This is a genomic window from Streptomyces roseifaciens, from assembly GCF_001445655.1.
Lineage (GTDB): Bacteria > Actinomycetota > Actinomycetes > Streptomycetales > Streptomycetaceae > Streptomyces > Streptomyces aureoversilis.
In genome coordinates, this window is the sequence record NZ_LNBE01000004.1 from 1372677 (window position 1) to 1487280 (window position 114604).

The window sequence follows — 114604 nt, forward strand, 5'->3', positions numbered from 1 at the left end:
TTCTCCGCCAAGCAGGTGGTCGCGGACCCGATAGGGGCGATGGCGCGGGTGGTCAAGGACCACTACCCGGCCCGGGTGCGCCCGCCGCACTGACCACGGGCTCCGCCGTGCGGTGTGTGCGGCACCGCCGGACCCCGCCGCGGGGGCTGGCCTCGCAGCGGGGTCGAAGGCGTCTGCTAACCCTGGCCGGAGGCCCTGCGGTGGTCGACCACCGCGTCGGGGCCCGGCGACATGATCGTCTCGTGGCCGTTCTCGGCGCGGACCCGGTACGGCGGCGTGCCGTTGGGGCCCAGCACCTCGACGATCTCCACGACGTGATCCTGCTGGCCGACCGTCCGCCCGTGGACCACCAGGTGGTCACCCTTGCTCGCATGCATCGACGGTGCCCCTTCTGTTCGAGTTCCGTTCGAGATTCGAGGTGTGCTGGGATGCTCCCAAGTCTACGGTGACCGGCGGTATATGGCCCGCCCCTCGGCCAGGTGGAGCAACGCGCGCCCGGTCAGCCGCGCGCCCGCTGCGTCACCCCGATGCACACCAGCACGGCCACGGCGGCCACCGGCGCGGCGGGGGTCAGGTGCTCGCCGAGCAGCAGCACCGACCAGACCAGGGTGAGCAGCGGCTGCGCCAGCTGCAGCTGGCTGGCCCGGGCGACTCCGATCGCGCTCATGCCGCGGTACCACACCCACATGCCCAGGAACTGCGATCCCGCGGCGAGCCACAGCAGCCCCGCGACCGTGTGGCCCGTGAGCCGTCCGGGCTCGGCCCACAGCGCCACCGCGGTACCCACGGCCGCCACCGGCAGGCACAGCACCAGCGCCCAGCCGATGACCTGCCACCCCGGCATCTCGCGCGCCAGCCGCCCGCCCTCCGCGTAGCCCGCCGCGCAGACGAGCAGCGCGGCGAACAGGTACAGATCACCGGTCGTGGGGCTGCCGCCGCTCTGCTGCACGGCGAAGACGATCACCACGGCCGCGCCCGTGACGGCCGCGCCCCAGAACGTGCGCGAGTGCCGGGTCCCGTTGCGTACGGCCGAGTAAGCGGCGGTCGTCAGCGGCAGCAGGCCCACGACGACCGCGGCGTGCGAGGTCGAGGAGGTCTGCAGGGCGAGCGTGGTCAGCAGGGGGAAGCCGACGACCGTGCCGCCGGCCACCGCGCACAGCGCGGGCCAGTGCCGCCGCGCCGGGACCCGGACGCGCAGCGCCAGCAGGCAGCCGGCGGCGATCAGGCCCGCCAGCAGCATCCGGCAGGCGGTCACGGACCACGGGCCGAGCCCCTCCAGGGCCCAGGCCGTCGCGGGGAACGTCAGCGAGAAGGCCGCCACGCCCAGGGCGGCGAGGAGGACGCCGCTTCCCGCACGAGGGGCCGCAGCTCCCGCGGTGTCCGCCGCAGCGGCCCGCCCGGAGCTCTGCACTGCTACCGTCGTCGGTCCGATAGCGCTATCTTTCACTCTCATGCATGAGCGTAACAGCGTCGCTGAACTGGTAGAAGCCCTGAAAAGGGAGCTCAACCGCTACTCTCCGGGTGAGAAGCTGCCGTCCAGCAGGGCCCTTGTCGAACGCTTCCGGGTCAGCCCCGTCACCGTCTCGCGGGCGATCGCCGCCCTCGCCGCGGAAGGCCTCGTGACCACCCGGCCCGGCGCCGGCGCGTTCCGTACGGCCCCGCACAGCGCGCCCGTGCGCCTCGGCGACACCTCGTGGCAGCAGGTCGCCCTCAGCATGGAGAGCGCCGCGGAGGCCGTCCCCCGCTCCGTCGACGCCTCCGGCGTGCTCAGCACGCTCGCCGAACCCCCGCCCGGCGTCATCGAGCTCAGCGGCGGCTACCTCCACCCCGCCCTGCAGCCCGAGCGCGCTCTCGCCGCGGCCCTCGGCCGGGCCGGGCGCCGCCCCGGTGCCTGGGGACGCCCGCCGATCGAGGGCGTGACCGAGCTGCGCGCCTGGTTCGCCCGCGAGATCGGCGGTCCGGCCGGCACCGTCGCCGCCTCCGACGTGCTGATCACCGCCGGCGGGCAGAGCGCCCTGACCGCGGCCCTGCGGGCCCTCGCCCCGCCCGGCGCGCCCGTCCTCGTCGAATCCCCGACCTACCCCGGCATGCTCGCCGCCGCGCGCGCCTCCGGACTGCGGCCCGTACCCGTGCCCACCGACGCCCGCGGCGTGCGCACCGACCTGCTCGCGGAGGCGTTCCGCACGAGCGGCGCCCGCGTCTTCGTCTGCCAGCCGCTGTTCCAGAACCCGACCGGCGCCGTCCTGGCCGACGACCGGCGGCCCGAGGTGATCCGGGTGGCCCGCGAGGCCGGGGCCTTCGTCATCGAGGACGACTTCGCGCGCCGCCTCGCCCACGAGGACGCACCGCCGCTGCCGCCCACCCTCGCCGCGGACGACCCCGACGGCATCGTCGTCCACGTCTGCTCCCTCACCAAGGCCACCTCGCCCAGCCTGCGCGTGGGGGCCCTCGCCGCCCGCGGGCCCGTCCTCGAACGCCTGCGGGCCATCCAGGTCGTGGACAGCTTCTTCGTGCCGCGCCCCCTGCAGGAGGCCGCCCTCGAACTCGTCGGCTCGCCCGCCTGGACCCGGCACCGGCGCACGACCGCCGCCGAACTGCGCGTCCGGCGCGAGGCGCTGCTCACCGCCCTGCACCGCGAACTGCCCGCCGTATCCGTCGACTTCGTCCCGCCCGGGGGCTTCCACGTGTGGGCCCGGCTGCCGGACGGCACGGACGACGCCGCGCTGTCCGCGGCCGCGCTGCGCGCCGGCGTCGCCGTGGCCTCGGGCGGCCCGTACCACCCCGCGGAATCCGTCGCCCCGCACCTGCGGCTGAGCTTCGCGGCGGTCGCCGGGACGGCCGAGCTGGCGGAGGGTGTGAGCAGGCTGCGGACGGCGTTCGAGACCGCATGCCCCGGGGGATGACGCCCCCGTGCCCCGCGAGTCGTCGTGATCCGCCGGACAGGCCCTACAGTCGGAGCATGGCTTCAGTAGTTGCTTCAGGCGAGGGCGCCGCGCCGGTCCGGGTCGACAGCTGGATCTGGTCCGTACGGCTCACGAAGACGCGCTCCGCGGCGGGCGCGGCCTGCCGCGCGGGCCACGTCCGCGTCAACGGCGAGCGCGCCAAGCCCGCCCAGACGGTGCGCCCCGGCGACGAGGTGCGGGTGCGCCTCGACGGGCGGGAGCGCGTCGTCGTCGTGTCGCGGCTCATCAGCAAGCGGGTCGGCGCGCCCGTCGCCGCCGAGTGCTACGTCGACAACACCCCGCCCGAGCCGCCGCGCGAACACGTGGCCGTGGTAGCCGTCCGCGACCGCGGCACGGGCCGCCCCACGAAGCGGGACCGCCGCGAACTGGAACGCCTCCAGGGCGCCCAGCGGGACCGCTGACGTCCGGGCCCTGCCCGTCCACCGGCCACTCCGGTGCCGCCGTGGTGGTCACGGCCCGGGCGGGCACCCGCCCTCCGCCGCAGCGGCGATCAGCCACGACGTGCCGTACCGGCGGTGCCGGACTGCCGTCGTGTCGACCTGGTACGACGCGTGGCGGCGAACCCTCAGTACCCGACCGTGAACCGCGTCCGGTGGTGCACCGGCTTCTCGGCCTCGTCGAGGAGGGCTACGGAGAGGTCTTCCATGGAGATCGCCGAGTTGCCCTCGGCGTCCACGAGGAGCTCGTCCTTGCCCAGGCGGTAGCGGCCGGTGCGCTCGCCCGGTTCCAGGATGGCGGGCGGGCTCAGGTAGGCCCAGTCCACGCCGTGCTCGGCGGCGCGGCAGGCGGCCAGCTGGTCGTTGCAGGCCAGGGCTATGGGCCGCCAGTCGGCGGGGAAGCCGGGCCCGTCGACGACGGTCGTGCCGTCGGTGCCGGGGAGGGTCAGGCTGCCGGCGCCGCCGACGAGCAGCAGCCGGACGCCGGTCCCGGAGAGCCCTGCCAGCAGCCCCTCGGTGACGGCGAGGAGCTGGTGCTCGCTGCCGGGCGCGGGGCGGGTCGCGGTGATCACGACGTCCTGCCCGGCGCCGAGCCGTGCGACGTCCGCGGGGTCCGAGGCGTCGCCTGTGCGGGCGGTGGCGCCCGCCGGCAGCTCGCCGAAGCGGGCGGAGTCCCGTACGACGGCGGTGACTTCGTGGCCACGGGTCAGGGCCTCGGTCACGACGCGGCGGCCCACGTTGCCGGCTGCTCCGAAGACGGTGATGCGCATAGCTGTCAGCTCCTTGGTCGGAAGGGAATCAGTGGGTTTTGAAACTGGGCGAGCGGTGACGTCACCGGTTGGCGGGCTCGGGGTCCGGCACCGCCGGGGCCGGGCGTTCCGTGCGGGCCGGGCCCGGCGCGCCGCGCCGGAGCTGGGCCACCACGAGTGACACCAGGACGACGAGCGCGCCGAAGCCCTGGACGACGCTGAGTTCCTGATCGAGTATCAGCCATCCCAGCGCCGTGGCGACGAGCGGGCTGAGCAGCCCGAGGAAGGTCGCGTCGGTGGGGGACAGCAGCCGGATCCCGCGGAACCACAGGCTGTAGGCGAGGGCGGATCCGATGACGGCGAGGTACGCGTAACCGGCCAGGTTCGCGGCGGTGGGCGCCGCGGGCGGCAGGCCTTCGGCGAAGAGTGCGACGGGGAGCAGCAGCAGGCCGCCCGCGACGAGCTGCCAGCCGGTGGTGGCGAGGAGCGGCGCGGGCGAGACCCAGCGCTTGCTGAGGACGATTCCGGCAGCCATGACGACGGCTCCGCCGACCGCGGCGGCGACCCCGAGGACGTCCAGCCGCGCCTCGGCCCGGAGCACGAGCAGGCTGACCCCGGCGACGCCGGCGACGGCGGCGATCAGCGTACGGGGGGAGAGCCGTTCGCCCAGCAGGCCGGCGGAGAGCAGGGCGACCAGCAGTGGCTGTATCGCGCCGACGGTGGCGGCGACCCCGCCGGGCAGGCGGTACGCGGCGACGAACAGCAGAGCGAAGAACCCGCCGATGTTGAGGGCGCCGAGCACGAGCGCCCGCCACCACCACACACCCTGCGGCAGCCGCCGCGTCACGGCGACGAGCGCGAGCCCGGCGGGCAGGGCCCGGACGACCGCCGCGAGGAGCGGGCGGCCCGGGGGCAGGAGCTCGGTGGTCACGAGGTAGGTGGTGCCCCAGACGGCAGGCGCGAGGGCGGTGAGCAGCAGGGTTCCGACTCGATTGCTTAGCACTAAAGCAATGTATCTCAGCGCTAAGCTATTCGAGCAAGAGGCGGCGCGTGAGGTACCTCACTGCTAAGACAGTTGCATCCGGTCCATTACCCTGGCCCGATGGCAGATCACGTCGACCGCGTACTCGAACAGTGGGCTGTGCAACGCCCTGACCTGGATGTGTCGCCGATGGCGGTACTCGGACGGCTCAAGCGGCTGTCCCGGCTCGTCGACGCCGAAACGGGCCGTACGTTCAACGCCCACGGGCTCGACGCCGCGTCCTTCGACGTCCTCGCCACGCTGCGGCGCAGCGATGCGCCGCACCGGCTGACCCCCGCCGAGCTGATGCGGGCGTCGATGGTCACCTCGGGGGCCATCACCCAGCGCCTCGACCGTCTGGAGGCCCGCGGCCTGGTGAGCCGCAGCCCCAGTGCCTCGGACGGCCGCAGCGTCGTGGTCGCGCTCACCGACGCGGGCCGCGCCCTCATCGACGAGGCCCTGCCCGACCACGTCGCCACCTCGGCCGGCCTGCTCGCCGCCCTCACGAAGGAAGAGCGCGACATGATCGCGACGACCCTCAGGAGCCTGCTGGAGTCCCTGGGCGACGGCAAGGACTGAAAGGCCCGCCCGGCCTCGTCCGGAAGGCGGCCGGGGCGTGCGTCCGGCCCCGTGCCGCGGATGTGGCCAGGGTCCTGTCGAGAGGGGGTCCGCCACGAGATATCTTGATGTCGAGCAATGTTACAGACGTGGAGCGGAGCACCCGGTGACTGACTCGACCATCTTTTACACGCACACCGACGAGGCGCCGGCCCTGGCCACGCACTCGTTCCTGCCCGTGGTCCAGGCCTACGCCTCGACGGCCGGGGTCACTGTGGAGACCCGCGACATCTCCCTGGCCGGCCGGATCATCTCGCAGTTCCCCGAGTTCCTCGAAGAGGGCCAGCGCATCGACGACGCCCTCGCGGAGCTCGGCCGGCTGGCCAGGACGCCGGGTGCCAACATCATCAAGCTGCCCAACATCTCGGCCTCGATCCCGCAGCTGAAGGCCGCGGTCGCCGAGCTGCAGCAGCAGGGCTACGCGCTGCCGGACTACCCGGACGACCCGAAGACCGACGAGGAGCGCGACATCCGCGCCCGCTACGACAAGGTCAAGGGCAGCGCGGTCAACCCCGTCCTGCGCGAGGGCAACTCCGACCGCCGCGCCCCCGCGTCGGTCAAGAACTACGCCAAGACGCACCCGCACCGCATGGGCGCCTGGACGGCCGACTCGAAGACGAACGTCGCCACCATGGGCGTCGACGACTTCCGCTCCACCGAGAAGTCCGCGGTCATCGCCGAGGACGGCACGCTCCGCATCGAGCTCTCGGGCGACGACGGCTCCACCACGGTCCTGCGCGAGTCGGTCCCCGTGCTCGCCGGTGAGGTCGTCGACGCCTCCGTCATGCGCGTCGCCGCGCTGCGCGAGTTCCTCACGGCGCAGGTCGCCCGCGCCAAGGCCGAGGACGTGCTGTTCTCCGTGCACCTGAAGGCCACGATGATGAAGGTCTCCGACCCGATCATCTTCGGCCACGTGGTCCGCGCCTTCTTCCCGAAGACCTTCGCGCAGTACGGCGAGCAGCTCGCCGCCGCGGGCCTGACCCCGAACGACGGCCTCGGCGGCATCTTCAAGGGCCTGGAGGCCCTGCCCGAGGGCGCCGCGATCAAGGCCTCCTTCGACGCCGAGCTCGCCGAGGGCCCGGCCCTGGCGATGGTCGACTCCGACAAGGGCATCACCAACCTGCACGTCCCCAGCGACGTCATCGTCGACGCCTCCATGCCGGCCATGATCCGCACCTCCGGCCACATGTGGGGCCCGGACGGCCAGGAGGCCGACACCCTCGCCGTCCTCCCGGACAGCAGCTACGCGGGCGTCTACCAGGTCGTCCTCGACGACTGCCGCGCCAACGGCGCCTTCGACCCGTCCACGATGGGCTCCGTGCCCAACGTCGGCCTCATGGCGCAGAAGGCCGAGGAGTACGGCAGCCACGACAAGACCTTCGAGGTCCCCGTCACCGGCACGGTGCGCGTCCTCGACGGCGCCGGCAACGTCGTGCTGGAGCAGACGGTCGGCGCGGGCGACATCTTCCGCATGTGCCAGTCCAAGGACGCGCCGATCCGCGACTGGGTCAAGCTCGCCGTCACCCGCGCCCGCGCGACCGGCGTCCCGGCCGTGTTCTGGCTCGACGAGGACCGCGCGCACGACGCGCAGCTCATCGAGAAGGTCAAGGCGTACCTGCCGGAGCACGACACCGAGGGCCTGCAGATCGAGATCATGTCGCCCGTCGAGGCGACGAAGTTCTCGCTGGAGCGCATCCGCCGCGGCGAGGACACGATCTCCGTCACCGGCAACGTCCTGCGTGACTACCTCACCGACCTGTTCCCGATCCTCGAGCTCGGCACGAGCGCGAAGATGCTCTCGGTCGTCCCGCTCATGAACGGCGGCGGCCTGTTCGAGACCGGCGCCGGCGGCTCCGCTCCCAAGCACGTGCAGCAGCTCGTCAAGGAGAACTACCTCCGCTGGGACAGCCTGGGCGAGTTCTTCGCGCTGGCGGCCAGCTTCGAGCACCTCGCGGCCACCACGGGCAACGCCCGCGCCAAGGTCCTGGCCGACACGCTCGACCGCGCGACCGGCACCTTCCTCAACGAGGACAAGTCGCCGAGCCGTCGCCTGGGCGGCATCGACAACCGCGGCAGCCACTTCTACCTGGCGCTCTACTGGGCCCAGGAGCTCGCGAAGCAGACCGACGACGCCCAGCTCGCGGAGGCGTTCGGCCCCCTGGCCAAGACGCTCACCGAGCAGGAGCGGACCATCGTCGACGAGCTGATCGCGGTGCAGGGCTCCCCGGCCGAGATCGGCGGCTACTACCAGCCCGACGTGACGAAGGCCTCGGCCGTCATGCGCCCGTCGGCGACGCTCAACCAGGCTCTGGCGATCCTGGGCTGACGCGCCCGCGCGACGGAAAACCGTTCCGCCCCGGCCGGCACTGCGCCCGGCCGGGGCGGTTCCCGTTCGTACCGGCCCGCTCTACGGAACGCGGGCGTCGATGGCCTCGCTACGGCACGGCGCCGAGGCTGCCTTCGAGGACGGTCTGGACGATCCGGGGCCGGTCCCACAGGGCCAGGAGTTCGTTGGCGACGGCCACGACGGGCAGGGGATCCGGGTTGCCGTGCACCTTGATGGCGGCTGCCGACAGGCTGCGCGGGACGGCTCCGGCGTCGAGGAGGACGCGCCATTCCTGCGGGCCGAGCTCCAGGTACTCCAGGCCGGTGAGCCCGGCGATCTCCAGAGGATCGGCGAGCGTGCCGGGATAGGCGACGAGGGTCCGCAGGCGGGGCAGTCCCATGACCGGGGCGAGAGTGAGCGGCGCCTCGTCCCACACGCCGATGGACAACACCTCCAGGCCGGGGTGGGCGGCGGCCTCGACGCCCGGCAGGCTCCGGATGTTGACGTGGGCCACCGCCGGCGGCCGGTCCTCGCCCGAGCCGCCACGTCGCTCGCCGGGCCGGTTCAGCACCAGGTCGGTGAGCGAGTCGGCGACCAGCGAGGCGCCGACGTTCTCCTCGTGGCCGACCATGATGATCTGCCCTGTGTGACCGCGCGGGCCGGGGGTCAGATCGACGGCCAGCCGGTCGCCGCCGCCGTTGTCCCCGAAGGCGATCCAGCCGGGTGAGCCGACCAGGCCCTGCACCGCGGCGCCGGGCGGCGTGACGACCGCCTCCATCGCCGCGAACTCCCAACGGCAGTGACGGGACGACGCGTCGGCGATGTACAGGTCGTCCAGCGCGAAGAGCTCGCAGCCGACCGCCGTGCATTCGCGCTGCGCCGCCTCGTAGTCGTCGCCCCAGTCCTCCCACCGCGACCGTGTCACCCGGTAGAGCGCCTTGAGCTCGTCGGGCAGGGTGACGCCGAGGCGTGCTTCCGCAGCGGTGATCTCCGCCTCCGTCGCGCCGACGGCGCCGGGCAGCCGCTCACGGAGCGTCCGCTCCAGCAGTTCCGGATCCGCCGAAGGGGCCGGCACTGCTCCGGGCGCCGGTTCGGGAAGCCGGCGCCAGGGCTCGGGAAGGGCGCCTTCGACCAGGGTGAGCGCCCCCGGGTGCGGGGTGCCGATGCCGGGCTCCACGGCGGGGCTGGGCCCGAGCAGGCGGAGTGCGACCTGCCCGGCCGGAGAGATCTCCGCCGTGAACGAGATGTCGTCGACGCCGGCGTCCGCCAGCGCGTGCTGCACCCGCTTCACCGCGTCGAACTCGTCCTGCATGTCCCCGACCTGGGCGGCCCGGCCGGGCGGCGGCATCCGCCGCCGCAGGGGCAGACTCCAGCTGCCCCGGCCGATGCTTCCCGCCACGCGGACCGGCGCGGCGGCCTGCCCCTCCGCGGTGCCCGCCCGCAGGAGCCGTAGCACCGGCTCCCAGGTCGCGAAGTCGTGTATCGGGGACGAGGAGGGTCTCTGATCAACCATGCGCAGACCGTATGCGGAGCCACTGACACCACACCCGTGAGCGCGCGTTTCGGCCGGAACGGTCAGGCGGCGCGGCAGAGCGCCGCGGGGCCGGCCGGGGCCGAGGCGCGCGCCACGGTCGCGGGCAGGGGGCGGGCGGTGCGGACGGTGGCCGCGGCCTGCGAGCGGTTCCGCGCGAAGACGACGAGGCGCAGCACCGCGAACCGCGCGACACCGGCGAGCGCGGAGGCCGACAGGTAGACGACCTGCTGGAGCACCGCACCGGGTGCCGCCACCAGCTGCTGCAGGGCGAGCATCGCCATGCAGGTCACCACGTACGCGGCCGCCGCGGACCCGGCCGACTGCGCATGCTGGCGCCGGGTCGCGCGCCCGCCCGCGCCGAAGGTGAAGCGGGCGTGCAGCTCGGTGGCGAGGAGCGTGGAGACCACGGTGATCAGGGCGTTGGCCAGGACCCAGGGAATCCAGGAGGAGAGGGCCGCCACGGCGAAGCTGGAGGCGAGCCCCACCCCGCCGCCGCAGAGCACGAAGCGGGCGAAGGCGACGAAGGCGCCGGGCGCCACCTGCTGCCGGCTCTGCGCTGTCTCCATGATCCGACCCCTTTGATGGCTCACCCCGCGCGCACTCCTCGGCCGGCGAGACCGAGGGGTGCGCTACCCAGGGTGCCATCATGACGCATCTATGGCGCCATTGCGAATCATTAATGGCGCCATGCATGCCCATTGCATAAATCTTCGCTTATTCGTATAGTCATGCCATCGACCAGGAGGGGCCCGATGGCAGTACGTGTGGCAGTGGCAGGAGCGAGCGGATACGCAGGCGGCGAAGTGCTGCGCCTGCTGCTCGCGCACCCCGGCGTACGGATCGGCGCCCTCACCGCGAACTCCAACGCGGGCCAGCGCCTCGGCACCGTGCAGCCGCACCTGCTGCCCCTGGCCGGGCGCGTGCTGGAGCCCACCTCGGCCGAGGTCCTCGCCGGGCACGACGTCGTCTTCCTCGCCCTGCCGCACGGTCAGTCCGCGGCACTGGCCCGCGAATTGGCCCCGGACGTCCTCGTCGTCGACTGCGGTGCGGACTTCCGGTTGAAGGACGCGGGGGAGTGGGAGCGGTTCTACGGTTCGGCGCATGCGGGCACGTGGCCGTACGGGCTGCCGGAGCTGCCCGGAGGCCGGGAGGCGCTGAAGGGCGTACGGCGCGTGGCCGTGCCCGGGTGCTATCCGACCGCCGTCTCGCTGGCGCTGTTCCCGGCCTACGGGGCGGGGATCGCAGAGCCGGAGGCGGTCATCGTGGCGGCGTCGGGGACGTCGGGTGCGGGCAAGGCGGCCAAGCCGCACCTGCTCGGCTCCGAGGTCATGGGCTCCATGAGCCCGTACGGCGTGGGCGGCTCCCACCGGCACACGCCCGAGATCGTCCAGAACCTCTCCGCCGCGGCGGGGGAGCCCGTCACGGTCTCCTTCACGCCCACCCTGGCACCGATGTCCCGGGGCATCCTCGCCACCTGCAGCGCCAAGGCCCGCCCCGGCGTGACGGCCGGCAGCCTGCGCGCCGCGTACGAGAAGGCGTTCGCGGACGAGCCGTTCGTCCACCTGCTGCCCGAGGGGCAGTGGCCCGCCACCGCCGCCGTCCACGGCTCCAACACCGTGCTGGTGCAGGTGGCGCTGGACGAGGCGGCCGGGCGGATCGTCGTGGTGAGCGCGATCGACAACCTGACCAAGGGCACCGCCGGTGGCGCGGTGCAGAGCATGAACATCGCCCTCGGCCTCCCCGAGGAGCTGGGCCTGCCGGCCACGGGAGTGGCGCCATGAGCGTCCGCAGGGTCATAGCGACCCTTCTGGCGCGGCTGGTGCCGTGCGACACGGCCAAGAACACGACGAGCAACCGGGCGAACGAGGAGATGCAGTGAGCGTCACGGCAGCGAAGGGATTCACGGCGGCGGGCATCGCCGCCGGGATCAAGGAGAGCGGCAGTCCCGACCTGGCCCTCGTGGTCAACCAGGGCCCCCGCCTGGCCGCCGCGGGCGTCTTCACCTCGAACCGGGTGAAGGCGGCGCCGGTGCTGTGGTCGCAGCAGGTCCTCAAGGGCGGACAGGTCTCGGCCGTGGTCCTCAACTCCGGCGGCGCCAACGCCTGCACCGGGCCGGGGGGCTTCCAGGACACCCACGCCACCGCCGAGAAGGCCGCCGAGGTGCTGGGGCAGAGCGCCGGCGAGGTCGCCGTGGCGTCCACCGGCCTCATCGGCGTACGGCTGCCGATGGACAAACTGCTGCCCGGCATCGAGAAGGCCGCCGCGGGGCTCTCCGCCCACGGTGGTGAGAAGGCCGCCATCGCCATCAAGACCACGGACACCGTGCACAAGACGGCCGTGGTCCAGGGCGAGGGCTGGACCGTGGGCGGCATGGCCAAGGGTGCGGGCATGCTCGCCCCGGGCCTGGCGACCATGCTGGTGGTCCTGACCACCGATGCTGACGTCGACGCCGCCGGTCTCGACGCCGCTCTGCGCGCCGCGACCCGGAAGACCTTCGACCGGGTCGACTCCGACGGGTGCATGTCCACCAACGACACGGTGCTGCTGCTCGCCTCGGGCGCCGCCGAAGTGACCCCCGCCCAGGACGTGTTCGCCGAGGCCGTCCGGGCCGTCTGCGACGACCTGGCCCGTCAGCTGATCGGTGACGCCGAGGGCGCCAGCAAGGACATCCGCATCGAGGTGATCAATGCTGCCACCGAGGACGACGCGGTCGAGGTCGGGCGCTCCATCGCCCGGAACAACCTCCTCAAGTGCGCCCTCCACGGCGAGGACCCCAACTGGGGCCGGGTGCTCTCGGCGATCGGTACGACGTCCGCCGCCTTCGACCCGGACAAGCTCAACGTGGCCATCAACGACGTCTGGGTCTGCCGGAACGGCTCCGTCGGCGACGACCGCGACCTCGTCGACATGCGCTACCGGGAGGTGCGCATCACCGCGGACCTGGCCGAGGGCGGCGAGTCCGCCGTCATCTGGGCCAACGACCTCACCGCCGACTACGTCCACGAGAACAGCGCGTACTCCTCATGACGACCACCGACAGCGCGGGCACGGCCCGCAAGCACACCGCCCTCCCCAAGGCGCGCATCCTCGTCGAGGCGCTGCCCTGGCTGACGCGGCATCACGGCAAGACCGTCGTCATCAAGTTCGGCGGCAACGCCATGGTCGACGAGGAGCTGAAGGCCGCCTTCGCCCAGGACGTCGTCTTCCTCCACCACGCCGGGCTGCGCCCGGTCGTCGTGCACGGCGGCGGCCCGCAGATCAGTGCGCAGCTCGACCGGCTGGGCCTGGAGTCGGAGTTCAAGGCCGGACTGCGGGTGACCACCCCGGAGGCCATGGACGTCGTCCGCATGGTGCTCGCCGGGCAGGTGCAGCGCGAACTCGTCGGCCTGCTCAACGAGCACGGCCCGCTCGCCGTGGGCCTCACGGGCGAGGACGCCCACACGATGACGGCCACCAAGCACTACGCCGACATCGACGGCGAACGCGTCGACATCGGCCGCGTCGGCGAGATCACCGCCATCGACACCGGCGCCGTGCAGGCCCTGCTCGACAACGGGCGCATCCCCGTCGTCTCCTCCATCGCCCGCAGCGCCGACGACGGCCACGTCTACAACGTCAACGCCGACACCGCGGCGGCCGCGCTCGCCGCGGCCCTCGGCGCGGAGACGCTGATGGTCCTCACCGACGTCGAGGGCCTCTACGAGGACTGGCCGCACAGCGACGAGGTCATCAGCCGGCTCACGGCGAGCGAGCTGGAGGCCCTGCTGCCCGACCTGGCCAGCGGGATGGTCCCCAAGATGGAGGGGTGCCTGCACGCCGTGCGCAACGGCGTCACCACGGCCCGCGTCATAGACGGCCGGGTCCAGCACTCGATCCTGCTGGAGATCTTCACGGACGAGGGCATCGGCACGATGGTCGTGCCCGACGAGGCGACGAGCGAGCCGGAGGGGAAGCAGCAGTGAGCAACGCCGGACTCACCCAGCGCTGGCAGGGCGCGCTGATGGACAACTACGGCACCCCGCGAATCCCCCTCGTGCGCGGGGAGGGGAGCACGGTCTGGGACGCCGACGGCAAGCCGTACCTCGACCTCGTCGGCGGGATCGCCGTCAACGCCCTCGGCCACGCCCACCCGGCGGTCGTCCGGGCGGTGTCGGACCAGATCGCCACGCTCGGCCACGTCTCCAACCTCTTCACCGCCGAGCCGACGGTCGCCCTGGCCGAGCGGCTGCTCGCCCTCGCGGGCCGGCCGGGCCGCGTGTACTTCGCCAACTCGGGCGCGGAGGCGGTCGAGGCCGCGTTCAAGATCGGGCGCCGGACGGGCCGGACGCACATGGTCGCCGCCACCGGCGGCTTCCACGGCCGCACGATGGGAGCCCTGGCGCTCACCGGCCAGCCCGCCAAGCAGGACCCGTTCCTTCCGCTGCCCGCGGGCGTCACCCACGTCCCGTACGGCGACGCCGAAGCGCTGCGGGCCGCCGTGACCACCGACACCGCGCTCGTGGTGCTGGAGCCGGTCCAGGGCGAGGCCGGCGTCGTCGTGCCGCCCCCCGGCTACCTGGCCGCCGCCCGGGAGATCACCCGCGCCACCGGCACCCTCCTCGTCCTGGACGAGATTCAGACAGGTATCGGCCGCACCGGCCACTGGTTCGAGCACCGGGCGCAGGGCGTCGAGCCCGACATTGTCACGCTCGCCAAGGGCCTCGGCGGCGGCCTGCCGATCGGGGCGGTGCTCGCCTTCGGCGCGGCCGCCGATCTGCTGACGCCCGGTCAGCACGGCTCCACGTTCGGCGGGAACCCCGTCGCGTGCGCCGCCGCACTGGCGGTCCTCGACACGCTGGAGGGCGAAGGAATCCTCGCCCGCGTGGCGCTGACGGGGGAGCGGCTGCGTGACGGGATCGCTGCGCTCGGCCACCCGCTGGTCGACCGCGTCCGTGGCGCGGGCCTGCTGCTGGGTATTGTCCTTTCCGAGCCCCTTGCACCGAAGGTGCAGCAGGCAGCACAGGACGCCGGCCTCCTGGTGAACGCGGTCGCACCCGACGTGGTGCGGCTGGCCCCGCCGCTGATCATCACCGAAGATGAGGTGGAAACGTTCCTCCAGGCGCTGCCGGGTGTCCTGGACGCCGCTGCTGCCGCCGTCGGCCCGGGGGCGTGAGCGGCCGGAGCGGCCGACGAGGCGGACGGGGCCGGCGGGGCGACACGGCCCCTCCGGACCCTCGGGGAACGACGAAGCGGAGACTGACGAGACGATGACCCAGGCGCAGGAGCCGGAGCCGTTCCACGGCGGACAGGCCGTACCGCAGACCCGTACCGCCCGCCACCGCCGGATCGTGGACATCCTCGGCCGGCAGGCGGTCCGGTCGCAGAGCCAGCTCGCCAAGCTGCTCGCCGACGACGGCCTGTCCGTCACCCAGGCGACGCTCTCCCGCGACCTCGACGAACTGGGCGCGGTCAAGATCCGCAACACCGGTGGCGAGCTGATCTACGCGGTCCCGTCGGAGGGCGGCGACCGCACCCCCCGGGCCCCGCTCGGCGAATCCGCGACCGAGGCCCGCATGGGCCGCCTCGCGGGCGAACTGCTGATCTCGGCGGAGGCCTCCGCCAACCTGGTCGTCCTGCGCACGCCGCCGGGCGCCGCGCAGTTCTTCGCCTCCGCGATCGACCAGGCGGGGGTGCACGAGATCATCGGCACCATCGCCGGGGACGACACGGTGATGCTCATCAGCCGCGACCCCAAGGGCGGCCAGGCCCTCGCGGACCACCTGCTCAGACTGGCCCAGAAGGAGCGCTGAGGGCGGCGGCGCGGCCCGGGGGGTCCCGGCCGCGTCCCGCACCCGGACCGAACGTGCCGATGGCGTCCCGCACTTGCGGGGCGCCATCGGTCGTGCGGGCCGCACTCCCCCGCTCCGCCCCGTGCCCCTCCCGCCCGGGAAATCATGCCGGGAGCGGGCTCCCGCGGCGCCGGAGTGGGCAGGATGACGAAGGGCTCAGGACGTCGGCGCCGTAAACACCGGCCCAACAGCAGTCATTGGGCAAGGGAGGACACATGCTCGCGATCCGCGCGGCGAAGCTCTTCGACGGGATAGGACCGGGGCTCGTCGAACGGCCCGTGGTGCTGGCCGAGGGCGGGCGGGTCGTCGCCGTGCACCCCGGCGGGAGCGTGCCCGCGGGCGCCGAACTGCTGGACCTGGGGGACGTGACGCTGCTCCCCGGCTTCGTGGACACCCACGTCCACCTCGCCTTCGACGCGAGCGACGACGCCGTGGGACGCCTGCGGCGCGCGGACGACGAGGAACTGCTCGACCGGATGCGGGAGGCGGGCCGGGCGGCGCTCGCCGCGGGCGTGACGACCGTACGGGACCTGGGGGACCGCGGGTATCTCGCGCTGCGGGTGCGGGAGGAGACCGCCAAGGACCCCACGGCCGGCCCCACCGTGCTCGCCTCCGGGCCGCCGATCACCACCGCGCGCGGCCACTGCTGGTTCCTCGGCGGCCGGGCCGAGGGCGTCGACGCGATCCGGGCGGCCGTGCGCGAGCGCGCCGAGCGGGGCGTCGACGTGGTGAAGGTGATGGTGACCGGCGGCGACCTGACCCCCGGCTCGGACCCGTTCCACGTGCAGTACAGCCACGCGGAGCTGCTCGCCGCCGTGCGCGAGGCCCACCGGCACGGGCTGCCGGTCACTGCGCACGCCCACTCGGCGGCAGGCATCGCCGGCGCAGTGGCCGCCGGGTTCGACATGGTCGAGCACTGCTTCTTCGTCACGGAGATCACCGACGAGAGCGACGAGACCGACACCGGCGTGGACTACGACCGGCGCATCCTCGACGACATGGTCCGCCTCGGCGTGGTCGCCTCCCTCACCCTGGGAGCCCTGCCCGGCGGCCCGCCGCCCCCGCCCCGGATCGCCCGCCGCCTCCCGGGGCTGGTCGCCGGGATGGCCGCGATGCGGGAGGCCGGCGTGGGCGTGGTCTGCGGCAGCGACTCGGGCATCTTCCCGGTCAAGGCCCACGGCAGCCACCCGTACAGCGTCGTCGCCATGGCGGACATGGGCTTCGGCCCGCTGGAGGCGCTGCGCGCCGCGACCTCGGCCGCGGCCCGCGCGTGCGGCGTCGCCTGCCGCAAGGGGTGCATCGCGCCCGGCTTCGACGCGGACATCGTGGCGGTGGCGGGGGACCCCCTCGCCGACATCACGGCCGTCCACGCCGTGACGGCGGTCCTGCGGGAGGGCCGGCGGGTCGGCCCGGAGAAGCCGCTCTAGGGGCCCGGAAAACGGAGAAGGCCGCTTCCTCTTACGAGGAAACGGCCTCCGACCTGCGATGTTCGCTGGTCGGGACGGCGGGATTTGAACCCACGACCCCTTGACCCCCAGTCAAGTGCGCTACCAAGCTGCGCCACGTCCCGGTGCCCGTCCCTCCCGGGTTTCTTCCCGGTCGGGCGTGCAGAAAGAAAGTATCCTGTTTGGCTGCGTGATCCAAATTCGGGGTCCGCGACTCCGTCTGCGTGACGACCCGACCACGTACCGCCACCCGCGTCGCCCGTTGACGAAACATACGGTGCAGTGCATACTTATGCCCATCAGCGTATGCATCGTAAGGAGAAACCCGTGACCGAGCGCGTCGTACTCGCCTACTCCGGCGGCCTGGACACCTCCGTCGCCATCGGCTGGATCGCCGAGGAGACGGGCGCCGAGGTCATCGCCGTTGCCGTGGACGTCGGCCAGGGCGGCGAGGACCTGGACGTCATCCGCAAGCGCGCGCTCGCCTGCGGTGCGGTGGAGGCGGAGGTCGCCGACGCCAAGGACGAGTTCGCCGAGGAGTACTGCCTCCCGGCGATCAAGGCCAACGCCCTCTACATGGACCGGTACCCGCTGGTCTCCGCCCTCTCCCGGCCCACGATCGTCAAGCACCTCGTCGCCGCCGCGAAGAAGCACGGCGCGACCACCGTCGCCCACGGCTGCACCGGCAAGGGCAACGACCAGGTGCGGTTCGAGGCCGGCATCTCCTCCCTCGCCCCCGAGCTCAAGTGCATCGCCCCCGTCCGGGACTACGCCATGACGCGGGACAAGGCCATCGCCTTCTGCGAGGCCAAGGGCCTGCCGATCGCCACCACCAAGAAGTCCCCGTACTCCATCGACCAGAACGTCTTCGGCCGGGCCGTCGAGACGGGCTTCCTCGAGGACATCTGGAACGCCCCGATCGAGGACGTCTACGACTACACCGCCAACCCGGCCACCCCCCGGGAGGCCGACGAGGTGATCATCACCTTCGAGCAGGGCGTCCCGGTCGCGATCGACGGCAAGCCCGTCTCCGTGCTGCAGGCCATCCAGCAGCTCAACGAGCGGGCCGGCGCCCAGGGCGTCGGCCGGCTGGACATGGTCGAGGACCGGCTGGTCGGCATCAAGTCCCGGGAGATCTACGAGGCGCCCGGCGCGATCGCGCTGATCACCGCCCACCAGGAGCTGGAGGCCGTCACGGTCGAGCGCGAGCTCGCCCGGTACAAGCGGCAGGTCGAGCAGCGGTGGACCGAGCTCGTCTACGACGGCCTGTGGTTCTCCCCGCTCAAGCGGGCCCTGGACGGCTTCATCGCCGAGGCCAACGAGCACGTCTCCGGCGACATCCGGATGACGCTGCACGGCGGCCGGGCCGTGGTCACGGGCCGGAAGTCCGAGAAGTCGCTCTACGACTTCAACCTCGCCACGTACGACACGGGCGACACGTTCGACCAGTCCATGTCGAAGGGCTTCATCGAGATCTTCGGTCTGTCCTCGAAGATCGCCGCGAAGCGCGACCTGGCCTGACCGACCGGCTGCCGGCCGCCCCCCCACCACCCACGAGGAGCACGCAAGTGAGCAACGGCACCACCGACGACGTCCGGCTCTGGGGCGGCCGCTTCGCCGACGGCCCGGCCGAAGCGCTGGCCAAGCTGTCCGCCTCGGTCCACTTCGACTGGCGGCTCGCCCCCTACGACATCGCCGGTTCCCGCGCCCACGCGCGCGTGCTCCACAAGGCCGGGCTGCTCACGGACGACGAGCTCGGGCGGATGATCGAAGGCCTGGGGCTGCTGGAGGCCGACGTCGCCGCGGGCACCTTCACCGGCACCATCGCCGACGAGGACGTGCACACCGCGCTGGAGCGGGGCCTGCTGGAGCGGCTCGGCCCGGACCTCGGCGGCAAGCTGCGCGCCGGGCGGTCCCGCAACGACCAGGTCGCCACGCTCTTCCGGATGTACCTGCGCGACCACGCCCGGATCATCGGAGGGCTCGTCACCGATCTGCAGGAGGCGCTCGTGGGCCTCGCCGAGGCCCACGCCGACGTCGCCATGCCGGGGCGGACGCACCTGCAGCACGCCCAGCCCGTCCTGTTCGCCCACCACGTGCTCGCGCACGTCCAGTCGCTCTCGCGGGACGCCGAGCGGCTGCGGCAGTGGGACGAGCGCACGGCGGTCTCGCCCTACGGGTCGGGGGCCCTCGCCGGGTCCTCCCTCGGGCTCGACCCGGAGGCGGTCGCGGCCGACCTGGGCTTCGAGCGCGGCTCGTCGGGCAACTCCATCGACGGCACGGCCTCGCGCGACTTCGTCGCCGAGTTCGCCTTCATCACGGCGATGATCGGCATCGACCTGTCGCGGATCGCCGAGGAGGTCATCATCTGGAACACGAAGGAGTTCTCCTTCGTGACCCTCCACGACGCCTTCTCCACCGGCTCGTCGATCATGCCGCAGAAGAAGAACCCGGACATCGCCGAGCTCGCGCGCGGCAAGTCCGGGCGGCTCATCGGCAACCTCACCGGCCTGCTCGCCACCCTCAAGGCCCTGCCACTCGCCTACAACCGGGACCTGCAGGAGGACAAGGAGCCCGTCTTCGACTCCTGCGACCAGCTGGAGGTCCTCCTGCCGGCCTTCACCGGGATGATGGCCACCCTCACGGTCAACCGCGCCCGGATGGAGGAGCTGGCCCCCGCCGGATTCTCCCTGGCCACCGACATCGCCGAGTGGCTCGTCAAGCAGGGCGTGCCGTTCCGCGTGGCGCACGAGGTGGCGGGGGAGTGTGTCAAGGAGTGCGAGGCGCGCGGCATCGAGCTCGACGGCCTGACCGACGAGCAGTTCGCCGCCATCTCGCCGCACCTGACGCCCGAGGTCCGGTCGGTCCTGAGCGTGCCCGGTGCGCTCGCCTCGCGCAGCGGGCGGGGCGGCACCGCGCCGTCCGCGGTCGCGGTCCAGCTCGGCGAGGTCAAGGCGGACCTGGCGGTCCAGCGGGAGTGGGCGGACGCCAAGCGCGACTGAGACGGCCACGCCTTTCCTGAGACGGCCACGCCTTCTCTGAGACGATGACCACCCGGATGAGACATTCACGTCTCATCCGGGTTATCGTCGTCTCATGAGTGTTGACCGGGACCATGTGCTGAAGGAGGCCGCCGCCCTGCTCACCCGCAGGGCGACCGCCTCCATGGACGAGATCGCCAAGGCCGCCGGGATCGGTCGCGCCACCCTCCACCGCCACTTCGCGGGGCGCGACGCGCTCGTCCGCGCCCTGGAGGACCTGGGCATCCAGCAGTTCGGGCAGGCCCTCGACGCCGCCCGGATCGAGGAGGGCGACGCGGCCGGCGCCGTGCGCCGCCTGATCGACGAGGCCGAGCCCGTCGCCGGCATGCTCGCCTTCCTCTTCACCGAGAACCAGCTCTACGAGAACGGCACCAACGAGGGCTGGAACCGCCTCGACGCCCGCGTCCAGGAGCTCTTCCGCCGCGGCCAGGAGGAGGGCGCCTTCCGGCTCGACCTCACGCCCGCCTGGCTCACCGAGGCCCTCTACGGCCTGATCGGCACCGGCGCCTGGGCCGTCCAGGACCGGCGCGTGGCCGCCAAGGACATGCCCCGGATGGTCGCCGAGCTGCTGCTCGGCGGCGCCGGGCGAAGGACGGACGCCGAGCGGAGGATGAAACGGTGACCGGAACCGCCGGCGGCCCGCAGACCCTCGCGGCCCCCGCCGAGACTCCCCGCCCCGGGCGCTGGCTCGCCCTCGCCGTCCTCGCCTTGGCCGTGCTCCTCGTCGCCGTCGACGCCACCGTCCTCGGCCTGGCCACGCCCTTCCTCAGCGAGGACCTGCAGCCGTCGGGCACCCAGCTGCTGTGGATCGGCGACGTCTACTCGTTCGTCATCGCCGGACTCCTGGTCTCCATGGGCAGCCTCGGCGACCGCATCGGCCGCAAGAAGCTCCTGCTGTGCGGCGCGGTGGCCTTCGGCGCGGTGTCGGTGCTGAACGCCTACGCCTCCACGCCCGAGATGATGATCGCCGCCCGGGCCCTGCTGGGCGTCGCGGGCGCGACGCTGATGCCGTCCACGCTGGCGCTCATCCGCAACATCTTCCACGACCCCAAGGAGCGCAGCCTGGCCATCGGCATCTGGGGTGCCATGGCCTCCGCGGGGGCCGCCGTCGGGCCCGTGGTGGGCGGCTTCCTGCTGGGGCACTTCTGGTGGGGCTCGGTCTTCCTGATCAACCTGCCGGTGATGGCCGTGCTGGTGCTCGTCGGCGCCAAGCTGCTGCCCGAGTCGCGCGACCCCTCGCCCGGCCCGTGGGACCTGCTCAGCGTGGCGCTGTCGATGACCGGCGTCATCGCCGTCGTCTACGCGATCAAGGAGGGCGCCACGCACGGCCTCGGCTGGGGCGTGGCCGCGACGGCGGCCGTGGGCGTGACGGCGCTGGTGTGGTTCGTCCGCCGGCAGCTCACGCTGCCCTCGCCGCTGCTGAACATGCGGCTGTTCCACCACAGGGGCTTCTCGGGCGCGGTGCTGGCCGACCTGCTGACCGTCCTCGGCCTGTCCGGCATGGTCTTCTTCCTGTCGCAGTTCCTCCAGCTCGTCCAGGGGCGCAGCCCGCTGGAGGCGGGCCTGGCCGAGCTGCCGGCGGCGATCGGCGCGGTCACCGCGGGGCTGCTCGCGGGACGGGCCGCCCGGCGGTTCTCGGTGCGGTCGGTGGTGACCGGCGGGCTCGCGGCGATCGGCGTGGCCCTCGCGGCGCTCGTCTGGCTGGAGACCGACACGTCCTACCCGGTGCTCGGCGCGGCCCTGCTGATGGTGGGGGTGGGCGCGGGATTCTCCTTCACCGTCACGGCCGACGTGATCCTCTCCAGCGTGCCCAAGGAGCAGGCGGGTGCCGCCTCGGCGGTCTCGGAGACGGCCTACGAGCTCGGCGCCGCGCTCGGCATCGCGCTGCTCGGCTCGATCGTCACCGGCGTCTACCGGGACTTCACCGTCCCGGCGGGCGTGCCGGAGGCGACCGCCGCGCAGGCCCACGAGTCCCTCGGCGGCGCCGTGGAAGCGACCTCCGCCCTGCCGGCCGACCAGGCCACGGGCCTGCTCACCTCCGCGCAGGACGCCTTCGTCGACGGGCTGCAGATCGCCTCGGGGGTCGGTGCGGTGGTGCTGCTGGCCACGGCCGCGGCCGCGTGGTTCCTGCTGCGCGGGCAGAAGCTGGAGGAGGGGTACGGCGGCTGAACCGTCGCGCGGGTACGGCAAACGGAACCGCGTTCACCGGTTTGAGCCGGGTACGGCTCACATGAGCAAAGCGCACGACGGGCCGGGGCGGCAAGCCCCGGCCCGTGTGACATATGCCGGAAACAATTCCCCTTGACGCGATGCTTACGCGCGGGCAACGATCACGACCACTGGTCGACATTGTCGAACACGGTTCGGTTCCGACGGTGGTCCCCCGCCGTCCCGTTGCCAAAGGAAACCCTCCTCATGCGTCTCCGCAGAACGGTCAGGCTGCTGCTCGCCGCCGCGGCCACCGCGGCCCTGGGCCTCACGGGCCTGGCCGCGTCCCCGGCCTCCGCCTCCGTCCTCGACATCCCGCCGCGCGGTGCCAACGACTGGTCCTGCAAGCCGGATTCGGCCCACCCCGAGCCCGTCGTGCTCGTCAACGGCACCTTCAAGCTCATGGGCGAGAACTGGGCAGCGCTCTCCCCGAAGCTGAAGGAGGCGGGCTACTGCGTCTTCGCCTTCAACTACGGCAACATGGAGACCGCCCCGATCCCGCAGGCGGCCGAGGAGCTGCGCGACTTCGTGGAGGCCGTGCGCGGCGCCACGGGCGCGAAGAAGGTCGACCTCGTCGGCCACAGCCAGGGCGGCATGATGCCGCGCTACTACGTGAAGTTCCTGGGCGGCGCGGACAAGGTCGACGACCTCGTCGGCATCGTCCCGTCCAACCACGGCACGAAGAACCCCCTGGCCATCCCGGCCGGCTGGACGTTCTGCCCGTCCTGCGCCGACCAGCGCTGGGGCTCGCCCTTCATGCAGAAGCTCAACGAGGGCGAGGAGGCGCCGGCCGGTCCCGACTACACCGTCATCACCACGCGCTACGACGAGGTCGTCATCCCCTACACCAGCGCACTGCTCAACGGCCCGGCCGAGCGCGTCACCAACGTGGTGCTGCAGGACAAGTGCAAGCTCGACTTCTTCATGCACGACCAGGCCACCAAGGACCCGGTCGTCGCCCAGTGGGTGCTCAACGCGCTGGGGCGCAAGGGTCCGGCCGACCCGTCCTTCCACCCCCAGTGCATCGGCCTGGGCTAGCCACCATCAGGTGACGTGGCGTCAGGCGGCCTTCGAAGCCCTGGCCTTGGTCGCGTAGACGTCCACGTACTCCTGGCCCGAAAGGCTCATGACCTCGCTCATCACCTCGTCGGTGACGGCGCGCAAAATGTAGCGGTCGCGGTCCATGCCCTCGTAGCGGGAGAAGTCCAGCGGCTCGCCGAAGCGCACCGTCACCGGGGCGAGGTGCAGCATGCCCTTGCCGCCCGGCTGGACCTTGTCCATGCCGATCATCGCGAACGGCACCACCGGCGCGCCCGTCATCAGCGCGAGGCGGGCGATGCCGGTGCGGCCGCGGTAGAGGCGGCCGTCGGGGGAGCGGGTGCCCTCGGGGTAGATGCCGAAGACCTTGCCCTCGTCGAGGATGCGGCGGCCGGTCATCAGCGCCGCGACGCCGCCGCGGCCGCCGTCGCGGTCCACCGGGATCATGCCGGAGCTGCGGAAGAACCAGGCCATGAGCCGGCCCTTGATCCCCTTGCCCGTGACGTACTCGTCCTTGCCGATGAAGAAGACCTGCCGCTTGACCACCAGCGCGAGGAACAGCGAGTCGACGAACGTCACGTGGCTGCCCGCCAGGATGACCGGCCCGCTGCCGGGGATGTTCTCCGTGCCCTCCACCTTGGGGCGGTACAGGACGCGCATGAGCAATCCGAGGAACGCCTTGAGCAAGATGCGGGACAACGGAGGCCCTCCGGTCGTGATGGTCGGTGCGGCGCATGCCTGCGCAGGGGAGTGACCATACTCGCCGGTATGGGCCTTGCGCACCCCGGGTAGGGGGATGCGATACGGAGTGTTGACAGGAGTTTGCACGCCGTTTGACCTTCGTCTTCACAGACGGAAGTCGTACGTGTTTACGATCGGCGCGTCCGACGGGTGCCGGAACGGTGCCGGGACGCGCAAGCAAGGAGCGTTCATGGATCAGGAGCAGCGGCCGGGCAGGCGCACCCTTCTGGGGGCCGCGGCGGCCCTCGGCGCGGGAGCGGTCGTCCTCGGCGGCGGAGCGGGCACGGCCTCGGCCGCGCAGCGCGGGCAGGCCGCGGAGCGCGCCCACGGCGGCGGCACCGGCGGTTCGTACAAGGACCTGCCCAAGCCGACCGTCATCGGCCACCGCGGCGGCAGCGGCTACCGCCCCGAGCACACCCTCGGCTCCTACCAGTTCGCCCTCGACAACGGCGCGGACGTCATCGAGCAGGACCTCGTCCCCACCAAGGACGGGCACCTCGTGTGCCGCCACGAGAACGACATCACCGGCACCACCGACGTCGCCTCCCGCCCGGAGTTCGCCTCCCGAAAGACGACGAAGACCGTCGACGGCGAGGCCCACACCGGCTGGTTCACCGAGGACTTCACGCTCGCCGAGCTGAAGACGCTGCGCGCCAAGGAGCGCATCCCCGGCACCCGCCAGCACAACACCCTCTACGACGGCGTCTGGCAGGTGCCCACCTTCGAAGAGGTCCTGAAGTGGGCCGACGAGCAGGGCCGCAAGCGCGGCCGGCGCATCTGGCTGCACATCGAGACCAAGCACCCCACCTATTTCCGCAAGGCCGGCCTCGGCCTGGAGGAGCGGCTCGCCAAGCTGCTGCGCCGCTACAACCGCTCGGGCCGCAACGCCCACACCTTCCTGCAGTCCTTCGAGCCGAGCAGCCTCCAGCGGCTGAACCGCCTGGGCGTCGACTGCCCCAAGGTGCTCCTGCTGGACGACCTCACGACGCAGCCGTGGGACTTCGTCGAGGCCAAGGACCCGCGCACGGTCGCCGACCTGATCACGCCCAAGGGCCTGAAGTGGGTCTCCGGCTTCGCCCAGGGCATCGGCCCGTGGCTGAACCTGGTCATCCCGCGGGACAAGAACGACAAGCTGACCAAGCCCACCGCGCTGGTGCGCGACGCGCACGCCGCCGGGCTGATCCTGCACCCGTACACCATGCGCAACGAGAACAGCTTCCTGCCGGCGGACTTCCGGCGGGGCACCGACCCCAACGGGTACGGTGACGCGCTCGCGGCGTTCAAGACGTACTTCGCGACCGGGATCGACGGCATCTTCTCGGACAACTGCGACACCGCGGCGATCGCGCGGGACGCGTTTCTGAAGGGGTAACCCGCAAGGGTGATCGTCCGGAGGCCCGGAACCGCCGGAGCCGGGTCTCACGTCACGCCTCGCATGACGCAGAGCGATCTCCTGACCCGGCTGAGCCCCCTGCTCAAAGCGGAGTGCGCCGCCGAGGCGGCCGCGGTCGCCGGGACCGACGCCGCCGACCTCGAACAGGGCGTCTGGGTGCGGCTGCTCAGTGACAGCCGCACCATCGTCTCGGCGGCCCGGCTGCGGGCGACCGTCCGGGCCGAGGCCCGCGCCGCGCGCCGCCGCGCCCGGCGCGAGGTGCTCTACGACCCCACCCACTCCGAGCCGCCGGGCGGCCACGACGCGGGCGTCGAACAGCAGGTGCTCGCCGCCGAGGAGGGCCGGGCGCTGCGCGCCGCGGTGCGCCGGCTGCCCGGCCGGTGCCCCCGGCTGCTGGCCGCCCTCCTCTCCCGGAAGGACCCGACCTACCGAGAAATCGCAGGCGAGTTGGGAATGTCACAAGGATCTTTGGGGCCGGTACGTTCCCGTTGCCTGGGATGCTTGCGCAGAATGCTGACGGCGGAGGTTGCCGCTCCTGAACCCTGGGGAAAGGAGCGATAGACAACCGGCGCCACGGAGGCGGCGTGCACCCACGACGGCTCCTGTCAGGGCGGACCGAACCGAAAAGGGGAGGCGTGGGCACATGGGCATGAGCGTGACCATCTCTGCGGCGACCGATCTCGACGCCGAACAGATCCTGAAACTCCAGTACCTCTGCTATCAGGGCGAGGCCGAGCTCTACGGCGACTACTCCATCGCACCGCTCACCCAGACCCTCGCCGAGCTGCGCGCCGAACTGGGCGCCGGCTGCGTCCTGGTGGCCCGGCTCGGCGACGAGGTCGTGGGCTCGGTGCGCGGCACGGCCGGCCCCGGGGGCACGGCGGTGATCTCCGGGATGATCGTCCACCCCCGGATGCAGCGGCACGGCCTGGGCGGGCGGCTGCTCGCCGCGGTCGAGGCCCGGCTGGCGGCGGAGGGGGCCACCTGCTACCGCCTGGCCACCGGCCACCGCAACGAGGGGAACCTGCGGCTGTACCGCAAGTGGGGATACGTACAGGTGGCCAGCGAGCAGGTCACGCGCAAGCTCACGCTGGTGACGATGGAGAAGGAACGCCGGGAGCAGGACGCGGAGTCCGCGCGGGGCGCCGCCGGGGCGGCGCTCGCGACGTCGAGCCGCTAGCCGGCCTGTGGCTGTGCCGCCCGGCGCAGCCACACCATCGCGGTGACGGGCAGGATCACCGGGATGAAGAGGTAGCCCATGCCGTAGTCCGACCAGACCGTGGCGTCGGGGAAGGCGGACGGCTCGGCGAGCGTCCACGTCCCGACGACGAGGACGCCGGCCAGCTCGGCGGCGCAGCACACGAGCGCCGCCCGGCGGGCCGCGGGGCCGCCGCGGACCAGGGAGTACGTGATGAAGGCGTACACCACGGCGGCGATCGCCGACAGGACGTAGGCCAGTGGGGCGCGGCCGAAGTCCAGGATCATCTGGACGATCGAGCGGGAGGCCGCGGCGACGGTGAAGACGCCGTAGAGCCACACCAGCAGCCGGCCCGGCCCCTCGCCGAGGTTGAAGCCCGGCTTGGCGGGGGTGGTCGGTTCGGTCACGGTCAGCCTCCCCAGATGTCGTAGAGCCGCACTTCGAGCACGGCCAGGATCACGGCGCCCGCCGCCACGGTGGCCGAACCCCAGCGGGTGCGCTCCGCGAGCGACATGAAGCCCGCGGCGGGCACGGCCGCCGCCGAGCCGATCAGGTAGGCCAGGAAGATGGCGGTGCCCTGCTCGGGCTCGTCGCCTCCGGCCAGCCGCACGACGCCGACCACGAGCTGGGCGACCGCCAGGACGGTCACCACGGCCATGCCGATGAAGTGCCAGTCCTTGGTGGACTGGTCGCGGGAGAAGGCGATGCCGCACCAGGCGGCCAGCGCGAGGGCGGTCAGTCCGACCGCGAGCGTCAGCGCGCCGATCACCGTGGCCACCGGGCTGCGGGCGCGTGCGGAGGGGGCTGGACAAGCATGGGACGACTTTAATGGCCTGCCCGGAATGCGCCGCGCCCGGCCCCGCACCGGGCCCCGTCGGCCCGTGGCCTTGACCACAGGGCGCATCCGCGCGCCCCGGCCGAGGGGCGCGGTGGCAGGGTCGCCGGCCCGCGTCCGTGCAGGTCAAGGGGCGATCGCCGATGGCTTGAAGATCGCTTACGGGGAGCGGGGCGTGTCCACGAACCGGCCATGTGCGTCCGCTATTCGGACAGCCTTGGCCGACTCGCACATCCGTCTGTTTTACTTTCCCGCATGACCACGACGAGCAGCCGCACCTGTGCGACCGAGGCGATGACGACGCCCGGCGCTGCTCGTTGCATGTGTCGAATGTGTGACCGCTGAGGGCCCCCGTTCCGTGCCTCGCGCCCCGAAGCGAGACCCGTAGAGCCCGCGTCCCGCGTCCCACCCGGACCGGACCGGAAAAGCTCCGCCCCGCGTCACCAGGACTCCCCGAAGCCGCGACCCTCGTTCGCGCCCGCCGGGGCACCTAGGCCGCGCTCCGCAATGAATGCCCGTGCCCGGCGCCCTCACCGCCGCGCACTCGACAGTGACGGAAACCCCTGTGATCACCACTACGGGCCTGACAAAGGTCTACCGCTCACGCGGCCGCGAGGTCACCGCCCTCGACGGCGTCGACCTCCACGTGCGGGAGGGCGAGGTGTACGGCGTCGTCGGTCAGAGCGGCGCCGGCAAGTCGACCCTCATCCGCTGCGTCAACCTCCTGGAGCGCCCCAGCTCCGGCACGGTCACCGTCGCGGGCCAGGACCTCACCGCCCTCGCCGGGCGCGGCAACCGCGCCGGAGCCGAGCTGCGCAAGGCACGCAGCCGCATCGGCATGGTCTTCCAGCACTTCAACCTGCTGTCCTCGCGGACCGTGCAGTCCAACATCGAGCTGCCGCTGGAGATCCTCGGCGTCTCCGGCAAGGAGCGCGAGCGCAAGGCCCTCGAACTCCTCGACCTCGTCGGCCTCGCCGACAAGGCCAAGGCCTACCCCGGCCAGCTCTCCGGCGGCCAGAAGCAGCGCGTCGGCATCGCCCGCGCCCTGGCCGGCGACCCCAAGGTGCTGCTCTCCGACGAGTCGACCTCCGCGCTCGACCCGGAGACCACCCGCTCCATCCTGCAGCTGCTGCGCGACCTCAACCAGCAGCTCGGCCTGACCGTCCTCCTCATCACCCACGAGATGGAGGTCGTCAAGACGATCTGCGACTCCGCGGCCCTGATGAAGGGCGGGCGCGTGGTGGAGTCCGGCACCGTCTCCGAGCTCCTCGCCACGCCCGGCTCGGAGCTCGCGGCCGAGCTCTTCCCGGTCGGCGGCGAGCCCTCCGGCCCGGACCGCACCGTCGTGGACGTCACCTTCCACGGCGACGCCGCGACCCAGCCGGTCATCTCCCAGCTCTCCCGTACGTACAACATCGACATCTCGATCCTGGGCGCCGCGATGGACACCGTCTGCGGCAAGCAGGTCGGCCGGATGCGCATCGAGCTGCCCGGCCGCTTCGAGGAGAACGTCGTACCGATCGGCTTCCTGCGCGAGCAGGGCCTTCAGGTGGACGTCGCAGACGTGCGGAACGCCCACGACGCAGCCCCGGCCGACGCGCTCCTGAAGGATGGTGCCAAGTGACCTGGACCGAGATGCAGCCCCTGCTGCAGAACGCCTGTCTGGACACCCTCTTCATGGTGTGGTGGTCCACCGTCTACACCATCCTCGGCGGCCTGCCGCTGGGCATCCTGCTGGTCCTCACCGACCGCGGCGGCCTCCTGCAGAACGTCGTGGTCAACAAGGTCGTCGGGGTGGTCGTCAACCTCGGCCGCTCGCTGCCCTTCATCGTCCTCATGGTGTGGCTGATCCCCTTCAGCCGCTTCGTGGTCGGCACCTCCATCGGGCCCAGCGCGGCCGTGGTGGCCCTGGCCATCGGCGCGATCCCGTTCTTCGCCCGGCTGGTGGAGACCGCGCTCCGCGAGGTCGACCACGGCCTCGTCGAAGCCGTCCAGTCCATGGGCGGCGGCACCTGGACCGTGATCTTCAAGGTGCTGCTCCCGCAGGCCCTGCCCTCGGTCATCGCGGGCCTGACCACGACCGTCATCGCCCTCATCGGCTACTCCGCGATGGCCGGCGCGGTCGGCGGCGGCGGCCTCGGAAACCTGGCCATCGTCTACGGCTACCAGCGCTCCGAGACCGGCCTGATGAACATCACCATCGTGCTGCTCATCGTCATCGTCACCATCGTCCAGCTCGCCGGAGACCTCGCCGTACGGGCCCTCGCCCGGCGCGGCGGGCGGCAGGCCGCCCCCGTGGGCCTGCGCCGCCTGTGGGCCCCCGCCCGCGTGGCGCCCAAGCCCGTGGCGACCGTCCCGGCTCAGGCCGAGGCGCCGGAGGCATCCAAGGCCTCCTGACCGAAAAGACTTCCTGATCGGAGCTGATCAGGCCTGGCACGAGGGGCATTTCGCCCCTCACCGCAGATCCACGAGCCCGGACCCTTTGCCGGGCGGCAACACCTCGTGAACCCAGGAAATCCAGAAAGAGGGGCACTCTTCGTGCGTACCACCGTCAAGCTCACCGCCGCCGTCGCGGCAGCCGCCGCACTCACCCTCGGCCTGAGCGCGTGCAGCGCTCCGTCCGACACCTCCTCGTCCGGCAGCTCGAAGAAGGGCAAGGACGCCGACCCGGCCGCCAAGCTCGTCGTCGCCGCCAGCCCGACCCCGCACGGCGACATCCTCAACTTCGTCCGCGACAACCTCGCGGAGAAGGCCGGCCTGAAGCTGGAGGTGAAGGAGTTCAACGACTACGTGCTCCCGAACACCGCCACGCAGAACGGCGAGGTCGACGCCAACTTCTTCCAGCACAAGCCGTACCTCGACGACTTCAACAAGAAGCAGAAGACCGACATCGTCCCGGTCGTCAACGTCGAGCTCGAGCCGCTCGGCCTGTACTCCGAAAAGGTAAAGAAGGCCGGCGACCTCGGCAGCGGCGCGACCATCGCCGTGCCCAACGACGCCACCAACGAGGGCCGCGCCCTGAAGCTGCTGGCCGACAACGGCGTCATCGTCCTGAAGGACGGCGTCGGCTCCGGGGCCAAGCTCTCGGACATCAAGGACGACAAGGGCATCAAGTTCACCGAGCTCGAGGCCGCCCAGATCCCCTCCCGCCTCGCCGACGTCGACGCCGCCGTCATCAACGGCAACTTCGCCATCGGCCACAAGCTCAACCCGGCCAAGGACGCCATCGCCCTGGAGAAGGCCGACGGCAACCCCTACGCCAACTTCCTCGCCGTGAAGAAGGGCAACGAGTCCGACCCGCGCGTCCAGAAGCTCGCCAAGCTCCTCAACTCCGACGAGGTGAAGAAGTTCATCGAGCAGAAGTTCAGCAACGGTGCCGTCCTCCCCGCCTTCGGCGCCGTGAAGGGCTGACCCCGCCCGTCGCTTCCGTAACCACAGCCGCCCCTGTGGCCCCAGGCCCCGCGCACCCGTCGGCGTGCGCGGGGCCGACGCGCTTGGCGCACGCACGCATCGATGCTGCATGCTGGTGCACTCAAGCCCGGAGCGCCCCGTCCCGAGCCCACTTCCCCGGCGTTGGAGCAGCACATGACATCCACCTTCCCGGACATCTCCATCAGTACGGACCGGCTGGTGCTGCGCCCGTTCGAAGCCGAGGACGTGCCCGCGCTCGCGGAGATGATGGGCGACGAACTCGTCACCGCCTGGACCTCGGTGCCCCACCCCTACACCACCGCCCACGCCCGTGACTGGGCCCTGCGCGAGGCGCCGGCCGAGCGCACCGAAGGGCGCGGAATCGTCTTTGCGGTCACCGAGTTCCTCACCCACCGCCTCGTCGGCTGCGTCCACCTCCACCACACCGACTGGCGGGCCCTCTCCGCCGAGGTCGGCTACGTCGTCGCCCCCTGGGCCCGCGGCGAGGGCTACGCCTGCGAATCCGTGCTCGCCGTCGCCGAGTGGCTCTTCCGCGACCAGAAGTTCGAGCGCCTGGAGCTGCGCACCGCCGCCGACAACACGGCCTCCCAGCAGGTCGCCCAGAAGATCGGCTGCATCAGCGAGGGCGTGCTGCGCAACGCCTGGATAGGACGCGGCCGCACCGAGGACGGCGGCTGGACCGAGCTCCGCACCGACCTCATCATCTGGAGCCTCCTCCCCGAGGACCTCGACGAAATGCGCGAGCAGCCCGCGGGGGATCCCGGCTACGCTGCGGCCTTCCACGACTGGTCCTGACGCCTGCCGGTCCCGGAGCGGCTCCGGCCGCGGGCCGGGCGGTCCGGTCACCGCATCCGGACCAGGGAAGGTCCGGACCAATAGGGGGTACGCTCACCCTGCCCCGCCCCCTGCCCCCCACTTTCCGCCGACAGACCCGCCCCGCAGACGCGCCGACAAGCCCAGGAGAATGACGACGATGGCCGACCGGGTCACGGTGATCGGGTGGGACGGCTCACCACTCACGGACGCGGCCCGCTCCGCCCTCGCCGCCGCCACCCTCGTGGCCGGCGCCGCCCACCACCTGGACCTGCCCGAAGTCCCGCCCGCCGCCGAGCGCATCCGCCTCGGCAGCGTCGACCTCGCCGCCCGCCGCATCGCCGGCCACCGCGGCTCCGCCGTCGTCCTCGCCGACGGCGACCCCGGATTCTTCGGCGTCGTCCGCACCCTGCGCGCCCCCCAGCACGGCCTCGAGGTCGAGGTCGTGCCCGCCGTCTCCTCCGTCGCCACCGCCTTCGCCCGCGCCGGCATGCCCTGGGACGACGCCCAGATCGTCGTCGCCCACAGCCGCGACCTGCGCCGCGCCGTCAACGTCTGCCGCGCCCACACCAAGGTCGCCGTCCTCACCTCGCCCGGCGCCGGCCCCGCCGAACTCGCCCTCCTCCTCGGCGACGTCCACCGCACCTTCGTCATCTGCGAGGAGCTCGGCACCGAGCGCGAACAGGTCACCGTCCTCACCTCCGACAAGGCCCCCGACCACTACTGGCGCGACCCCAACGTCGTCATCGTCATCGGCGGCGCCGGAGCCACGCCCGCCACCGTCCCCGGCTGGGGAGCGACCCGGCCACGCGCCGGCGGCGGCTGGATCGCGGGCCGCGACCCCGGCTACCCCCCGGCCGTCCGCGGCTGGGCCCTGCCCGCCGACGCCTACGGAAGCGACCTCGGCGAGGGCGAGGCCACCGAACTGCGCGCCGCCCAACTCGCCCGCCTCGGCCCCCGCGTCGGCGACCTCGTCTGGGACATTGGCTCCGGCAGCGGCGCCGCCGCCGTCGAGGCCGCCCGCTTCGGCGCCGCCGTCATCGCCGTCGACCGCGACGCCGACGCCTGCGCCCGCACCACCGCCGTCGCCCGCCGCTACGGCGTCCAGCTCCAGGTCGTCCACGGCGCTGCCCCCCAGGTCCTGGAGGACCTCCCCGAACCCGACGTCGTCCGCGTCGGCGGCGGAGGCGCCCCCGTCGTCGCCGCCTGCGCCGCCCGCCGCCCCGAGCGCATCGTCGCCCACGCCGCCACCCGCGACGAGGCCGAGGCCGTCGGCCGCGCCCTCGCCGAGGGCGGCTACGCCGTCGAATGCACCCTGCTCCAGGCCGTGGAGCTCGACCCCGCCGCCTGGGCCGAGCGCGAACGGTCCGTCGCCTTCCTGCTGAGCGGACGCCGTACCCACCTGTGACCCCGCCCCGCCGGGCGGAGGGTAGGCTGGCGGATCGTTGTACCGCCCCTCGGTGTCCGACACCACAGTCGTCAATGTCCCGAACGCACCCTCCTTTTGGCGGGGGCACGGCAAGGTAGGGGCGGGCGACGTACAACGTGCCGCGAGGCACGGACGCTCGTTCTTGACTATGGGCGTGAGCGGTTGGAAGGAGCACTACCGATGGGCGAGGGGTACGCATGACCGACACCGGCCAGTTCCCGGGCGAGGGACAGCCGGAGAACGCAGGCGCGCTGCCCGGCCATCCGTTCCCCGCGGACGCCGTAGCCCCTGCCGACCCCGGAGCCCCGGCCCCTCCGGCCCCTCCGGCTACGTTTGCCTTCCTCGACCACGGGGACGGCACGGAGCCGGACGGTGCCGACGAGGACGACCTCCTGCTGATGCCGGGCGCCCAGGGCGCCTGGAGCGAGCAGTCGGCCGTCCAGGGCGGTACGCACGAGAGCGGCGGCCGCGACACCGGCTCCGTCGACTACGGCGACGTCCGCATCCCCCCGGCCACCGCCGCGGGCCAGCCGCCCGCCGCCCCCGTGGCACCGCGCCGCCCCCTGCACATGGGCCCGCCCGTCCCGGACCCCACCAGCGGAGTCGTCCGCTCCCTGGCCGACCGCGGCCCCGCCGCGCCGGCCCCCGCCCCGGTCCGCCCGCCGGCGGCGCCCGCACCGGGCCCCGAATACCTCGACGGCACCACCGACGAGACGGGCACTCAGCAGACCCCGCGCCTCGGCGAGGTGCCGCAGCAGCAGCCGGGCACGTGGGACGCCCAGCCGCAGCCGCCCGCCGCGGCCTTCGTACCGCCCCAGGCGGCCGGTCCGGCCGCTCCTGCCGTTGACGTGCCGTCAGCCGCCCCGGCCGCCCCGGAACAGCCTGCCGGGCACCCCGTCGCCGCCGAGCCGGCCGCCGGTGCGGCGCCCTCGACCGGCCTCCTCGCCATCGACGCCGTGGTCGCCGCGGCCACCGGGCAGGTCCACGTACCGCCGGGCGCCGTGGCCGAACCGGCCCCCCAGGCCGTCGCCGTGACGGACGCCGCCCCGGCGCAGGAGCCTGCCGCCGGGGACGAGCCGGTGGCTGCGCCCGCCGACGCTCCGCAGGCCGAAGCGGCTGCGGCCCCCGACGTCGCGGCCGAGCCCGGCGAGCCGGCTGCTGCCGTGACGGATGTGCAGGCGGCTCCCGCCGTCGGAGCCGAACCCGCGCTCGCCTCCGTGCCGGGTCCGCACCCGGTCGCGGAGGCCGCCCTGCTCGCAGAGGCCGCCCCGGCCGACCAGGCCGTGGTGGCGCCCGAGCCTGCGGCGGCCGCCGAGCCGGTCGTGGCCGAGCCGGTCGCGGCCGAGGTTCCCGCCGCCGATGCCGGGCAGCCCGAGCAGGTCACCGAAACCGTTGCGACCGCCGGTGCCCCGGCCGGTGCGGCCGAGCCGGAGCAGACCGCCGTTCAGGCCGACCAGGGTCGGATTCCGGCCGAGGTCCCGCCGGCACCGGCCGCCGAGGCCGCCGCTCCCGCCGACGTTCCGCAGGCCCCGGCCGACCAGGCTGCGGCCCTCGCTGACGCCCCGTCGGCAGAGGCCGCCGCGGCGGTCGCTCCCGTCGACGAGCTCCTGGCACAGACCGCCCCGGCCGAGGCGGCCGCTGACGGCCTGCCGGAGCAGCTCGCAGCTTCCGAGACGCCGGACGGGGCGGCCCAGCCCGCGCCGGAGACGGCTGCCGTTGCCGATCCCGCGGTGGACGCGCAGGCCGCAGTCCCGGCCGAGGCCGTGCAGGCTGCCGGTGCCGCCGTACCGGTGGCGGATGCCTCCGCCACCGCTCCGCAGGCAGAGCAGGTTGCCGAAGCCGCGGCTCCCGCCGTTGCCGACCTTGCGGTGGACGCGCAGGCCGCCGTCCCGCTCGCCGCCGAGGGCGAGACGGAGGCGCAGGTCACGGCCGCGCAGCCCGAGCAGGCGGCCGGCTCGGTGGCCGTGGTGGATCCTTCCGCCGCTGCCGCTGCCGCTGCCGCTGCCGAGTCCGTTCCGGACGTGCAGGCTGCTGTCCCGCACGACGCACAGAGCGCCGACGCTGTCGTTCCGGCCGCTGCCGAGGCTGTGGTGGACGCGCAGGCGGGTATTCCGCAGCCCGAGCAGACCGCCGTTCCCGAGTCCGCTGAGGGCGCTTCCGCCGTCGCTCCGCAGGCCGACCAGGCTGCCGACTCCGCTGCCGAGCCCGTAGCGGATGCGGATGCCCAGGCCGTTCCGCAGGCCGTTCCGGCTGCCGAGCCCGCCGTGGAGGCTGCCGCCCCCGCGCCGGAGGCCGAGCAGGCCGCACAGGCCGCGCCGGTCGACGCTTCCACTGCCGCCGTGGCCGAGGCCGGGACGGAGCCGGGCGCCGCCCCGGCCGCGCAGCCGGTCGATGCTCCGCAGCCGGAGCAGGCCGCCGTCCCCGGCGCGCCCGCTGCCGAGCCTGCCGCTCCCGTCACCGAACCGTCCGCGGCAGTCGAGGCTCCTGCTGCCGCTCCGCAGCCCGAGCAGGCCGCCACCGTTGCCACGGCCGAGGCGGGGACCGAGTCCGGTCCGGCGCCGGTCGCGCAGCCGGTCGACGTCCCGCAGCCGGAGCAGGCCGCCGCGCCCGGCACGCCTGCTGCCGAGCCTGCCGCTCCCGCCGTCGAACCGTCCGCTCCGGCCGTGCCGGTCGACGCTCCCGCCGCTGCCCCGCAGCCCGAGCAGGCTGCCACGGTTGCCGAGGCCGAGGTGGGTGCCGAGCCCGGTCCTGCCCCGGCCGCCACCGCTGCCCCGGCCGAGGCCGGGACCGAATCCGGCCCCGCGCCGGCCGCGCGGCCGCTCGACGCCCCGCAGCCCGAGCAGGCCGCCGTCCCCGGCGCGCCCGCTGCCGAGCCCGCCGTTCCCACCGGCGAACCGTCCGCCCCGTCCGACCCGCACGCCGTCGCCGGCGTACCGCAGACCGAGCAGGCCACCATCTCCGAACCGCAGGCACCCGCGACCGAGGACGCAGCGCAGACTCCGGCGCCGGAGCAGTCCGCAGCCGATCTGCCCGAGCCGGCCGCCGAGGACGACGCCCGGCCGGCCGCCCCCGCGGGCCCCCAGGTCATCACCCCGGCCACCGCGACCGAGGCCCCTGCCGACGTCCCCGCCGACGTCCGCATCCCGGCCCCCGAGCAGGCCCCCGCCGAGCCGGCCGGGGCCCCGGAGCCGGTCGTCCCCGCGGCCCGCGCAGCCGGACCCGCCCCGGCGGAGGAGGAGAGCCCCCCCGCCGCGGAGGCCGAAGCCCCGGCCGAGCCCCGGCCCGAGGTGCCCGCCGCCGTCGGGTACGGCGACGCCGAGCGCGAGGCCGTGCACCGCGTGATGCGCGAGCGGCGCGACATCCGCAACGGATTCCGCACCGACCCCATCCCGCACGAGGTGCTGCTGCGCGTCCTGGAGGCCGCGCACACCGCCCCCAGCGTCGGCCACTCCCAGCCCTGGGACTTCGTCGTCATCCGTTCCGCGGAGACCCGGCAGGCCATGCACGAACTGGCCCAGCGCCAGCGCGACGCCTACGCCAAGTCGCTGCCGAAGGGCCGGGCCAAGCAGTTCAAGGAACTGAAGATCGAGGCGATCCTCGAGACGCCCGTCAACATCGTCGTCACCGCCGACCCCACCCGCGGCGGCCGCCACACCCTGGGCCGCCACACCCAGCCGCAGATGGCCCCGTACTCCTCCGCGCTGGCCGTCGAGAACCTCTGGCTCGCCGCCCGCGCCGAGGGCCTCGGCGTCGGCTGGGTCAGCTTCTTCGACGAGCGCGAGATGGTCCGCACCCTGGGCCTGCCCGAGCACCTGGAGGTCGTCGCGTACCTGTGCGTCGGGTATGTCGACGAGTTCCCGGACGAGCCCGAGCTGATGCAGGCCGGCTGGTCCAAGCGCAGGCCGCTGTCGTGGGTGGTGCACGAGGAGGAGTACGGCCGCCGCGCCCTGCCCGGCGAGGAGCCGCACGACCTGCTCGCCGAGACCCTGCGCGGCATCCGCCCGCTGGACGCCAAGGCGCTCGGCGAGGCGTGGGAGCGGCAGAAGCGCATGACCAAGCCGTCCGGCGCGCTCGGCATGCTGGAGATCATCTCCGCGCAGCTGTGCGGCCTGTCGCGCAAGTGCCCGCCGCCGATCCCCGAGCCCGCCGCCGTCGCGATCTTCGCCGGTGACCACGGGGTGCACGCCCAGGGCGTCACGGCGTGGCCGCAGGAGGTCACCTCCCAGATGGTGGCCAACTTCCTGGGCGGCGGCGCCGTGTGCAACGCGTTCGCCAACCAGGTCGGCGCCGAGGTCTGCGTCGTGGACGTCGGCGTCGCGGGGGAGCTGCCCAGCACCCCCGGCCTCCTGCCGCGCAAGGTCCGCCCCGGCACCGCCGACATCACCACCGGCCCCGCCATGACCCGCGAGGAGGCGATGCACGCCCTCGAGGTGGGCATCGAGACCGCCCGCGACCTGGTCGCGGCAGGCAACAAGGCGCTCCTCACCGGCGAGATGGGCATCGCCAACACCACGGTGTCGGCCGCCCTCATCTCCGTCTACACCGAGTCCGACCCGGCCGAGATCACCGGCCGCGGCACCGGCATCAACGACGAGATGCACGCCCGCAAGGTCGACGTGGTCCGGCGCGCCCTCGAGCTGCACCAGCCGGACCCGAAGGACCCCATCGGCGTCCTCGCCGCGATCGGCGGCCTGGAGCACGCGGCCCTCGTCGGCCTGATCCTCGGCGGCGCGTCCCTGCGCACGCCGGTGATCCTGGACGGCGTGAGCGCCGGGGCCGCGGCCCTCGTGGCCCGCGCCATCGCCCCCGAGGCGCTCGCGGCCTGCATCGCCGGTCACCGCAGCGCGGAGCCGGGGCACGTCGCGGCGCTGACGAAGCTCGGCCTGCGGCCCCTGGTGGACCTCGACCTCCGGCTGGGCGAGGGCACGGGCGCCCTGCTGGCCCTGCCGATCGTGCAGAGCGCTGCCCGCGCCATGCACGAGGTGGCCACGTTCGACGCGGCGGGCGTCACCGAAAAGGGCTGACGTTCCGGCAGGGAAGCCCCACGTGCCTCCGGCACGTGGGGCTTTGCCCACCCACCCGTCACGGATGGCGGGTGACCGGCCCGCTTCCGCCCCCTGTCGCACCGTAGGGTGTCCCCACCAGCGCATTCGCCCGCCCACGAGGAGACCCGCACGCCCATGGCCGAGCACAACGAAGCCGTCGCCTACCCCGTCGGACTGCGCCTCTCCGGCCGCCGCGTCGTCGTCCTGGGCGGCGGGCAGGTCGCCCAGCGCCGGCTGCCCGCCCTGCTCGCCGCCGGCGCGGACGTCCTCCTCGTCTCCCCCTCCGCCACCCCCTCCGTCGAAGCGATGGCCGACACCGGCGAACTGCGCTGGGAGCGCCGCCGCTACCGGGACGGCGATCTCGACGGTGCCTGGTACGCCCTGATCTCCACCGACGACCCGGAGGCCAACCGGGCCGCCTCCGCCGAGGCCGAGGCCCGCCGCGTGTGGGCCGTGCGCAGCGACGACGCGGACGCCGCCTCCGCCTGGACGCCCGCCACCGGCCGCAGCGAGGGCGTCACCGTCGCCGTGCTCACCGGCCGCGACCCCCGCCGCTCCGCCGCCGTCCGCGACGCGATCATCGAGGGCCTGCGCGACGGCACCCTGACCGCCCCGCACTTCCGCACCCACACCACGGGCCCGGGCGACGGCCACGGCACCGCCACCGGCCCCGGCCACGTCGCCCTCGTCGGCGGCGGCCCCGGCGACCCCGACCTCATCACCGTGCGCGGCCGCCGCCTCCTCGCCCAGGCCGACGTCGTCATCGCCGACCGCCTCGGCCCGCGCGACCTCCTCGACGAGCTCCCCCCGCACGTCGAGGTCATCGACGCCGCGAAGATCCCGTACGGCCGCTTCATGGCCCAGGAGGCCATCAACAACGCCCTGATCGAGCACGCCAGGGCCGGCAAGTCGGTCGTGCGCCTCAAGGGTGGCGACCCCTTCGTCTTCGGCCGCGGCATGGAAGAGGCCCAGGCGCTCGCCGAGCACGGCATCCCGTGCACCGTCGTCCCCGGCATCTCCAGCACCATCAGCGTCCCCGGCGCCGCCGGCATCCCCGTCACCCACCGCGGCGTCGCGCACGAGTTCACGGTCGTCAGCGGCCACGTCGCCCCCGACGACCCGCGGTCCCTCGTCGACTGGGAGGCCGTCGCCAGGCTCCGCGGCACCCTCGTCCTGCTGATGTCCGTCGAGAACATCGGGGCCATCGCCGAGGTCCTCGTCCGGCACGGCCGCCCCGCCGCCACGCCCGTCGCCGTCGTGCAGGAGGGCACCACCTCCGCCCAGCGGCGCGTCGACGCGACGCTGGCCACCGTCGGCGAGCGCGTCGCGGCGGAGGGCATACGGCCCCCCGCGGTCATCGTCATCGGCGACGTGGTGACGATCGGCACCGGAACCGGCCGCTAGAGCCCACCGCACCGCCCCGCGACCGAGCACCCCGCACCGAGGACCGAGAACATGGCCGACATCATCACCATCGACGACCCCGACGACCCGCGCCTGCACGACTACACGGGCCTGACCGACGTCGAGCTGCGCCGCCGCCGCGAGCCCGCCGAAGGGCTCTTCATCGCCGAGGGCGAGAAGGTCATCCGGCGCGCCCGCCACGCCGGGTACGAGATGCGCTCGATGCTGCTGTCGGCCAAGTGGGTCGACGTCATGCGCGACGTCATCGACGAGGCGCCGGCCCCCGTCTACGCCGTGAGCCCCGACCTCGCCGAGCGGGTGACGGGCTATCACGTCCACCGCGGGGCCCTCGCCTCCATGCAGCGCAAGCCCCTGCCGTCGGCCGCGGAGCTGCTGGGGAGCACGCGCCGCGTCGCCGTCATGGAGGCGGTCAACGACCACACGAACATCGGGGCCATCTTCCGCAGCGCGGCGGCCCTCGGCATGGACGCGGTCCTGCTCTCCCCGGACTGCGCCGACCCGCTCTACCGGCGTTCGGTGAAGGTCTCCATGGGCGCCGTCTTCTCCGTGCCCTACGCGCGCCTGGAGACCTGGCCGCGCGACCTGGAGACCGTGCGCGAGGCGGGCTTCCGGATCCTGGCCCTCACCCCGGACGAGAAGGCCACGTCCATCGACGCGGCGGCCCCGCACCGGCTGGAGCGGGTCGCCCTCATGCTGGGCGCCGAGGGCGAGGGCCTGTCCACGCGCGCGTTGATGGCGGCGGACGAGTGGGTGCGCATCCCCATGGCCCACGGCATCGACTCGCTCAACGTGGGCGCGGCGGCGGCCGTGTCGTTCTACGCGGTGACGGCGGGCCGCCCGCAGGACTGAGGGCCCGTCCGGCGGATCGGGCAGTACGCGCCCGCGCGGCTGCCCGTGGATTCCGCCGGACCCTCGACGTCGACGTCGTGGCGTCGCACTGCACCGTCACGGCGGGCAAGTGACGCGGCAGGCAAGCGATGCGGCGGCCCCGGCGAGGAGCGGAGCCCTGATCGCGGTCAGTGCCCGCCCGGTGCCCCGAAGAAGCCCTGCTGCCCCTGCTGTCCCTGTTGCCCTTGCTGTCCCGGCTGGTCGCTCCGCGAGACCGAAGGCACCCGCTGCAGCCCGTCCGTGTTCCGCTCAGGACCCTGGCAGCCCTGCGCGACGGCGATGCCCAGCGCGACCAGCAGCGTCACCACCACGAAGACGGTCAGCCGCTGCCGCAGCAGCCGCGGGTCCCGCGCCGGCCGCCGGGCGCCGGCGCCCGTACGGGCGCCGGCGCCCGTACCGCGCCCGCACGTCCCGCAGGGCAGGCCCGAATCCGGCCGCCGGCCGGCCGCGCGGCCGGCCGGCGGCCGGATTCGGGCCTGCCCTGCGGGACGTGCGGGCGCGGTGCGGGCGCCTTGACCGTGGGCCGCTCCGTGCGCTGCTCCGCATAGTCCGCGGCCCGGCGGCCCGACGGCCGGTCGGGGTCGCGCCGCGCCAGGGGGTGTCGGCCCTCGGAGAGGCCCTGCGCCTCGCGGGCCGCGATCTCCTTCAGCCGCAGCGACAGCTGCAGCGTGCTCGGCCGCTCCTCGGGATCCTTGGCCAGGCATGCGTGGATCAGCGGTGCCAGGGCGTCCGGTACGGCCATGAGCTGCGGTTCCTCGTGGACGACCCGGTAGAGCATGACCTCCGAACTGCCCTGGCCGAAGGGCGAGTCCGCAGTGGAGGCGTAGGCGAGGGTCGCGCCGAGGGCGAAGACGTCCGTGGCGGGGGTGACGGCGGCGCCGCGCACCTGTTCGGGGGCGAGGAAGCCGGGCGAGCCCACGGCCGTGCCCACGTGGGTCAGGGTGCTCGCGCCGGTCGCCCACGCGATGCCGAAGTCGATGATGCGGGGGCCCTTGGGGGACAGCAGGATGTTCGAGGGCTTGAGGTCCCGGTGGACCACGCCCGCGTCGTGCACGGCGAGCAGGCCCTCGGCCAACGCCGCCCCGATGGAGGCGGTCTGAGCCGCCGACAGCGGCCCCTCCTCGTTCACCTTGTCGTGCAGGGAGGGCCCCGGCACGTACTGCGTTGCGAACCACGGGCGGTCCGCGTCCAGGTCGGCGGCCACCAGCCGCGCCGTACAGCCGCCGCGGATGCGCCGGGCCGCCTGCACCTCGCGCGCGAACCGCGAGCGGAACTCCTGGTCCTCGGCCAGGTCCGGCCGGATCACCTTCAGCGCCACGCGCTGCCCGCGCCGGTCGGAGCCGAGGTACACCACGCCCATGCCGCCCGCGCCGAGCCGGCGGTGAAGCCGGAACGAGCCGACGACACGCGGGTCCTCGCGCCGGAGCCGCATCATCGCCATCTTCATCCCCGCTGCCCGGTCCGTCTGACGTGGCACAGCTTACGGATTGACGGGCGGGCGCGCTGATAGGCCGCGCATGCGTCGGCGAGTGGATTGCCCGCACCCGGCGCGGGCGGCGGGCCGCGGGCCCGGGGCGGCGGTCGCGCACCCCCGGCGCGGGGGAGCGGCGCCAAGGGGCCGTCGCCGAGGGGGGATTGGGGCCGTGCCCGGCCCGGAGCCCCTCGTTCCTGCCGAGGTGGGAGGGGCGGCTGGGGCGCGTGCGGCGGGCAGGGGAGGGGCCGCCGGGACCGTGAAGATCGTTAAGGCCGGAGGCGGGCCGGAAGTGACCGAAGTCACCCCGGCGCGGGCGGTTCCCGGCCGCCTCCGGGTGCCCCCTCCGGGAAGACCCCAAGGGATGGGGACGCCCGTGTCCAACCAGGGGAGTAGCCGCCCGGCGTCCGCTCATCCTCCCGGATGCCCGCCAATCGATACGAGGGCATGACGCCCGGCCGGGCCCGCGCCCCTAGTGTTGAGGTCGAGCGGCGGGTGGCAGCACTCGTCCCCCGAGGTCAGACGCCCGCCGCTCGTGCGACTTCACACGGCAGGGGACGGGCCCACACACCAGGAGCGGAACCATGGCGGACACGGCGGGACGTACGGTCATCCGGTCGCGCGGTCACCGGGCCGCCGACCTGGTCGCGGGCCTCTTCGCCCCCAGGCCCTCCGGCACCCGGCACCCGGCGGTCGCCGTGGCCATGGTGGTGCCCCTGGCGGCGTTCCTCGCCGTCCTCTTCGGCGGCTGGGACGCCGTCGTCACACAAGCGTCGTCCGTCGCCGGAATGCTGGGGCGCTGAGCGCCCCGGGCCCGGGAGAGCGGCCCGGGCCGGGGACAAGCCGGCGGATCAACCCCGTGGGGACGGGGGTACGGCGGACGGCACGAAGGGCCGGGCACCTGGGGAGGCGCCCGGCCCTTCGTATTGCCACCTGCTCGTCACCGGCCTTGCCGTCCGTTGTCCTGCCGCCGTGCCACCTTGCCGCCTTGCCGCCTGCAGAAACGGCCGGAGGCCGGAGCCCTTGAGCCCCGGCCTCCGGCCGATCGGTGTGCGCGATACTGGGATTGAACCAGTGACCTCTTCCGTGTCAGGGAAGCGCTCTCCCGCTGAGCTAATCGTCCTTGGAGGTGGAGACGGGATTTGAACCCGTGTAGACGGCTTTGCAGGCCGTTGCCTCGCCTCTCGGCCACTCCACCAGGAGTGCGGGGGTTCGGGAAGATCCCCCAACTCGAGCGGACGACGAGACTCGAACTCGCGACATCCACCTTGGCAAGGTGGTGCTCTACCAACTGAGCTACGTCCGCAGTGTCTGTCCGGTCCGCTTCCGCGTCCCGGCGACGTGTTGAACTCTAGCGGATTCCAGCGCCAGCTCAAATTCCGTTTCCGCAGCGTGCTGCCCTGATTGTTCGCCCGGGCCGCTCCGGACGGCCCCGCCATAGACTCGATGACGTGCACAGCTTCCCCCCGAGCCTCCCTCCGATGGCCCGCTTCGGCGGCCTCCTCGCCACCGATCTGCGCGATGTCACCCGCGACCCGGCAGCCCTGGAGTCCACGGGCTGGTGGGCGGTGGCCGCGGACTTCGAGGGGCGGCTGACCTGCGCGCGCTTCGGCGACGTGCGCCCCGCCCCGCCCCGTCCCGCGGCCTCCGTCCAGTGGCGCGGCCCGGCCGCCGAGGACTGGACCAGCTCCCTGGACCGGGCCGCCTACACCGCGGGCGTCCGCCGCATCCGCGAGCACATCGCGGCCGGCGAGGTCTACCAGGCGAACCTCTGCCGCGTCCTCAGCGCGCCCCTGCCCGACCCCGCCGCGGCCGACGTCGACGCCCTCACCGCCCTCCTCGCGCGCGACAACCCCGCGCCCTACGCGGGCTGCATCCGTCTGCCCGCCCACGGCGTCGAGGTCGCCACCGCCTCTCCCGAGCTCTATCTGCGCCGCACCGGCCGCACCGTCGAGTCCGGCCCGATCAAGGGCACCGGCCGCACCGCCGCCGACCTGCTGGAGAAGGACCACGCCGAGAACGTGATGATCGTGGACCTCGTCCGCAACGACCTCGGACGCGTCTGCGCCACCGGCTCCGTGACCGTCCCCGCGCTCTGCGCGGTCGAGCCCCACCCCGGGCTGGTCCACCTCGTCTCCACCGTGCGCGGCAGGATCGCCGACGGCGCCGGGTGGGCCGACCTGTTCTCGGCCACCTTCCCGCCCGGCTCGGTCACCGGCGCCCCCAAGGAGAGCGCCCTGCAGATCATCCGGGCCCTGGAGACGGCCCCCCGCGGCCCCTACTGCGGCGGCATCGGCTGGGTCGACGCCGACCGCGGCACCGGCCAGCTCGCCGTCGGCATCCGCACCTTCTGGATCGACCGCACCGCGGCCCCCGGCCCCGTCCTCCGCTTCGGCACCGGCGCCGGCATCACCTGGGGCTCCGACCCCGAGCGCGAGTGGGCCGAGACGGAGCTCAAGGCTTCGCGGCTGCTCGCGATAGCGTCGGGCACCGGCACCCATCAGCCGCTCGGAGGGACGATACGGTGACGATCTGGCTCAACGGTTCGCTGCAGGACGCCGACGGCGCGCGCGTCTCGGTCCTCGACCACGGTCTGACCGTCGGCGACGGCGTCTTCGAGACGCTCAAGGCCGTCCAGGGCCGCCCCTTCGCCCTCACCCGCCACCTCGCCAGGCTGACCGCCTCCGCCCGCGCCCTGGGCCTGCCCGAGCCCGACCTCGACGAGATCCGGCGCGCCTGCGCGGCCGTCCTCGACGCCAACCCCATGCCGCTCGGGCGGCTGCGCATCACCTACACCGGCGGCCTCGCCCCCCTCGGCTCCGAGCGCGGCGAGGCCCGCCCCACCCTCGTCGTCGCCGTCGCCGGGACGCCCCGGAGCCCCGACACCACCGCCGTGGTGACCGTGCCCTGGACCCGCAACGAACGCGGCGCCCTCGCCGGCATCAAGTCCACCTCCTACGGCGAGAACGTCGTCGCCCTCGCCCGCGCCAAGGAGCACGGCGCCGGCGAGGCGCTGCTCGCCAACACCGCCGGGGCGCTGTGCGAGGGCACCGCCTCCAACGTCTTCGTCGTCCTCGACGGCGAGCTGCACACCCCGCCCCTCGCCTCCGGGTGCCTCGCCGGCATCACCCGCGCCCTCGTCCTGGAGTGGACCGGGGCCAAGGAGACCGACCTGCCCTACGACGTCCTGGAGCGCGCCGAGGAGATCTTCCTGACCTCCACCCTCCGCGACGTCCAGGCCGTGCGCGCCGTCGACGGCCGGGAACTGCCCGCCGCCCCCGGCCCGGTGACCGCCAAGGCCGCCCGGACCTTCGACGAGCAGGCGGCGGCGGACCTCGACCCGTAAGGGCTGCGCGGGCGCACACCGCTCCCCGCAAACCCCGTGACGCGCGGCCGCCGGACCGGTACAACACCAAGGTGACCACCACCCTGCGGCCCACCGCACCCGAGCAGCGCGGCCCCGGCGGCGCCCGGTCCCGCTCGTACGAGGTCTGCGTCAACAGCAGGCCCGTGGGCGCCGTCGACCTCGCCACCGACCACCGCTTCGGCCCGGCCGCCGGCCGCATCGTCCGGCTCTCCATCGACGAGCGCGACCGGCACCGCGGCCGGGGCACCGTCGCCGCGCTCGCCGCGGAGGAGGTGCTGCGCGGCTGGGGCTGCACCCGCATCGAGCTGTCCGTCGACGCCGGCGCCGAGGTCGGTCTCGGGCTCGCCGGCGCCCTCGGCTACGTCGAACGCAGCCGCAGCATGGTCAAAACGCTGACCGCCGCCCCCCGGCTGCCCCTGGGCAGCGAAGGACGGCGGATGACCGACGCCGAGTACGCCGGCTGGCGGGAGGAGTCCCGCGCCGGCTACGTGCAGGACTGGACCGACCGCGGCGTCCCGGCCGAGCAGGCCCGCGCCAAGGCCGACGCGGAAGACCGCGCGCTGCTGCCCGACGGAGCCGCCACCGCCGGCACCATGCTGCGCGTCCTCACCCACGAGGGCACCCGCGTCGGCACCCTCTGGGCGGCCCTGCGCGACGAGGGCCCGGACGCGCCGGACGCCTACGTCTTCGACATCGAGGTCGTGCCCGCGCACCGGGGCCGCGGCCACGGCAGGTCCCTGATGCTGCTGGCGGAGGCCGAGGTTCTCGCGCACGGTGCGCGGACCCTCGGCCTCAACGTCTTCGCCGGCAACACCCCGGCGCTGCGGCTGTACGAGTCGCTGGGCTACCTGCCCACCGCGTACCACCTGTACAAGCCGCTGCTCTAGCGGCGGCCTCCCTGCGTCCTGCTACGACCCGCTACGAACCGCTGCGCTCCGCCAGCAGCCGGTCGGCGATCTCCTCGATGCGCTCCCGCAGCCCGTCCTGGTTCTTGCTGCCGTCCAGCAGCTCGCCGCCGATGACGTACGTGGGGGTGCCGGTCACGCCGATGGCCTTGCCCTCGGCCTGGTCCGCGTCGACGATCAGCATGTGCCGGCCGTCCACCAGGGCGGTGTCCACCTCCTCGGCGTCCAGCCCGAGCCCGCCGGCCACCTCGGCCAGCAGCTTCTCGCCGCGCTCGGCCAGCTCCTCGGCCCGCGCGAGCACGGCCTCGGCGTACGGCCAGCCCTGCCCCTGCTCGGCCGCCTCCTCGGCCGCCTGCGCGGCGGCGTAGGAGTGCTTGTGCTTCTCCAGGGGGAAGTGCCGCAGCCGCACGTCCAGCCGGTCGCCGTAGCGTGCGCGCAGCGCCCGCAGGTCGTCCAGGGCGGTACGGCAGTCGGTGCACTGCAGCTCGCACCACACGTCGAGGACGACGGGGGCGGTGTTGGTCTCGCTCATGCGGCCAGTCTTCCAGGCGGCGGGGGCGGCGGCCCTCCGGGTCTCCCCGGGCCTCCCGGCCTTCCCGGGCCTCCCGGCCTTCCCGGGTCTCCTGCGGTCTCCCCGGGCCGTCAGGGATGACCCCGAGATCTCCCTGAGCCCGCCGTCCGGCCATGGCCCGGCCGGCGGCGGGGGGTGCACGATGGAAGGGCGAGCCCGCAAGTGCGAAGTCCAGGAGGAGCCCGATGCTGATCTCGACCATCTGTGCCGCGGTGTCCGCGGCGGGCCTCGGCATCGCCGCGCTGACGGCCTACCGCCGGCGCTTCCTCGCGGCGACGCGGATCGCGGCCTTCTCCCTCGTCCCCATCGGGCTGGTCCTGACCGGGATCGTGAAGTGGCTCACCGACATCGTCTTCAAGCCGAGCGTCTGGGCCGGCTTCGGCGTCCTCGCGCTCTCGGCCCTGCTGTTCGTGGTGAGCAGGGCGGCCGAGCGCCGCGGCGCCGGGGGCGGCCGCAAGGAGCGCAAGGCCGCGGCGGCCGCCGCACAGCGCGATGCCATGGCCCCTGCCGCCTCCGCTCCGTCACTGGGCCCGGGCCGTGCCGCGGACCGTCCGCAGGGCCGGGCGAAGAAATCGGGCGACGGCGAGGACTTCTCGGATATCGAGGCGATTCTCAAGAAGCACGGAATATGACGGACCATCCGATCAGTACACCGGGGCGCCGCCGGAGGCGTGGCCGGCGACTGTTTTCCGGGTAATTCACCGGGTGCGTATTCGCCCGCCCGTATTTTCTCCGTGCATCCGGTGGGGGAGCGGGATTCCGCCCAGGTTCCACCCTGATTCCGAGCCGGTTCTGCCCGGAATCAGACCGATGCGCCGGAGTCCGCGGACTCGGCGCCACGGCGCCGCGCCCGGTAGGCCGCGACGTGCAGCCGGTTGCCGCACGTGCGCCCGTCGCAGTAGCGCCGCGAGCGATTGCGGGACAGGTCCACGAAGGCGTGCCCGCAGTCCGGCGCGTTGCACCGCCGCAGCCGGTCGCGCTCGCCGGCGACCAGCAGGAACGCCAGCGCCATGGCGCCGTCCGCGGCGAGGTTCTCGGCCACCGCCGCGCCGGGCGCGAAGTAGTGCACGTGCCAGTCGTAGCCGTCGTGCTCGCTCAGCTGCGGGGTGGTGCCGGCCTCGGCCACCAGCTCGTTGATCAGCCGGGCCGCCTCCCCCGTGCTCGCGGCGTCGAAGATCCGTCCGAACCGCTCGCGTATCGACCGCACCGCCGCCACGTCGCGCTCCCGCAGGGCCTCGACCGTGATGATGCCGTGCCGCTCCGTGAAGGCGCGCAGCTCCGCCAGGTCCTGCGGGCCCGAGTTGAGGAGGTCGACGACGGAGTCGAGCGCAGCCTTGGTGTCGTGGTTGATCTGCACGTTCGTACGCTCCCTGGCCGGACGGAGGCGGCAAGTGTTCGACCGCGGCCCACGACCTTACTGGCTGGGCGGCATCTGCGCGGCCCCCTCGTCGCGACGGCGCCGTCCCCCGCGGAACGCTCCGCGGACGACGGCGCCGTGCCGTGCCCTGTGTGCGAGATGTGGCGCGCAGCCTCCCCGAGTGGGCTGGCGCGCTCCGGGTCAGCCCCGGCCCGGCCTCAGCTCTCCGCCAGGATGTGGGAGAGCTCGGTGTCCAGGTCGAAGTGACGGTGCTCGGTGCCCGGCGGCACCGCGGCGTCCGTCCGCTTGAGGAAGGACTCCAGGGCCCGCGCAGGGGCCTCCAGCAGCGCCTCGCCCTCGGGAGAGCTCAACGCGATGCACACGACGCCCTGACCGTGGCTGCGGGACGGCCAGACGCGGACGTCGCCGGTGCCGGTGGGTCGGTGCAGGCCTTCGGCGAGCAGGTCGCGGGCGAAGACCCATTCGACCGTCTCTTCGGCTCCGGTGTGGAAGGTGGCGTGCACGGCATACGGATCGGCCGTGTCGTACCGCAGGCCTGCAGGGACAGGCAGTGAGGATTCGCTCGACACGACGAGGCGCAAGTGCAGCTCGCAGCTGACCGTGGTGTTCATAAGCGCCAGGGCCTTTCGCTCAGTGTGCGCTCGGGGATTCGCACGTCGGCGAAATCGACATGCCACCTACGGTGCCGTTGTAAACCCCTCTGACCGTTTTGAGGCTGTTCGGATACCTCGGACGGCCCAGTCGCCCGACGGGGAATACGGCCATTCCGGTGAGTTCAGGATCGGTCCGGTAGGTTGGGGCTCATGAATGCGGAGAGTGACCGGCGGCAGGACGCCGCGGCGGGGGACGGGGCGAAGGACGGGGGCTCGGGCGAGCCCGCCCTCGGATCGCGCGCGCCCCACTTCATCAAGCGCTCGCGGCCCCTGCACGTGAGCTGGCAGGTGGGCGTCTTCATCGTCGGCCTCGCCGTCGTCGTCGCGGGCATCGTCATGCTGCCCCTGCCCGGCCCGGGCTGGCTCGTGATCTTCGGCGGCATGGCCATCTGGGCGACGGAGTTCGTCTGGGCCCAGCTCGTGCTGCGCTGGACCAAGCGGAAGGTCACCGAGGCGGCCCAGCGCGCCCTCGACCCCCGGGTCCGGCGGCGGAACATCATCCTCACCGTGACGGGCCTGGTGATCGCCGGCGCCCTCGTCGGGATCTACCTCTGGAAGTTCGGCATGGTCATGCCGTGGAAGGTGGGCGGCTGACCGGCCCGCCGCCGGTTCAAAGCACCGTCTGACATGCGGTAATGTTTGCGGTGCGCCCGGGCGATTAGCTCAGCGGGAGAGCGCTTCGTTCACACCGAAGAGGTCACTGGTTCGATCCCAGTATCGCCCACACGACAGGACCGAGGGTCCGCAAGGTTCACCCCTTGCGGACCCTCGGTCTTTGGGTGTCCGCTGGCCCCATGCCCTTCCTGGCCGCGGCCCTGGCCCCCTCCCACCGCTACCGCTTCCACGGCGCGTGGGCCCTGGCCGCCCCGCCCGACGCCGTCTACGCCCGCCTCGAAGCCGTGGACGGCTATCCCGCCTGGTGGCCGCAGGTCCGCGAGGTGAACCGGGCCGACGCCGCCACCGGCACCGCCCGCGTGCGCTCCTTCCTCCCCTACGACCTGACCGTGGCCGTCCGCGCCCGCCGCCACGACCCCGTCGCCCGCGTCCTGGAGATCGCCATGACCGGCGACATCGAGGGCTGGGCCCGCTGGACCGTCCTCCCGTGCGGCCCCGCCGGCTGCACCGCCCGCTTCGAGCAGGACGTGGAGGCCCGCAAGCCCCTGCTCAGGCGGCTCGCCCTGCCCGCCAGGCCCCTCTTCGTGGCCAACCACGCGTGGATGATGCGCGCCGGCCGGCGCGGCCTGCGGGCCCTGCTGGCCGGCGGTGCCCGGGGGATTTGATGGAGAGCCGCCGCGACCTGTATTGTTCAGTGCGTTGCCGGGGGAAACCCCGCACGAATCCCGGGCGATTAGCTCAGCGGGAGAGCGCTTCGTTCACACCGAAGAGGTCACTGGTTCGATCCCAGTATCGCCCACACGCAGGCAAGGCCGGTCCGTCAAGAGACGGACCGGCCTTGTGCGTTGCCCGCCCGCATGCCCGTATTCCGTACGCTCGTGCACCCGGCTCTCGTGGCGCCCGGGGCGGCGCTCATGCCGCGGCCGGCATCGACGGCCGCAGCGGCCAGGCCGGATCGCATGCCTCCTCCGTCCCGTTCCGCGCGAACCACGCCTGCAGGCCGCGCGCCTGCGCCGCGTGCCACACCGCCTGCCGGGCGTGCAGCTCCGCCGGGCTCAGCCGCTCCAGCCGCGCCGCGAACCGGCGGCCCACCGCCCGCACCACCTGCAGCGCCGCGAGCGCGTCCGACGCCGCGTCGTGCGCGCCCGTCAGCTCCACCCCGTACTGCGCGCACAGATCCGTCAGCGTCCGGCGCCCCTTGCGGTAGCGGTCCAGGTGCTTGTCCAGCACCCACGGATCCATCACGCACAGCGGGGACGCCCCCAGGTAGTCCGCCAGCGACGAGGCGCGGTGGCGCCGCAACTCGCGGTCCAGCAGCGTCAGGTCGAACGGGGCGTTCATCACCACCAGCGGCGTCCCGCGCGCCGACTGCACCGCCAGCGCCCGCGCCACCTCCTCCACCACCGGCGCCGGCCACCGGCCGTTCCGCTGCAGATAGGCGTCCGTCAGCCCGTGTATCGCAGTGGCCCCTTCCGGCACCGGGACCCCCGGGTCGACCAGCCAGCGCGTCACGACCGGAGCGGCCTCGGCCGCGGACTGCACCACGAGGGCCGCCGACACGATCCGGTCGTGCTCGACATCCACTCCTGTGGTCTCGGTGTCGAACGCGGCGAGTGGTCCCTCGAACCAGCACATGTTCACAACTCCTCGCACTTGCCCGGCGAATGGCGTGTTTCACCCTCCCCGCCAGGTGATACCCGGTCCTGGAGCCGTGCGAACCGCCGTTGTTTGCACGGGAGTTGCAAAGGAAACAACACAGTTGTACGGATCGAACGCCCGAAGACACCCGGAAGGATTCGGACATGGCGTTCCCGCGGCCCGAACCGGGCGGGCTGCTGTCGGAGTTCTCCGAGCCCGCCGCACCCGCCCTCGTACGCGGCTCGCTCGCCACCACCGCCTGCATGGAGACGCTCCAGATCGGCTATCTGCACGCCGTCGCCGCGGCCGCGGGCTGCTCACTGGCCCAGCCCTTTCCCGACCACGGCATCGACTGGCACATCAGCCACACCGCCCCCGGCCACGCCGTCGACGACGAGGTCACCATCAAGGTGCAGCTCAAGTGCACCTACCAGCTCGGCCCCCGCCCGGCCGTGCAGCCGCCGCCCCGGGCCCCCGCCACACCGCCCCCGGCCCTCCCCGCCGTCCCGGCCGGCCCGGCGCCCACCTTCGCCTTCACCCTCGACAACGACCACCTGGCCAAGCTCGCCCGCACCCCCGTCGCCGTCCACAAGATCCTCGTCGTGATGATCGTGCCGAGATCGCGCGACGACTGGCTGCGCGCCGGCCACGACAGCCTCCACCTGAGGCACTGCTGCTACTGGACCAACCTCGCCGGCCACCCCGTGACCGGCAGACGCCGGACCACCGTGCGGATCCCGGCCACACGCGTCTTCGACGACCGCGCACTCTGCGAGATCATGACGCGGGTCGGGGCGGGAGGGAGACCCTGATGCACCGGCCGACCGAGCCCTCACGCCACCCCCGGCACACCCCGCCCGGCGGCCCCCCTCCCGGAACCGCCGACCCCGCCGTCCTCGCGGCCCTCCTCGCCCGCCACGGCTGGCGCCGCCGCGGCGCGGCAGCAGGCACGTACAGCCGCTGGACGCCCCCCGACGCCGCCGACGCCCGCGGGCGCACCAGCCTGCTCGTCCCCGACAGCCGCGCCTACCCCGACAGCGCCGACCTCGTCGCCGAGGCGCTCGCCGCGCTGCAGCACAGCCCCGCCCCCTCCGCACGTGACGTCCTCATCGCCCTGCACACCCCCGTCGACGAGATCCAATGGCAGCGGGACACCCCCGAACCCGAGGCGCCCGCAGCCGCCTGGGCCGCCCAGGAACAGCTGCGCGCCGGCGCCCGCGCCCTGCTCCTCGCCGCCGCCCTGACCGCGCGCGGCACGGCCGGCTACCACGGCGCCCGCCACCGCCGGCACGCCGAGACCGCGCTCGGCCGCCTGCTGACCGGCACCGCCGCGGGCGGCCGGGAGCTGACCACCTTCCTGCCCGTCGGCACGGGCGCGGCTCCCGGCCCCGACGGCAGGCCGGTCACCACCGCACTCCTCCGCGCCCTCTACGCCGCCCGCGACGCCACCGACCGCCAGCGGGCCACCGGCGCGCCCGACGCCTTCGGGCCGGCCGTCGAGGCGGGCGTCTGCCAGGAGCTGACCGAAGCGATCGGCGAGCTCGTCCGCGGCTCCGAGGGCATCCGCATCACCCTGCACTGGGCCCCCGCGGCGGGCCCGCCCGACGGCTTCGCCGCCCGCCCCGAGCCGGTCGCGTTCACCCCCGGCGACCTCCCCGTGCTCCGCGAGGCCGGGGCCCGCTACATCCGGGACGAGCCGCCCGTCACCGTGCAGCTCACCGGAGTGGTCGTCCGCATGCGCCGCGAGGACCGGGGCGGGCCCGGAACCGTACGGCTGAGGATCCTCGCCGGCGTGGACGTGCCCCAGGTCCGCGCCACCCTCGACGAGGACGACTACCGGATCGCCGGCCACGCCCACCTCCTCGGCATGCCCGTCCGCATGAGCGGCCGCCTGGAGAGCAGCGGCGGCTTCCGGCGCCTGGCCGACGCCCGCGACGTCATGCCCGTACGGGTCGACGACGGCGAGCGGGACCGCCTGCTGAAGTCGCTGCACGAGAACATCGACTTCTTCGAGGAGGCGTGCGGCGGCGAATGAAACCGCGCCCTCCCCGGTCGCCCGGGAAACCGTTTCGCGACCAGGCTGCCGGTCTCGGTACGATTCAGGCGCGCAGTGACCGCTGTGCACCCCATACGTCAGGAGAGACCGGTGTCAGACGTCCGTGTGATCATCCAACGCGATTCCGAGCGGGAAGAGCGCGTGGTGACGACGGGCACTACGGCTGCCGACCTCTTCGCCGGTGAGCGCACCGTCGTCGCCGCGCGCGTCGCGGGCGAGCTCAAGGACCTCGCGTACGTCGTCGCCGACGGCGAGGAGATCGAGGCCGTCGAGGTCTCCTCCAAGGACGGCCTCGACATCCTGCGCCACTCGACCGCGCACGTCATGGCCCAGGCCGTGCAGGAGCTCTTCCCCGAGGCCAAGCTGGGCATCGGCCCGCCGGTCAAGGACGGCTTCTACTACGACTTCGACGTCGAGAAGCCCTTCACCCCCGATGACCTCAAGGCCATCGAGAAGAAGATGCAGGAGATCCAGAAGCGTGGCCAGCGCTTCTCGCGCCGCGTGGTCACCGACGAGGAGGCCCGCGACGAGCTCGCGGCCGAGCCGTACAAGCTGGAGCTGATCGGCCTCAAGGGCTCCGCCTCGCACGACGACGGCGCGGACGTCGAGGTCGGCGCCGGCGAGCTGACGATCTACGACAACCTGGACCCGAAGACCGGCGACCTGTGCTGGAAGGACCTCTGCCGCGGTCCGCACCTGCCCACCACCCGTGTCATCCCGGCGTTCAAGCTGATGCGCAACGCCGCCGCGTACTGGCGCGGCAGCGAGAAGAACCCGATGCTCCAGCGCATCTACGGCACCGCGTGGCCGTCGAAGGACGAGCTGAAGGCGCACCTGGACTTCCTGGCCGAGGCCGAGAAGCGCGACCACCGCCGCCTCGGCTCGGAGCTGGACCTCTTCTCCATCCCGGAGCAGATCGGCTCGGGCCTGGCCGTCTTCCACCCCAAGGGCGGCATCATCCGCCGGGTCATGGAGGACTACTCCCGCAAGCGGCACGAGGAAGAGGGGTACGAGTTCGTCTACACCCCCCACGCCACCAAGGGGAAGCTCTTCGAGACCTCGGGCCACCTGGACTGGTACGCCGACGGCATGTACCCGCCCATGCAGCTCGACGAGGGCGTGGACTACTACCTCAAGCCCATGAACTGCCCGATGCACAACCTGATCTTCGACGCCCGGGGACGCTCGTACCGCGAGCTGCCGCTGCGGCTGTTCGAGTTCGGGACCGTGTACCGGTACGAGAAGTCGGGCGTCGTGCACGGCCTCACCCGCGCCCGCGGCTTCACGCAGGACGACGCGCACATCTACTGCACCCGCGAGCAGATGGGCGAGGAGCTGGACCGGACCCTCACCTTCGTCCTGGACCTGCTGCGCGACTACGGCCTGAACGACTTCTACCTGGAGCTGTCCACCAAGGACCCGGAGAAGTTCGTCGGCTCGGACGAGGCCTGGGAGGAGGCCACCGAGACGCTGCGCAAGGTGGCCGAGAAGCAGGGCCTGGAGCTCGTCGCCGACCCGGGCGGCGCGGCGTTCTACGGCCCGAAGATCTCCGTCCAGGCCAAGGACGCGATCGGCCGCACCTGGCAGATGTCGACCATCCAGCTCGACTTCAACCTGCCGGAGCGCTTCGACCTGCAGTACACCTCGGCGGACGGCTCGCGCCAGCAGCCGGTCATGATCCACCGCGCGCTGTTCGGCTCGATCGAGCGCTTCTTCGCGGTGCTCCTGGAGCACTACGCGGGTGCCTTCCCGGCGTGGCTGGCCCCGGTGCAGGCGGTCGGCATCCCGATCGGCGACGCCCACGTCGAGTACCTGCAGGAGTTCGCGGCCGACGCGAAGAAGAAGGGCCTGCGGGTCGAGGTGGACGCCTCCTCGGACCGTATGCAGAAGAAGATCAGGAACCACCAGAAGCTCAAGGTTCCGTTCATGATCATCGTCGGTGACGAGGACATGGCGGCCGGCACGGTGTCCTTCCGCTACCGCGACGGTTCGCAGAAGAACGGCATCCCGCGCGCCGAGGCGCTGGCCGAGATCCTCAAGGTCGTCGAGGACCGCGTCCAGGTCTGACCCGGGAATCAGGGACGAACGGGCCCCGGAGCGTCGACGGCGCTCCGGGGCCCATATGCTGCACAGCATGACGAGTGAGCCGGAGCAGCAGATCGGAGTCGGGGCGCCGGACGCGTTCCAGCGACTGTGGACGCCCCACCGGATGGCGTACATCCAAGGCGAGAACAAGCCGACCGGGCCGGGGTCCGGTGACGGGTGCCCGTTCTGCTCGATCCCGGAGAAGAGCGACGAGGACGGGCTGGTCATCGCCCGGGGTGAGCGCGTCTACGCCGTGCTGAACCTGTACCCGTACAACGGCGGCCACCTCATGGTCGTGCCCTTCCGGCACGTCGCCGACTACACCGAGCTCGACGTCGCCGAGACGGCCGAGCTCGCGGACTTCACCAAGCGGGCCATGACCGCGCTGCGCACCGCCTCCGGCGCGCACGGGTTCAACATCGGCATGAACCAGGGCGACACCGCCGGCGCCGGCATCGCCGCCCACCTGCACCAGCACGTGGTCCCCCGCTGGGGCGGCGACACGAATTTCATGCCGGTGATCGGCCACACCAAGGTGCTGCCCCAACTGCTGGCGGACACCCGCAAGATGCTCGCGGACGCCTGGCCGGACGCCTGAGGACACGCGTCAGAGAAAAACGGGCAAATGTCCCAAAGTCTTAATTAAAAGAAGTTCTAATGGGGCGGTGACCTTCCTTCACCGCCGCACCGTGCTGCGCGCGGCCGCCGGCGGTGCCCTCGCCGGGGCCGCCGGCGCGGGCTGCGGCCGGTCGGACGGTGAGGCAGGGGCCCGGGCGGCGGATCCTTCCGGACGGGCCGGCGCGTCGGCCGAGCGGTCCGCGGGGCCCGGCGCGTCCACCAAGCCCGGTGCGTCCACCAAGCCGGGCGCGTCCCGTAAGCCGGGCGCTTCGAAGAACCCCGCGGCGTCCGGGGCGCCGTCGGTGTCGAAGCCCCCCGCCCTCACCCTGGCCCCGCTCCCGCCGGGGCTCCCCGCCCAGATCGAGCACGGCCCCCGTACCGGCAAGGACGTGGCGCTGACCTTCCACGGCCAAGGCGATCCGAAGCCCATCACCGGGCTGCTGGGGGAGGCCGAGCGGGCCGGGGCGCGGGTGACCGTGCTCGCCGTGGGCACCTGGCTGGACGCCTATCCGCAGCTCGCACGGCGGATCCTCGACGGCGGCCACGAGCTGGGCAATCACACGATGCACCACCTCGACATCTGTATGATGCCCGCGGCCGCGGCCTCGGCGGAGATCACCGAGTGCGCGGAGCGGCTGCGGCGGCTGACGGGCGGGATCGGCCGCTGGTTCCGGCCCTCGCGGGCGCGGCTCGCCACCGAGCAGGTGGCCCGGCTGGCCCGCCAGGCCGGTTATCCGCACGTTCTCTCCTACGACGTGGACTCCCTGGACTTCACCGATCCCGGGCCGGAGGCGGTCCGGCGCACCGTGCTGAAGGCGGTGCGGCCCGGGTCGGTGGTGAGCCTGCACTTCGGGCACGCGGGCACCGTGGCCGCGCTGCCCGCGATCCTCGACGGCCTGCACCGCCGCGGTCTGCGCGCGGTGACGACAACGGAGCTGCTGACCTGATGAACCAGTTCTCCTCGTTCCCGAGCTCTCTGCGCCGGCCGCGTCTGCGCGGGGTGCACCGTGCCGTGCTGTTCGCCGCCGCCTGTGCCCTGCTGGCCTCCGGCTGCGGAGGGGACTCCGGTACGGAGGCCGCCGACCGCGCTCCGCACAAGGAGGGGCAGCAGCAGGAGCGGCGGGGCGCCGCGCCGGCCGCGGGGCTGCCCGGCATGCCGCCGCTGCTGGATCCGAACGACCTGTACGCGGCGGACCGGCCCAATCAGCTGTCGCCGGTGGTGAAGGACTTCCCGTCGCGGGTGTACGTGCCCAATACGGAGTCGAACACGGTGAGCGTGATCGATCCGAAGACGTACAAGGTGATCGAGACGATCCCGGTGGGGAACCAGCCGCAGCACGTGGTGCCGTCGTGGGACATGAAGACGCTGTGGGTGAACAACGACCGCGGTCACACGCTGACGGCGATCGACCCGGCCACGGGGAAGAAGGGGCGGACGGTCGACGTCCACGATCCGTACAACCTCTATTTCACACCGGACGGCAAGTACGCGGTGGTGATGGCGTCGATGGACCGGGAGCTGGTGTTCCGGGACGCCCAGACCATGAAGCGGAAGAAGACGGAGCCGGTGTCGTGCAAGGGGGTGAACCACGCGGACTTCTCGCCGGACGGGAGGTACTTCATCGTCTCGTGCGAGTTCTCGGGCGAGCTGCTGAAGGTCGACACGGCGAAGATGAAGGTGATCGGTCAGCAGAAGCTGCCGTTCGAGGGCGCGATGCCGCAGGACGTGAAGATCGCCTCCGACGGCAAGACCTGGTACGTCGCCGACATGATGGCGGACGGGGTGTGGGTGCTGGACGGTGACAAGTTCACCGAGCCGTGGCTGATGCCGACGGGCAAGGGCGCGCACGGGCTGTACGTGAGCCGGGACTCGAAGTCGATGTACATCTCCAACCGGGGCGAGGGCTCGGTCTCGGTGCTGGACCTGCCGAGCCGCAAGCTGGTGAAGAAGTGGGAGCTGCCGGAGGGCGGGAGCCCGGACATGGGCGGGGTGTCGGCGGACGGCAATGTGCTGTGGCTGTCGGGGCGTTACGACTCGGAGGTGTACGCCATCGACACCCGGGACGGGCACCAGATCGCCAAGATCCCGGTCGGGGCGGGGCCGCACGGCCTCGCGGTCTATCCGCAGCCGGGCCGGTACTCGCTGGGCCACACCGGAATCTTCCGGTGAGACCCGGCGAGTGACGGCGGGTCAGGCGCGGCGGGCGGACGCCGGTCAGGCGTTGTAGACGTCCGCTGCGCCCGGCTTGGCGTCCTGGACGGCGCCGCTGAGGGACATGGCGCGGCTGTTGAAGCGGTCGGTGTTCACGCCGTGCTCCTTGAGGACGCGCAGGGCGGCCTCGTGCACCACGCGCAGGACGGGGGTGGTGGCGCGCAGGGCGTCGTCGGCCATGAAGCGGTGCCGCCAGGGCTTCTCGGCCCAGGCGTGCCGCAGGCCGAAGGGCTCGGGCAGGACGAGCTTGCCGCCCCAGTACTCCAGGAGCGGGGGATACCAGGTGAGGGGGGCGCGGGCGGCGAGGCGGACGACCTCGCGGGGCGGGACGACGGAGAGGGTCCTGGTCCGGTTCTCCCAGAACTTGATGGTCTTGGGGGTGGTCTTGGTGCGGGCGGCGGGCTTGCCCATGAAGACGCCGCTGACGGGGCCGAGGGCGTGCCCGGTGACCTCGATGCGCAGGGTCTTGTGGAGGACGGTGACGGTGATCAGGAGGGTGATGACGAGCTGGCCGTCCCAGAGGACGAACTGGACGCCGAGGTAGTGCCGGCTGCCGGCGCCGAACTGCTGCTCGTTGCAGATCTTCTGGAGCTCGGCGCCCCTTATCTGGAAGCCGTCGGTGCCTTCGGGGCGGGAGACGGCGCCGGCGCCCTCGCCGACGTCCGAGACGACCCAGTGCTCGACGGAGGGGGCGGGGAAGCCGCCGGTGTGCAGGGGGCTGCGCTCCAGGAGGTGGAGCTGGTCGTGGATGGCGCGGACGACGTCCCAGCTGCGGAAGGGGTTGATCTCCTTGCCGGGGTCGAGCGGGACGAGCTCCTCGGCGAGGTGCCAGCTGCCCCAGCGGGTGCCCATGCCGAGGATGCCCTTGGTGCCGGCGTAGAAGGCGACGTTGCTCTGCTGCTCGGCGGCGAGGCGCTCCAGGGACTGGCGGAGTCGCTCGGCGGCGGTCTCGCCGGGGTTCTTGGGGACGGCTTCGGGGATCTTGGCGCCGATGCCGCCGCCGGAGAGCAGGCCCGTCCAGCGCTCGCGGAGGTCCTTGGCGGTGCGCTCGCAGACGGTCCTGGCCCAGAAGCCGCCGACGAGCGGGGCGATGAGCATGGCGCGCAGGTAGAAGGCCCAGAAGCCGTGGAAGGGCAGCTTCACCAGGAGGATGGCGGCGAGGATGCCGAGGGCCACGAGGAGGGCCGTGCCGAGGGCGCCGGCGCGCTTGTTCTGGGCGCCGGCGATGGTGCGGCGGAGCTGGAAGACGCCCAGCCAGAGCAGGACGCCGGGCAGGAAGAGCAGCCCGCAGACGGCCATGATCAGGGTGAGTTTGGTGTCGCGCTGCTTGCGGATGCGGTTGGCCGCGAGGCAGTGCTCGACGACGGGCTGCGGGTCGAGGCCGAAGGACTGGATGAGGGGCTTGCGGCCGCCGCCGAGCACGCGCAGCTGGACGGCGCGGGCGAAGGCCTCGCCCAGGTTGGGCTCGAAGAGCGATATGCGGGGCGCCTTGACCTCGGACTTGGCCCAGTCGGAGTTGGCCTTGAGGAGCTGGTCGACCGGTCCGTCGCGGTAGGCGGCGGAGGCGAGCGCCTGCGTCGCCGCGGTCTGTCCCGAGGAGCCCGAGAGCGGGATCTGCGCCCCGGGGCTGAAGTCGAACGGGTCCCCTGCTGCCACTGCTGCCCCCAATGCCGCGCATGTCCGGTCCTGCGGCCTTCGACGGATGCCGACGACCGCCCGCGTCATACGTGTTGGTCCGCGGACCCAGCGTATCGGCGCGGGGTGCCGGCTGTCGCAGAGATCGTGAAGGCCGCCCGCCCCGGATGGTGCGAGGCGGGCGGATTGCGCCCGTTACCCTCCGGATCCGGCCGATTCCCGCAGCCGCTCGGCGATCTGAGGGGGCATCGGTTCGTGGCGGGCGTAGGAGCGGGTGAACCGGCCGGTGCCGTGCGACAGGGAGCGCAGGTCGACGGCGTAGCGGCCGATCTCGATCTCGGGCACCTCGGCGCGCACCAGGGTGCGGCCCGCGCCGGACTGCTCGGTTCCGATGACGCGGCCGCGCCGCCCGGACAGGTCGCTCATCACGGGGCCGACGTAGTCGTCGGAGACCAGGACCTCGATCTCGGCGACGGGCTCCAGGAGGTGGATCCTGGCCTCGGCCGCGGCTTCGCGCAGGGCGAGGGCGCCCGCGGTCTGGAAGGCGGCGTCGGAGGAGTCCACCGAGTGCGCCTTGCCGTCGAGGAGGGTGACCCGGATGTCGACCAGGGGGTGGCCGGCGGCGACGCCGCGGGCGGCCTGGGCGCGGACGCCCTTCTCCACGGAGGGGATGAACTGACGGGGGACGGCGCCGCCGACGACCTTGTCGACGAATTCGATGCCGGAGCCGCCGGGCAGCGGTTCGACCTCGATCTCGCAGATGGCGTACTGGCCGTGGCCGCCGGACTGCTTGACGTGCCGGCCGCGGCCGGCCGCCTTGGTGCCGAAGGTCTCGCGGAGCGACACCTTGTGGGGCACGACGTCGACCTGGACGCCGTAGCGCGAGCGCAGCCGTTCCAGGGCGACGTCGCGGTGGGCTTCGCCCAGGCACCAGAGGACCACCTGGTGGGTGTGCGGGTTCTGCTCCAGGCGCATGGTGGGGTCCTCGGCGACGAGCCGGGACAGGCCCTGGGAGAGCTTGTCCTCGTCGGGCTTGCTGTGCGCCTGGATCGCCACGGGCAGGAGCGGGTCGGGCATCTGCCAGGGCTCCATGAGGAGGGGGTCGCCCTTGGCGGAGAGCGTATCGCCGGTCTCGGCGCGGCTGAGCTTGGCGACGCAGGCGATGTCCCCGGCGATGGCCTGGGGGAGGGGCCGCTGCTGTTTGCCGAAGGGCGAGGAGAGGGCGCCGATGCGCTCGTCGACGTCGTGGCTCTCGTGGCCGCGGTCCTCCAGGCCGTGGCCGGAGACGTGAACGGTCTCGTCGGGGCGCAGGGTGCCGGAGAAGATGCGGACGAGGGAGATCCTGCCGACGTAGGGGTCGGAGGAGGTCTTGATCACCTCGGCGGCGAGCGGGCCCGCGGGGTCGCAGGTCACGGGCGCGTGGGGGCGGCCGTCGGGGGTGGTGACGGCCGGGACCTCGCGTTCGAGGGGGGTGGGGAAGCCGCCGGTGATCAGCTCCAGGAGCTCGATCGTGCCCAGGCCCTGTTTGGCGCCCTCGGGGGCGGGGGCCGCGGCGAGGACGGGGTGGAAGCTGCCGCGCGCCACGGCGCGCTCCAGGTCCTCGACGAGGGTCTTGACGTCGATCTCCTCGCCGCCGAGGTAGCGGTCCATGAGGGTCTCGTCCTCGCTCTCGGCGATGATGCCCTCGATGAGCCGGTTGCGCGCCTCCTCGATGAGGGGCTGGTGCTCGGGGCCGGGTGCGGCCTCGGCCCGCTCGCCGGAGGAGTAGTCGAAGACGCGCTGGGAGAGCAGGCCGATGAGGCCGGCGACGGGGCGGTGCCCGTCGGCGCCCTCCGGCCCGTGCAGCGGCAGGTAGAGCGGCAGCACGCCGTCGGGGGAGTCCCCGCCGAAGGCCGCGCGGCAGGTCTCCGTCATCTCCTCGAAGTCGGAGCGGGCCGACTCCAGATGGGTGATGACGATGGCGCGGGGCATGCCGACGGCCGCGCACTCCTCCCAGACCATGCGGGTGGCACCGTTGATGTTCTCGGCGCCCTCGGCGGCCGAGACGACGAAAAGGGCCGCGTCCGCTGCGCGCAGACCGGCCCTGAGCTCCCCGACGAAATCGGCGTAGCCGGGGGTGTCCAGCAGATTGATCTTGATGCCGGCCCATTCGACGGGGGCCAGCGAGAGCTGGACCGAGCGCTGCTGGCGGTGCTCGATCTCGTCGTAGTCCGACAGCGCGCCGCCGTCCTCGACGCGGCCGGCCCGGTTGACCGCGCCCGTCGCCAGCGCGAGGGCCTCCACCAGCGTCGTCTTTCCCGAGCCGCTGTGGCCGACCAGCACCACGTTGCGTACGTGGCTCGGCCGGTCGGCCGATACTGCTCTGCCCGCGGCCCCTGGGTACGTGCCCGTCTTCTCGCCCATGTGTCCCGCCTCCCGGTCGACACCTGCGGTACACCGAGCTTTCCACTGCGGTAACGCTGCGTCCATACGTCGCACACGGAGGCGCACCCGCACGCCCTGCACGGGGGCCGCCGGGGGCGGTGGGAGCACCGGTGTTCCCGCTGCGAGCGGTGCGTGCGCGGCTGTCCGGGGGTGCCTGGCTACGATGGGCCAGCCGGTGGCCTCCTGACCACGCGGCCCGATACGACACCCCTCCGGGAAGGCCATGCTGAACAAGTACGCGCGTGCGTTCTTCACGCGTGTTCTCACGCCGTTCGCCGCCCTGCTCATCCGCCTCGGCGTCAGCCCCGACGCGGTGACCCTCATCGGTACCGGTGGTGTGGTGGCGGGCGCACTGGTCTTCTACCCCCAGGGGGAGTTCTTCTGGGGCACGGTCGTCATCACCCTGTTCGTCTTCTCGGACCTGGTGGACGGCAACATGGCCCGCCAGCTGGGCCGCTCCAGCCGCTGGGGCGCCTTCCTGGACTCCACGCTCGACCGGGTCGCCGATTCGGCGATCTTCGGCGGCCTCGCCCTGTGGTACGCGGGCGGCGGTGACGACACCATCCTGTGCGCGGTGTCGATCTTCTGCCTCGCCAGCGGCCAGGTCGTCTCGTACACCAAGGCGCGCGGCGAGAGCATCGGCCTGCCGGTGAACGTGAACGGCCTGGTCGAACGGGCCGAGCGGCTGGTCATCTCGCTGGTGGCGTGCGGCTTCGCGGGCCTGCACAAGTTCGGCGTGCCGGGCATCCAGTACCTGCTGCCGGTGGCGCTGTGGATCGTGGCCGTGGGCAGCCTGGTCACCCTGATCCAGCGGGTGGTGACGGTGCGCCGCGAATCCGCCGAGGCGGAGGCCGCGGCCGCTGCCGAGGCCTCCCCGGCGCAGGGCGGTGGCAACGGGTGAAGGAGCGGCTGACCGACGCGCTGTACGGGCTCGGCTGGGCCACGGTCAAGAAGCTGCCGGAGCCGGTGGCCGTCCGGCTGGGGCAGCAGATCGCCGATGCGGCGTGGCGGCGGCGCGGCAAGAGCGTGCTGCGGCTGGAGGCCAATCTGGCGCGCGTGCTGCCGGATGCGTCCCCGGAGCGCCTGGCGCGGCTGTCGCGGGCGGGCATGCGCTCGTACATGCGCTACTGGATGGAGTCCTTCCGGCTGCCGGCGTGGAGCGCGGAGCGCATCCGCACGGCTTTCGCCCCGGAGGGCCTGCACCACCTGGAGGAGGGCCTGGCGAGCGGGCGCGGCGTGGTGATCGCGCTGCCCCACATGGGCAACTACGACCTCGCCGGGGCATGGGTGACCACCCGCCTGGGGGTGCCCTTCACGACCGTGGCCGAGCGGCTGAAGCCCGAGACGCTCTACGACCGCTTCGTCGCCTACCGCGAGGGGCTGGGCATGGAGGTGCTGCCCCACGCGGGCGGCAGCGCCTTCGGCACGCTGGCGCGCCGCCTGCGCGCCGGGGGCCTGGTCTGCCTGGTGGCCGACCGTGACCTGTCCTCCTCGGGGATAGAGGTGACGTTCTTCGGCGAGGCCGCGAAGATGCCCGCCGGCCCCGCCATGCTGGCCGTGCAGACCGGGGCCCTGCTGATGCCCGTGACGCTCTGGTACGACCGCTCGCCGGTGATGCAGGGGCGGGTGCACGCCCCGATCGAGGTGCCCGGGGAGGGCACGCGCGCCGAGAAGGCCGCGGTGATGACGCAGCGCATCGCCGACGCCTTCGCCTCCGGCATCGCCGAGCACCCGCAGGACTGGCACATGCTCCAGCGGCTGTGGCTCGCCGACCTCGACCCGCGCCCGGACCGGCCCTCCGGGGGAGCGGACGGAGCGGCGGACGGGCCGGCGCAGGAGACGCAGGGCGCGCAGGGCACACCGGACCGGGGTGCCGGCCGGGCCGAGAGCGACCGGAGGGCCGAGGCATGAGGATCGGGATCGTCTGTCCCTACTCGTGGGACGTGCCCGGCGGCGTGCAGTTCCACATCCGCGACCTGGCCGAGCACCTGATCCGGCTGGGCCACGAGGTGTCGGTGCTGGCCCCTGCGGACGACGAGACGCCGCTGCCTCCCTTCGTGGTCTCGGCGGGACGGGCCGTCCCGGTCCCGTACAACGGCTCCGTGGCGCGGCTGAACTTCGGCTTCCTGTCGGCCGCACGGGTGCGGCGCTGGCTGCACGACGGCGACTTCGACGTCATCCACATCCACGAGCCCACCTCCCCATCGCTGGGTCTGCTGACCTGCTGGGCCGCGCAGGGCCCGATCGTGGCGACCTTCCACACCTCCAATCCGCGCTCCCGGGCGATGATCGCCGCCTACCCGATCCTCCAGCCCGCCCTGGAGAAGATCAGCGCGCGCATCGCGGTCAGCGAATACGCCCGCAGGACGCTGGTCGAGCACCTCGGCGGCGACGCCGTGGTCATCCCCAACGGGGTCGACGTGGACTTCTTCGCCCGCGCCGAGCCCAAGGAGGAGTGGCAGGGCGGGACGATCGGCTTCATCGGCCGCATCGACGAGCCGCGCAAGGGCCTGCCGGTGCTGATGCGCGCCCTGCCGAAGATCTTCGCCGAGTGCCCCGGCGCCCGGCTGCTGGTCGCCGGCCGGGGCGACGAGGAGGAGGCCGTGGCGGGCCTGCCCCGGGAGATGCGCCAGCGCGTCGAGTTCCTCGGGATGGTCAGCGACGAGGACAAGGCGCGGCTGCTGCGCAGCGTCGACGTCTACGTGGCCCCCAATACGGGCGGGGAGTCCTTCGGCATCATCCTGGTCGAGGCGATGTCGGCGGGCGCTCCCGTCCTCGCCAGCGACCTGGACGCCTTCGCCCAGGTGCTCGACCAGGGCTCGGCCGGGGAGCTGTTCGCCAACGAGGACGCCGATGCGCTCGCCGCCGCGGCCGTACGGCTGCTGGGCGACCAGGACCTGCGGACCGGCCTGAGCGAGCGCGGCAGGGCGCACGTGCGCCGCTTCGACTGGTCCCGCGTGGGCGCCGACATCCTGGCCGTCTACGAGACGGTCACCGCAGGCGCGGCCTCCGTCGCCGCCGACGAGCGCACGAGCCTGCGCGCCCGCTTCGGCCTGGCCCGCGACTAGCGCCTTCCGGCGGATCACGGCCTGTGCACGGGTGCCGGTGCTCCCGGATTCCGCCGGACTCGCGCCGCCGTGGCGATGCGCCGTTGCGGCGGCAGGTGTTGTGCCGACCGTGGACCGGTCCGGGCCGGCAGCGACCGGCTCCGGGACGGAGCTCCGGGTGACGGTGCGGCAGCCCCCGCGAGCGCCCCGCCCGTGGTGGGTCCCGCTGCGCGAAGCGGCCCGACCGGCGAGCGGTAACGTGGCCCGGCGTGACCACACTGATCTGGATCGTCGCCGCCCTGGTCGTCATCGGCGTCTATCTGAGCTGGACCGCGGGCCGGCTGGACCGCCTGCACAGCCGCATCGACGCCGCGCGCGCCGCGCTGGACGCCCAGCTGCTGCGCCGCGCCTCGGTCGCCCAGGAGCTGGGCACGGCCGGAGTCCTCGACCCGGCCGCCTCGATCGTGCTCTACCAGGCCGCGCACGCCGCACGCCAGGCCGAGGAGGAGCAGCGCGAGGTCGCCGAGAGCGAGCTGAGCCAGGCCCTGCGGGCGGTCTTCGCGGAGGTGCCGCAGGTCGATGCCGTCCGGGAGGCCCCCGGCGGCGAGGAGTCCCTGACCGAGCTGTCCGAGGCGGTCCGGCGGGTGCCGATGGCCCGCCGCTTCCACAACGACGCGGTCCGCGCCGCCCGTGCCGTGCGCAAGCACCGCGTGGTGCGCTGGTTCCGGCTCGCGGGCCACGCGCCCTTCCCGATGGCCTTCGAGATGGACGACGAACCGCCCGCCGTCCTGGAGGCGCGGACGAGCCACTGACCGCCGGGCAGGCCCCCCCGGGCAGGGTCTCCGCAAGGCCCACCGGACCTCTCCGGACACCCCGGACAAGCCACCGGCCTCGGATTGGCTCTTTTTCCGGGGAAAGCGGGATCGGTTGTATGAGGGGCGCAGCATCACCGCCCTTGATAGTGAGGTCACAACGTGTCCAGCACGGTCCCCAGCACGTCCACCACCCCTGAGACCGGTACCGCCCGCGTCAAGCGCGGCATGGCCGAGCAGCTCAAGGGCGGCGTGATCATGGACGTCGTCAACGCCGAGCAGGCGAAGATCGCCGAGGACGCGGGCGCGGTCGCGGTCATGGCCCTCGAGCGGGTGCCGGCCGACATCCGCAAGGACGGCGGCGTGGCCCGGATGTCCGACCCCAACATGATCGAGGAGATCATCGGGGCCGTCTCCATCCCCGTCATGGCCAAGTCCCGCATCGGCCACTTCGTCGAGGCCCAGGTCCTGCAGTCGCTCGGCGTCGACTACATCGACGAGTCCGAGGTCCTCACCCCGGCCGACGAGATCAACCACTCCGACAAGTGGGCCTTCACCACCCCCTTCGTCTGCGGTGCCACCAACCTGGGCGAGGCCCTGCGCCGCATCGCCGAGGGCGCGGCCATGATCCGCTCCAAGGGCGAGGCCGGCACCGGCAACGTCGTGGAGGCCGTGCGCCACCTGCGCCAGATCAAGAACGAGATCGCCAAGCTGCGCGGCTTCGACAACAACGAGCTGTTCGCCGCCGCCAAGGACCTGCGCGCCCCGTACGAGCTCGTCAAGGAGGTCGCCGAGCTCGGCAAGCTGCCGGTCGTCCTCTTCTCCGCCGGTGGCGTGGCCACCCCGGCCGACGCCGCGCTGATGCGCCAGCTCGGCGCCGAGGGCGTCTTCGTCGGCTCCGGCATCTTCAAGTCCGGCGACCCGGCCAAGCGCGCCGCCGCCATCGTGAAGGCCACCACCTTCTACGACGACCCGAAGGTCATCGCGGACGCCTCCCGCAACCTCGGCGAGGCCATGGTCGGCATCAACTGCGACACCCTGCCCGAGGCCGAGCGCTACGCCAACCGCGGCTGGTAACACACCGCTTCCCCGGCTGGGCGGCCCGCGCACACAGCGGGCCGCCCAGCCGTCGTCCAGACCCGAGACGGAGAAACCCCGTGTCCACCCCCACCATCGGCGTCCTCGCCCTGCAGGGCGACGTCCGCGAGCACCTCGTCGCCCTCGCCGCCTCCGACGCGCTCGCCCGCCCGGTCCGCCGCCCCGAGGAGCTCGCCGAGGTCGACGGCCTGGTGATACCCGGTGGCGAGTCCACCACCATGTCCAAGCTCGCCGTCGTCTTCGGCATGCTGGAGCCGCTGCGCGAGCGCGTGCGGGCCGGGATGCCCGTCTACGGCACCTGCGCCGGCATGATCATGCTGGCCGACAAGCTGCTGGACGGACGTGAGGACCAGGAGACGCTCGGCGGCATAGACATGATCGTCCGCCGCAACGCCTTCGGCCGGCAGAACGAGTCCTTCGAGGCGGCCGTCGACATGGCGGGCATCGAAGGCGGCCCCGTCGAGGGCGTCTTCATCCGCGCCCCCTGGGTCGAGTCCGTCGGCGCCACGGCCGAGATCGTCGCCACCCACGACGGCCACACCGTCGCGGTCCGCCAGGGCAACGTGCTGGCGACGTCCTTCCACCCGGAGCTCACCGGCGACCACCGGGTCCACGCCCACTTCGTGGACATGGTGCGCGCAGCCCAGTAGCCCGGCCCCGGTAGGATCTCAGTCGTTCGTTCTCAGAATTTGGTTACGCGAAGGAGACAGGCGGATGTCCGGCCACTCTAAATGGGCTACGACGAAGCACAAGAAGGCCGTGATCGACGCCAAGCGCGGCAAGCTCTTCGCGAAGCTCATCAAGAACATCGAGGTCGCGGCTCGCATGGGCGGCGTCGACATCGAGGGCAACCCGACGCTCTACGACGCCATCCAGAAGGCGAAGAAGCAGTCCGTCCCGAACAAGAACATCGACTCCGCGGTCAAGCGCGGCGGCGGTCTTGAGGCGGGCGGCGCCGACTACGAGACGATCATGTACGAGGGTTACGGCCCGAACGGCGTTGCGGTCCTCATCGAGTGCCTCACCGACAACCGCAACCGCGCCGCCTCCGACGTGCGCGTCGCCATGACCCGCAACGGCGGCTCCATGGCCGACCCGGGCTCGGTGTCCTACCTGTTCAACCGCAAGGGCGTCGTGATCGTCCCCAAGGGCGAGCTCAGCGAGGACGACGTGCTCGGCGCCGTCCTGGACGCCGGTGCCGAGGAGGTCAACGACCTCGGCGAGTCCTTCGAGGTCCTCAGCGAGGCCACCGACCTCGTCGCGGTCCGCACCGCCCTCCAGAAGGAAGGCATCGACTACGACTCGGCCGAGGCCAACTTCGTCCCCACCATGCAGGTGGAGCTCGACGAAGAGGGCGCGCGCAAGATCTTCAAGCTGATCGACGCGCTCGAGGACAGCGACGACGTCCAGAACGTCTTCGCCAACTTCGACGTCTCGGACGAGGTCATGGCGAAGGTCGACGCGTAAGGCTTCCGACTGCGGTCGGCCGACGGGCCGGCGGGACACTCGTCCCGCCGGCCCGTCGGCATGATCGGCCGTTGTCAGTGGCAGCCGATAGCCTGCCGGGGCAGGTGAGCCAAGGAGGGGCGATGCGGGTACTGGGCGTGGACCCGGGGCTGACGCGCTGCGGCGTCGGCGTGGTGGAGGGCACGGCGGGCCGCCCGCTGCGCATGGTCGGCGTGGGCGTCGTCCGCACCCCCGCCGAGGCCGACACCGCCGACCGCCTGGTCCTCATAGAGCGCGGCATCGAGCAGTGGCTCGACGAGCACCGGCCCGAATTCGTCGCCGTGGAGCGCGTCTTCAGCCAGCACAACGTCAGCACGGTCATGGGCACCGCCCAGGCCAGCGCCGTCGCCATGCTGTGCGCAGCCCGCCGCGGCCTGCCCGTCGCCCTGCACACCCCCAGCGAGGTCAAGGCCGCCGTCACCGGCTCCGGCCGGGCGGACAAGGCCCAGGTCGGCGCCATGGTCACCCGCCTCCTGCGGCTCGACGCACCGCCGAAGCCGGCCGATGCCGCCGACGCCCTGGCCCTGGCCATCTGCCACATCTGGCGCGCCCCGGCCGCCGGCCGCCTGCAGCAGCTCGCCGCGGCCCAGCGCCGCACCACCGCACCCGTCCGCCTCCCGAAGGGCACCCGATGATCGCCTTCGTCTCCGGCCCCGTCGCCGCCCTCGCCCCCGACACCGCGGTCGTCGAGGTCGGCGGCATCGGCATGGCCGTCCAGTGCACGCCCAACACCCTCTCGGGCCTCCGCATCGGCCAGCAGGCCCGCCTCGCCACCTCCCTCGTCGTCCGCGAGGACTCCCTGACCCTCTACGGCTTCGCCGACGACGACGAGCGCCAGACCTTCGAGCTGCTGCAGACCGCCAGCGGCGTCGGGCCCCGCCTCGCCCAGGCCATGCTCGCCGTGCACAGCCCCGACGCCCTGCGGCGCGCCTTCGCCTCCGGTGACGAGAAGGCCCTGACCGCCGTGCCCGGCATCGGCAAGAAGGGCGCGCAGAAGCTGCTGCTGGAGCTGAAGGACCGGCTCGGCAAGCCCGTCGGCTCGGCCGCCCCGGCCGCCGCCCCCGCCGCCGCGGGCTGGCGCGATCAGCTCCAGGCCGCGCTCGTCGGCCTGGGCTACGCCACCCGCGAGGCGGACGAAGCGGTGGAGGCGGTGGCCCCCCGGGCGGAGGCCGTCCTCGCCGACGGCGGTCAGCCGCAGGTCGGCCAGCTGCTGCGGGCCGCGCTGCAGACGCTGAACCGGGCGCGATGAGCAGGATCCGGTGCGGCCCGGAGGGTGGTTCGTGCCCACCCTCCCTCCCCATAGCCTGAACGGCACGGGGGCACCCCCATCGCCGTGCGGAACGCCTGCCCACAGACCGACAAGCATTCAACCGTGAGGTTCAACCCGTGAACTGGGACGACGAATCCGCATACGCGGAGCCCCCCGCAGGCGACCGCCTCGTCGCCACCGGCGCCGACGGCGAGGACCGGGCCGTCGAGGCCGCGCTGCGCCCCAAGGACCTCGGCGAGTTCGTCGGCCAGGAGCGCGTGCGCGAGCAGCTCGACCTCGTCCTCAAGGCCGCCCGGGCCCGCGGCGCCACCGCCGACCACGTGCTGCTCTCCGGAGCCCCCGGCCTCGGCAAGACCACCCTCTCGATGATCATCGCGGCCGAGATGGGCGCCCCCATCCGCATCACCTCCGGCCCCGCCATCCAGCACGCGGGCGACCTCGCCGCGATCCTCTCCTCCCTCACCGAAGGAGAGGTCCTCTTCCTCGACGAGATCCACCGCATGTCGCGGCCCGCCGAGGAGATGCTCTACATGGCCATGGAGGACTTCCGCGTCGACGTGATCGTCGGCAAGGGCCCCGGCGCCACCGCCATCCCCCTGGAGCTGCCGCCGTTCACCCTCGTCGGCGCCACCACCCGGGCCGGCCTGCTCCCGCCCCCGCTGCGCGACCGCTTCGGCTTCACCGGGCACATGGAGTTCTACGCCCCCGCCGAGCTGCAGCGCGTGGTGCACCGCTCGGCCCGGCTGCTGGACGTGGAGATAGAGGACCGGGGCGCCGCCGAGATCGCCGGCCGCTCCCGCGGCACCCCCCGCATCGCCAACCGCCTGCTGCGCCGCGTCCGCGACTACGCCCAGGTCAAGGCCGACGGGGTGATCACCCGCGAGATCGCCGCCCAGGCCCTCGACGTCTACGAGGTCGACGCCCGCGGCCTCGACCGGCTGGACCGCGCCGTCCTGACCGCCCTCCTCAAGCTCTTCGGCGGCGGACCGGTGGGCCTGTCCACCCTGGCCGTGGCCGTCGGCGAGGAGCGCGAGACGGTCGAGGAGGTCGCCGAGCCGTTCCTCGTCCGCGAGGGGCTGCTGGCCCGCACGCCCAGGGGCCGCATCGCCACCCCGGCCGCGTGGGAGCACCTCGGCCTCGTCGACGACGCCGGAACGGCGGGCCGGGCGGGCACCCCTCCCCAGCAGGGCCTCTTCGGAGGGTGACGGCGCGGGGGCTGGTCGGGTCAGGAACCACGGTGCCATGCTGGGCGTTGTTCCATAGGCGCGGACTCGCTTAGACTCCGCCGATGCCGTCCGTACCGGCGCGGCATACCACCCCCGTAGAAGGCCGCACCCCCGCGGTCGTGTGAAGGAAACCCCGTCCCGTGAATATCGTGACTCTCCTGCCGTTCATCGTGCTCATCGGGGCCATGTTCCTGATGACGCGATCGGCCAAGAACAAGCAGCGCCAGGCGGCGCAGATGCGCGACCAGATGCACCCGGGCACCGGCGTGCGGACGATCGGCGGCATGTACGCCACCGTCAAGGAGGTCAGCGACGACACGGTCCTCCTCGAGGTGGCCCCGGGCGTCCACGCGATCTACGCGAAGAACGCCATCGGCGCCGTCCTGGAGGACGCCGAGTACAACCGCATCGTTCACGGGATCGAGCCGCACGAGTCCGAGACCCCTGTCGTCCCGGACGACGCCTCGTCGCTGACCGAGTCCGAGGCCCCGGCCGACAAGAAGATCGACCTGGGCAAGGGCGAGGCCGCCGAGGGCGAGAAGGCCGCCGAGCCGGAGTCCAAGGACGCCGAGAAGGCCGCCGAGGACACCAAGGACGCCAAGCGGGACGGCAAGCAGGACGGCGACGCCGACGCGAAGTAGCCCTTCGAGGAACCGCGGAGCACTGCTGGGGCAGTGCGCCGCGGTTCCCTGACGGTCTAGGCTCCGGCGGGGGGCAGGTCCCCACAACATTCGTGGCCGCCCGGCGAACGCACGGAACCGGGCGGTTGGACAGGGAGAAACGACAAGGTGGCAGCACCGAAGAAGGGCCGCAGGTCCCCGGGCGGCCAGGGCAGGCCGGGCCGGGTCCTGGCCCTGATCCTGATCGCCATGGTGGCGCTCACCGGGGGGATGTTCGCCTCAGGGCGCACCACGCCGCGGCTGGGCATCGACCTCGCGGGCGGCACCAGCTTCACGCTGGAGGCCAAGAACGAGCCCGGCAAGCCCAATGCGATCAACCCGACCAATATGAACACCGCGGTCGGCATCATCGAGCGGCGTGTCAACGGTCTGGGCGTCACCGAGGCCGAGGTCCAGACGCAGGGCGACAACCACATCATCGTGAACATCCCCAAGGGGACGAACGCGAAGCAGGCCCGCCAGCAGGTCGGAACCACCGCCAAGCTCGGCTTCCGCCCCGTGCTGTCCGTGGCCCCCGGTGCCAAGAACGAGCCCACTCCCGACGCCTCGTCCCCCGGCAAGGACAAGGACGCCAAGGACAAGGACGGCAAGACCAAGCCGTCCGGCTCGCCTTCCGCCTCCGCCTCCTCCTCGGCCTCGGGCGCCCCCTCCGCGAGCGCGAGCCCGCGCCAGCAGGGCCGCCCGGTCACCGACGCCGTCAAGGCCGACGCCACCCCGTCCGCCTCGGCCGTCGCCAAGGACGACAAGGCGAAGGACGAGAAGAAGGACGACGCCAAGAAGGACGAGGGCAAGAAGGACGACAAGTCCAAGGAGCCCACGCCCTCCCCGGCCGACGTCGCCGCGCTGCAGAAGAAGCTCGACGCCCTGGACTGCACCACCCCCGAGGGCCGCGCCAAGGCGAGCGAGGCCGCGGCGGGCGCCAAGACGACCGACGTCATCGTGGCCTGCAAGAAGGACGGCTCGGCCAAGGAGATCCTCGGCCCGGTGTCCGTCGAGGGCACCGGCGTCACCGGCGCCGACGCCGTCTTCGACAGCCAGCAGGGCCGCGGCTGGCTCGTCCAGCTGAAGTTCGACTCCAGCGGCTCCAAGAAGTTCGCGGACGTCACCGGCCAGCTCGCCGGCAAGCAGCCCCCGCAGAACCAGTTCGCGATCGTCCTCGACGGCGAGGTCGTCTCCGACCCGTCCGTCTCGACCTCGATCACGGGCGGCCAGGCGGAGATCTCCGGCGGCTTCACCCAGGCCAGCGCCCAGGACCTCGCCAACGTGCTGTCCTACGGCGCCCTGCCGCTGTCCTTCGACGTCGTCACCGAGCAGACGGTCACCGCCGCGCTCGGCGGTGAGCAGCTGCGCGCCGGTCTGCTCGCCGGCGCCATCGGCCTCGGCCTGGTGATCATCTACCTGGTCGCGTACTACCGCGGTCTCGCGCTCGTCGCCCTCGCCAGCCTCCTGGCCTCGGCGATCCTCACGTACACGATCATGGTGCTGCTCGGCCAGGCCATCGGCTTCGCGCTGAACCTGCCGGCCGTCTGCGGTGCGATCGTCGCGATCGGCATCACCGCCGACTCCTTCATCGTCTACTTCGAGCGCATCCGCGACGAGATCCGCGACGGACGCACCCTGCGCCCGGCCGTCGAGCGCGGCTGGCCGCGCGCCCGGCGCACGATCCTGGTCTCCGACTTCGTGTCCTTCCTGGCCGCCGCGGTGCTCTTCATCGTCACCGTCGGCAAGGTGCAGGGCTTCGCGTTCACGCTCGGTCTGACCACGCTCCTCGACGTCGTCGTGGTCTTCTTCTTCACCAAGCCGCTGATGACGCTCCTCGCCCGGCGCAAGTTCTTCGCCAGCGGCCATCCGTGGTCCGGGCTCGACCCCAAGCGGCTCGGCGTCAAGCCGCCGCTGCGGGCCTCCCGCCGCCCCTCCGCCCCCGTCGACCCCAAGGAGGCGTGAGATGTCCAAGCTCGGCAATCTCGGCGCCCGGCTCTACCGCGGCGAGGTCGGCTACGACTTCGTGGGCAAGCGGAAGATCTGGTACGGCATCTCGATCCTCATCACCATCACGGCCATCGTCGGCCTGGCGGTGCGCGGCCTGAACATGGGCATTGAGTTCTCCGGCGGCGCGGTCTTCACCACGCCCAGCACCTCGGTCTCGGCCGAAGCGGCCCGGGAGACCGCGGAGCAGACCTCCGGTCACACCGCGATCGTCCAGAAGCTCGGCAACGGCCCGCTGCGCGTCCAGGTCAGCGACCTCACCACCGAGCAGTCGCGCGCCACCCAGGAGGCCCTGGCCAAGCAGCTGGGCGTCTCCACGGACAAGGTCAACACCGACATCGTGGGCCCGAGCTGGGGTGACGAGATCGCCAAGAAGGCCTGGTACGGCCTGGGGATCTTCATGATCCTTGTGGTGATCTACCTGGCGATCGCCTTCGAGTGGCGCATGGCCATCGCCGCCCTGATCGCCCTGATCCACGACCTCACCATCACCGTCGGTGTCTACGCACTGGTCGGCTTCGAGGTCACCCCGGGCACCGTGATCGGTCTGCTCACCATCCTCGGTTACTCCCTCTACGACACCGTCGTCGTCTTCGACGGTCTGAAGGAGGGCGCGAAGGACATCACGAAGCAGACCCGCTTCACCTACAGCGAGATCGCCAACCGCAGCCTCAACGGCACCCTGGTGCGTTCGATCAACACCACGGTGGTCGCGCTGCTGCCGGTCGCCGGCCTCCTGTTCATCGGCGGCGGCTTCCTCGGCGCGGGCATGCTCAACGACATCTCGCTCGCCCTGTTCGTCGGCCTCGCGGCCGGTGCCTACTCGTCGATCTTCATCGCCACGCCGCTGGTCGCGGACCTCAAGGAGCGCGACCCGCAGATGAAGGCCCTGGCCAAGCGGGTGCGCGCCAAGCGTGCCGCCCAGGCCGCCAAGGGCGAGTCGGGCGAGGAGCCGCGCGACGAGGTCCCCGGCGACGAGGAAGAGGAGACCGAGGACCCCGCCGGTGTCGTCGGTCCCCGCCAGTCCGCCGCCCGCGCCCGCGGCACCCGCGGCGGCCGCCCCCAGGGGAAGCGCCGATGAGCACCACGGGCGTCGGCACGGCCGACGAGAAGCTGCGTGACCTGCTGCTGACGCACATCCACGACGTGGCCGACTATCCGAAGCCGGGCGTGATGTTCAAGGACATCACCCCCCTGCTCGCCGATGCCACGGCGTTCGCCGCCCTGACCGACGAGCTCGCCGCGCTGTGCAAGCGCCACGGCGCCACCAAGGTCGTCGGCCTGGAGGCGCGGGGCTTCATCCTCGGTGCCCCGGCCGCCGTCCGCGCGGGGCTCGGCTTCGTGCCCGTGCGCAAGGCCGGCAAGCTCCCCGGAGCCACGCTGGCCCAGGCCTACGAGCTGGAGTACGGCACGGCGGAGATCGAGATGCACGCCGACGCCGTCGGCCCCGGCGACCGCGTCCTCGTCATCGACGACGTGCTGGCCACCGGCGGCACCGCCGAGGCCTCGCTCCGGCTGATCCGCCGGGCCGGCGCCGAGGTCGCCGGTGTCGTCGTGCTCATGGAGCTCGGCTTCCTGCCGGGCCGCGAGCGGCTCGCGGACGCCCTCGGCGACGCCCCGCTGGAGGCGCTGATCACGGTCTGACGCGCCTCTGACCTGCCCTGCAGGGCAGGACCGGCACGCACTGCGCAACGCGGGGCGGGCCCCGGGGAAGACCCCGGGGCCCGCCCCGCGTTCTTCTGAGCACAGCCGGGTGCGCGGCAGCCCCGCCGTCCGGGTCGATACCATGGTTGTCCGGACCTGATCGGGGGGCCGGACCCCGCATGAGGAGTGCTCTTGCCAGACGAGGCCCAGCCGCTCACCGCCGCACAACCGGACAAGCCGTCTCCCGAGGCCGCGGCGGCCGCGGGCACGCCCAAGGGCCGCCCGCAGAGCGCGCCTGAGTCCACGCCCCGGCCGCCGGCCGGCCCCGGCGCGGGCAGCGGACCGAAGAGCCAGGTCCCGGCCGTCGCGGGTACGTCACCCGTCCGGCCCACGCCGCCGCCCAGCGCCCCGCGCCCCGGCTCCTCCAGCCGCGTCCGGGCCCGCCTCGCCCGTCTCGGCGTCCAGCGCTCCAGCCCGTACAACCCGGTCCTCGAGCCGCTCCTGCGCATCGTGCGCGGCAACGACCCGAAGGCCGACGCGACGACCCTGCGCCAGATCGAGCGCGCCTACCAGGTCGCCGAGCGTTGGCACCGCGGCCAGAAGCGCAAGAGCGGCGATCCCTATATCACCCACCCCCTCGCGGTGACCACGATCCTCGCCGAGCTCGGCATGGATCCGGCCACGCTGATGGCCGGGCTGCTGCACGACACCGTCGAGGACACCGAGTACGGCCTGGACGACCTGCGCCGCGACTTCGGCGACCAGGTCGCCCTGCTGGTGGACGGCGTCACCAAGCTCGACCGCGTGCAGTTCGGCGAGGCCGCGCAGGCCGAGACCGTCCGCAAGATGGTCGTCGCCATGGCCAAGGACCCGCGCGTCCTGGTCATCAAGCTCGCCGACCGCCTGCACAACATGCGCACCATGCGCTACCTCAAGCGGGAGAAGCAGGAGAAGAAGGCCCGCGAGACCCTCGAGATCTACGCCCCGCTGGCGCACCGGCTGGGCATGAACACCATCAAGTGGGAGCTGGAGGACCTCGCCTTCGCGATCCTCTACCCCAAGATGTACGACGAGATCGTCCGTCTCGTCGCCGAGCGGGCCCCCAAGCGCGACGAGTACCTGGCCATCGTCACCGACGAGGTCCAGGCCGACCTGCGCGCCGCCCGCATCAAGGCCACCGTCACCGGCCGGCCGAAGCACTACTACAGCGTCTACCAGAAGATGATCGTGCGGGGCCGCGACTTCGCCGAGATCTACGACCTGGTGGGCATCCGCGTCCTCGTCGACACCGTCCGCGACTGCTACGCGGCGCTCGGCACCGTCCATGCCCGGTGGAACCCGGTGCCCGGGCGGTTCAAGGACTACATCGCGATGCCCAAGTTCAACATGTACCAGTCGTTGCACACGACGGTCATAGGGCCCAGCGGCAAGCCCGTCGAGCTGCAGATCCGCACCTTCGACATGCACCGCCGCGCCGAGTACGGCATCGCCGCGCACTGGAAGTACAAGCAGGAGGCCGTCGCCGGAGCCTCCAAGGTGCGCACCGACGTGCCCAAGAACGCCGGCAAGAACCAGGACACCGTCAATGACATGGCCTGGCTGCGGCAGCTGCTGGACTGGCAGAAGGAGACCGAGGACCCGGGCGAGTTCCTGGAGTCCCTGCGCTTCGACCTCTCCCGCAACGAGGTCTTCGTCTTCACGCCCAAGGGCGATGTCATAGCGCTCCCGGCCGGTGCCACCCCGGTCGACTTCGCCTACGCCGTCCACACCGAGGTCGGCCACCGCACGATAGGAGCCCGGGTCAACGGGCGGCTCGTGCCGCTGGAGTCCACCCTCGACAACGGCGATCTGGTCGAGGTCTTCACCTCCAAGGCGCCCGGCGCCGGTCCCTCCCGCGACTGGCTGGGCTTCGTCAAGTCCCCCCGCGCGCGCAACAAGATCCGTGCCTGGTTCTCCAAGGAGCGCCGCGACGAGGCCATCGAGCAGGGCAAGGACGCCATCGCGCGCGCCATGCGCAAGCAGAACCTGCCGATCCAGCGGATCCTCACCGGCGACTCCCTGGTCACCCTCGCGCACGAGATGCGCTACCCCGACATCTCCTCCCTCTACGCCGCCATCGGCGAGGGCCACGTCGCGGCGCAGGGCGTCGTGCAGAAGCTGGTCCAGGCCCTCGGCGGCGAGGACGCCGCCACCGAGGACATCGAGGAGACCACCCCGATCCGCGGCCGCTCCAAGCGGCGCTCCAGCGCGGACCCCGGCGTGATCGTCAAGGGTGTCGAGGACGTCTGGGTGAAGCTCGCCCGGTGCTGTACGCCGGTGCCCGGCGACCCCATCATCGGCTTCGTCACCCGCGGCAACGGCATCTCGGTGCACCGCGCCGACTGCGTCAACGTCGAGTCGCTCTCGCAGCAGCCCGAACGGATCATCGACGTCGAGTGGGCGCCCACCCAGTCCTCGGTCTTCCTGGTCGCGATCCAGGTCGAGGCGCTGGACCGCTCCCGGCTGCTGTCGGACGTCACGCGCGTCCTGTCCGACCAGCACGTCAACATCCTGTCCGCGGCCGTGCAGACGTCCCGGGACCGGGTGGCCACGTCCCGCTTCACCTTCGAGATGGGCGACCCCAAGCACCTCGGTCACGTCCTGAAGGCCGTACGGGGTGTCGAGGGCGTGTACGACGTCTACCGCGTGACTTCGGCCCGACGGCCGTAAGCGCACATGAGTAAGGGGCTCCGGCAATAGCCGGAGCCCCTTACTCATGTGGCTGTTCAGCCGCCGAACTCCTCCAGCCCCTTCAGGGCCTGGTCCAGCAGGGCCTTACGCCCCTCCAGCTCCTTGGTGAGCTTGTCGGCCTTGGCGTCGTTGCCCGCGGCACGCGCCTTGTCGACCTGCTCCTGCAGCTTGTCGACGGCCGCCTGCAGCTGGCCGGTGAGACCGGCCGCGCGGGCCCGCGCCTCGGGGTTCGTGCGCCGCCACTCGGCCTCCTCGGCCTCCTGGATGGCGCGCTCCACCGCGTGCATCCGGCCCTCGATCTTCGGGCGGGCGTCCCGGGGGACGTGGCCGATGGCCTCCCAGCGCTCGTTGATCGTGCGGAACGCGGCGCGGGCCGCCTTCAGGTCGGTGACGGGCAGCAGCTTCTCGGCCTCGACCGCGAGCTCCTCCTTGTGCGTCAGGTTGACCTGCTGCTCGGCGTCGCGCTCGGCGAACACCTCGCTGCGGGCCTGGAAGAAGACGTCCTGCGCGCCGCGGAAACGGCTCCACAGGTCGTCCTCCGCCTCGCGCTGCGCACGGCCGACGGCCTTCCACTCCGCCATCAGGTCGCGGTAACGCGCGGCCGTCGGGCCCCAGTCGGCGGAGCCGGAGAGCGCCTCGGCCTCGGCGACCAGCTTCTCCTTGGCCTTGCGGGCCTCCTCGCGCTGGGCGTCGAGGGAGGCGAAGTGCGCCTTGCGCCGCTTGGAGAACGCCGAGCGGGCGTGCGAGAAGCGGTGCCACAGCTCGTCGTCGGCCTTGCGGTCCAGGCGGGGAAGGCCCTTCCAGGTGTCGACCAGGGCGCGCAGCCGCTCGCCGGCCGACCGCCACTGCTCGCTCGCGGCCAGCTCCTCGGCCTCGGCGACCAGCGCCTCCTTGGCCGTACGGGCCTCGTCGGCCTGCTTGGCCTTGGCGGCCTTGCGCTCCTCGCGGCGCGCCTCGACCGTCTCGACGAGTTTGTCGAGACGGACGCGCAGCGCGGCGAGGTCACCGACGGCGTGGTGCTCGTCGACCTGCGTGCGCAGGTGGTCGATCGCGGTCGTCGCGTCCTTGGCCGACAGGTCGGTGGTCTTGACCCGCTTCTCGAGGAGGCCGATCTCGACGACCAGGCCCTCGTACTTGCGCTCGAAGTAAGCAAGGGCCTCCTCGGGAGACCCGGCCTGCCACGATCCGACGACCTGCTCCCCGTCGGCAGTACGCACGTACACGGTCCCCGTCTCGTCGACGCGGCCCCATGGGTCGCTGCTCACAGCGCCTCCTCCACATGATGCCGAGGCCGGCGTGCGGCCCTCGCGCATCGTCCACAGTTGTTCCGGGCAGGGCCGCGCCCTGGCCGGTCCGACGGCTTGATCATTTGGGTGCGGGTAGCCGCCGGATCAGGCACCCTACACAACGCCAACATAGGCGACCGGCGCCCTGGCTGTCCGTATCCCGCGCGACCGAAATTTCGCTCTGCGGGCAACAACCGGGCACCGGAGGCCTGATCGGGGCGCCGGGCCGGGGTCAGGACTTGGCGACCGTCGCCTTGTCGATGACCACCGTCGCGTTCGGGGCGCCGTCACCGGCGCCCCGCGACTCGCCCGCACCGGCGATCTTCTTGAGCGTCTTCATGCCCTCGGCGCCGATCGTGCCGAAGGGCGTGTACGTCGGGGGCAGCGGGCTGTCCTGGTAGACGAGGAAGAACTGGCTTCCGCCGGTGTGCGGCTGGCCGGTGTTGGCCATCGCCACCGTGCCGGCGGGGTAGACGTTCCCCTTGAGCCTGGAGTCCTTGAGGTTCTCGTCGGGCAGGGTGTAGCCCGGGCCGCCCGAGCCGAGGCCCTTCGGGTCGCCGCACTGCAGGACGTAGATGCCGCTGGTGGTCAGGCGGTGGCACTTGGTGTGGTCGAAGTAGCCCTCGCCGGCCAGGAAGTTGAAGGAGTTGACCGTGTGCGGGGCGTTCGCCGCGTCGAGCTTGACGTCGATCGTGCCGCAGGTCGTCTTCAAGTCCATCGCGTACGCCGCGGACTTGTCGATGCCCATCTCCGGCTCCGACTTCCACGTCTTCGTGGCGGGGGAGCCGGGGGCGGCCTTGGCGCACGGGTCGGGCCCCTTGGACGGCTTCTGGGAAGTCTCGGGGGCGGCGTCGGCGCTGTCCTTCTTGTCGTCACCGGACAGCGCGCCCGTGGCGTAGGCGCCCGCGCCCGCGGCCAGCACCACCGCGAGGCCGGCGGCGATCACCGCGTTCCGGCGGCGGCCCTTGCGCCGGGCCTCCTCGCGACGCTGCTGCTGCCGCTCGAACTTCTCCCGGGCGAGCTGCCGCCGCCGCTGCTCGTTACTGACCACCGGGTCTACTCCTCATACCGATTTGTCCATGTCATGAGCCCTGTGTTGCTGGTGTGCCCGTACCGTATACGGGTTCGCGGCCGCGGGAGTGCCGCCGGTAGGCTCTTGTTCGCAGCCGGTGATCCCCCTGGGGCGCCCCGGCCGCACCGCTGATGAAATTCTGCTGGTCGATCATTAAGGACGAATGTGCTGATTGCCGGGTTCCCCGCCGGGGCCTGGGGGACCAATTGCTATCTGGTCGCCCCCGCCGCCGGCGAGGAGTGCGTGATCATCGACCCGGGCCACCAGGCGGCCCCCGGGGTCGAGGAGGCGCTCAGGAAGCATCGGCTCAAGCCCGTCGCCGTCGTCCTCACCCACGGCCACATCGACCATGTCGCCTCGGTCGTCCCCGTGTGCGGCGCCCACGACGTCCCGGCCTGGATCCACCCCGCCGACCGCTACATGATGAGCGACCCGGAGAAGGCCCTCGGCCGCTCCATCGGGCAGCAGCTCATGGGCGAGCTGACGGTCGGGGAGCCCGACGACGTCAAGGAGCTGACCGACGGCTCGCGCCTCGACCTCGCGGGGCTGGAGTTCACCGTCGCGCACGCGCCCGGCCATACCAAGGGGTCGGTGACCTTCCGGCTGCCCGAGACCTCCGACGTCCCGTCGGTGTTCTTCTCGGGCGACCTGCTGTTCGCCGGCTCCATCGGACGCACCGACCTGCCGGGCGGTGATCACGCCGAGATGCTCCGGTCGCTGGCACGCGTGTGCCTGCCCCTGGACGACTCGACCGTGGTCCTCTCCGGCCACGGCCCCCAGACCAGCATCGGCCGCGAGCGCGCCACCAACCCGTACCTGCGGGAAGTGGCGGACACGCAGCGCGGCTCCGGAGGCGGCCCTACCGCCGCTCCGCGAAGAGGAATGTGACGATTTTCCCGTGAGTACGTTCAAGGCCCCCAAGGGCACCTACGACCTCAAGCCCCCCACCTCCGCCGTCTACCTCGCGGTCCGCGAGGCCATCGCCGCCCCGCTCAAGCGGGCCGGCTACGGCTACGTCGAGACCCCCGGCTTCGAGCAGGTAGAGCTGTTCTCCCGCGGCGTCGGCGAGTCGACCGACATCGTGACCAAGGAGATGTACACCCTCACCACGCGCGGCGGCGACCAGCTCGCCCTGCGCCCCGAGGGCACCGCCTCCGTGCTGCGCGCGGCACTGGAGGGCAACCTCCACAAGGACGGCAACCTGCCCGTCAAGCTCTGGTACTCCGGCTCGTACTACCGCTACGAGCGCCCGCAGAAGGGCCGCTACCGCCACTTCTCGCAGGTCGGCGCGGAGGCCATCGGCGCCGAGGACCCGGCGCTGGACGCCGAGCTGATCATCCTGGCCGTCGACGCGTACAAGTCGCTCGGCCTGCAGAACTTCCGCCTCCTGCTGAACTCGCTCGGCGACAAGGAGTGCCGCCCCGTCTACCGCGCCGCCCTGCAGGACTTCCTGCGCGGCCTGGAGCTGGACGAGGACACCCGCCGCCGCATCGAGATCAACCCGCTGCGCGTCCTGGACGACAAGCGCGAGGACGTCCAGAAGCAGCTCGTCGGCGCCCCGCTCTTCCGCGACCACCTGTGCGAGGCCTGCAAGGCCTACCACGACCAGGTGCGCGAGCTGCTGACCGCCGCGGGCGTCGGCTTCGAGGACGACCCCAAGCTCGTCCGCGGCCTCGACTACTACACCCGCACCACCTTCGAGTTCGTCCACGACGGCCTCGGCTCGCAGTCCGCGGTGGGCGGCGGCGGCCGTTACGACGGCCTGTCCGAGATGATCGGCGGCCCCGCGCTGCCGTCCGTCGGCTGGGCGCTCGGCGTGGACCGCACGGTCCTCGCCCTGGAGGCCGAGGGCATCGCGCTCGACCTGCCCTCGCCGACCGACGTCTACGCGGTCCCGCTGGGCGAGGAGGCCCGCAAGGTCCTCTTCGGCGTGGTCACCGAGCTGCGCCGCAACGGCGTCGCCACCGACTTCGCGTTCGGCGGCAAGGGCCTGAAGAACGCGATGAAGTCGGCCAATCGCTCCGGTGCCCGCTTCGCGGTCATCGCGGGCGAGCGCGACCTGGCCGAGGGCAACGTGCAGCTCAAGGACCTGGAGAGCGGCGAGCAGAAGGCCGTCGCCCTCACCGACGTCGTGGGTGAAGTCCTGGCCAAGCAGGGCTGATTGCATGTCCTCTGGTGCAGAATGGGCGCCAGGGACCGACTGATGGGATCAACGGCGCTATGACCACTTCGGCACTCGACCGCTCCGACACCGACGGCGAGGAGCGGGACGGCCCCGCGACGGGCGCCGCCGGCGGCAGCCGCGCGTTCGCGCTGCTGCTCGTCATCACGGGTGCGCTGGGGCTGCTCGCCGCCTGGGTCATCACGATCGACAAGAACAAGATCCTCGAGGCCAAGGCGGTCGGGAAGACCTTCACCCCCGGGTGCAGCCTCAACCCGATCGTCTCCTGCGGCAACATCATGGAGAGCGAGCAGGCCCACGCCTTCGGGTTCCCCAACCCGATGCTGGGGCTCGTCTGCTACGGCGCGATCATCGCGATCGGCCTGGCGGTGCTCTCGGGCGCCCGCCTGCCCCGCTGGTACTGGCTCGGTATGCAGGCCGGCACGCTCTTCGGCGTCGGCTTCTGCACCTGGCTGCAGTACCAGTCGCTGTACGTCATCGGGTCGCTGTGCCTGTGGTGCTGCCTGGCCTGGGTCGCCACGATCTTCATGTTCTGGTACGTGACCGTGCAGAACATCCGGCACGGCTTCATCCCGCTGCCGGACGGCCCGCGCCGCGCGGTCCTGGAGTTCCACTGGGTGGTCCCGGTGCTGTGGGTCGGCATCATCGGCATGCTGGTCCTCACCCGGTGGTGGGACTTCTGGACGGGCGGCACCGCCTGACCGCCCCGCACCTGGCTTGATCAAGGCCGCCGGACCCCTGGTCCGGCGGCCTTGTCAGTGCCGTGACATAGGGTTTCGGACGTGGAGCCAGACCTGTTCACCGCAGCCGCAGAGGACCGCCAGGAGAAAGACCCGGCGAGCAGTCCCCTGGCCGTGCGCATGCGCCCCCGCACGCTCGACGAGGTCGTGGGGCAGGGGCACCTGCTCAAGCCCGGCAGCCCCCTGCGGAGGCTGGTGGGGGAGGGCAGCGGCGGCCCCGCCGGCCCGTCCTCGGTGATCCTCTGGGGCCCGCCCGGCATCGGCAAGACGACCCTCGCGTACGTCGTCAGCCAGGCCACCAACAAGCGCTTCGTGGAGCTCTCCGCGATCACCGCCGGCGTCAAGGAGGTGCGGGCCGTCATCGACGGCGCGCGCCGCGCCTCCGGCGGCTACGGCAAGGAGACGGTCCTCTTCCTCGACGAGATCCACCGCTTCAGCAAGGCCCAGCAGGACTCCCTGCTGCCCGCCGTGGAGAACCGCTGGGTCACGCTCATCGCGGCCACCACGGAGAACCCCTACTTCTCGATCATCTCGCCGCTGCTGTCCCGCTCCCTCCTGCTGACCCTGCAGGCCCTCACCGACGACGACCTGCGGGGGCTGCTGCACCGTGCCCTCACCGACGAGCGCGGGCTCGGCGGCGCGGTGACCCTGCCGGAGGACGCCGAGGCGCATCTGCTGCGGATCGCGGGCGGCGACGCCCGCCGCGCCCTCACCGCCCTGGAGGCCGGCGCCGGCTCGGCCATCGCCAAGGGCGACGCCGAGATCACCCTGGAGACGCTGGAGGACTCGGTCGACCGGGCGGCGGTGAAGTACGACCGGGACGGCGACCAGCACTACGACGTCGCGAGCGCCCTGATCAAGTCGATCCGCGGCTCGGACGTCGACGCCACGCTGCACTATCTGGCCCGCATGATCGAAGCGGGCGAGGACCCGAGGTTCATCGCGCGCCGGCTGATGATCTCCGCGAGCGAGGACATCGGCCTGGCCGACCCGACGGCCCTGCAGACGGCGGTCGCAGGTGCGCAGGCCGTTGCGCTGATCGGCTTCCCCGAGGCGAGGATCACCCTGAGCCAGGTCGCCATCGCGCTGGCCCTGGCTCCGAAGTCCAATGCCGCGTACCTCGCCATCGACGCCGCCCTCGCGGACGTCCGGGCGGGCCTCGCTGGGCCGGTGCCGCCGCATCTGCGGGACGGGCACTACAAAGGTGCGGAGAAGCTGGGGCATGCGCAGGGGTACCTGTATCCGCACGATCTGCCCGGCGGCATCGCGGCCCAGCAGTACGCGCCTGACACGGTCCGCGACCGACGCTATTACGCGCCGACGCGGTACGGGGCGGAGGCCCGCTACGCGGATGTGGTGGAACGGGTGCGGTCCCGCTTGCGCGGGGAGCAGGAGGGCTGATCAGGGTTCGGCACCGCCGATCACCTCCGGTGGGGGTCGCGCGCCGTCGCGGCGGGATGAGAGCTGCGGGCAGCTCCCCGGTGTTTCTCCCGCCGCAACGGCGAGACGTCGAACGTGGGTGTCCGGCGGTGCCGAACCCGCTCAGCCGACCGCCGTCAATCCGAGGCCGCCTCGAACAGCGTGTGCATCGCCCGGCGCAAGCCGCCCACGTCGCGGACCGGCTCCGGGAACTCGAAGCGCGCGTCGAAGGACCGGTCCGCCGGCGCCCCGCTGCCCGCACGGGTGAACCGGACGCGCAGCCCGAAGCGGTCCAGCGCCAGCGGCACCGCCTGGTCGCCCGCGCGGCGCACGTCCTCGGCCCGCTCGCCGAGGAGCGTGTAGAGCGCGCGCACCTGGTCGCCGTGGCCGGAATGCAGGTGTTGCAGCAGCTCGGCCTCGTGGCAGACGAGCGGGTCGGGGTGGGCCCGGGCGAATTCCTCCGGCTCCACGTCCTCCGCGCCCCACAGGTCGTCCACGCTCGCCTCGCCGACCTCCAGCCGCACCATCATGCGGCCGGGCTCGGTCACGCCGGGGACGCAGGTGACCCAGCCGGAGACCCAGGCGCGGCCGCGGATGCGGTTGGGGACGGAGACCGGGGCCACGTCGGTGAGCTCCAGGACGGCGGCCAGCTCGTCGTCCTGGGCGTGGGTCGCGGCGCGCACGGCCGGGCTGTCGGAGGGGAAGACCAGGAAGATCTCGCCGTCGGGACCGACGCTGCGCGCCTCGGGCATCAGCTGGTCGGGGCGGGTGACGGCGGCCCCGGGAATCAGCAGCACCGCGGAGCATGTACTCTGTACGAGAGTTCGTGTGCGCTCGGCTGCTGACGGCATCCGCGCGATTTCAAGTCCGCTGGGACGCGGCTGACCACGATCTGATCGGACCTCCGTCACGTCGGCGCCATCAAGAGCGTCCGTCTTCTGCGTGCTGTCCGTGATGTGACTGGTGTTCCCCGGGCGAGACATGCGATCTCCTTGAGTAAGGTAAGCCTAACCTAACCTATTTCGGAGGTCTGGAGAACGTGCCTAACCAGTCGCGTCCCAAGGTCAAGAAGTCTCGTGCGCTCGGCATTGCGCTGACCCCGAAGGCCGTCAAGTACTTCGAGGCCCGCCCCTACCCGCCGGGTGAGCACGGCCGTGGCCGCAAGCAGAACAGCGACTACAAGGTCCGTCTGCTCGAGAAGCAGCGTCTGCGCGCCCAGTACGACATCAGCGAGCGCCAGATGGTCCGCGCCTACGACCGCGCCCGCAAGGCCGAGGGCAAGACCGGCGAGGCCCTGGTGGTCGAGCTCGAGCGCCGCCTCGACGCCCTCGTCCTGCGTTCGGGCATCGCCCGCACCATCTACCAGGCCCGTCAGATGGTCGTCCACGGCCACATCGAGGTCAACGGTGGCAAGGTCGACAAGCCGTCCTTCCGCGTCGCCCCGAACGACGTCGTGATGGTCCGCGAGCGCAGCCGCAGCAAGCCGCTGTTCGAGACCGCCCGCGCCGGTGGCTTCGCCGCCGAGGGTGAGACCCCGCGCTACCTGCAGGTCAACCTGGGCGCCCTGGCCTTCCGCCTGGACCGCCTGCCCAACCGCAAGGAAGTTCCGGTCATCTGCGACGAGCAGCTCGTCGTCGAGTACTACGCCCGCTAAGACCGGACGCAAGGACTCTCCTTCCGCCCAGCCCGTCGTTCCGCAGGCCCTCGTGGCCGCGGGCCGGCGGGCTGCCGCGTTTCCGGCCCCCGGGGGCTCGCGCATCCGGTGCCGTACGGACCGGTAATGCGGTACGGGCGCGGAGGCCCGGCGCGATAAGGTCGGTATCCGAGCAGCAAAAGACAACAGCTAGGGAGCGGTGCAGCGTGTCCGGTGGAGAGGTGGCCGGGATCCTCGTGGCCGTCTTCTGGGCCATTCTGGTGTCCTTCATCGCCTTGGTGCTGGTACGGCTCGCGCAGACGCTCAAGGCGGCCACCAGACTGGTCGCCGACGTCACGGAGCAGGCCGTGCCGCTCCTCGCGGACGCCTCGGCGACGGTCCGCTCCGCGCACACCCAGCTCGCCCGCGTCGACTCGATCGCCGCGGACGTCCAGGAGGTCACGGCGAACGCCTCGGCGCTCTCCTCGACCGTCTCCTCCGCCTTCGGCGGCCCGCTGGTCAAGGTCGCCGCCTTCGGCTACGGCGTGCGGCGGGCGATGGGCCGCAAGGCCGCTCCCGAGCCGGAGCGCTCCGTCTTCGTCGGCAAGGCCGGCGGCCGCCCCCTGCCGTCCGCACGTGCCGGCCGCCGCACCCGTGGGAAGGGTTGACCCAGGAATGTTCCGCCGCACCTTCTGGTTCACGACCGGTGTAGCAGCCGGTGTCTGGGCCACCACCAAGGTCAACCGGAAGCTCGCCAAGCTCACCCCGGAGAGCCTGGCCCTGCAGGCCGCGGACCGCGCGGTCATCGCCGGGCGCAAGGTCAAGCTCTTCGCGCTGGACGTCCGCGACGGCATGGCGCACCGGGAAGCGGCGCTCAAGGACGCGCTGGGCCTCACGGCCGCGCCGCCCGCCCCCGAGCACCGCGCGCTCCCCGGTCAGCGTCACCTCGTGGCGATCGACCCGCAGCACACCAACCACTCGTACACCCGGAAAGAGGACCACTGATGGAGTCGGCTGAAATCCGCAGGCGCTGGCTGCGCTTCTTCGAGGAGCGTGGGCACACCGTCGTGCCGTCGGCGTCGCTCATCGCGGACGACCCGACCCTGCTCCTGGTCCCCGCGGGCATGGTGCCCTTCAAGCCGTACTTCCTCGGCGAGGTCAAGCCGCCCTTCACGCGCGCCACCAGCGTGCAGAAGTGCGTCCGCACGCCGGACATCGAAGAGGTCGGCAAGACCACCCGCCACGGCACGTTCTTCCAGATGTGCGGCAACTTCTCCTTCGGCGACTACTTCAAGGAAGGCGCCATCAAGCTCGCCTGGGAGCTGCTCACGGCTCCCGTGGCGGACGGCGGCTTCGGCCTGGAGCCGGAGAAGCTCTGGATCACCGTCTACCTCGAGGACGACGAGGCCGAGCGCATCTGGCGCGACGTCGTCGGCGTGCCCGCCGAGCGGATCCAGCGCCTGGGCAAGAAGGACAACTACTGGTCCATGGGCGTGCCCGGCCCGTGCGGCCCGTGCTCCGAGATCAACTACGACCGGGGCCCGGAGTTCGGCGCCGAGGGCGGCCCGGCCGTCAACGACGAGCGTTACGTGGAGATCTGGAACCTGGTCTTCATGCAGTACGAGCGCGGTGCCGGCGACGGCAAGGAGGACTTCCCGATCCTCGGGGAGCTGCCGTCGAAGAACATCGACACCGGTCTCGGCCTCGAGCGCCTCGCCATGATCCTGCAGGGCGTGCAGAACATGTACGAGACCGACACCCTGCGCGTCGTCATGGACAAGGCCACCGAGCTGACGGGCGTCCGCTACGGCGCCGCCCGGGACACCGACGTCTCGCTGCGCGTGGTCGCCGACCACATGCGCACCTCCACCATGCTCATCGGCGACGGCGTCACCCCCGGCAACGAGGGCCGCGGCTACGTCCTGCGCCGCATCATGCGCCGCGCCATCCGCAACATGCGCCTGATGGGTGCCACCGGTCCCGTCGTGGCCGAGCTCCTCGACGTCGTCGTCAAGACGATGGGGCAGCAGTACCCGGAGCTGGAGACCGACCGCAAGCGCATCGAGACCGTCGCCCTCGCCGAGGAGGCCGCCTTCCTCAAGACGCTGAAGGCCGGCACCAACATCCTCGACACCGCCGTGACGGAGACCAAGGCCGGCGGCGGCAAGGTCCTGGCCGGCGACAAGGCGTTCCTGCTCCACGACACCTGGGGCTTCCCGATCGACCTCACCCTGGAGATGGCCGCCGAGCAGGGCCTCTCCGTGGACGAGGAGGGCTTCCGCCGCCTGATGAAGGAGCAGCGGGAGCGCGCCAAGGCCGACGCCAAGGCCAAGAAGACCGGTCACGCCGACCTGTCCGCCTACCGCGAGGTCGCCGACACCGCGGGCGAGACCGAGTTCACCGGCTACACCCGCAACGAGAACGAGTCCACGATCGTCGGTCTCCTCGTCGACGGCCTGCCCTCGCCGGCCGCCACCGAGGGCGACGACGTCGAGGTCATCCTGGACCGCACCCCCTTCTACGCCGAGGGCGGCGGCCAGCTGGCCGACACCGGTCGCATCAAGCTCGACACCGGTGCGGTGATCGAGATCCGCGACGTGCAGAAGCCCGTGCCGGGCGTGCACGTCCACAAGGGCGTCGTCCAGGTCGGCGAGGTCACCGTCGGTGCCTCCGCCTACGCCGCGATCGACGTCACGCGCCGCCGGGCCATCGCCCGCGCCCACTCGGCCACCCACCTCACCCACCAGGCCCTGCGCGACGCGCTCGGCCCGACGGCCGCCCAGGCCGGCTCGGAGAACTCGCCGGGCCGCTTCCGCTTCGACTTCGGCTCGCCGGCCGCCGTGCCCGGCACCGTGCTGACCGACGTCGAGCAGCGCATCAACGAGGTCCTCTCCCGGGAGCTCGACGTGCAGGCCGAGGTGATGAGCCTGGACGAGGCCAAGAAGGCCGGCGCCATCGCCGAGTTCGGCGAGAAGTACGGCGAGCGCGTGCGCGTCGTGACCATCGGCGACTTCTCCAAGGAGCTGTGCGGCGGCACCCACGTGGGCAACACCGCCCAGCTGGGTCTGGTGAAGCTGCTGGGCGAGTCGTCCATCGGCTCCGGCGTGCGCCGTGTCGAGGCCCTCGTCGGCGTCGACGCCTACAACTTCCTGGCCAAGGAGCACACGGTCGTCGCCCAGCTCCAGGAGCTCGTCAAGGGCCGCCCGGAGGAGCTGCCGGAGAAGATCTCCGGGATGCTCGCCAAGCTCAAGGACGCCGAGAAGGAGATCGAGCGCTTCCGCGCCGAGAAGGTCCTGCAGGCCGCCGCGGGCCTGGCCGAGGGCGCCAAGGACGTGCACGGCACCGCCCTGGTCACCGGTCGCGTCCCGGACGGCACCGGCGCCGACGACCTGCGCAAGCTCGTCCTCGACGTGCGCAGCCGCATCAACGGCGGCCGCCCGGCCGTGGTCGCGCTGTTCACCGTCGCCAACGGCCGTCCGCTGACGGTCATCGCCACCAACGAGGCCGCCCGCGAGCGCGGTCTCAAGGCCGGCGACCTGGTCCGCACGGCCGCCAAGACCCTCGGCGGCGGCGGTGGCGGCAAGCCCGACGTCGCCCAGGGCGGCGGCCAGAACCCCGAGGCCGTCGACGAGGCCATGGCCGCCGTCGAGCGCCTCGTGGCCGAGGCGGCCTGATCCCCGTGCGCCGAGGAAGACGCATCTCCGTCGACGTCGGGGACGCCCGGATCGGGGTCGCCTCGTGCGACCCCGACGGGATCCTCGCCACGCCGGTGGAGACCGTGCCGGGGCGTGACATCCCCAAGGCCCACAAGCGGCTCGTGGAGATCGTCACGGAGTACGAGCCGATCGAGGTCGTCGTCGGCCTGCCCCGTTCCCTCAAAGGAGGGGAGGGGCCGGCCGCGGCCAAGGTGCGCACCTTCGCCAAGGAGATGGCGCGCCGCGTGGCGCCCGTGCCGGTGCGCCTCGTCGACGAGCGGATGACGACGGTCACGGCCACGCAGGGCCTGCGCGCTTCGGGCGTCAGCTCGAAGAAGGGCCGGTCCGTGGTCGATCAGGCGGCCGCGGTCGTCATCCTGCAGAACGCGCTGGAGACCGAGAAGGTCTCCGGCAGGCCCCCGGGCGAGACCGTCGAAGTGGTCATCTGATCGCAGTACGGTAACGTTCCGCGCTGAACATGGCAGCCGCCCGGCTGACGTCTCCGACGACGGCCGGGCGACTGGGAACCGCGCTCCTCGGAGCGCCCACCTGCTGCCGCTGCGCGGCTCTAGGGGATCGATGACTGAGTACGGCCGGGGCTCCGGCTCCCAACCGTGGCATCCTGACGACCCGCTGTACGGGGACCAGGGCTACAGCGGACAGCAGCAGCATCCGCAGCAGTCGCAGCAGCCCCAGTACGGTCACGGCCAGCAGCAGTACGGCTGGGACCCCTCGCAGGGCGGGCAGCAGCAGGGCGGTCAGCAGCAGTACGGGCAGCAGGGCGGCGGCACGTACGGCGGCGGCCAGGGCGACTACTACGGTGCGCCCGACGGCTATCAGCAGCAGCCCCAGCAGCCTCAGCATCCGCAGCACCAGCAGCCGCACGGCCAGCAGGGGCATCAGCAGCCTCAGCCGCCCCAGCAGCAGGCCCACCAGGCACAGCAGCCGCAGCACCAGGGTTACCAGCCGCAGCAGGAGTGGTCCGAGCCCGACGAGGAGAAGATCTCCCTCTTCGACGACCTGCCGCCCGCCACGGGCCGCCCCGGCGAGCGGGACGGCGAGCCCGCGGCCGAGGACGAGGACGAGGACGACGAGCCCCGCGAGGAGCGCTCCCGCGGCCGCGCCGGCCGTGGCAAGGGCAAGAAGCCCAAGAAGAACAAGCGCCGCAGCGGCACCGCCTGCCTCGTGGTCGCCGTGGTCCTGCTCGGCGCCGTGGGCGGTGGCGGCTACCTCGCCTACGACTACTGGCAGACGCACTTCGGCGCCGCGCCCGACTACGAGGGCCAGGGCAGCGGCGAGGTGCGGGTCGAGATCCCCAAGGGGGCCAGCCTCACCGTGATGGGCCAGGCCCTGGAGAAGGCCGGGGTCGTCAAGAGCGTCGGCGCCTTCACCAACGCCGCGGCCAAGAAGTCCATCCAGCCGGGCACCTACACCCTGCGCAAGGAGATGTCGGGCGCCGCGGCCGTCGAGATGATGACCAACGCGGCCAACTTCCTGACCATCGCCGAGGGCCGTCGGGCCGTCCAGGTCTACGCGGCCATCGACGAGAAGCTCGGCCTCCCCGCGGGCACCACCAAGGACGTCGCGACGAAGCAGGCGAAGAGCCTCGGGCTCCCGGAGTGGGCGAACACCGACCCGAAGATCAAGGACCCGCTGGAGGGCTTCCTCTTCCCCTCGCAGTACAGCGCCGGCAAGGGCACCAAGCCGGAGACCATCCTCAAGCAGATGGTCGCCCGGGCGAACGAGAACTACGCCAAGCAGGACCTGGAGGGCAAGGCCCGCGAGCTGGGCCTGAAGTCCCCGCTGCAGCTGATCACCGTGGCCAGCCTGGTCAACGCCGAGGGCATGACGCACGACGACTTCCGCAAGATGGCGCGGGTCATCTACAACCGTCTGAAGCCCACCAACACCGAGACGAACGGCAAGCTGGAGTTCGACTCGACGTACAACTACGTCAAGAACCAGAGCAAGCTGGACCTCAGCCCCAAGCAGCTCCGGGCCCTCGACAACCCGTACAACACCTACTTCTACAAGGGCCTGCCCCCCGGCCCCATCGGCAACCCCGGCGAACAGGCCCTCAAGGCGGCCATGGACCCGGAGCAGGGGGACTGGTACTACTTCGTCTCCATCAACGAGAAGACGACGTTCACCAAGAACCTGCAGGAGCACCAGAAGCTCGTGGACGAGTTCAACAAGAGCAGGAAGCCGCAATGAGCCGGCCGGAGGAGCGCCGCCGCGCGGCCGTACTCGGCTCCCCGATCGCCCACTCCCTCTCCCCGGTCCTGCACCGCGCCGCGTACGCGGAGCTGGGCCTGGGGGAGTGGACCTACGACCGCTTCGAGGTGGACGAGGCCGCGCTGCCGGCGTTCCTCGACGGGCTGGACGGCAGCTGGGCGGGGCTGTCCCTGACCATGCCGCTCAAGCGGGCGGTGATCCCGCTGCTCGACGAGGTCAGCGGGACGGCCGCCTCCGTCGAGGCGGTCAACACGGTCGTGTTCACCGAGGACGGCCGCCGTCTCGGTGACAACACCGACATCCCCGGCATCGCCGCGGCCCTGCGCGAGCGCGGCGTGACCGAGACCGGCTCGGCCGCCGTGCTGGGCGCCGGTGCCACCGCTTCCTCGGCCCTCGCCGCCCTCGCCGGGATCTGCACCGGCGAGGTCACCGTCTACGTCCGCAGCGAGGCCCGCGCCGCGGAGATGCGCGAGTGGGGCGAGCGGCTCGGCGTGGCCGTCCGCACCGCGGACTGGTCGCGCGCCGCCGAGGCCCTCGCCGCCCCGCTGGTCATCGCCACGACGCCGGCCGGGGCCGCCGACGCCCTCGCCGGTGCCGTCCCGGAGCGTCCCGGCGCCCTCTTCGACGTGCTCTACGAGCCCTGGCCCACCCCGCTGGCCGCGGCCTGGTCCGCGCGCGGCGGCGCGGTCCTCGGCGGCCTGGACCTGCTGGTTCACCAGGCCGTGCTCCAGGTCGAGCGGATAACCGGCTGCCCGCGGGCCCCGCTGGCCGCCATGCGCGCCGCCGGCGAGGCCGCCCTGGCCGCCCGCGGCTGACGCAATCCGGCCATCTCCTGACCAGGACCTGACTCAGTCCTTTCCACAACGCGGACCGGAGGGCGGTCCGGCCCCCGCGGCATGGGAGGATCAGGAGTGGCGGGCCGGGGCCGCGCACCCGGACGCCGCAAGATCCGAGGCGCGCGAGCAAGAGGAGTCCCGTTGAGCAGGTTGCGCTGGCTGACTGCCGGTGAGTCGCATGGTCCGGCACTCGTGGCGACGCTGGAGGGCCTGCCCGCCGGTGTCCCGATCACCACGGACATGGTGGCGGACCACCTGGCCCGCCGTCGGCTCGGCTACGGCCGCGGCGCGCGCATGAAGTTCGAGCGGGACGAGGTCACCTTCCTCGGCGGCGTGCGCCACGGTCTGACGATGGGCTCCCCGGTCGCGGTCATGGTGGGCAACACCGAGTGGCCGAAGTGGGAGAAGGTCATGGCGGCCGATCCGGTGGACCCGGAGGAGCTGGCGTCGATGGCCCGCAACGCCCCGCTGACCCGCCCCCGCCCCGGCCACGCCGACCTGGCGGGCATGCAGAAGTACGGGATCGACGAGGCGCGTCCGATCCTGGAGCGCGCCTCCGCGCGCGAGACCGCCGCCCGCGTCGCGCTCGGCGCCGTCGCCCGCTCCTACCTGAAGGAGACGGCGGGCATCGAGATCGTCTCGCACGTCATCGAGCTGGCGGCGGCCAAGGCCCCGCTCGGCGTCTACCCCACGCCCTCGGACGTCGAGAAGCTCGACGCCGACCCGGTCCGCTGCCTGGACGAGGCGGCGAGCAAGGCGATGGTCGCCGAGATCGACCAGGCCCACAAGGACGGCGACACGCTCGGCGGCGTCGTCGAGGTCCTGGCCTACGGCGTTCCCGTCGGCCTGGGCTCGCACGTGCACTGGGACCGCCGCCTGGACGCCCGCCTGGCCGCCGCCCTGATGGGCATTCAGGCGATCAAGGGCGTCGAGGTCGGCGACGGCTTCGAGCTGGCCCGGGTGCCGGGCTCGCAGGCCCACGACGAGATCGTCTCCACCGAGGACGGCATCCGCCGCACCTCCGGCCGCTCCGGCGGCACCGAGGGCGGTCTGTCCACGGGCGAGCTGCTGCGCGTCCGCGCGGCGATGAAGCCGATCGCCACCGTGCCGCGCGCCCTGCGCACGGTCGACGTGACCACCGGCGAGGCCGCCCAGGCCCACCACCAGCGCTCCGACGTCTGCGCGGTCCCGGCCGCCGGCATCGTCGCCGAGGCGATGGTCGCCCTCGTCCTGGCCGACGCCGTGGCGGAGAAGTTCGGCGGCGACAACGTCGCGGAGACCCGCCGCAACGTCCAGGGCTACCTCGAGAACCTGGCCATCAAGTGACCACGCCCGTCGTCGTGCTGGTGGGCCCGCCGGGAGCCGGCAAGTCCACCATCGGTGCCCTGCTCGCGCAGCGGCTGGGCACCGGCTACCGCGACACCGACGCCGACATCGAGAAGACCGCGGGCAAGCCCATTCCGGAGATCTTCATCGACGAGGGCGAGCCGCACTTCCGCGAGCTGGAGCGGCAGGCCGTGCGCGCCGCCGTCGCCGGGCACGCGGGCGTGCTCTCCCTCGGCGGCGGCGCGATCATGGACGACGGCACCCGCGGCCTCCTCGCGGGGCTGCCGGTGGTCTTCCTCGACGTCGAGCTGGCCGACGCCGTACGGCGCGTCGGCCTCGACGCCCCGCGCCCGCTGCTCGCGGTCAACCCGCGGCAGCGCTGGCGCGAGCTGATGGAGGCCCGCCGCCCCCTCTACACGGAGGTCGCCCGGGCCACCGTCGCCACCGGCGGCCGCACGCCGGACGAGGTCGCCGACGCGGTGCTGGCGGCCCTGGACCTGGCGCCGGCTCCGCGGGACCGAACACAGGACACCACGCAGTGAGGAACGCATGACCGACGCCCCCACCCGCATCCAGGTCGCCGGCAGCGCGGGCACCGACCCGTACGAGGTCCTGGTCGGGCGACAGCTGCTGGGCGAGCTGCCCGGCCTCATCGGCACCAAGGCCAAGCGGGTCGCCGTGCTCCACCCCGAGGCCCTCGCCGAGACGGGCGAGGCCATCCGCCAGGACCTGGCCGCGCAGGGCTACGAGGCCATCGCGATCCAGCTGCCCAACGCGGAGGAGTCCAAGACCGTCGAGGTCGCGGCCTACTGCTGGAAGGCGCTGGGCCAGACCAACTTCACCCGCACCGACGTCATCGTCGGCGTGGGCGGCGGCGCCACCACGGACCTCGCCGGCTTCGTCGCCGCCACCTGGCTGCGCGGCGTGCGCTGGATCGCCGTGCCCACCACCGTGCTGGCCATGGTCGACGCCGCCGTCGGCGGCAAGACCGGCATCAACACCGCCGAGGGCAAGAACCTCGTCGGCGCCTTCCACCCGCCGGCCGGTGTCCTGTGCGACCTGGCCGCGCTGGATTCGCTGCCGGTGAACGACTACGTCAGCGGCCTCGCCGAGATCATCAAGGCCGGCTTCATCGCCGACCCGGTCATCCTCGACCTGATCGAGGCGGACCCGGAGGCCGCCCGGACCCCCTCCGGGCCGCACACCGCCGAGCTGATCGAGCGCTCGATCCGGGTCAAGGCGGAGGTCGTCTCCGGCGACCTCAAGGAGTCCGGCCGGCGCGAGATCCTCAACTACGGCCACACCCTCGCCCACGCCATCGAGAAGAACGAGCGCTACAACTGGCGCCACGGCGCGGCCGTCGCCGTGGGCATGGTCTTCGCCGCCGAGCTCGGCCGCATCGCCGGCCGCCTCGACGACGCGACGGCCGACCGCCACAAGGCGATCCTCACGTCTGTGGGCCTTCCGGTCACCTACCGCGGCGACCAGTGGCCCAAGCTGGTGGAGACCATGAAGGTCGACAAGAAGTCCCGCGGCGACCTGCTGCGCTTCATCGTCCTGGACGGCCTCGCCAAGCCCACGGTCCTGGAGGGCCCCGACCCGGCGATGCTGCTGGCCGCACACGCGGAGATCGCCGCGTGAGCGGGGCACGAGAGGGAGCCGCGCGCCGGGTCCTCGTGCTGAACGGCCCCAATCTCGGCCGCCTCGGCTCCCGCGAGCCCGACGTCTACGGCTCGACGTCCTACAAGGGCCTGGTCGAGGAGTGCACCCGGCTCGGCGGCGAGCTCGGCTTCGCAGTCGAGGTGCGCGAGACCAACGACGAGGGCGAGCTGGTCCGCTGGCTGCACGAGGCCGCCGACGGGTCGGTCCCCGTCGTGATCAACCCCGGTGCGTTCACGCACTATTCGTACGCCATGCGCGACGCGGCGGCCCAGCGCACCGCGCCGCTCATCGAGGTGCACATCTCCAACCCGTACGCCCGCGAGGAGTTCCGTCACACCTCCGTGATCGCGGCCGTCGCCAGCGGCACGGTCGCGGGCTTCGGCATCGGCTCCTACCGGCTCGCGCTGCGGGCCCTGGCCGAGGAACTCCCGGCCGCGGCCGGCTGACGCCCCGGCCGGCTTCCGGCTCAGTTCCCGGTTGATTCCGCCCACTTCGGGCACTTCCCGCCTTCCCCGGCCGTTCACCCCAGGACGGCCGGGGCAAGGGGGGCGGGCCCGGTACTCTCCGGTACTCTCCCCTCCTGGCCGGCCTCGCGGCCCTTCACCACGCGCCAGTCGCCCGCACGAGACGGAGTGCCACCGGATGCAGCACGCAGTGGGAGCGCCGCTGCCACCGCCCCCTGGGCAGGGGCCGGACAGCCGGCTCGGCGGCCACCCGACGATGGGGTCCCATCCCGTACCGCCGGTCCCCGCCGCCCCGCCCGCCGCGGGGCCACCGCCCGCCTGGCCCGCCTCGCCGCCCCCGCAGGCGCCGCCACAGCCGCCGCCCGCCGATGCCACGGGCCACCTCATGCTTCCGCAGGGCGCCCCCGTGCCCGCCGCGCAGCCCGTCGATCCCGCCCACGCCGCCGTCGCCGTGCTCCTCATCGGCCCGGCCGGCGCCGGTAAGACCACCGTGGCCCGGTACTGGGCGGACACCCGCCGCGTGCCCACCGCCCACATCAGCCTCGACGACGTCCGCGAGTGGGTGCGCTCCGGCTTCGCCGACCCGCAGTCCGGCTGGAACGACCACTCCGAGGCGCAGTACCGCCTCGCTCGCCGCACCTGCGGCTTCGCCGCGCGCAACTTCCTCGCCAACGGCATCTCCTGCATCCTCGACGACGCCGTCTTCCCCGACCGGCCCGCCGTCGGCCTGGGCGGCTGGAAGCGCCACGTGGGCCCCGGCCTGCTGCCCGTCGTCCTGCTCCCGGGCCTGGAGGTCGTCCTGGAGCGCAACGCCGAGCGCACGGGCAACCGCCGCCTCGGCGACGAGGAGGTCGCCCGCATCCACGGCCGGATGGCCGGCTGGTACGGCTCGGGCCTGCCCATCATCGACAACTCCCAGCAGGACGTCACCACCACCGCCCGCCTCCTCGACGAGGTCGTCGCCCGCTCGCTGGCCAGTCCGGCCGGCTGCTGACGGGCCCGGCGCCCGGTTCCGCGGGCGCGGGCGCCGCTGCCCGGTCGGACGCGCTGGGACGGCCGCCCGCGGAGCCCGGCCGTACGCTCGGAGACATGTCCGAGGTGTACGCGGCACGCCGCGCCCGGCTGCGCGAGCGCTGTCACGCGGCCGGGAGCGAGGCCGCCCTGGTCTCCGGGAACGCCAACGTCCGCTATCTGGCCGGCACCGCCCCGGCCGGGGCGGCGCTGCTCGTGTGCCCCGGCCAGGACGTCCTCCTGTGCCCCTGCGACCCCTGCGGCACCCCCACCGTCACCCGCCCTGCGGAGGACCTGCGCGTCGTCGTGCTGGACGGGGCCGACGGCGACCCGGCCGTCGCCGGCGCCGAGCGGGCCGTGGCCGCCGGGGCCGGCTCGCTGGCCGTGGAGGAGCACCACCTGACGGTCTCCCGCCACCGCGCCCTGCAGTCCGTCGCGCCCCGGCTGCGCCTGACGGACCTGGGCCCCGCCGTGGAGCAGCAGCGGCTCGTCAAGGACGACGAGGAGATCTCCTCCCTGCGCATCGCCGCGGAGATCGCCGACCAGGCCCTGGGGGAGCTCCTGGAGTCGATCCTGGTCGGGCGCACCGAGCGGCACCTCGCGCTGGAGCTGGAGCGGCGGCTGGTCGACCACGGCGCCACGGGCCCGGCCTTCCCCACCTCCGTCGGCACCGGGCCGAACTCGGGGCTGGCCGGGCACCTGCCGAGCGACCGCCGCGTGGAGGAGGGCGACTTCCTGAGCGTGTGCGTCGGCGCGGACTACCGCGGCTACCGCAGCGAGATCGGGCGGACCTTCGTGATCGGCACCAGTCCGGCGGACTGGCAGATCGAGCTCTACGACCAGGTGTTCGCCGCCCAGCGGGCCGGCCGGGAGGCGCTCGCGCCGGGCACGCCCTGCCGGGATGTGGACCGCGCCGCACGGGTGGTGCTGGAGGCCGCGGGCCACGGTGATCGCGTCGGACCGCGGATCGGACACGGCGTGGGGCTCGAAAACGACGAGGACCCTCGGCTGACACCTTCGGCAATGGGTAAACTGGACGCTTGCGTGCCGGTCACCGTAGATCCCGGGGTACACCTCCCGGGCCGCGGCGGCGTCCGGATCGATGACACGCTCGTCGTCCGCCCCGAGGCGGACGGCGGACCCGAGCTACTCACCATCACGACCAAAGAGCTGCTCGCGCTCTAGCCGGGCGCACCGCACTTTCTGGTTCCACCAGTCCAGGAGATACCGCAACCGTGGCATCCACGAACGACCTCAAGAACGGCATGGTGCTCAAGCTCGACGGGGGCCAGCTCTGGTCCGTCGTCGAGTTCCAGCACGTCAAGCCCGGCAAGGGCCCCGCCTTCGTCCGTACGAAGCTGAAGAACGTGCTCTCCGGCAAGGTCGTCGACAAGACCTTCAACGCCGGCGTGAAGGTCGAGACGGCCACCGTCGACCGCCGCGACATGCAGTTCTCGTACATGGACGGCGAGTACTTCGTGTTCATGGACATGAAGGACTACGACCAGCTGATGATCGACCGGAAGGCCGTCGGCGACGCCGCGAACTTCCTGATCGAGGGCTTCGAGGCCACCGTCGCCACGCACGAGGGCGAGGTGCTCTACGTCGAGCTGCCGGCCGCCGTCGAGCTGGTCATCGAGCACACCGACCCGGGCGTCCAGGGCGACCGCTCCACCGGTGGCACCAAGCCCGCCAAGCTGGAGACGGGCTACGAGATCCAGGTCCCGCTCTTCGTCACCACCGGCGAGAAGATCAAGGTCGACACGCGCACCGGCGATTACCTCGGCCGGGTGAACAGCTAACCGTGGCTGCCCGCAGCAAGGCCCGTAAGCGCGCCTTCCAGATCCTCTTCGAGGCCGACCAGCGCGGCATCACCGTGCAGAACGTCCTCGCGGACTGGATCCGGCACTCGCGGTCCGACGACCGTCAGCCGCCGGTCACCGAGTACACGATGCAGCTGGTCGAGGGGTACGCCGAGCACGTCGCCCGGATCGACGAGCTGATCGCGACCTACGCGGTCGACTGGGACCTGGACCGCATGCCGGTCGCGGACCGGAACATCGTGCGGCTCGGTGCCTACGAGCTGATCTGGGAGGACGGCACCCCGGACGCGGTGGCGATCGACGAGGCGGTGCAGCTCGCCAAGGAGTTCTCCACCGACGAGTCGCCGTCCTTCGTCAACGGTCTGCTCGCCCGCTTCAAGGAGCTCAAGCCGGGTCTCCGGCGCGACGAGAAGTAAGCGGTCCGGCTCCTGCGAGCCGGGCCCGCCGCCCAAAAGACGAACCGCCTGGGGCGGGAAACCGGAGGTTTCCCGCCCCAGGCGGTTTTGTCGTGGTCGGTTGTTATGACCGGACCGGCCGTCAGGCGTCCTCGTGCTGGACCGCGCGGCGCGCATCCGCATCGAGCACGCCCCAGCTGATCAGCTGCTCGGTGAGCACCGAGGGCGACTGGTCGTAGATGACGGCGAGGGTCCGCAGGTCGTCCTGGCGGATCGAGAGGACCTTGCCGTTGTAGTCGCCGCGCTGGCTCTGGATGGTCGCCGCGTAACGCTGGAGCGGGCCCGCCTTCTCGGCCGGCACGTGGGCCAGGCGCTCAAGGTCCAGGACCAGCTTCGGCGGCGGCTCGGCAGCGCCACCGGGCGTGGTGCCGGGCAGCAGTTCCTGCACGGGAACCCCGTAGAAGTCGGCCAGCTCGGCCAGGCGCTGCACGGTCACGGCACGGTCGCCGCGCTCGTACGAACCCACTACGACGGCCTTCCAGCGGCCCTGGGACTTCTCCTCCACGCCGTGAAGGGAGAGGCCCTGCTGGGTGCGGATGGCGCGGAGCTTGGCCCCGAGCTGTTTGGCGTATTCGCTGGACATAAAGCTCCCCGGACGCTATATCGACGTGCGACGGCGTCTTCTGCGACTGCCGCGTGTCTGGTAACTCACTGTGAGGTTACGCAGCGTAATCTGACTTCGTCAAGCCGAATGGTCCACACCGTCCTCCAGTAGGGGTGACGGGGAGCATCCGATGGCGGGCCTGGTACGGTGAGGGAGTAATTCCGACGTCCTTTAATGTCCGTCCCGTGAGGCGGAGAAGGAGGTCCGTTTCGTATGGACGCCATTCCCGAGGCGAGCCCCATGGGCTCCGCCCCCCGTCCCGTGCTCGAAGCACCGGACATCGCACGGGTCCTGACCCGTATCGCCCACGAGATCGTCGAGCGCGCCAAGGGCGCTGACGACGTGGTGCTCCTCGGCATTCCGACGCGCGGCGTCTTCCTCGCCCGCCGGCTGGCCGCCAAGCTCGAAGAGATCACCGGCAGCGCGACCCGCGTCGGCTCCCTCGACATCACCATGTACCGCGACGACCTGCGGCTGCGCCCGGCGCGCGCCCTGGCGCGCACCGAGATCCCCGGCGAGGGCATCGACGGCCGCCTGGTGGTCCTCGTGGACGACGTGCTCTTCTCCGGCCGTACGATCCGCGCCGCGCTGGACGCCCTGAACGACATCGGGCGCCCGCGCGCCGTCCAGCTCGCGGTCCTCGTCGACCGCGGCCACCGCGAACTTCCCATCCGTGCCGACTACGTCGGCAAGAACCTCCCGACGTCGCTGCGGGAGACGGTCAAGGTCCAGCTCACCGAGGAGGACGGGCGCGACAGCGTCCTGCTCGGCGTGCGCGCGGCCACCCCTGCCGACGCGCAGTAGCGAGCTCCCCTCCCGGACCAGGCCGCTGCGAGGCCGTGACTCGTCCTCGCACGCCCGTCCGCGTACCCGCACACCTCCTACACACGGAGCATCCGGATGAAGCGCCACCTCATCTCGGCCGCCGACCTCACCCGCGACGACGCCGTCCTGATCCTCGACACCGCCGAGGAGATGGCCCGGGTCGCCGACCGGCCGATCAAGAAACTGCCCACCCTGCGCGGCCGCACCGTCGTCAACCTCTTCTTCGAGGACTCGACGCGCACCCGCATCTCCTTCGAGGCCGCCGCCAAGCGGCTCTCCGCCGACGTCATCAACTTCTCCGCCAAGGGCTCCTCGGTCTCCAAGGGCGAGTCCCTCAAGGACACCGCCCTGACCCTGGAGGCGATGGGCGCCGACGCCGTCGTCATCCGCCACCACGCCTCCGGCGCCCCCTACCGGCTGGCGAACTCGGGCTGGATCGACGGTGCCGTCGTCAACGCCGGCGACGGCACCCACGAGCACCCCACCCAGGCCCTGCTGGACGCCTTCACCGTGCGCCGCCGCCTGGTCGGCCGGGACGCGGGGATCGGGCAGGACCTCGCCGGGCGCCGGATCACGATCGTCGGCGACGTGCTGCACAGCCGCGTCGCCCGCTCCAACGTCCACCTGCTGACCACCCTCGGCGCCGAGGTCACCCTCGTCGCGCCGCCCACGCTGGTGCCGGTCGGCGTCGAGAGCTGGCCCTGCGAGGTCTCCTACGACCTCGACGCCGTGCTGCCGAAGTCCGACGCCGTGATGATGCTGCGCGTCCAGCGCGAGCGGATGAACGCCGCCTTCTTCCCGACCGAGCGCGAGTACGCCCGCCGCTACGGCCTGGACGGCGACCGCATGGCGAAGATGCCCGAGCACGCCGTCGTGATGCACCCCGGCCCGATGAACCGCGGCATGGAGATCACCGCCGAGGTCGCCGACTCCGACCGCTGCACCGCCGTCGAGCAGGTCGCCAACGGCGTCAGCACCCGGATGGCCGTCCTCTACCTGCTGCTCGGCGGCTCCGAGCCCGCCGTCACCACCACCGCCCGCACCGAGGAGAACAAGTAATGACCAAGATCCTGATCCGCGGTGCGAAGGTCCTCGGCGGTGAGTCCCAGGACGTCCTGATCGACGGCGAGACCATCGCCGAGGTGGGCACCGGCCTGAGCGCCGAGGGCGCCCAGGTGATCGAGGCCGACGGCAAGATCCTGCTGCCCGGCCTGGTCGACCTCCACACCCACCTGCGCGAGCCCGGCCGCGAGGACTCCGAGACGGTCCTGACCGGCACCCGGGCCGCGGCGAGCGGTGGCTACACGGCCGTCTTCGCCATGGCCAACACCTTCCCCGTCGCCGACACCGCCGGCGTCGTCGAGCAGGTCTGGCGCCTGGGCAAGGAGTCCGGCTACTGCGACGTGCAGCCCATCGGCGCCGTCACCGTCGGCCTGGAGGGCAAGCAGCTCTCCGAGCTGGGCGCCATGCACGACTCGGCCGCCGGCGTCACCGTCTTCTCCGACGACGGCAAGTGCGTCGACGACGCCGTGATCATGCGCCGTGCGCTGGAGTACGTGAAGGCCTTCGGCGGCGTCATCGCCCAGCACGCGCAGGAGCCCCGCCTCACCGAGGGCGCCCAGATGAACGAGGGCGTCGTCTCCGCCGAGCTCGGCCTGGGCGGCTGGCCGGCCGTCGCCGAGGAGTCGGTCATCGCCCGTGACGTCCTCCTCGCCGAGCACGTCGGCTCCCGGGTGCACATCTGCCACCTGTCCACGGCCGGCTCGGTCGAGATCGTCCGCTGGGCCAAGTCGCGCGGCATCGACGTCACGGCCGAGGTCACCCCGCACCACCTGCTCCTCACCGACGAGCTGGTGCGGTCGTACAACCCGGTCTACAAGGTGAACCCGCCGCTGCGCACCGAGCGCGACGTTATGGCGCTGCGCGAGGCCCTGGCCGACGGCACGATCGACATCGTCGCCACCGACCACGCCCCGCACCCGCACGAGGACAAGGACTGCGAGTGGGCCGCGGCCGCCATGGGCATGGTGGGCCTGGAGACCGCGCTGTCCGTCGTCCAGCACACGATGGTCGAGACCGGGATGCTGGACTGGGCCGGCGTCGCCGAGCGCATGTCCTTCAAGCCCGCCCGCATCGGCAGCCTCGCCGGGCACGGCCGCCCGATCGCCGCCGGTGAGCCCGCCAACCTCACCCTGGTCGATTCCGCTTACCGTGGTGTCGTGGACCCCGCGGGCTTCGCCTCCCGCAGCCGCAACACCCCCTACGAGGGCCGCGAGCTGCCGGGTCGCGTCACCCACACCTTCCTGCGGGGCCGGGCAACGGTCGTGGACGGGAATCTGGCGTGACACCTTTGATCAATCTGGCGGCGGACGAGCAGAAGTCGCAGGCGGTCACCGACTGGGCCGCACGCATCGGCTGGGTCGTGGGACTGCTGCTCTTCATCGCGCTCGTCTACTGGCTGATGCGCGAGGGCTGGAAGTGGCGCGGCGCGCTCCAGGGCGACCTGCCCGAGCTGCCCGCCGTCCCCGCCGACGCGGGTGAGCCCACGCTCACCATGGAGGGCCGCTACCACGGCTCCACCACGGCCGGCCAGTGGCTCGACCGCATCGTCGCGCACGGCCTCGGCACCCGCAGCCGGGCCGTGCTCACCCTGACGGAGCAGGGCGTCACCGCGGTGCGCCCCGGCGCCCAGGACTTCTTCATCCCCGCGGACCGGGTGCGCGGCGCCCGGCTCGACAAGGGCATCGCCGGCAAGGTCCTCACCGAGGGCGGCCTGCTGGTGATCACCTGGGTGCACGGGGACCGGGAGATCGATTCCGGTTTCCGCTCCGACCAGGCGGCCGAGCACGCCGCGTGGGTCGAGGCCCTCACCCACCTGCACCACATGAACAGCGACACGGAAGGCGCACGATGACGACCTCCACTAGGGGGACCGCCAAGGTTCCCGCCGTACTCGTCCTGGAGGACGGCCGGATCTTCCGCGGCCGGGCCTACGGGGCCGTGGGGGAGACCTTCGGCGAGGCCGTGTTCTCCACCGGCATGACCGGTTACCAGGAGACCCTGACCGACCCCTCGTACCACCGCCAGGTGGTCGTGATGACGGCCCCGCACGTCGGCAACACCGGCGTCAACGACGAGGACCCCGAGTCGGCGCGCATCTGGGTCGCCGGCTACGTGGTGCGCGACCCCGCCCGCGTCCCGTCGAACTGGCGCTCGCGCCGCTCCCTGGACGAGGAGCTGGCCAAGCAGGGCGTCGTCGGCATCTGCGGCATCGACACCCGCGCCCTCACCCGCCACCTGCGCGAGCGCGGCGCCATGCGCGTCGGCATCTTCTCCGGGCACTCCCTGCCCGACGAGGGCACGATGCTCGCCGAGGTGCGCCAGGCCCCCGAGATGCAGGGTGCCGACCTCTCCGCCGAGGTCGCCACCAAGGAGACCTACGTGGTCCCCGCGATCGGTGAGAAGAAGTTCACCGTCGCCGCGGTCGACCTGGGCATCAAGGGCATGACCCCGCACCGGATGGCCGAGCGCGGCATCGAGGTGCACGTGCTGCCTGCCACGGCCACCGCCGAGGACGTCTACGCCGTGAACCCCGACGGCGTGTTCTTCTCCAACGGCCCGGGCGACCCGGCCACCGCCGACCACCCCGTCGCCGTCATGCGCGAGGTCCTCTCCCGCAGGACGCCGCTGTTCGGCATCTGCTTCGGCAACCAGATCCTCGGCCGCGCGCTCGGCTTCGGCACGTACAAGCTGAAGTACGGCCACCGCGGCATCAACCAGCCCGTGCAGGACCGTACGACCGGCAAGGTCGAGGTCACCGCGCACAACCACGGCTTCGCCGTCGACGCCCCGCTCGACCGGGCGACCGACACGCCGTACGGCCGGGTGGAGGTCTCCCACGTGTGTCTGAACGACAACGTGGTGGAAGGCCTCCAGCTGCTCGACCAGCCGGCATTCAGCGTCCAGTACCACCCCGAGGCAGCTGCAGGACCGCACGACGCCGCGTACCTGTTCGACCGCTTCGTCTCCCTGATGGAGGGCCAGCGTGCCTAAGCGCACCGACATCCAGTCCGTTCTGGTCATCGGCTCCGGCCCGATCGTCATCGGCCAGGCCGCGGAGTTCGACTACTCCGGCACCCAGGCCTGCCGCGTGCTGAAGTCCGAGGGCCTGCGGGTCGTCCTCGTCAACTCCAACCCGGCCACGATCATGACCGACCCGGAGATCGCCGACGCCACCTACGTCGAGCCGATCACCCCCGAGTTCGTCGAGAAGATCATCGCCAAGGAGCGCCCCGACGCCCTCCTGCCCACCCTCGGCGGCCAGACCGCGCTCAACACCGCGATCTCCATGCACGAGAACGGCGTGCTGCAGAAGTACGGCGTGGAGCTGATCGGCGCCAACGTCGAGGCCATCCACAAGGGCGAGGACCGCGACCTGTTCAAGGGCGTCGTCGAGGCCGTCCACGCCAAGATCGGCCACGGCGAGTCCGCCCGCTCGGTCATCTGCCACACCATGGACGAGGTCATCGCGGGCGTCGAGGAGCTCGGCGGCTACCCCGTCGTCGTCCGCCCCTCCTTCACCATGGGCGGCGCCGGCTCCGGCTTCGCGCACGACGAGGACGAGCTGCGCCGCATCGCCGGCCAGGGCCTCACGCTCTCCCCGACCACCGAGGTGCTCCTGGAGGAGTCCATCCTCGGCTGGAAGGAGTACGAGCTGGAGCTGATGCGCGACCGGAACGACAACGTCGTGGTCGTCTGCTCCATCGAGAACTTCGACCCGATGGGCGTGCACACCGGCGACTCCATCACCGTCGCCCCGGCGATGACGCTGACCGACCGCGAGTACCAGATCCTGCGGGACGTCGGCATCGCGATCATCCGCGAGGTCGGCGTCGACACCGGCGGCTGCAACATCCAGTTCGCCGTCAACCCCGACGACGGCCGGGTCATCGTCATCGAGATGAACCCGCGCGTCTCGCGCTCCTCCGCGCTCGCCTCCAAGGCCACCGGCTTCCCGATCGCGAAGATCGCCGCCCGGCTCGCCGTCGGCTACACGCTGGACGAGATCCCCAACGACATCACCGAGAAGACCCCGGCGTCCTTCGAGCCCACGCTCGACTACGTCGTGGTCAAGGCGCCCCGCTTCGCGTTCGAGAAGTTCCCGGCCGCCGACGCCACCCTCACCACCACCATGAAGTCGGTGGGCGAGGCCATGGCCATCGGCCGCAACTTCACCGAGGCGCTGCAGAAGGCCCTGCGCTCGCTGGAGAAGAAGGGCTCGCAGTTCGACTTCGTCTCGGCGCCCGGTGCCGCCGGAGGTGAAAGCGCAGCGGAGCTGCTGGCCAAGGCCGTCGTCCCCACGGACGGCCGCATCAACACGGTCATGGCGGCCATCCGCGCCGGGGCCACCCCCGAGGAGGTCTTCGACGCCACGAAGATCGACCCGTGGTTCGTCGACCAGCTCTTCCTGATCAAGGAGATCGCGGACGAGCTGGCCGCCGCCGAGAAGCTGGAGCCCGAGCTGCTGGCCGAGGCCAAGCGGCACGGCTTCTCCGACGCCCAGATCGGCGCGATCCGCGGCCTGCGCGAGGACGTCGTCCGCGAGGTCCGCCACGCCCTCGGCGTCCGCCCGGTCTACAAGACGGTCGACACCTGCGCCGCCGAGTTCGCGGCGAAGACCCCGTACTTCTACTCCTCCTACGACGAGGAGTCCGAGGTCGCGCCCCGCGAGAAGCCCGCGGTGATCATCCTGGGCTCGGGCCCGAACCGCATCGGCCAGGGCATCGAGTTCGACTACTCCTGCGTCCACGCCTCCTTCGCGCTCAGCGACGCCGGCTACGAGACCGTGATGGTCAACTGCAACCCCGAGACCGTCTCCACCGACTACGACACCTCCGACCGGCTCTACTTCGAGCCGCTCACCCTGGAGGACGTCCTGGAGATCGTCCATGCCGAGCAGGAGGCCGGCCCCGTCGCGGGCGTCGTCGTCCAGCTCGGCGGCCAGACCCCGCTGGGCCTGGCGCAGGCGCTCAAGGACAACGGCGTGCCGATCGTCGGCACCTCGCCCGAGGCCATCGACCTCGCCGAGGAGCGCGGCGCCTTCGGCCGCGTGCTGACCGAGGCCGGCCTGCCCGCCCCCAAGTACGGCACCGCCTTCTCCTTCGACGAGGCCAAGGGCATCGCCGCCGAGATCGGCTACCCGGTCATGGTCCGCCCGTCCTACGTGCTCGGCGGCCGCGGCATGGAGATCGTCTACGACGAGCCCTCCCTCGGCGAGTACCTGGAGCGCCACGCGGGCCTGATCTCCGAGCACCCGGTCCTCATCGACCGCTTCCTCGACGACGCCATCGAGATCGACGTCGACGCGCTCTACGACGGCCACGAGCTCTACCTCGGCGGCGTCATGGAGCACATCGAGGAGGCCGGCATCCACTCCGGCGACTCCGCCTGCGCCCTGCCCCCGATCACCCTCGGCGGCTACGACATCAAGCGCCTGCGGGCCTCCACCGAGGCCATCGCCAAGGGCGTCGGCGTGCGCGGCCTGATCAACATCCAGTTCGCCATGGCCGGGGACATCCTCTACGTCCTGGAGGCCAACCCGCGCGCCTCCCGCACGGTCCCCTTCACCTCGAAGGCGACCGCCGTGCCGCTGGCCAAGGCCGCCGCCCGCATCTCGCTGGGCGCGACCGTCGCCGAGCTGCGCGCCGAGGGCATGCTGCCCAAGGAGGGCGACGGCGGCACGCTGCCGCTGGACGCGCCGATCTCCGTCAAGGAGGCCGTGATGCCGTGGTCGCGCTTCCGCGACGCCTCCGGCCGCGGCGTGGACACCGTCCTCGGCCCGGAGATGCGCTCGACGGGCGAGGTCATGGGCATCGACACCGTCTTCGGCACCGCCTACGCCAAGTCGCAGGCCGGGGCCTACGGCGCGCTGCCCACCAAGGGACGCGCGTTCGTGTCGGTCGCCAACCGGGACAAGCGCTCGATGATCTTCCCGGCCCGTGAGCTGGTCGCCCACGGCTTCGAGCTGCTGGCCACCTCCGGCACCGCCGAGGTCCTCAAGCGCAACGGCATCAACGCCACCGTCGTGCGCAAGCAGAGCGAGGGCGAGGGCCCGAACGGCGAGAAGACGATCGTCCAGCTCATCCACGACGGTGAGGTCGACCTGATCGTCAACACCCCGTACGGCACCGGCGGCCGCCTCGACGGCTACGAGATCCGCACCGCCGCGGTCGCCCGCGCGGTCCCGTGCCTGACCACGGTCCAGGCCCTCGCGGCCGCCGTCCAGGGCATCGAGGCGCTCACCCGCGGCGATGTGGGCGTGCGCTCCCTGCAGGAGCACGCGGAGCACCTGACCGCCGCCCGCGCCTGACCCCGTGCCGCCCACCCGCCCCTTGCCCGGGGCGGGTGGGCGGTCCCTTGGCACCTCCCTCTCGCCCGTCCCGCTCGCGGAAGGCCCGGCACCACCATGTACTCCCTCTTCTTCCGACTGATCTTCCAGCGGATGGACCCCGAGAAGGCCCACCACCTCGCCTTCGCCTGGATCCGCGCCGCGGCCCGCGTGCCGGTCCTGCGCACCTTCGTCGCGGCCGTCCTCGCCCCCCGCCACAAGGAGCTGCGCACCGAGGCGCTCGGCCTGCGCATGCACGGCCCCTTCGGGCTCGCCGCCGGCTTCGACAAGAACGCCTCCGCCATCGACGGCATGAGCATGCTCGGCTTCGACCACATCGAGGTCGGCACCGTCACCGCCCAGCCGCAGCCCGGCAACCCCAAGAAGCGTCTCTTCCGCCTCGTGGCGGACCGCGCGCTCGTCAACCGCATGGGCTTCAACAACGACGGCTCGGCGGCCGTGGCGGAGCGCCTGGCGGCCCGCAAGGCAGTCTTCCGGACCACGGTGGGCGTCAACATCGGCAAGACGAAGATCGTGCCGGAGGCCGAGGCCGTCGCCGACTACGTCACCTCCACCGAGCGCCTGGCCGCCCACGCGGACTACCTCGTCGTCAACGTCTCCTCGCCCAACACGCCCGGGCTGCGCAACCTGCAGGCCACCGAGGCGCTGCGGCCGCTGCTGACCGCCGTGCGCGAGGCCGCCGACCGCACGGTCACCTCGCGCCGCGTCCCGCTGCTGGTGAAGATCGCCCCCGACCTGGCCGACGAGGACGTCGACGCCGTCGCCGACCTGGCCGTCGAGCTGGGCCTGGACGGCATCATCGCCACCAACACCACGATCGCCCGCGACGGCCTGGGCCTGCGGACGCCGAAGCGCACCGTCGAGGCCATCGGGGCCGGCGGCCTGTCCGGCGCCCCCCTCAAGGCCCGCTCGCTGGAGGTCCTGAGCCGCCTGTACGCCCGCGTGGGCGACCGGATCACCCTGGTGGGCGTCGGGGGCATCGAGACCGCCGACGACGTCTGGGAGCGCATCCTGGCGGGCGCCACGCTCGTCCAGGGCTACAGCGCCTTCATCTACGAGGGCCCGTTCTGGTGCCGCAAGATCCACCAGGGCCTGGCCGAGAAGCTCGCGGCCGGCCCGTACGCCACCCTCGCCGAGGCGGTCGGCGCCGAGACCCGGAAGAAGGCAGCCGCATGACCCTCGAACCCTTCGGCGCGCGCCTGCGCCGCGCCATGGACGAGCGCGGCCCGCTCTGCGTCGGCATCGACCCGCACGCCTCCCTGCTCGCCGACTGGGGCCTGAGCGACGACATCGACGGCCTGGAGCGCTTCACCCGCACCGTGGTGGAAGCGCTCGCCGACCGCGTCGCCGTGCTCAAGCCGCAGTCCGCCTTCTTCGAGCGCTTCGGCTCGCGCGGCATCGCCGTCCTGGAGCAGGCCGTCGCCGACTCCCGCGAGGCCGGCGCGCTGGTCCTGATGGACGCCAAGCGCGGCGACATCGGCTCCACCATGGCCGCCTACGCCGCCACCTACCTAGACCCCGCCTCGCCGCTCTTCTCCGACGCCGTGACGGTCAGCCCCTACCTCGGCTACGGCTCGCTGCGGCCCGCGCTGGACCTGGCGCGCGAGACCGGCACCGGCGTGTTCGTCCTGGCCCTCACCTCGAACCCGGAGGGCGCCGAGGTGCAGCACGCCGTACGGGCGGACGGGGCGAGCGTGGCCGCGACCATGCTGGACCACCTGCGGGCGGAGAACGCGGACGCCGCGCCCATGGGCTCGTACGGCGCGGTCGTCGGGGCCACCCTGGGCGGCTCGCTCGGCGCGGCGCGCGCGGAGCTGGACATCAACGGCCCGCTGCTGGCCCCCGGCATCGGCGCCCAGGGGGCGACCGCGGCCGACCTGCCCAAGGTCTTCGGCGCGGCCGTGCGCGACGTGGTGCCGAACGTCAGCCGGGGCGTGCTCCGGCACGGACCGGACGCGGCGGCGCTGCGGGCGAGCGCCGAGCGGTTCGCGGCCGAGGTCCGGGAGGCCGTGAGCGCCGCGGATCCGGCGGCCGGCTAGCCGCCGGGGGTCCGCCGCGCGAGGGGCCTGCCACAGAAGCGTCAAAATTGTTGGTCCATATGTCCGGAAAAGTCCTGGTCGAGCGAGTCTGACCAGGACTTTTCGCTTGTTCTCGCTGACTGGAGCGGAATCGGCCGCTAGTCTCCGACGAGAGCGAACGTGCAAGCGCGTTGCTCGTTGCTCCGCAGGTGTGGGCCGACTAGGTTCCTCACCGGTCCGTTATCCGACAGTTCGATATCCGAGGTGACGTAGGCGTGGCTCTTCCGCCCCTTACCCCTGAACAGCGCGCTGCCGCGCTCGAAAAGGCCGCCGCGGCTCGCCGGGAGCGCGCCGAGGTCAAGAATCGGCTCAAGCACTCCGGTGCCTCGCTGCACGATGTCATCGCGCAGGGCCAGACGAACGAAGTGATCGGCAAGATGAAGGTCAGCGCACTCCTGGAGAGCCTGCCGGGCGTGGGCAAGGTCCGCGCCAAGCAGATCATGGAGCGGCTCGGGATCTCCGAGAGCCGTCGTGTGCGCGGGCTCGGCTCGAACCAGATCGCATCGCTGGAGCGTGAGTTCGGCGGCAAGGCCGCCTGACGTTCCCAGGCACTCCCGCGAACCGGGATAATCGCTGCATGAGTACTGCAGTCTCCCGGGGGACGTCCCCCGTATCCCCGGCCAGACAACCGCGGCTGACCGTGCTCTCCGGCCCATCCGGGGTCGGTAAGAGCACGGTCGTCGCCCATATGCGCAAGGCGCACCCCGAGGTGTGGCTCTCGGTCTCGGCCACCACCCGCAAGCCGCGCCCCGGCGAGCAGGACGGTGTCCAGTACTTCTTCGTCGACGACGAGGAGTTCGACAAGCTCATCGCCAACGGTGAGCTGCTGGAGTGGGCCGAGTTCGCCGGCAACCGCTACGGCACGCCGCGCCAGGCGGTCCTCGACCGCCTGGAGGCCGGCGAGCCGGTGCTGCTGGAGATCGACCTGCAGGGCGCCCGGCAGGTCCGCGAGACCATGCCGGAGGCCCGGCTCGTCTTCCTGGCGCCTCCGAGCTGGGACGAGCTGGTCCGCCGGCTCACCGGCCGGGGCACCGAGTCGCCCGAGGTGATCGAGCGCCGCCTCGCCGCGGCCAAGGTCGAGCTCGCCGCCGAGTCGGAGTTCGACGTCACGCTTGTCAACACCTCCGTCGAGGACGTTGCACGTGAACTGCTAGCCTTGCTCCGTTGACCATCTTTCTTCACCCCCCTTCGGAAGGCAGAGAGTGTCCTCTTCCATCACCGCGCCCGAGGGCATCATCAACCCGCCGATTGATGAGCTGCTCGAGGCAACCGACTCGAAGTACAGCCTGGTGATCTACGCCGCCAAGCGCGCCCGTCAGATCAACGCGTACTACTCGCAGCTCGGCGAGGGCCTGCTCGAGTACGTCGGCCCGCTGGTGGACACCCACGTCCACGAGAAGCCGCTCTCCATCGCGCTCCGCGAGATCAACGCGGGCCTGCTGACCTCCGAGGCCATCGAGGCCCCGGCGCAGTAAGCACGGCACATTCGTCACCAGGGGTCCGGCAGGAGACACCTCCCAGCGTCTAGCTGGGGGAACGTCTGCCGGACCTTTGGTGTGTCATGGGAGCTGTACTCAACCGATGGATGGGGAGACGATGGACAAGCCCAAGGTCGTCCTGGGGGTCAGCGGCGGGATCGCCGCCTACAAGGCGTGCGAGCTGCTGCGCCGGCTCACCGAGTCCGGCCACGACGTCCGCGTGGTGCCCACGGCCTCGGCCCTGCACTTCGTCGGCGAGGCGACCTGGTCGGCCCTGTCCGGCCACCCCGCGGGCACCGAGGTGTGGGAGAGCGTCCACGAGGTGCCCCACGTGCGCATCGGCCAGGAGGCCCGCCTCGTCGTCGTCGCGCCCGCCACCGCCGACATGCTGGCCAAGGCCGCCCACGGCCTCGCCGACGACCTGCTGACCAATACGCTGCTCACCGCCCGCTGCCCGGTCGTCTTCGCGCCCGCCATGCACACCGAGATGTGGGAGAACCCGGCCACCCAGGAGAACGTGGCGACGCTGCGCCGCCGCGGCGCGATCGTCATCGAGCCCGCCGTCGGCCGTCTCACCGGCGTCGACACCGGCAAGGGCCGTCTCCCCGACCCCGAGGAGATCTTCGAGGTCTGCCGCCGGGTGCTGGCCCGCGGGGCCGGCGGCCCGGTGGCCGACCTCGCCGGCCGGCACGTGGTCATCAGCGCCGGAGGCACCCGCGAGCCGCTCGACCCTGTGCGCTTCCTCGGCAACCGCTCCTCCGGCAAGCAGGGCTACGCCCTGGCCCGCACCGCCGTCGCGCGCGGCGCCCGGGTCACGCTCGTCGCCGCCAACAGCGAGCTGGCCGATCCGGCCGGTGCCGACGTCATACACGTGGGCACCGCCGTGCAGCTGCGGGAGGCCGTGCTGAAGGCCGCCACGGACGCCGACGCCGTCGTCATGGCCGCCGCCGTGGCCGATTTCCGCCCCGCGCGCTACGCCGAGGGCAAAATCAAGAAGAAGGACGGCGAGGAGCCGGCGCCCGTCGAGCTCGTCCGCAACCCCGATGTCCTCGCCGAGCTCTCCGGGGACCGGCCGCGCCCCGGGCAGGTCGTCGTGGGCTTCGCCGCGGAGACCGACGACGTCCTCGCCAACGGCCGCGCCAAGCTCGCCCGCAAGGGCTGTGACCTGCTGGTTGTCAATGAGGTGGGGGAGCGGAAGACCTTCGGTTCGGAAGCGAACGAAGCCGTCGTCCTGGCCCCTGACGGCTCCGAGACGCCTGTTCCCTACGGTCCCAAGGACGACCTCGCGGACACCGTCTGGGACCTGGTCGTGCAGCGCTTCGCGTGAGCGTTTTGTGCGCCGGAGCACACGGGTGTCGCAGGTCACCCGGGCGGTGATACGAGACAGGATGCCCCAACCACGAGAACGCCGGATAAACTGACCGAGGACCCCGCGTCGAGCGCAGCTCTCGGCCGGGGCTGTCAATGATCAGCCAGCAGCCGCTGCAACCCCAGGGAGCGATGTGTCCCGCCGCCTGTTCACCTCGGAGTCCGTGACCGAGGGTCACCCCGACAAGATCGCTGACCAGATCAGCGACACCATTCTCGACGCCCTGCTCAAGGAGGACCCGACCTCCCGCGTGGCCGTCGAGACCCTGATCACCACCGGCCTGGTGCACGTGGCCGGCGAGGTGACGACGAAGGCCTACGCGCCGATCGCCTCGCTCGTGCGCAACAAGATCCTCGAGATCGGCTACGACTCCTCCAAGAAGGGCTTCGACGGCGCCTCCTGCGGCGTCTCGGTGTCGATCGGCGCGCAGTCGCCGGACATCGCCCAGGGTGTCGACACGGCCTACGAGTCGCGGGTGGAGGGTGACGAGGACGAGCTCGACCGGCAGGGCGCGGGCGACCAGGGTCTGATGTTCGGCTACGCGTGCGACGAGACGCCCGAGCTGATGCCGCTGCCGATCCACCTGGCGCACCGGCTCTCGCGCCGTCTGTCGGAGGTCCGCAAGAACGGGACCATCCCGTACCTGCGCCCCGACGGCAAGACCCAGGTCACCATCGAGTACGACGGCAACAAGGCCGTCCGCCTCGACACCGTGGTCGTCTCCTCCCAGCACGCGTCGGACATCGACCTGGACTCGCTCCTGGCACCCGACATCCGCGAGTTCGTGGTCGAGCACGTCCTCAAGGAGCTCGTCGAGGACGGCATCAAGCTCGACACCGACGGCTACCGCCTCCTGGTCAACCCCACCGGTCGCTTCGAGATCGGCGGCCCGATGGGTGACGCGGGTCTGACCGGCCGGAAGATCATCATCGACACGTACGGCGGCATGGCCCGCCACGGTGGCGGCGC

At 72.4% G+C, this 114604-nt stretch carries 106 protein-coding genes, 5 tRNA genes and 1 pseudogene (2 of these 112 only partly in view); 89 read left to right on the forward strand and 23 right to left on the reverse strand.

The features are described 5' to 3' along the window. Positions 1 to 93: the final stretch of a glycoside hydrolase family 10-like protein gene (locus AS857_RS23255; protein WP_058045205.1), read on the forward strand. 1185 nt of this gene lie to the left of the window's left edge; 93 of the gene's 1278 nt are visible here — the last part of the coding sequence; its start codon lies off the left edge, out of view; its stop codon occupies positions 91 to 93. An 83-nt stretch (positions 94 to 176) separates the two neighbouring features. On the opposite strand, the gene AS857_RS23260 is transcribed toward AS857_RS23255, so the two are convergent. Both AS857_RS23260 and AS857_RS23265 read right to left on the reverse strand, forming a co-directional pair. Beyond that, positions 177 to 377, reverse strand: coding sequence for a DUF1918 domain-containing protein (locus tag AS857_RS23260; RefSeq protein ID WP_058045206.1), 201 nt, complete (start codon positions 375 to 377; stop codon positions 177 to 179). 122 nt (positions 378 to 499) lie between these two features. Then, positions 500 to 1453, reverse strand: coding sequence for a DMT family transporter (locus AS857_RS23265; protein ID WP_058045207.1), 954 nt, complete (start codon positions 1451 to 1453; stop codon positions 500 to 502). Between AS857_RS23265 and AS857_RS23270 the strand changes: the two genes are divergently transcribed. Further along, a complete protein-coding gene (locus AS857_RS23270; protein ID WP_058045208.1) occupies positions 1452 to 2903 on the forward strand; it encodes an aminotransferase-like domain-containing protein in 1452 nt (483 codons plus the stop codon). The two genes, AS857_RS23265 and AS857_RS23270, sit on opposite strands and share 2 nt — an antisense overlap. A 56-nt stretch (positions 2904 to 2959) precedes the next feature. Beyond that, positions 2960 to 3364 carry an RNA-binding S4 domain-containing protein gene (locus tag AS857_RS23275; protein WP_058045209.1) on the forward strand — a complete coding sequence of 135 codons (405 nt, stop codon included), beginning with the start codon at positions 2960 to 2962 and terminating at the stop codon, positions 3362 to 3364. Between the two features lie 164 nt (positions 3365 to 3528). Here AS857_RS23275 and AS857_RS23280 read toward each other — a convergent pair whose 3' ends face one another. Continuing rightward, complete coding sequence (locus AS857_RS23280) at positions 3529 to 4170, reverse strand: NAD(P)-dependent oxidoreductase (RefSeq protein ID WP_058045210.1); 642 nt, start codon at positions 4168 to 4170, stop codon at positions 3529 to 3531. A gap of 61 nt (positions 4171 to 4231) precedes the next feature. After that, positions 4232 to 5152, reverse strand: a complete 921-nt coding sequence (locus tag AS857_RS23285) for an EamA family transporter (RefSeq protein ID WP_058045211.1) — start codon at positions 5150 to 5152, stop codon at positions 4232 to 4234. Positions 5153 to 5251: 99 nt separating this feature from the next. Here AS857_RS23285 and AS857_RS23290 point away from each other — a divergent pair, with 99 nt between their 5' ends. Then, a complete protein-coding gene (locus AS857_RS23290) occupies positions 5252 to 5749 on the forward strand; it encodes a MarR family winged helix-turn-helix transcriptional regulator (protein WP_058045212.1) in 498 nt (165 codons plus the stop codon). 145 nt (positions 5750 to 5894) lie between these two features. Beyond that, a complete protein-coding gene (locus AS857_RS23295) occupies positions 5895 to 8114 on the forward strand; it encodes an NADP-dependent isocitrate dehydrogenase (protein WP_058045213.1) in 2220 nt (739 codons plus the stop codon). A 109-nt stretch (positions 8115 to 8223) separates the two neighbouring features. Here AS857_RS23295 and AS857_RS23300 read toward each other — a convergent pair whose 3' ends face one another. Both AS857_RS23300 and AS857_RS23305 read right to left on the reverse strand, forming a co-directional pair. Further along, the gene (locus tag AS857_RS23300; protein ID WP_058045214.1) at positions 8224 to 9627 is read right to left on the reverse strand and encodes an SMI1/KNR4 family protein; all 1404 of its coding nucleotides are present in this window, start codon (positions 9625 to 9627) and stop codon (positions 8224 to 8226) included. 62 nt (positions 9628 to 9689) lie between these two features. Then, positions 9690 to 10214, reverse strand: coding sequence for a GtrA domain-containing protein (locus AS857_RS23305; protein ID WP_058045215.1), 525 nt, complete (start codon positions 10212 to 10214; stop codon positions 9690 to 9692). 186 nt (positions 10215 to 10400) lie between these two features. On the opposite strand from AS857_RS23305, the gene argC reads away from it, so the two are divergent. From argC to AS857_RS23335, 6 genes are all read left to right on the forward strand, one after another. Then, the gene (argC, locus tag AS857_RS23310; protein ID WP_058045216.1) at positions 10401 to 11429 is read left to right on the forward strand and encodes an N-acetyl-gamma-glutamyl-phosphate reductase; all 1029 of its coding nucleotides are present in this window, start codon (positions 10401 to 10403) and stop codon (positions 11427 to 11429) included. A gap of 94 nt (positions 11430 to 11523) precedes the next feature. Further along, positions 11524 to 12675: a bifunctional glutamate N-acetyltransferase/amino-acid acetyltransferase ArgJ gene (argJ, locus tag AS857_RS23315; RefSeq protein ID WP_058045217.1), complete on the forward strand. Its 1152-nt coding sequence runs from the start codon at positions 11524 to 11526 to the stop codon at positions 12673 to 12675. Next, a complete protein-coding gene (gene argB / locus AS857_RS23320) occupies positions 12672 to 13610 on the forward strand; it encodes an acetylglutamate kinase (RefSeq protein WP_058045218.1) in 939 nt (312 codons plus the stop codon). Before argJ ends, argB begins: the two co-directional genes overlap by 4 nt. Further along, positions 13607 to 14800 carry an acetylornithine transaminase gene (locus AS857_RS23325; RefSeq protein ID WP_058045219.1) on the forward strand — a complete coding sequence of 398 codons (1194 nt, stop codon included), beginning with the start codon at positions 13607 to 13609 and terminating at the stop codon, positions 14798 to 14800. The genes argB and AS857_RS23325 overlap by 4 nt, the downstream gene beginning before the upstream one ends. Before the next feature lie 94 nt (positions 14801 to 14894). Further along, a complete protein-coding gene (locus AS857_RS23330; RefSeq protein ID WP_058045220.1) occupies positions 14895 to 15437 on the forward strand; it encodes an arginine repressor in 543 nt (180 codons plus the stop codon). Positions 15438 to 15691: 254 nt separating this feature from the next. Continuing rightward, a complete protein-coding gene (locus AS857_RS23335; RefSeq protein WP_058045221.1) occupies positions 15692 to 16903 on the forward strand; it encodes an amidohydrolase family protein in 1212 nt (403 codons plus the stop codon). Positions 16904 to 16969: 66 nt separating this feature from the next. On the opposite strand, the gene AS857_RS23340 is transcribed toward AS857_RS23335, so the two are convergent. Next, positions 16970 to 17046 (reverse strand) — tRNA-Pro (locus AS857_RS23340). Positions 17047 to 17248: 202 nt separating this feature from the next. Between AS857_RS23340 and AS857_RS23345 the strand changes: the two genes are divergently transcribed. The 5 genes from AS857_RS23345 (at position 17249) to AS857_RS23365 (ending at position 23208) form a co-directional block, all read left to right on the forward strand. Beyond that, entirely contained in the window at positions 17249 to 18442 is a 1194-nt protein-coding gene (locus tag AS857_RS23345; protein ID WP_058045222.1) for an argininosuccinate synthase, read from the forward strand. Positions 18443 to 18489: 47 nt separating this feature from the next. Further along, positions 18490 to 19923, forward strand: coding sequence for an argininosuccinate lyase (gene argH / locus AS857_RS23350; protein ID WP_058045223.1), 1434 nt, complete (start codon positions 18490 to 18492; stop codon positions 19921 to 19923). A gap of 94 nt (positions 19924 to 20017) precedes the next feature. Beyond that, positions 20018 to 20584 carry a TetR/AcrR family transcriptional regulator gene (locus tag AS857_RS23355; RefSeq protein ID WP_058045224.1) on the forward strand — a complete coding sequence of 189 codons (567 nt, stop codon included), beginning with the start codon at positions 20018 to 20020 and terminating at the stop codon, positions 20582 to 20584. Then, complete coding sequence (locus AS857_RS23360; protein WP_058045225.1) at positions 20581 to 22131, forward strand: MFS transporter; 1551 nt, start codon at positions 20581 to 20583, stop codon at positions 22129 to 22131. The genes AS857_RS23355 and AS857_RS23360 overlap by 4 nt, the downstream gene beginning before the upstream one ends. Before the next feature lie 246 nt (positions 22132 to 22377). After that, entirely contained in the window at positions 22378 to 23208 is an 831-nt protein-coding gene (locus tag AS857_RS23365; RefSeq protein WP_058045226.1) for an alpha/beta fold hydrolase, read from the forward strand. A 21-nt stretch (positions 23209 to 23229) separates the two neighbouring features. Here AS857_RS23365 and AS857_RS23370 read toward each other — a convergent pair whose 3' ends face one another. Continuing rightward, positions 23230 to 23907: a lysophospholipid acyltransferase family protein gene (locus tag AS857_RS23370; protein WP_058045227.1), complete on the reverse strand. Its 678-nt coding sequence runs from the start codon at positions 23905 to 23907 to the stop codon at positions 23230 to 23232. 232 nt (positions 23908 to 24139) lie between these two features. Here AS857_RS23370 and AS857_RS23375 point away from each other — a divergent pair, with 232 nt between their 5' ends. The 3 genes from AS857_RS23375 to AS857_RS23385 all read left to right on the forward strand — a co-directional run bounded on the left by AS857_RS23375 (position 24140) and on the right by AS857_RS23385 (position 26522). Beyond that, on the forward strand, positions 24140 to 25321 hold the full coding sequence (locus AS857_RS23375; RefSeq protein ID WP_058045228.1) for a glycerophosphodiester phosphodiesterase: 1182 nt from the start codon (positions 24140 to 24142) through the stop codon (positions 25319 to 25321). A gap of 63 nt (positions 25322 to 25384) precedes the next feature. Further along, the gene (locus tag AS857_RS23380) at positions 25385 to 25903 is read left to right on the forward strand and encodes a sigma-70 RNA polymerase sigma factor region 4 domain-containing protein (protein WP_058045229.1); all 519 of its coding nucleotides are present in this window, start codon (positions 25385 to 25387) and stop codon (positions 25901 to 25903) included. Between the two features lie 82 nt (positions 25904 to 25985). Then, the gene (locus AS857_RS23385) at positions 25986 to 26522 is read left to right on the forward strand and encodes a GNAT family N-acetyltransferase (RefSeq protein ID WP_058045230.1); all 537 of its coding nucleotides are present in this window, start codon (positions 25986 to 25988) and stop codon (positions 26520 to 26522) included. Here the strand turns inward: AS857_RS23385 and AS857_RS23390 are convergent. Continuing rightward, positions 26519 to 26947, reverse strand: a complete 429-nt coding sequence (locus AS857_RS23390) for a hypothetical protein (RefSeq protein ID WP_382049857.1) — start codon at positions 26945 to 26947, stop codon at positions 26519 to 26521. The genes AS857_RS23385 and AS857_RS23390 overlap by 4 nt on opposite strands. Before the next feature lie 2 nt (positions 26948 to 26949). After that, positions 26950 to 27309 carry a hypothetical protein gene (locus AS857_RS23395; RefSeq protein WP_058045231.1) on the reverse strand — a complete coding sequence of 120 codons (360 nt, stop codon included), beginning with the start codon at positions 27307 to 27309 and terminating at the stop codon, positions 26950 to 26952. 583 nt (positions 27310 to 27892) lie between these two features. On the opposite strand from AS857_RS23395, the gene AS857_RS23400 reads away from it, so the two are divergent. The 8 genes from AS857_RS23400 (at position 27893) to AS857_RS23435 (ending at position 40368) form a co-directional block, all read left to right on the forward strand. Continuing rightward, a complete protein-coding gene (locus AS857_RS23400; protein WP_107105649.1) occupies positions 27893 to 28999 on the forward strand; it encodes a methionine ABC transporter ATP-binding protein in 1107 nt (368 codons plus the stop codon). Then, positions 28996 to 29772 (forward strand): methionine ABC transporter permease, encoded by a 777-nt coding sequence (locus AS857_RS23405; protein ID WP_058045233.1) that lies wholly within the window; start codon positions 28996 to 28998, stop codon positions 29770 to 29772. The genes AS857_RS23400 and AS857_RS23405 overlap by 4 nt, the downstream gene beginning before the upstream one ends. A gap of 141 nt (positions 29773 to 29913) precedes the next feature. Beyond that, positions 29914 to 30786 (forward strand): MetQ/NlpA family ABC transporter substrate-binding protein, encoded by an 873-nt coding sequence (locus AS857_RS23410; RefSeq protein ID WP_058045234.1) that lies wholly within the window; start codon positions 29914 to 29916, stop codon positions 30784 to 30786. 174 nt (positions 30787 to 30960) lie between these two features. Continuing rightward, positions 30961 to 31602 (forward strand): GNAT family N-acetyltransferase, encoded by a 642-nt coding sequence (locus tag AS857_RS23415; RefSeq protein WP_058045235.1) that lies wholly within the window; start codon positions 30961 to 30963, stop codon positions 31600 to 31602. Positions 31603 to 31780: 178 nt separating this feature from the next. Continuing rightward, positions 31781 to 33028 carry a precorrin-6y C5,15-methyltransferase (decarboxylating) subunit CbiE gene (cbiE, locus tag AS857_RS23420; protein ID WP_058045236.1) on the forward strand — a complete coding sequence of 416 codons (1248 nt, stop codon included), beginning with the start codon at positions 31781 to 31783 and terminating at the stop codon, positions 33026 to 33028. A 218-nt stretch (positions 33029 to 33246) separates the two neighbouring features. Beyond that, a complete protein-coding gene (gene cobT, locus AS857_RS23425; protein WP_058045237.1) occupies positions 33247 to 38073 on the forward strand; it encodes a nicotinate-nucleotide--dimethylbenzimidazole phosphoribosyltransferase in 4827 nt (1608 codons plus the stop codon). Positions 38074 to 38229: 156 nt separating this feature from the next. After that, a complete protein-coding gene (gene cobA / locus AS857_RS23430) occupies positions 38230 to 39498 on the forward strand; it encodes a uroporphyrinogen-III C-methyltransferase (protein ID WP_058045238.1) in 1269 nt (422 codons plus the stop codon). 51 nt (positions 39499 to 39549) lie between these two features. After that, complete coding sequence (locus AS857_RS23435) at positions 39550 to 40368, forward strand: TrmH family RNA methyltransferase (protein WP_058045239.1); 819 nt, start codon at positions 39550 to 39552, stop codon at positions 40366 to 40368. Between the two features lie 167 nt (positions 40369 to 40535). Here the strand turns inward: AS857_RS23435 and AS857_RS23440 are convergent. Then, positions 40536 to 41854, reverse strand: a pseudogene (locus AS857_RS23440) (serine/threonine-protein kinase). Positions 41855 to 42462: 608 nt separating this feature from the next. Between AS857_RS23440 and AS857_RS23445 the strand changes: the two are divergent. Further along, the gene (locus tag AS857_RS23445) at positions 42463 to 42681 is read left to right on the forward strand and encodes a hypothetical protein (protein ID WP_058045240.1); all 219 of its coding nucleotides are present in this window, start codon (positions 42463 to 42465) and stop codon (positions 42679 to 42681) included. A gap of 321 nt (positions 42682 to 43002) precedes the next feature. Here AS857_RS23445 and AS857_RS23455 read toward each other — a convergent pair. Next, positions 43003 to 43076: transfer RNA gene (locus AS857_RS23455), tRNA-Cys, on the reverse strand. A 35-nt stretch (positions 43077 to 43111) separates the two neighbouring features. Next, positions 43112 to 43184: transfer RNA gene (locus AS857_RS23460), tRNA-Gly, on the reverse strand. Positions 43185 to 43359: 175 nt separating this feature from the next. Between AS857_RS23460 and AS857_RS23465 the strand changes: the two genes are divergently transcribed. The 3 genes from AS857_RS23465 to AS857_RS23475 all read left to right on the forward strand — a co-directional run bounded on the left by AS857_RS23465 (position 43360) and on the right by AS857_RS23475 (position 46132). After that, on the forward strand, positions 43360 to 44406 hold the full coding sequence (locus AS857_RS23465; protein ID WP_058045241.1) for a chorismate-binding protein: 1047 nt from the start codon (positions 43360 to 43362) through the stop codon (positions 44404 to 44406). Further along, positions 44403 to 45224 carry an aminotransferase class IV gene (locus tag AS857_RS23470; RefSeq protein WP_058045242.1) on the forward strand — a complete coding sequence of 274 codons (822 nt, stop codon included), beginning with the start codon at positions 44403 to 44405 and terminating at the stop codon, positions 45222 to 45224. Before AS857_RS23465 ends, AS857_RS23470 begins: the two co-directional genes overlap by 4 nt. Positions 45225 to 45295: 71 nt before the next feature. Beyond that, positions 45296 to 46132, forward strand: a complete 837-nt coding sequence (locus AS857_RS23475) for a GNAT family N-acetyltransferase (protein ID WP_058045243.1) — start codon at positions 45296 to 45298, stop codon at positions 46130 to 46132. A gap of 31 nt (positions 46133 to 46163) precedes the next feature. Here AS857_RS23475 and AS857_RS23480 read toward each other — a convergent pair whose 3' ends face one another. Continuing rightward, positions 46164 to 46682, reverse strand: coding sequence for a DsbA family protein (locus tag AS857_RS23480; protein ID WP_058045244.1), 519 nt, complete (start codon positions 46680 to 46682; stop codon positions 46164 to 46166). 224 nt (positions 46683 to 46906) lie between these two features. Here AS857_RS23480 and AS857_RS23485 point away from each other — a divergent pair, with 224 nt between their 5' ends. Next, positions 46907 to 47353 (forward strand): hypothetical protein, encoded by a 447-nt coding sequence (locus tag AS857_RS23485; protein ID WP_058045245.1) that lies wholly within the window; start codon positions 46907 to 46909, stop codon positions 47351 to 47353. A 170-nt stretch (positions 47354 to 47523) separates the two neighbouring features. On the opposite strand, the gene AS857_RS23490 is transcribed toward AS857_RS23485, so the two are convergent. Next, entirely contained in the window at positions 47524 to 48078 is a 555-nt protein-coding gene (locus tag AS857_RS23490) for a CGNR zinc finger domain-containing protein (RefSeq protein ID WP_058045246.1), read from the reverse strand. Between the two features lie 218 nt (positions 48079 to 48296). Then, positions 48297 to 48710, reverse strand: a complete 414-nt coding sequence (locus AS857_RS23495; protein ID WP_003959770.1) for an SsgA family sporulation/cell division regulator — start codon at positions 48708 to 48710, stop codon at positions 48297 to 48299. Between the two features lie 192 nt (positions 48711 to 48902). On the opposite strand from AS857_RS23495, the gene AS857_RS23500 reads away from it, so the two are divergent. From AS857_RS23500 to AS857_RS23515, 4 genes are all read left to right on the forward strand, one after another. Then, a complete protein-coding gene (locus AS857_RS23500) occupies positions 48903 to 49346 on the forward strand; it encodes a TIGR02611 family protein (RefSeq protein WP_058045247.1) in 444 nt (147 codons plus the stop codon). 58 nt (positions 49347 to 49404) lie between these two features. After that, positions 49405 to 49476 (forward strand) — tRNA-Val (locus AS857_RS23505). Between the two features lie 70 nt (positions 49477 to 49546). After that, complete coding sequence (locus AS857_RS23510) at positions 49547 to 50032, forward strand: SRPBCC family protein (protein WP_058045248.1); 486 nt, start codon at positions 49547 to 49549, stop codon at positions 50030 to 50032. A gap of 62 nt (positions 50033 to 50094) precedes the next feature. Beyond that, a tRNA-Val gene (locus AS857_RS23515) sits at positions 50095 to 50166 on the forward strand. A 113-nt stretch (positions 50167 to 50279) separates the two neighbouring features. On the opposite strand, the gene AS857_RS23520 is transcribed toward AS857_RS23515, so the two are convergent. Then, the gene (locus AS857_RS23520) at positions 50280 to 51002 is read right to left on the reverse strand and encodes a 3'-5' exonuclease (protein ID WP_058045249.1); all 723 of its coding nucleotides are present in this window, start codon (positions 51000 to 51002) and stop codon (positions 50280 to 50282) included. Positions 51003 to 51169: 167 nt separating this feature from the next. Between AS857_RS23520 and AS857_RS23525 the strand changes: the two genes are divergently transcribed. The 6 genes from AS857_RS23525 to AS857_RS23550 all read left to right on the forward strand — a co-directional run bounded on the left by AS857_RS23525 (position 51170) and on the right by AS857_RS23550 (position 57934). Beyond that, complete coding sequence (locus AS857_RS23525) at positions 51170 to 51817, forward strand: DUF4365 domain-containing protein (protein WP_058045250.1); 648 nt, start codon at positions 51170 to 51172, stop codon at positions 51815 to 51817. After that, positions 51817 to 53040, forward strand: coding sequence for a hypothetical protein (locus AS857_RS23530; RefSeq protein WP_058045251.1), 1224 nt, complete (start codon positions 51817 to 51819; stop codon positions 53038 to 53040). Before AS857_RS23525 ends, AS857_RS23530 begins: the two co-directional genes overlap by 1 nt. 111 nt (positions 53041 to 53151) lie before the next feature. Next, the gene (gene thrS, locus AS857_RS23535; RefSeq protein ID WP_058045252.1) at positions 53152 to 55128 is read left to right on the forward strand and encodes a threonine--tRNA ligase; all 1977 of its coding nucleotides are present in this window, start codon (positions 53152 to 53154) and stop codon (positions 55126 to 55128) included. Positions 55129 to 55183: 55 nt separating this feature from the next. Then, positions 55184 to 55744 (forward strand): HIT family protein, encoded by a 561-nt coding sequence (locus tag AS857_RS23540; protein WP_058045253.1) that lies wholly within the window; start codon positions 55184 to 55186, stop codon positions 55742 to 55744. Positions 55745 to 55811: 67 nt separating this feature from the next. Next, positions 55812 to 56711, forward strand: coding sequence for a polysaccharide deacetylase family protein (locus tag AS857_RS23545; RefSeq protein WP_058045254.1), 900 nt, complete (start codon positions 55812 to 55814; stop codon positions 56709 to 56711). Then, positions 56711 to 57934 (forward strand): YncE family protein, encoded by a 1224-nt coding sequence (locus AS857_RS23550; protein ID WP_058045255.1) that lies wholly within the window; start codon positions 56711 to 56713, stop codon positions 57932 to 57934. The genes AS857_RS23545 and AS857_RS23550 overlap by 1 nt, the downstream gene beginning before the upstream one ends. 45 nt (positions 57935 to 57979) lie before the next feature. On the opposite strand, the gene AS857_RS23555 is transcribed toward AS857_RS23550, so the two are convergent. Then, the gene (locus tag AS857_RS23555; RefSeq protein WP_420823960.1) at positions 57980 to 59701 is read right to left on the reverse strand and encodes a hypothetical protein; all 1722 of its coding nucleotides are present in this window, start codon (positions 59699 to 59701) and stop codon (positions 57980 to 57982) included. Between the two features lie 105 nt (positions 59702 to 59806). Continuing rightward, a complete protein-coding gene (locus tag AS857_RS23560) occupies positions 59807 to 62014 on the reverse strand; it encodes an elongation factor G-like protein EF-G2 (protein ID WP_058045257.1) in 2208 nt (735 codons plus the stop codon). A gap of 244 nt (positions 62015 to 62258) precedes the next feature. On the opposite strand from AS857_RS23560, the gene pgsA reads away from it, so the two are divergent. The 15 genes from pgsA to AS857_RS23635 all read left to right on the forward strand — a co-directional run bounded on the left by pgsA (position 62259) and on the right by AS857_RS23635 (position 78013). Next, positions 62259 to 62936, forward strand: a complete 678-nt coding sequence (gene pgsA / locus AS857_RS23565; protein WP_058045258.1) for a phosphatidylinositol phosphate synthase — start codon at positions 62259 to 62261, stop codon at positions 62934 to 62936. After that, the gene (locus AS857_RS23570) at positions 62933 to 63946 is read left to right on the forward strand and encodes a phosphatidylinositol mannoside acyltransferase (RefSeq protein ID WP_058045259.1); all 1014 of its coding nucleotides are present in this window, start codon (positions 62933 to 62935) and stop codon (positions 63944 to 63946) included. The genes pgsA and AS857_RS23570 overlap by 4 nt, the downstream gene beginning before the upstream one ends. After that, positions 63943 to 65103, forward strand: coding sequence for a glycosyltransferase family 4 protein (locus AS857_RS23575; protein ID WP_058045260.1), 1161 nt, complete (start codon positions 63943 to 63945; stop codon positions 65101 to 65103). The genes AS857_RS23570 and AS857_RS23575 overlap by 4 nt, the downstream gene beginning before the upstream one ends. A gap of 248 nt (positions 65104 to 65351) precedes the next feature. Then, complete coding sequence (locus tag AS857_RS23580; protein ID WP_058045261.1) at positions 65352 to 65894, forward strand: LemA family protein; 543 nt, start codon at positions 65352 to 65354, stop codon at positions 65892 to 65894. 162 nt (positions 65895 to 66056) lie between these two features. Beyond that, a complete protein-coding gene (gene pdxS, locus AS857_RS23585; RefSeq protein WP_030365296.1) occupies positions 66057 to 66971 on the forward strand; it encodes a pyridoxal 5'-phosphate synthase lyase subunit PdxS in 915 nt (304 codons plus the stop codon). Between the two features lie 80 nt (positions 66972 to 67051). Continuing rightward, a complete protein-coding gene (pdxT, locus tag AS857_RS23590) occupies positions 67052 to 67642 on the forward strand; it encodes a pyridoxal 5'-phosphate synthase glutaminase subunit PdxT (RefSeq protein ID WP_058045262.1) in 591 nt (196 codons plus the stop codon). 64 nt (positions 67643 to 67706) lie between these two features. Then, entirely contained in the window at positions 67707 to 68459 is a 753-nt protein-coding gene (locus tag AS857_RS23595) for a YebC/PmpR family DNA-binding transcriptional regulator (protein ID WP_058045263.1), read from the forward strand. Between the two features lie 122 nt (positions 68460 to 68581). Next, positions 68582 to 69133, forward strand: coding sequence for a crossover junction endodeoxyribonuclease RuvC (gene ruvC / locus AS857_RS23600; RefSeq protein WP_058045264.1), 552 nt, complete (start codon positions 68582 to 68584; stop codon positions 69131 to 69133). After that, positions 69130 to 69747 (forward strand): Holliday junction branch migration protein RuvA, encoded by a 618-nt coding sequence (gene ruvA, locus AS857_RS23605; protein ID WP_058045265.1) that lies wholly within the window; start codon positions 69130 to 69132, stop codon positions 69745 to 69747. The genes ruvC and ruvA overlap by 4 nt, the downstream gene beginning before the upstream one ends. Positions 69748 to 69884: 137 nt before the next feature. Further along, positions 69885 to 70973, forward strand: a complete 1089-nt coding sequence (gene ruvB / locus AS857_RS23610) for a Holliday junction branch migration DNA helicase RuvB (protein WP_058045266.1) — start codon at positions 69885 to 69887, stop codon at positions 70971 to 70973. Positions 70974 to 71134: 161 nt separating this feature from the next. Next, on the forward strand, positions 71135 to 71635 hold the full coding sequence (gene yajC, locus AS857_RS23615; protein WP_058045267.1) for a preprotein translocase subunit YajC: 501 nt from the start codon (positions 71135 to 71137) through the stop codon (positions 71633 to 71635). Between the two features lie 147 nt (positions 71636 to 71782). Next, positions 71783 to 73618: a protein translocase subunit SecD gene (gene secD, locus AS857_RS23620; RefSeq protein ID WP_058045268.1), complete on the forward strand. Its 1836-nt coding sequence runs from the start codon at positions 71783 to 71785 to the stop codon at positions 73616 to 73618. A gap of 1 nt (position 73619) precedes the next feature. Beyond that, positions 73620 to 74741, forward strand: coding sequence for a protein translocase subunit SecF (gene secF / locus AS857_RS23625; protein ID WP_058045269.1), 1122 nt, complete (start codon positions 73620 to 73622; stop codon positions 74739 to 74741). Beyond that, positions 74738 to 75304 (forward strand): adenine phosphoribosyltransferase, encoded by a 567-nt coding sequence (locus AS857_RS23630; protein WP_058045270.1) that lies wholly within the window; start codon positions 74738 to 74740, stop codon positions 75302 to 75304. Before secF ends, AS857_RS23630 begins: the two co-directional genes overlap by 4 nt. A gap of 192 nt (positions 75305 to 75496) precedes the next feature. Then, the gene (locus AS857_RS23635; protein ID WP_058045271.1) at positions 75497 to 78013 is read left to right on the forward strand and encodes a RelA/SpoT family protein; all 2517 of its coding nucleotides are present in this window, start codon (positions 75497 to 75499) and stop codon (positions 78011 to 78013) included. Positions 78014 to 78069: 56 nt separating this feature from the next. Here AS857_RS23635 and AS857_RS23640 read toward each other — a convergent pair whose 3' ends face one another. Then, positions 78070 to 79299 (reverse strand): DUF349 domain-containing protein, encoded by a 1230-nt coding sequence (locus AS857_RS23640; RefSeq protein ID WP_058045272.1) that lies wholly within the window; start codon positions 79297 to 79299, stop codon positions 78070 to 78072. Positions 79300 to 79552: 253 nt separating this feature from the next. Then, positions 79553 to 80371 (reverse strand): peptidylprolyl isomerase, encoded by an 819-nt coding sequence (locus AS857_RS23645; protein ID WP_058045273.1) that lies wholly within the window; start codon positions 80369 to 80371, stop codon positions 79553 to 79555. 186 nt (positions 80372 to 80557) lie between these two features. Between AS857_RS23645 and AS857_RS23650 the strand changes: the two genes are divergently transcribed. From AS857_RS23650 to AS857_RS23665, 4 genes are all read left to right on the forward strand, one after another. After that, positions 80558 to 81280, forward strand: a complete 723-nt coding sequence (locus AS857_RS23650) for an MBL fold metallo-hydrolase (RefSeq protein ID WP_058045274.1) — start codon at positions 80558 to 80560, stop codon at positions 81278 to 81280. Positions 81281 to 81290: 10 nt separating this feature from the next. After that, the gene (gene hisS, locus AS857_RS23655) at positions 81291 to 82553 is read left to right on the forward strand and encodes a histidine--tRNA ligase (protein WP_058045275.1); all 1263 of its coding nucleotides are present in this window, start codon (positions 81291 to 81293) and stop codon (positions 82551 to 82553) included. Between the two features lie 59 nt (positions 82554 to 82612). Next, a complete protein-coding gene (locus tag AS857_RS23660) occupies positions 82613 to 83275 on the forward strand; it encodes a vitamin K epoxide reductase family protein (protein WP_058045276.1) in 663 nt (220 codons plus the stop codon). 81 nt (positions 83276 to 83356) lie between these two features. Next, positions 83357 to 84715 carry a replication-associated recombination protein A gene (locus AS857_RS23665; RefSeq protein WP_079110581.1) on the forward strand — a complete coding sequence of 453 codons (1359 nt, stop codon included), beginning with the start codon at positions 83357 to 83359 and terminating at the stop codon, positions 84713 to 84715. A gap of 155 nt (positions 84716 to 84870) precedes the next feature. Here the strand turns inward: AS857_RS23665 and AS857_RS23670 are convergent, their stop codons facing one another. After that, positions 84871 to 85584 carry a DUF2470 domain-containing protein gene (locus AS857_RS23670; protein ID WP_058045278.1) on the reverse strand — a complete coding sequence of 238 codons (714 nt, stop codon included), beginning with the start codon at positions 85582 to 85584 and terminating at the stop codon, positions 84871 to 84873. Between the two features lie 188 nt (positions 85585 to 85772). Here AS857_RS23670 and rpsD point away from each other — a divergent pair, with 188 nt between their 5' ends. The 15 genes from rpsD to nusB all read left to right on the forward strand — a co-directional run bounded on the left by rpsD (position 85773) and on the right by nusB (position 99834). Next, complete coding sequence (gene rpsD, locus AS857_RS23675) at positions 85773 to 86387, forward strand: 30S ribosomal protein S4 (protein ID WP_058045279.1); 615 nt, start codon at positions 85773 to 85775, stop codon at positions 86385 to 86387. 206 nt (positions 86388 to 86593) lie between these two features. Next, on the forward strand, positions 86594 to 87034 hold the full coding sequence (locus AS857_RS23680; RefSeq protein ID WP_168091324.1) for a DUF948 domain-containing protein: 441 nt from the start codon (positions 86594 to 86596) through the stop codon (positions 87032 to 87034). A 7-nt stretch (positions 87035 to 87041) separates the two neighbouring features. Further along, a complete protein-coding gene (locus tag AS857_RS23685) occupies positions 87042 to 87371 on the forward strand; it encodes a DUF6167 family protein (RefSeq protein WP_058045281.1) in 330 nt (109 codons plus the stop codon). Then, a complete protein-coding gene (gene alaS, locus AS857_RS23690) occupies positions 87371 to 90040 on the forward strand; it encodes an alanine--tRNA ligase (RefSeq protein ID WP_058045282.1) in 2670 nt (889 codons plus the stop codon). The genes AS857_RS23685 and alaS overlap by 1 nt, the downstream gene beginning before the upstream one ends. Positions 90041 to 90045: 5 nt before the next feature. Further along, positions 90046 to 90510: a Holliday junction resolvase RuvX gene (gene ruvX / locus AS857_RS23695; protein ID WP_058045283.1), complete on the forward strand. Its 465-nt coding sequence runs from the start codon at positions 90046 to 90048 to the stop codon at positions 90508 to 90510. Between the two features lie 130 nt (positions 90511 to 90640). Further along, the gene (gene mltG, locus AS857_RS23700) at positions 90641 to 92275 is read left to right on the forward strand and encodes an endolytic transglycosylase MltG (protein ID WP_058045284.1); all 1635 of its coding nucleotides are present in this window, start codon (positions 90641 to 90643) and stop codon (positions 92273 to 92275) included. Further along, positions 92272 to 93111 carry a shikimate dehydrogenase gene (locus AS857_RS23705; RefSeq protein ID WP_058045285.1) on the forward strand — a complete coding sequence of 280 codons (840 nt, stop codon included), beginning with the start codon at positions 92272 to 92274 and terminating at the stop codon, positions 93109 to 93111. The genes mltG and AS857_RS23705 overlap by 4 nt, the downstream gene beginning before the upstream one ends. A 162-nt stretch (positions 93112 to 93273) precedes the next feature. Continuing rightward, the gene (gene aroC / locus AS857_RS23710; protein ID WP_058045286.1) at positions 93274 to 94458 is read left to right on the forward strand and encodes a chorismate synthase; all 1185 of its coding nucleotides are present in this window, start codon (positions 93274 to 93276) and stop codon (positions 94456 to 94458) included. Continuing rightward, entirely contained in the window at positions 94455 to 95000 is a 546-nt protein-coding gene (locus AS857_RS23715) for a shikimate kinase (protein WP_058045287.1), read from the forward strand. The genes aroC and AS857_RS23715 overlap by 4 nt, the downstream gene beginning before the upstream one ends. 7 nt (positions 95001 to 95007) lie before the next feature. Then, the gene (gene aroB, locus AS857_RS23720; protein WP_058045288.1) at positions 95008 to 96099 is read left to right on the forward strand and encodes a 3-dehydroquinate synthase; all 1092 of its coding nucleotides are present in this window, start codon (positions 95008 to 95010) and stop codon (positions 96097 to 96099) included. Then, positions 96096 to 96566, forward strand: coding sequence for a type II 3-dehydroquinate dehydratase (aroQ, locus tag AS857_RS23725; RefSeq protein WP_058045289.1), 471 nt, complete (start codon positions 96096 to 96098; stop codon positions 96564 to 96566). Before aroB ends, aroQ begins: the two co-directional genes overlap by 4 nt. A 196-nt stretch (positions 96567 to 96762) precedes the next feature. Further along, on the forward strand, positions 96763 to 97578 hold the full coding sequence (locus AS857_RS23730) for an AAA family ATPase (protein ID WP_079110582.1): 816 nt from the start codon (positions 96763 to 96765) through the stop codon (positions 97576 to 97578). A gap of 95 nt (positions 97579 to 97673) precedes the next feature. Continuing rightward, positions 97674 to 98780: an aminopeptidase P family protein gene (locus AS857_RS23735; protein ID WP_058045291.1), complete on the forward strand. Its 1107-nt coding sequence runs from the start codon at positions 97674 to 97676 to the stop codon at positions 98778 to 98780. Positions 98781 to 98830: 50 nt separating this feature from the next. Further along, positions 98831 to 99397, forward strand: coding sequence for an elongation factor P (efp, locus tag AS857_RS23740; protein ID WP_058045292.1), 567 nt, complete (start codon positions 98831 to 98833; stop codon positions 99395 to 99397). Between the two features lie 2 nt (positions 99398 to 99399). Then, positions 99400 to 99834 (forward strand): transcription antitermination factor NusB, encoded by a 435-nt coding sequence (gene nusB, locus AS857_RS23745; RefSeq protein ID WP_058045293.1) that lies wholly within the window; start codon positions 99400 to 99402, stop codon positions 99832 to 99834. Between the two features lie 121 nt (positions 99835 to 99955). Here the strand turns inward: nusB and bldD are convergent, their stop codons facing one another. Continuing rightward, on the reverse strand, positions 99956 to 100456 hold the full coding sequence (gene bldD / locus AS857_RS23750) for a transcriptional regulator BldD (RefSeq protein WP_004948690.1): 501 nt from the start codon (positions 100454 to 100456) through the stop codon (positions 99956 to 99958). A gap of 234 nt (positions 100457 to 100690) precedes the next feature. Here bldD and pyrR point away from each other — a divergent pair, with 234 nt between their 5' ends. The 13 genes from pyrR to metK all read left to right on the forward strand — a co-directional run. Continuing rightward, positions 100691 to 101281: a bifunctional pyr operon transcriptional regulator/uracil phosphoribosyltransferase PyrR gene (gene pyrR / locus AS857_RS23755; protein WP_058045294.1), complete on the forward strand. Its 591-nt coding sequence runs from the start codon at positions 100691 to 100693 to the stop codon at positions 101279 to 101281. 96 nt (positions 101282 to 101377) lie between these two features. After that, on the forward strand, positions 101378 to 102361 hold the full coding sequence (locus AS857_RS23760; protein WP_058045295.1) for an aspartate carbamoyltransferase catalytic subunit: 984 nt from the start codon (positions 101378 to 101380) through the stop codon (positions 102359 to 102361). Next, entirely contained in the window at positions 102361 to 103647 is a 1287-nt protein-coding gene (locus AS857_RS23765) for a dihydroorotase (protein ID WP_058045296.1), read from the forward strand. Before AS857_RS23760 ends, AS857_RS23765 begins: the two co-directional genes overlap by 1 nt. Then, on the forward strand, positions 103644 to 104216 hold the full coding sequence (locus AS857_RS23770; protein WP_058045297.1) for a PH-like domain-containing protein: 573 nt from the start codon (positions 103644 to 103646) through the stop codon (positions 104214 to 104216). Before AS857_RS23765 ends, AS857_RS23770 begins: the two co-directional genes overlap by 4 nt. After that, positions 104213 to 105355, forward strand: a complete 1143-nt coding sequence (gene carA / locus AS857_RS23775) for a glutamine-hydrolyzing carbamoyl-phosphate synthase small subunit (protein WP_058045298.1) — start codon at positions 104213 to 104215, stop codon at positions 105353 to 105355. Before AS857_RS23770 ends, carA begins: the two co-directional genes overlap by 4 nt. Beyond that, positions 105348 to 108671, forward strand: a complete 3324-nt coding sequence (carB, locus tag AS857_RS23780) for a carbamoyl-phosphate synthase large subunit (RefSeq protein WP_058045299.1) — start codon at positions 105348 to 105350, stop codon at positions 108669 to 108671. The genes carA and carB overlap by 8 nt, the downstream gene beginning before the upstream one ends. Positions 108672 to 108767: 96 nt before the next feature. Then, on the forward strand, positions 108768 to 109886 hold the full coding sequence (locus tag AS857_RS23785) for a quinone-dependent dihydroorotate dehydrogenase (RefSeq protein ID WP_058045300.1): 1119 nt from the start codon (positions 108768 to 108770) through the stop codon (positions 109884 to 109886). Next, positions 109883 to 110749 carry an orotidine-5'-phosphate decarboxylase gene (gene pyrF, locus AS857_RS23790; protein ID WP_058045301.1) on the forward strand — a complete coding sequence of 289 codons (867 nt, stop codon included), beginning with the start codon at positions 109883 to 109885 and terminating at the stop codon, positions 110747 to 110749. Before AS857_RS23785 ends, pyrF begins: the two co-directional genes overlap by 4 nt. Before the next feature lie 254 nt (positions 110750 to 111003). After that, positions 111004 to 111327, forward strand: coding sequence for an integration host factor (locus AS857_RS23795; protein ID WP_030365336.1), 324 nt, complete (start codon positions 111004 to 111006; stop codon positions 111325 to 111327). A gap of 38 nt (positions 111328 to 111365) precedes the next feature. Next, positions 111366 to 111956 carry a guanylate kinase gene (gene gmk, locus AS857_RS23800; protein WP_063278429.1) on the forward strand — a complete coding sequence of 197 codons (591 nt, stop codon included), beginning with the start codon at positions 111366 to 111368 and terminating at the stop codon, positions 111954 to 111956. A 34-nt stretch (positions 111957 to 111990) separates the two neighbouring features. Next, entirely contained in the window at positions 111991 to 112263 is a 273-nt protein-coding gene (rpoZ, locus tag AS857_RS23805; RefSeq protein WP_004948662.1) for a DNA-directed RNA polymerase subunit omega, read from the forward strand. 106 nt (positions 112264 to 112369) lie between these two features. Next, a complete protein-coding gene (coaBC, locus tag AS857_RS23810; protein ID WP_245700445.1) occupies positions 112370 to 113593 on the forward strand; it encodes a bifunctional phosphopantothenoylcysteine decarboxylase/phosphopantothenate--cysteine ligase CoaBC in 1224 nt (407 codons plus the stop codon). Positions 113594 to 113768: 175 nt separating this feature from the next. Next, on the forward strand, positions 113769 to 114604 hold the 5' portion of the coding sequence (metK, locus tag AS857_RS23815; RefSeq protein WP_058045304.1) for a methionine adenosyltransferase. The gene runs 373 nt beyond the window's last position; only the first 836 of its 1209 coding nucleotides appear in the window; the start codon lies at positions 113769 to 113771; its stop codon lies off the right edge, out of view.

Excerpts from the sequence above, each read along its gene's own strand:
- AS857_RS23260 (WP_058045206.1), bottom strand. The coding sequence starts at position 377 with ATGCATGCGAGCAAGGGTGACCACCTGGTGGTCCACGGGCGGACGGTC.
- AS857_RS23270 (WP_058045208.1), top strand. The coding sequence starts at position 1,452 with ATGCATGAGCGTAACAGCGTCGCTGAACTGGTAGAAGCCCTGAAAAGG.
- AS857_RS23265 (WP_058045207.1), bottom strand. The coding sequence starts at position 1,453 with ATGAGAGTGAAAGATAGCGCTATCGGACCGACGACGGTAGCAGTGCAG.
- AS857_RS23275 (WP_058045209.1), top strand. The coding sequence starts at position 2,960 with ATGGCTTCAGTAGTTGCTTCAGGCGAGGGCGCCGCGCCGGTCCGGGTC.
- AS857_RS23280 (WP_058045210.1), bottom strand. The coding sequence starts at position 4,170 with ATGCGCATCACCGTCTTCGGAGCAGCCGGCAACGTGGGCCGCCGCGTC.
- AS857_RS23290 (WP_058045212.1), top strand. The coding sequence starts at position 5,252 with ATGGCAGATCACGTCGACCGCGTACTCGAACAGTGGGCTGTGCAACGC.
- AS857_RS23300 (WP_058045214.1), bottom strand. The coding sequence starts at position 9,627 with ATGGTTGATCAGAGACCCTCCTCGTCCCCGATACACGACTTCGCGACC.
- AS857_RS23305 (WP_058045215.1), bottom strand. The coding sequence starts at position 10,214 with ATGGAGACAGCGCAGAGCCGGCAGCAGGTGGCGCCCGGCGCCTTCGTC.
- argC (WP_058045216.1), top strand. The coding sequence starts at position 10,401 with ATGGCAGTACGTGTGGCAGTGGCAGGAGCGAGCGGATACGCAGGCGGC.
- argB (WP_058045218.1), top strand. The coding sequence starts at position 12,672 with ATGACGACCACCGACAGCGCGGGCACGGCCCGCAAGCACACCGCCCTC.
- AS857_RS23330 (WP_058045220.1), top strand. The coding sequence starts at position 14,895 with ATGACCCAGGCGCAGGAGCCGGAGCCGTTCCACGGCGGACAGGCCGTA.
- AS857_RS23335 (WP_058045221.1), top strand. The coding sequence starts at position 15,692 with ATGCTCGCGATCCGCGCGGCGAAGCTCTTCGACGGGATAGGACCGGGG.
- AS857_RS23355 (WP_058045224.1), top strand. The coding sequence starts at position 20,018 with ATGAGTGTTGACCGGGACCATGTGCTGAAGGAGGCCGCCGCCCTGCTC.
- AS857_RS23365 (WP_058045226.1), top strand. The coding sequence starts at position 22,378 with ATGCGTCTCCGCAGAACGGTCAGGCTGCTGCTCGCCGCCGCGGCCACC.
- AS857_RS23375 (WP_058045228.1), top strand. The coding sequence starts at position 24,140 with ATGGATCAGGAGCAGCGGCCGGGCAGGCGCACCCTTCTGGGGGCCGCG.
- AS857_RS23380 (WP_058045229.1), top strand. The coding sequence starts at position 25,385 with ATGACGCAGAGCGATCTCCTGACCCGGCTGAGCCCCCTGCTCAAAGCG.
- AS857_RS23385 (WP_058045230.1), top strand. The coding sequence starts at position 25,986 with ATGGGCATGAGCGTGACCATCTCTGCGGCGACCGATCTCGACGCCGAA.
- AS857_RS23415 (WP_058045235.1), top strand. The coding sequence starts at position 30,961 with ATGACATCCACCTTCCCGGACATCTCCATCAGTACGGACCGGCTGGTG.
- cbiE (WP_058045236.1), top strand. The coding sequence starts at position 31,781 with ATGGCCGACCGGGTCACGGTGATCGGGTGGGACGGCTCACCACTCACG.
- cobT (WP_058045237.1), top strand. The coding sequence starts at position 33,247 with ATGACCGACACCGGCCAGTTCCCGGGCGAGGGACAGCCGGAGAACGCA.
- cobA (WP_058045238.1), top strand. The coding sequence starts at position 38,230 with ATGGCCGAGCACAACGAAGCCGTCGCCTACCCCGTCGGACTGCGCCTC.
- AS857_RS23435 (WP_058045239.1), top strand. The coding sequence starts at position 39,550 with ATGGCCGACATCATCACCATCGACGACCCCGACGACCCGCGCCTGCAC.
- AS857_RS23445 (WP_058045240.1), top strand. The coding sequence starts at position 42,463 with ATGGCGGACACGGCGGGACGTACGGTCATCCGGTCGCGCGGTCACCGG.
- AS857_RS23465 (WP_058045241.1), top strand. The coding sequence starts at position 43,360 with ATGGCCCGCTTCGGCGGCCTCCTCGCCACCGATCTGCGCGATGTCACC.
- AS857_RS23480 (WP_058045244.1), bottom strand. The coding sequence starts at position 46,682 with ATGAGCGAGACCAACACCGCCCCCGTCGTCCTCGACGTGTGGTGCGAG.
- AS857_RS23485 (WP_058045245.1), top strand. The coding sequence starts at position 46,907 with ATGCTGATCTCGACCATCTGTGCCGCGGTGTCCGCGGCGGGCCTCGGC.
- AS857_RS23495 (WP_003959770.1), bottom strand. The coding sequence starts at position 48,710 with ATGAACACCACGGTCAGCTGCGAGCTGCACTTGCGCCTCGTCGTGTCG.
- AS857_RS23500 (WP_058045247.1), top strand. The coding sequence starts at position 48,903 with ATGAATGCGGAGAGTGACCGGCGGCAGGACGCCGCGGCGGGGGACGGG.
- AS857_RS23510 (WP_058045248.1), top strand. The coding sequence starts at position 49,547 with ATGCCCTTCCTGGCCGCGGCCCTGGCCCCCTCCCACCGCTACCGCTTC.
- AS857_RS23520 (WP_058045249.1), bottom strand. The coding sequence starts at position 51,002 with ATGTGCTGGTTCGAGGGACCACTCGCCGCGTTCGACACCGAGACCACA.
- AS857_RS23525 (WP_058045250.1), top strand. The coding sequence starts at position 51,170 with ATGGCGTTCCCGCGGCCCGAACCGGGCGGGCTGCTGTCGGAGTTCTCC.
- AS857_RS23530 (WP_058045251.1), top strand. The coding sequence starts at position 51,817 with ATGCACCGGCCGACCGAGCCCTCACGCCACCCCCGGCACACCCCGCCC.
- AS857_RS23540 (WP_058045253.1), top strand. The coding sequence starts at position 55,184 with ATGCTGCACAGCATGACGAGTGAGCCGGAGCAGCAGATCGGAGTCGGG.
- AS857_RS23550 (WP_058045255.1), top strand. The coding sequence starts at position 56,711 with ATGAACCAGTTCTCCTCGTTCCCGAGCTCTCTGCGCCGGCCGCGTCTG.
- AS857_RS23555 (WP_420823960.1), bottom strand. The coding sequence starts at position 59,701 with ATGACGCGGGCGGTCGTCGGCATCCGTCGAAGGCCGCAGGACCGGACA.
- AS857_RS23560 (WP_058045257.1), bottom strand. The coding sequence starts at position 62,014 with ATGGGCGAGAAGACGGGCACGTACCCAGGGGCCGCGGGCAGAGCAGTA.
- pgsA (WP_058045258.1), top strand. The coding sequence starts at position 62,259 with ATGCTGAACAAGTACGCGCGTGCGTTCTTCACGCGTGTTCTCACGCCG.
- AS857_RS23575 (WP_058045260.1), top strand. The coding sequence starts at position 63,943 with ATGAGGATCGGGATCGTCTGTCCCTACTCGTGGGACGTGCCCGGCGGC.
- AS857_RS23595 (WP_058045263.1), top strand. The coding sequence starts at position 67,707 with ATGTCCGGCCACTCTAAATGGGCTACGACGAAGCACAAGAAGGCCGTG.
- ruvC (WP_058045264.1), top strand. The coding sequence starts at position 68,582 with ATGCGGGTACTGGGCGTGGACCCGGGGCTGACGCGCTGCGGCGTCGGC.
- ruvA (WP_058045265.1), top strand. The coding sequence starts at position 69,130 with ATGATCGCCTTCGTCTCCGGCCCCGTCGCCGCCCTCGCCCCCGACACC.
- secF (WP_058045269.1), top strand. The coding sequence starts at position 73,620 with ATGTCCAAGCTCGGCAATCTCGGCGCCCGGCTCTACCGCGGCGAGGTC.
- AS857_RS23630 (WP_058045270.1), top strand. The coding sequence starts at position 74,738 with ATGAGCACCACGGGCGTCGGCACGGCCGACGAGAAGCTGCGTGACCTG.
- AS857_RS23660 (WP_058045276.1), top strand. The coding sequence starts at position 82,613 with ATGACCACTTCGGCACTCGACCGCTCCGACACCGACGGCGAGGAGCGG.
- AS857_RS23670 (WP_058045278.1), bottom strand. The coding sequence starts at position 85,584 with ATGCCGTCAGCAGCCGAGCGCACACGAACTCTCGTACAGAGTACATGC.
- AS857_RS23685 (WP_058045281.1), top strand. The coding sequence starts at position 87,042 with ATGTTCCGCCGCACCTTCTGGTTCACGACCGGTGTAGCAGCCGGTGTC.
- alaS (WP_058045282.1), top strand. The coding sequence starts at position 87,371 with ATGGAGTCGGCTGAAATCCGCAGGCGCTGGCTGCGCTTCTTCGAGGAG.
- mltG (WP_058045284.1), top strand. The coding sequence starts at position 90,641 with ATGACTGAGTACGGCCGGGGCTCCGGCTCCCAACCGTGGCATCCTGAC.
- AS857_RS23705 (WP_058045285.1), top strand. The coding sequence starts at position 92,272 with ATGAGCCGGCCGGAGGAGCGCCGCCGCGCGGCCGTACTCGGCTCCCCG.
- aroB (WP_058045288.1), top strand. The coding sequence starts at position 95,008 with ATGACCGACGCCCCCACCCGCATCCAGGTCGCCGGCAGCGCGGGCACC.
- AS857_RS23730 (WP_079110582.1), top strand. The coding sequence starts at position 96,763 with ATGCAGCACGCAGTGGGAGCGCCGCTGCCACCGCCCCCTGGGCAGGGG.
- AS857_RS23735 (WP_058045291.1), top strand. The coding sequence starts at position 97,674 with ATGTCCGAGGTGTACGCGGCACGCCGCGCCCGGCTGCGCGAGCGCTGT.
- bldD (WP_004948690.1), bottom strand. The coding sequence starts at position 100,456 with ATGTCCAGCGAATACGCCAAACAGCTCGGGGCCAAGCTCCGCGCCATC.
- pyrR (WP_058045294.1), top strand. The coding sequence starts at position 100,691 with ATGGACGCCATTCCCGAGGCGAGCCCCATGGGCTCCGCCCCCCGTCCC.
- AS857_RS23760 (WP_058045295.1), top strand. The coding sequence starts at position 101,378 with ATGAAGCGCCACCTCATCTCGGCCGCCGACCTCACCCGCGACGACGCC.
- AS857_RS23765 (WP_058045296.1), top strand. The coding sequence starts at position 102,361 with ATGACCAAGATCCTGATCCGCGGTGCGAAGGTCCTCGGCGGTGAGTCC.
- carA (WP_058045298.1), top strand. The coding sequence starts at position 104,213 with ATGACGACCTCCACTAGGGGGACCGCCAAGGTTCCCGCCGTACTCGTC.
- AS857_RS23785 (WP_058045300.1), top strand. The coding sequence starts at position 108,768 with ATGTACTCCCTCTTCTTCCGACTGATCTTCCAGCGGATGGACCCCGAG.
- pyrF (WP_058045301.1), top strand. The coding sequence starts at position 109,883 with ATGACCCTCGAACCCTTCGGCGCGCGCCTGCGCCGCGCCATGGACGAG.
- gmk (WP_063278429.1), top strand. The coding sequence starts at position 111,366 with ATGAGTACTGCAGTCTCCCGGGGGACGTCCCCCGTATCCCCGGCCAGA.
- coaBC (WP_245700445.1), top strand. The coding sequence starts at position 112,370 with ATGGATGGGGAGACGATGGACAAGCCCAAGGTCGTCCTGGGGGTCAGC.